Annotated in this window: 100 protein-coding genes, 1 tRNA gene, 1 pseudogene and 2 riboswitches (2 of these 104 running past the window's edge); of the genes and pseudogenes, 49 read left to right on the forward strand and 53 right to left on the reverse strand. The window is 35.2% G+C overall.

What is annotated here, in order from left to right; translation table 11 throughout:
- Positions 1 to 1,413 carry the 3' portion of a 6-phospho-beta-glucosidase gene (locus J4T76_RS00510; RefSeq protein ID WP_267340685.1) on the forward strand. The gene continues 24 nt to the left of window position 1, outside the view, so only the last 1,413 of its 1,437 coding nucleotides appear in the window; the start codon falls outside the window, past its left edge; the stop codon is at positions 1,411 to 1,413.
- A 75-nt stretch (positions 1,414 to 1,488) separates the two neighbouring features.
- Here J4T76_RS00510 and dinB read toward each other — a convergent pair whose 3' ends face one another.
- From dinB to thiB, 5 genes are all read right to left on the reverse strand, one after another.
- Positions 1,489 to 2,544 (reverse strand): DNA polymerase IV, encoded by a 1,056-nt coding sequence (gene dinB, locus J4T76_RS00515; protein WP_267340684.1) that lies wholly within the window; start codon positions 2,542 to 2,544, stop codon positions 1,489 to 1,491.
- Positions 2,545 to 2,629: 85 nt separating this feature from the next.
- Positions 2,630 to 4,342 carry a phosphoethanolamine transferase CptA gene (gene cptA, locus J4T76_RS00520; protein ID WP_416380581.1) on the reverse strand — a complete coding sequence of 571 codons (1,713 nt, stop codon included), beginning with the start codon at positions 4,340 to 4,342 and terminating at the stop codon, positions 2,630 to 2,632.
- A 132-nt stretch (positions 4,343 to 4,474) separates the two neighbouring features.
- On the reverse strand, positions 4,475 to 5,185 hold the full coding sequence (gene thiQ, locus J4T76_RS00525; RefSeq protein WP_267340682.1) for a thiamine ABC transporter ATP-binding protein ThiQ: 711 nt from the start codon (positions 5,183 to 5,185) through the stop codon (positions 4,475 to 4,477).
- A complete protein-coding gene (gene thiP, locus J4T76_RS00530) occupies positions 5,172 to 6,776 on the reverse strand; it encodes a thiamine/thiamine pyrophosphate ABC transporter permease (protein WP_267356205.1) in 1,605 nt (534 codons plus the stop codon). Before thiP ends, thiQ begins: the two co-directional genes overlap by 14 nt.
- On the reverse strand, positions 6,776 to 7,783 hold the full coding sequence (gene thiB, locus J4T76_RS00535) for a thiamine ABC transporter substrate binding subunit (protein WP_267356203.1): 1,008 nt from the start codon (positions 7,781 to 7,783) through the stop codon (positions 6,776 to 6,778). Before thiB ends, thiP begins: the two co-directional genes overlap by 1 nt.
- A 40-nt stretch (positions 7,784 to 7,823) precedes the next feature.
- A riboswitch (TPP riboswitch) is annotated at positions 7,824 to 7,929 on the reverse strand.
- A gap of 294 nt (positions 7,930 to 8,223) precedes the next feature.
- Here thiB and J4T76_RS00540 point away from each other — a divergent pair.
- Positions 8,224 to 8,352: a hypothetical protein gene (locus tag J4T76_RS00540; RefSeq protein WP_267340678.1), complete on the forward strand. Its 129-nt coding sequence runs from the start codon at positions 8,224 to 8,226 to the stop codon at positions 8,350 to 8,352.
- A 425-nt stretch (positions 8,353 to 8,777) separates the two neighbouring features.
- Here the strand turns inward: J4T76_RS00540 and J4T76_RS00545 are convergent, their stop codons facing one another.
- From J4T76_RS00545 to J4T76_RS00565, 5 genes are all read right to left on the reverse strand, one after another.
- On the reverse strand, positions 8,778 to 8,984 hold the full coding sequence (locus J4T76_RS00545) for a hypothetical protein (RefSeq protein ID WP_267340677.1): 207 nt from the start codon (positions 8,982 to 8,984) through the stop codon (positions 8,778 to 8,780).
- Between the two features lie 594 nt (positions 8,985 to 9,578).
- Entirely contained in the window at positions 9,579 to 10,736 is a 1,158-nt protein-coding gene (locus J4T76_RS00550) for a hypothetical protein (protein WP_267355193.1), read from the reverse strand.
- Entirely contained in the window at positions 10,736 to 11,719 is a 984-nt protein-coding gene (locus J4T76_RS00555) for a hypothetical protein (RefSeq protein ID WP_267340675.1), read from the reverse strand. Before J4T76_RS00555 ends, J4T76_RS00550 begins: the two co-directional genes overlap by 1 nt.
- 7 nt (positions 11,720 to 11,726) lie before the next feature.
- On the reverse strand, positions 11,727 to 14,549 hold the full coding sequence (locus J4T76_RS00560) for a type VI secretion system Vgr family protein (protein ID WP_274460490.1): 2,823 nt from the start codon (positions 14,547 to 14,549) through the stop codon (positions 11,727 to 11,729).
- 1,561 nt (positions 14,550 to 16,110) lie between these two features.
- Positions 16,111 to 16,182 (reverse strand) — tRNA-Arg (locus J4T76_RS00565).
- 135 nt (positions 16,183 to 16,317) lie between these two features.
- Here J4T76_RS00565 and J4T76_RS00570 point away from each other — a divergent pair.
- Entirely contained in the window at positions 16,318 to 17,076 is a 759-nt protein-coding gene (locus J4T76_RS00570) for an MlaA family lipoprotein (protein ID WP_267341420.1), read from the forward strand.
- 69 nt (positions 17,077 to 17,145) lie between these two features.
- Here the strand turns inward: J4T76_RS00570 and J4T76_RS00575 are convergent, their stop codons facing one another.
- Together J4T76_RS00575 and J4T76_RS00580 are read right to left on the reverse strand one after the other, a co-directional pair.
- A complete protein-coding gene (locus tag J4T76_RS00575; RefSeq protein ID WP_267341422.1) occupies positions 17,146 to 17,994 on the reverse strand; it encodes a TIGR03915 family putative DNA repair protein in 849 nt (282 codons plus the stop codon).
- 3 nt (positions 17,995 to 17,997) lie between these two features.
- Positions 17,998 to 19,263, reverse strand: a complete 1,266-nt coding sequence (locus J4T76_RS00580; RefSeq protein WP_267341423.1) for a putative DNA modification/repair radical SAM protein — start codon at positions 19,261 to 19,263, stop codon at positions 17,998 to 18,000.
- 296 nt (positions 19,264 to 19,559) lie between these two features.
- Between J4T76_RS00580 and fabB the strand changes: the two genes are divergently transcribed.
- Positions 19,560 to 20,771 (forward strand): beta-ketoacyl-ACP synthase I, encoded by a 1,212-nt coding sequence (fabB, locus tag J4T76_RS00585; protein WP_267341425.1) that lies wholly within the window; start codon positions 19,560 to 19,562, stop codon positions 20,769 to 20,771.
- A 78-nt stretch (positions 20,772 to 20,849) separates the two neighbouring features.
- Here fabB and J4T76_RS00590 read toward each other — a convergent pair whose 3' ends face one another.
- The 8 genes from J4T76_RS00590 to fdrA all read right to left on the reverse strand — a co-directional run bounded on the left by J4T76_RS00590 (position 20,850) and on the right by fdrA (position 29,521).
- Entirely contained in the window at positions 20,850 to 21,572 is a 723-nt protein-coding gene (locus J4T76_RS00590; protein ID WP_267341427.1) for an amino acid ABC transporter ATP-binding protein, read from the reverse strand.
- Positions 21,559 to 22,320: an amino acid ABC transporter permease gene (locus J4T76_RS00595; protein ID WP_267356110.1), complete on the reverse strand. Its 762-nt coding sequence runs from the start codon at positions 22,318 to 22,320 to the stop codon at positions 21,559 to 21,561. The genes J4T76_RS00590 and J4T76_RS00595 overlap by 14 nt, the downstream gene beginning before the upstream one ends.
- 25 nt (positions 22,321 to 22,345) lie before the next feature.
- Complete coding sequence (locus J4T76_RS00600) at positions 22,346 to 23,122, reverse strand: basic amino acid ABC transporter substrate-binding protein (RefSeq protein WP_267346075.1); 777 nt, start codon at positions 23,120 to 23,122, stop codon at positions 22,346 to 22,348.
- Between the two features lie 280 nt (positions 23,123 to 23,402).
- Positions 23,403 to 24,635: a pyridoxal-phosphate-dependent aminotransferase family protein gene (locus J4T76_RS00605; protein ID WP_267341433.1), complete on the reverse strand. Its 1,233-nt coding sequence runs from the start codon at positions 24,633 to 24,635 to the stop codon at positions 23,403 to 23,405.
- A gap of 64 nt (positions 24,636 to 24,699) precedes the next feature.
- The gene (gene allS, locus J4T76_RS00610) at positions 24,700 to 25,623 is read right to left on the reverse strand and encodes an HTH-type transcriptional activator AllS (protein WP_267341435.1); all 924 of its coding nucleotides are present in this window, start codon (positions 25,621 to 25,623) and stop codon (positions 24,700 to 24,702) included.
- A gap of 3 nt (positions 25,624 to 25,626) precedes the next feature.
- Complete coding sequence (locus tag J4T76_RS00615) at positions 25,627 to 26,583, reverse strand: DUF2877 domain-containing protein (RefSeq protein ID WP_267356108.1); 957 nt, start codon at positions 26,581 to 26,583, stop codon at positions 25,627 to 25,629.
- Between the two features lie 3 nt (positions 26,584 to 26,586).
- The gene (locus J4T76_RS00620) at positions 26,587 to 27,843 is read right to left on the reverse strand and encodes a DUF1116 domain-containing protein (protein WP_267346071.1); all 1,257 of its coding nucleotides are present in this window, start codon (positions 27,841 to 27,843) and stop codon (positions 26,587 to 26,589) included.
- 13 nt (positions 27,844 to 27,856) lie between these two features.
- Entirely contained in the window at positions 27,857 to 29,521 is a 1,665-nt protein-coding gene (gene fdrA, locus J4T76_RS00625; protein WP_267341440.1) for an acyl-CoA synthetase FdrA, read from the reverse strand.
- A 420-nt stretch (positions 29,522 to 29,941) separates the two neighbouring features.
- Between fdrA and allC the strand changes: the two are divergent.
- From allC to allD, 5 genes and pseudogenes are all read left to right on the forward strand, one after another.
- Positions 29,942 to 31,168 (forward strand): annotated as a pseudogene (gene allC, locus J4T76_RS00635) (allantoate deiminase).
- 12 nt (positions 31,169 to 31,180) lie between these two features.
- Positions 31,181 to 32,440: an MFS transporter gene (locus J4T76_RS00640; RefSeq protein WP_267341444.1), complete on the forward strand. Its 1,260-nt coding sequence runs from the start codon at positions 31,181 to 31,183 to the stop codon at positions 32,438 to 32,440.
- 142 nt (positions 32,441 to 32,582) lie between these two features.
- Entirely contained in the window at positions 32,583 to 33,362 is a 780-nt protein-coding gene (gene allE / locus J4T76_RS00645; protein ID WP_267341446.1) for a (S)-ureidoglycine aminohydrolase, read from the forward strand.
- A gap of 41 nt (positions 33,363 to 33,403) precedes the next feature.
- Positions 33,404 to 34,327 (forward strand): carbamate kinase, encoded by a 924-nt coding sequence (locus J4T76_RS00650; RefSeq protein WP_267341447.1) that lies wholly within the window; start codon positions 33,404 to 33,406, stop codon positions 34,325 to 34,327.
- A 33-nt stretch (positions 34,328 to 34,360) separates the two neighbouring features.
- On the forward strand, positions 34,361 to 35,410 hold the full coding sequence (gene allD, locus J4T76_RS00655) for an ureidoglycolate dehydrogenase (protein WP_267341449.1): 1,050 nt from the start codon (positions 34,361 to 34,363) through the stop codon (positions 35,408 to 35,410).
- 329 nt (positions 35,411 to 35,739) lie between these two features.
- Here allD and J4T76_RS00660 read toward each other — a convergent pair whose 3' ends face one another.
- Positions 35,740 to 36,429 carry an OB-fold protein gene (locus J4T76_RS00660; RefSeq protein ID WP_267341451.1) on the reverse strand — a complete coding sequence of 230 codons (690 nt, stop codon included), beginning with the start codon at positions 36,427 to 36,429 and terminating at the stop codon, positions 35,740 to 35,742.
- 655 nt (positions 36,430 to 37,084) lie between these two features.
- Here J4T76_RS00660 and asnA point away from each other — a divergent pair.
- A complete protein-coding gene (gene asnA, locus J4T76_RS00665) occupies positions 37,085 to 38,077 on the forward strand; it encodes an aspartate--ammonia ligase (RefSeq protein WP_267356106.1) in 993 nt (330 codons plus the stop codon).
- Between the two features lie 46 nt (positions 38,078 to 38,123).
- On the opposite strand, the gene tenA is transcribed toward asnA, so the two are convergent.
- From tenA to J4T76_RS00695, 6 genes are all read right to left on the reverse strand, one after another.
- Positions 38,124 to 38,786, reverse strand: coding sequence for a thiaminase II (tenA, locus tag J4T76_RS00670; protein WP_267346063.1), 663 nt, complete (start codon positions 38,784 to 38,786; stop codon positions 38,124 to 38,126).
- Between the two features lie 339 nt (positions 38,787 to 39,125).
- A complete protein-coding gene (locus J4T76_RS00675; RefSeq protein ID WP_267341455.1) occupies positions 39,126 to 39,482 on the reverse strand; it encodes a DUF1161 domain-containing protein in 357 nt (118 codons plus the stop codon).
- Positions 39,483 to 39,609: 127 nt separating this feature from the next.
- A complete protein-coding gene (locus J4T76_RS00680) occupies positions 39,610 to 39,834 on the reverse strand; it encodes a hypothetical protein (protein ID WP_267341457.1) in 225 nt (74 codons plus the stop codon).
- A 709-nt stretch (positions 39,835 to 40,543) separates the two neighbouring features.
- Positions 40,544 to 40,744 carry a SemiSWEET family transporter gene (locus J4T76_RS00685; RefSeq protein WP_065739172.1) on the reverse strand — a complete coding sequence of 67 codons (201 nt, stop codon included), beginning with the start codon at positions 40,742 to 40,744 and terminating at the stop codon, positions 40,544 to 40,546.
- A 329-nt stretch (positions 40,745 to 41,073) separates the two neighbouring features.
- The gene (locus tag J4T76_RS00690; protein ID WP_267356104.1) at positions 41,074 to 42,294 is read right to left on the reverse strand and encodes an MFS transporter; all 1,221 of its coding nucleotides are present in this window, start codon (positions 42,292 to 42,294) and stop codon (positions 41,074 to 41,076) included.
- 35 nt (positions 42,295 to 42,329) lie between these two features.
- Positions 42,330 to 43,730 carry an aminotransferase-like domain-containing protein gene (locus J4T76_RS00695; protein ID WP_267356103.1) on the reverse strand — a complete coding sequence of 467 codons (1,401 nt, stop codon included), beginning with the start codon at positions 43,728 to 43,730 and terminating at the stop codon, positions 42,330 to 42,332.
- 422 nt (positions 43,731 to 44,152) lie between these two features.
- Here J4T76_RS00695 and pdxS point away from each other — a divergent pair, with 422 nt between their 5' ends.
- Both pdxS and pdxT read left to right on the forward strand, forming a co-directional pair.
- Positions 44,153 to 45,040 (forward strand): pyridoxal 5'-phosphate synthase lyase subunit PdxS, encoded by an 888-nt coding sequence (pdxS, locus tag J4T76_RS00700; RefSeq protein WP_267341463.1) that lies wholly within the window; start codon positions 44,153 to 44,155, stop codon positions 45,038 to 45,040.
- On the forward strand, positions 45,040 to 45,633 hold the full coding sequence (gene pdxT / locus J4T76_RS00705) for a pyridoxal 5'-phosphate synthase glutaminase subunit PdxT (protein WP_267346060.1): 594 nt from the start codon (positions 45,040 to 45,042) through the stop codon (positions 45,631 to 45,633). The genes pdxS and pdxT overlap by 1 nt, the downstream gene beginning before the upstream one ends.
- 331 nt (positions 45,634 to 45,964) lie before the next feature.
- Here pdxT and J4T76_RS00710 read toward each other — a convergent pair whose 3' ends face one another.
- From J4T76_RS00710 to nlpD, 6 genes are all read right to left on the reverse strand, one after another.
- Positions 45,965 to 46,393, reverse strand: coding sequence for a pyridoxamine 5'-phosphate oxidase family protein (locus J4T76_RS00710; protein ID WP_267341467.1), 429 nt, complete (start codon positions 46,391 to 46,393; stop codon positions 45,965 to 45,967).
- Positions 46,394 to 46,396: 3 nt separating this feature from the next.
- The gene (locus tag J4T76_RS00715; RefSeq protein WP_267346058.1) at positions 46,397 to 46,990 is read right to left on the reverse strand and encodes a UbiX family flavin prenyltransferase; all 594 of its coding nucleotides are present in this window, start codon (positions 46,988 to 46,990) and stop codon (positions 46,397 to 46,399) included.
- A 581-nt stretch (positions 46,991 to 47,571) separates the two neighbouring features.
- On the reverse strand, positions 47,572 to 48,780 hold the full coding sequence (locus tag J4T76_RS00720; RefSeq protein WP_267356102.1) for an aldose 1-epimerase family protein: 1,209 nt from the start codon (positions 48,778 to 48,780) through the stop codon (positions 47,572 to 47,574).
- Positions 48,781 to 48,961: 181 nt separating this feature from the next.
- Positions 48,962 to 49,540 carry a thymidine kinase gene (locus J4T76_RS00725; RefSeq protein WP_267341473.1) on the reverse strand — a complete coding sequence of 193 codons (579 nt, stop codon included), beginning with the start codon at positions 49,538 to 49,540 and terminating at the stop codon, positions 48,962 to 48,964.
- A gap of 98 nt (positions 49,541 to 49,638) precedes the next feature.
- Positions 49,639 to 50,391, reverse strand: a complete 753-nt coding sequence (gpmA, locus tag J4T76_RS00730; protein WP_267341475.1) for a 2,3-diphosphoglycerate-dependent phosphoglycerate mutase — start codon at positions 50,389 to 50,391, stop codon at positions 49,639 to 49,641.
- A 101-nt stretch (positions 50,392 to 50,492) separates the two neighbouring features.
- Positions 50,493 to 51,629 carry a murein hydrolase activator NlpD gene (nlpD, locus tag J4T76_RS00735; RefSeq protein WP_443135229.1) on the reverse strand — a complete coding sequence of 379 codons (1,137 nt, stop codon included), beginning with the start codon at positions 51,627 to 51,629 and terminating at the stop codon, positions 50,493 to 50,495.
- A 352-nt stretch (positions 51,630 to 51,981) separates the two neighbouring features.
- Between nlpD and rsmI the strand changes: the two genes are divergently transcribed.
- The 3 genes from rsmI to moeA all read left to right on the forward strand — a co-directional run bounded on the left by rsmI (position 51,982) and on the right by moeA (position 55,463).
- On the forward strand, positions 51,982 to 52,809 hold the full coding sequence (gene rsmI / locus J4T76_RS00740; RefSeq protein WP_267341478.1) for a 16S rRNA (cytidine(1402)-2'-O)-methyltransferase: 828 nt from the start codon (positions 51,982 to 51,984) through the stop codon (positions 52,807 to 52,809).
- 187 nt (positions 52,810 to 52,996) lie between these two features.
- On the forward strand, positions 52,997 to 54,088 hold the full coding sequence (gene ychF / locus J4T76_RS00745; protein WP_267341480.1) for a redox-regulated ATPase YchF: 1,092 nt from the start codon (positions 52,997 to 52,999) through the stop codon (positions 54,086 to 54,088).
- 148 nt (positions 54,089 to 54,236) lie between these two features.
- Positions 54,237 to 55,463, forward strand: coding sequence for a molybdopterin molybdotransferase MoeA (moeA, locus tag J4T76_RS00750; RefSeq protein ID WP_267346053.1), 1,227 nt, complete (start codon positions 54,237 to 54,239; stop codon positions 55,461 to 55,463).
- A gap of 85 nt (positions 55,464 to 55,548) precedes the next feature.
- Here the strand turns inward: moeA and J4T76_RS00755 are convergent, their stop codons facing one another.
- From J4T76_RS00755 to folB, 4 genes are all read right to left on the reverse strand, one after another.
- Positions 55,549 to 55,977 carry an EamA family transporter gene (locus tag J4T76_RS00755; RefSeq protein WP_267341483.1) on the reverse strand — a complete coding sequence of 143 codons (429 nt, stop codon included), beginning with the start codon at positions 55,975 to 55,977 and terminating at the stop codon, positions 55,549 to 55,551.
- A 1-nt stretch (position 55,978) separates the two neighbouring features.
- Positions 55,979 to 56,185 carry a hypothetical protein gene (locus J4T76_RS00760; protein WP_267341485.1) on the reverse strand — a complete coding sequence of 69 codons (207 nt, stop codon included), beginning with the start codon at positions 56,183 to 56,185 and terminating at the stop codon, positions 55,979 to 55,981.
- A gap of 67 nt (positions 56,186 to 56,252) precedes the next feature.
- Positions 56,253 to 57,251 (reverse strand): MBL fold metallo-hydrolase, encoded by a 999-nt coding sequence (locus tag J4T76_RS00765; RefSeq protein ID WP_267341487.1) that lies wholly within the window; start codon positions 57,249 to 57,251, stop codon positions 56,253 to 56,255.
- 15 nt (positions 57,252 to 57,266) lie between these two features.
- The gene (gene folB / locus J4T76_RS00770; RefSeq protein WP_267341488.1) at positions 57,267 to 57,635 is read right to left on the reverse strand and encodes a dihydroneopterin aldolase; all 369 of its coding nucleotides are present in this window, start codon (positions 57,633 to 57,635) and stop codon (positions 57,267 to 57,269) included.
- Between the two features lie 98 nt (positions 57,636 to 57,733).
- Between folB and rsmE the strand changes: the two genes are divergently transcribed.
- The 8 genes from rsmE to J4T76_RS00810 all read left to right on the forward strand — a co-directional run bounded on the left by rsmE (position 57,734) and on the right by J4T76_RS00810 (position 67,533).
- Positions 57,734 to 58,459: a 16S rRNA (uracil(1498)-N(3))-methyltransferase gene (gene rsmE, locus J4T76_RS00775; protein ID WP_267356101.1), complete on the forward strand. Its 726-nt coding sequence runs from the start codon at positions 57,734 to 57,736 to the stop codon at positions 58,457 to 58,459.
- 194 nt (positions 58,460 to 58,653) lie between these two features.
- On the forward strand, positions 58,654 to 59,610 hold the full coding sequence (gene gshB, locus J4T76_RS00780; RefSeq protein ID WP_267341490.1) for a glutathione synthase: 957 nt from the start codon (positions 58,654 to 58,656) through the stop codon (positions 59,608 to 59,610).
- Between the two features lie 2 nt (positions 59,611 to 59,612).
- Positions 59,613 to 60,065: a GNAT family N-acetyltransferase gene (locus tag J4T76_RS00785; RefSeq protein ID WP_267346049.1), complete on the forward strand. Its 453-nt coding sequence runs from the start codon at positions 59,613 to 59,615 to the stop codon at positions 60,063 to 60,065.
- Between the two features lie 20 nt (positions 60,066 to 60,085).
- Positions 60,086 to 60,643, forward strand: a complete 558-nt coding sequence (locus J4T76_RS00790) for a YqgE/AlgH family protein (protein WP_267341492.1) — start codon at positions 60,086 to 60,088, stop codon at positions 60,641 to 60,643.
- A 3-nt stretch (positions 60,644 to 60,646) separates the two neighbouring features.
- Positions 60,647 to 61,057, forward strand: coding sequence for a Holliday junction resolvase RuvX (gene ruvX, locus J4T76_RS00795; protein ID WP_267341493.1), 411 nt, complete (start codon positions 60,647 to 60,649; stop codon positions 61,055 to 61,057).
- Positions 61,058 to 61,157: 100 nt separating this feature from the next.
- Entirely contained in the window at positions 61,158 to 62,198 is a 1,041-nt protein-coding gene (gene purM, locus J4T76_RS00800) for a phosphoribosylformylglycinamidine cyclo-ligase (protein WP_267341494.1), read from the forward strand.
- Positions 62,199 to 62,543: 345 nt separating this feature from the next.
- Positions 62,544 to 66,086, forward strand: a complete 3,543-nt coding sequence (gene nifJ, locus J4T76_RS00805) for a pyruvate:ferredoxin (flavodoxin) oxidoreductase (protein ID WP_267346046.1) — start codon at positions 62,544 to 62,546, stop codon at positions 66,084 to 66,086.
- 259 nt (positions 66,087 to 66,345) lie between these two features.
- Positions 66,346 to 67,533, forward strand: coding sequence for a pyridoxal phosphate-dependent aminotransferase (locus J4T76_RS00810; protein WP_416380585.1), 1,188 nt, complete (start codon positions 66,346 to 66,348; stop codon positions 67,531 to 67,533).
- Between the two features lie 120 nt (positions 67,534 to 67,653).
- On the opposite strand, the gene J4T76_RS00815 is transcribed toward J4T76_RS00810, so the two are convergent.
- The 4 genes from J4T76_RS00815 to zapB form a co-directional block, all read right to left on the reverse strand.
- Positions 67,654 to 68,208 (reverse strand): C40 family peptidase, encoded by a 555-nt coding sequence (locus J4T76_RS00815; protein WP_267341497.1) that lies wholly within the window; start codon positions 68,206 to 68,208, stop codon positions 67,654 to 67,656.
- A complete protein-coding gene (locus tag J4T76_RS00820; protein ID WP_267356099.1) occupies positions 68,156 to 69,514 on the reverse strand; it encodes a DUF3482 domain-containing protein in 1,359 nt (452 codons plus the stop codon). The genes J4T76_RS00815 and J4T76_RS00820 overlap by 53 nt, the downstream gene beginning before the upstream one ends.
- Position 69,515: 1 nt before the next feature.
- Positions 69,516 to 70,820 carry a DUF2868 domain-containing protein gene (locus J4T76_RS00825; RefSeq protein ID WP_267356097.1) on the reverse strand — a complete coding sequence of 435 codons (1,305 nt, stop codon included), beginning with the start codon at positions 70,818 to 70,820 and terminating at the stop codon, positions 69,516 to 69,518.
- A gap of 76 nt (positions 70,821 to 70,896) precedes the next feature.
- A complete protein-coding gene (zapB, locus tag J4T76_RS00830) occupies positions 70,897 to 71,142 on the reverse strand; it encodes a cell division protein ZapB (RefSeq protein ID WP_267341502.1) in 246 nt (81 codons plus the stop codon).
- Positions 71,143 to 71,241: 99 nt separating this feature from the next.
- Here zapB and tpiA point away from each other — a divergent pair, with 99 nt between their 5' ends.
- Complete coding sequence (gene tpiA / locus J4T76_RS00835) at positions 71,242 to 72,006, forward strand: triose-phosphate isomerase (RefSeq protein WP_267341503.1); 765 nt, start codon at positions 71,242 to 71,244, stop codon at positions 72,004 to 72,006.
- 66 nt (positions 72,007 to 72,072) lie between these two features.
- On the opposite strand, the gene J4T76_RS00840 is transcribed toward tpiA, so the two are convergent.
- Positions 72,073 to 72,297, reverse strand: coding sequence for a helix-turn-helix domain-containing protein (locus tag J4T76_RS00840; protein ID WP_038517432.1), 225 nt, complete (start codon positions 72,295 to 72,297; stop codon positions 72,073 to 72,075).
- Between the two features lie 146 nt (positions 72,298 to 72,443).
- Here J4T76_RS00840 and J4T76_RS00845 point away from each other — a divergent pair, with 146 nt between their 5' ends.
- The 8 genes from J4T76_RS00845 (at position 72,444) to J4T76_RS00880 (ending at position 80,915) form a co-directional block, all read left to right on the forward strand.
- Positions 72,444 to 73,130 carry a LexA family transcriptional regulator gene (locus J4T76_RS00845; protein ID WP_267341507.1) on the forward strand — a complete coding sequence of 229 codons (687 nt, stop codon included), beginning with the start codon at positions 72,444 to 72,446 and terminating at the stop codon, positions 73,128 to 73,130.
- Positions 73,131 to 73,386: 256 nt separating this feature from the next.
- Positions 73,387 to 74,505, forward strand: coding sequence for a tRNA 2-thiouridine(34) synthase MnmA (gene mnmA, locus J4T76_RS00850; protein WP_267341508.1), 1,119 nt, complete (start codon positions 73,387 to 73,389; stop codon positions 74,503 to 74,505).
- A gap of 1 nt (position 74,506) precedes the next feature.
- Positions 74,507 to 75,154 (forward strand): high frequency lysogenization protein HflD, encoded by a 648-nt coding sequence (gene hflD, locus J4T76_RS00855; RefSeq protein ID WP_267356095.1) that lies wholly within the window; start codon positions 74,507 to 74,509, stop codon positions 75,152 to 75,154.
- A gap of 47 nt (positions 75,155 to 75,201) precedes the next feature.
- Entirely contained in the window at positions 75,202 to 76,569 is a 1,368-nt protein-coding gene (gene purB, locus J4T76_RS00860) for an adenylosuccinate lyase (protein WP_267346042.1), read from the forward strand.
- Between the two features lie 124 nt (positions 76,570 to 76,693).
- Positions 76,694 to 77,617, forward strand: a complete 924-nt coding sequence (hemC, locus tag J4T76_RS00865) for a hydroxymethylbilane synthase (protein WP_267341512.1) — start codon at positions 76,694 to 76,696, stop codon at positions 77,615 to 77,617.
- Entirely contained in the window at positions 77,614 to 78,342 is a 729-nt protein-coding gene (locus J4T76_RS00870; RefSeq protein WP_267356094.1) for a uroporphyrinogen-III synthase, read from the forward strand. The genes hemC and J4T76_RS00870 overlap by 4 nt, the downstream gene beginning before the upstream one ends.
- 226 nt (positions 78,343 to 78,568) lie before the next feature.
- A complete protein-coding gene (locus tag J4T76_RS00875; RefSeq protein WP_267341515.1) occupies positions 78,569 to 80,005 on the forward strand; it encodes a uroporphyrinogen-III C-methyltransferase in 1,437 nt (478 codons plus the stop codon).
- Between the two features lie 10 nt (positions 80,006 to 80,015).
- Complete coding sequence (locus J4T76_RS00880) at positions 80,016 to 80,915, forward strand: heme biosynthesis HemY N-terminal domain-containing protein (protein WP_267356092.1); 900 nt, start codon at positions 80,016 to 80,018, stop codon at positions 80,913 to 80,915.
- Positions 80,916 to 80,962: 47 nt separating this feature from the next.
- Here the strand turns inward: J4T76_RS00880 and J4T76_RS00885 are convergent, their stop codons facing one another.
- Both J4T76_RS00885 and J4T76_RS00890 read right to left on the reverse strand, forming a co-directional pair.
- Positions 80,963 to 81,286, reverse strand: a complete 324-nt coding sequence (locus J4T76_RS00885) for an AzlD domain-containing protein (RefSeq protein WP_267341517.1) — start codon at positions 81,284 to 81,286, stop codon at positions 80,963 to 80,965.
- Positions 81,283 to 81,978, reverse strand: a complete 696-nt coding sequence (locus J4T76_RS00890) for an AzlC family ABC transporter permease (RefSeq protein WP_267341519.1) — start codon at positions 81,976 to 81,978, stop codon at positions 81,283 to 81,285. The genes J4T76_RS00885 and J4T76_RS00890 overlap by 4 nt, the downstream gene beginning before the upstream one ends.
- A gap of 245 nt (positions 81,979 to 82,223) precedes the next feature.
- Between J4T76_RS00890 and gmk the strand changes: the two genes are divergently transcribed.
- Positions 82,224 to 82,847, forward strand: coding sequence for a guanylate kinase (gene gmk, locus J4T76_RS00895; RefSeq protein ID WP_267341520.1), 624 nt, complete (start codon positions 82,224 to 82,226; stop codon positions 82,845 to 82,847).
- Between the two features lie 156 nt (positions 82,848 to 83,003).
- Here gmk and gloA read toward each other — a convergent pair whose 3' ends face one another.
- Positions 83,004 to 83,411: a lactoylglutathione lyase gene (gene gloA / locus J4T76_RS00900; RefSeq protein ID WP_267341521.1), complete on the reverse strand. Its 408-nt coding sequence runs from the start codon at positions 83,409 to 83,411 to the stop codon at positions 83,004 to 83,006.
- A 236-nt stretch (positions 83,412 to 83,647) separates the two neighbouring features.
- Positions 83,648 to 84,148: a glycine zipper 2TM domain-containing protein gene (locus tag J4T76_RS00905; protein ID WP_267341554.1), complete on the reverse strand. Its 501-nt coding sequence runs from the start codon at positions 84,146 to 84,148 to the stop codon at positions 83,648 to 83,650.
- Positions 84,149 to 84,525: 377 nt separating this feature from the next.
- Between J4T76_RS00905 and J4T76_RS00910 the strand changes: the two genes are divergently transcribed.
- On the forward strand, positions 84,526 to 85,038 hold the full coding sequence (locus tag J4T76_RS00910) for a hypothetical protein (protein WP_267341523.1): 513 nt from the start codon (positions 84,526 to 84,528) through the stop codon (positions 85,036 to 85,038).
- Positions 85,039 to 85,139: 101 nt separating this feature from the next.
- Complete coding sequence (gene pgm / locus J4T76_RS00915; protein WP_267356090.1) at positions 85,140 to 86,777, forward strand: phosphoglucomutase (alpha-D-glucose-1,6-bisphosphate-dependent); 1,638 nt, start codon at positions 85,140 to 85,142, stop codon at positions 86,775 to 86,777.
- 409 nt (positions 86,778 to 87,186) lie between these two features.
- On the opposite strand, the gene J4T76_RS00920 is transcribed toward pgm, so the two are convergent.
- The 4 genes from J4T76_RS00920 to ubiG all read right to left on the reverse strand — a co-directional run bounded on the left by J4T76_RS00920 (position 87,187) and on the right by ubiG (position 91,795).
- On the reverse strand, positions 87,187 to 87,492 hold the full coding sequence (locus J4T76_RS00920) for a DUF6694 family lipoprotein (protein ID WP_267341526.1): 306 nt from the start codon (positions 87,490 to 87,492) through the stop codon (positions 87,187 to 87,189).
- 555 nt (positions 87,493 to 88,047) lie between these two features.
- Positions 88,048 to 89,514 (reverse strand): IMP dehydrogenase, encoded by a 1,467-nt coding sequence (gene guaB / locus J4T76_RS00925; protein ID WP_267341528.1) that lies wholly within the window; start codon positions 89,512 to 89,514, stop codon positions 88,048 to 88,050.
- A 139-nt stretch (positions 89,515 to 89,653) separates the two neighbouring features.
- Positions 89,654 to 90,976 carry a gluconate transporter gene (gene gntT, locus J4T76_RS00930; RefSeq protein ID WP_267341529.1) on the reverse strand — a complete coding sequence of 441 codons (1,323 nt, stop codon included), beginning with the start codon at positions 90,974 to 90,976 and terminating at the stop codon, positions 89,654 to 89,656.
- A gap of 102 nt (positions 90,977 to 91,078) precedes the next feature.
- Positions 91,079 to 91,795 (reverse strand): bifunctional 2-polyprenyl-6-hydroxyphenol methylase/3-demethylubiquinol 3-O-methyltransferase UbiG, encoded by a 717-nt coding sequence (gene ubiG / locus J4T76_RS00935; RefSeq protein ID WP_324123801.1) that lies wholly within the window; start codon positions 91,793 to 91,795, stop codon positions 91,079 to 91,081.
- 334 nt (positions 91,796 to 92,129) lie between these two features.
- On the opposite strand from ubiG, the gene J4T76_RS00940 reads away from it, so the two are divergent.
- The 8 genes from J4T76_RS00940 to J4T76_RS00975 all read left to right on the forward strand — a co-directional run bounded on the left by J4T76_RS00940 (position 92,130) and on the right by J4T76_RS00975 (position 103,461).
- Complete coding sequence (locus J4T76_RS00940) at positions 92,130 to 93,491, forward strand: sodium-dependent transporter (protein WP_267341531.1); 1,362 nt, start codon at positions 92,130 to 92,132, stop codon at positions 93,489 to 93,491.
- A gap of 310 nt (positions 93,492 to 93,801) precedes the next feature.
- A complete protein-coding gene (gene htpG / locus J4T76_RS00945; protein ID WP_267356087.1) occupies positions 93,802 to 95,679 on the forward strand; it encodes a molecular chaperone HtpG in 1,878 nt (625 codons plus the stop codon).
- Positions 95,680 to 95,900: 221 nt separating this feature from the next.
- On the forward strand, positions 95,901 to 96,749 hold the full coding sequence (gene licT / locus J4T76_RS00950) for a BglG family transcription antiterminator LicT (protein WP_267346035.1): 849 nt from the start codon (positions 95,901 to 95,903) through the stop codon (positions 96,747 to 96,749).
- Positions 96,750 to 96,949: 200 nt separating this feature from the next.
- Entirely contained in the window at positions 96,950 to 98,854 is a 1,905-nt protein-coding gene (locus J4T76_RS00955) for a beta-glucoside-specific PTS transporter subunit IIABC (protein WP_267356085.1), read from the forward strand.
- 3 nt (positions 98,855 to 98,857) lie between these two features.
- Positions 98,858 to 100,249: a glycoside hydrolase family 1 protein gene (locus J4T76_RS00960; protein WP_267346031.1), complete on the forward strand. Its 1,392-nt coding sequence runs from the start codon at positions 98,858 to 98,860 to the stop codon at positions 100,247 to 100,249.
- Between the two features lie 90 nt (positions 100,250 to 100,339).
- Positions 100,340 to 101,167 carry a histidine phosphatase family protein gene (locus J4T76_RS00965; RefSeq protein ID WP_267356083.1) on the forward strand — a complete coding sequence of 276 codons (828 nt, stop codon included), beginning with the start codon at positions 100,340 to 100,342 and terminating at the stop codon, positions 101,165 to 101,167.
- A gap of 166 nt (positions 101,168 to 101,333) precedes the next feature.
- A complete protein-coding gene (locus tag J4T76_RS00970) occupies positions 101,334 to 102,674 on the forward strand; it encodes an OprD family outer membrane porin (RefSeq protein WP_267341538.1) in 1,341 nt (446 codons plus the stop codon).
- 16 nt (positions 102,675 to 102,690) lie between these two features.
- Positions 102,691 to 103,461, forward strand: coding sequence for a histidine phosphatase family protein (locus J4T76_RS00975; RefSeq protein WP_267341540.1), 771 nt, complete (start codon positions 102,691 to 102,693; stop codon positions 103,459 to 103,461).
- 73 nt (positions 103,462 to 103,534) lie between these two features.
- Here the strand turns inward: J4T76_RS00975 and J4T76_RS00980 are convergent, their stop codons facing one another.
- Positions 103,535 to 104,821 (reverse strand): MFS transporter, encoded by a 1,287-nt coding sequence (locus J4T76_RS00980; protein ID WP_267356082.1) that lies wholly within the window; start codon positions 104,819 to 104,821, stop codon positions 103,535 to 103,537.
- Between the two features lie 162 nt (positions 104,822 to 104,983).
- On the opposite strand from J4T76_RS00980, the gene J4T76_RS00985 reads away from it, so the two are divergent.
- The 3 genes from J4T76_RS00985 to J4T76_RS00995 all read left to right on the forward strand — a co-directional run bounded on the left by J4T76_RS00985 (position 104,984) and on the right by J4T76_RS00995 (position 107,701).
- A complete protein-coding gene (locus J4T76_RS00985; protein WP_267341543.1) occupies positions 104,984 to 105,523 on the forward strand; it encodes a methylated-DNA--[protein]-cysteine S-methyltransferase in 540 nt (179 codons plus the stop codon).
- Between the two features lie 311 nt (positions 105,524 to 105,834).
- The gene (locus tag J4T76_RS00990) at positions 105,835 to 106,947 is read left to right on the forward strand and encodes a hypothetical protein (protein WP_267356081.1); all 1,113 of its coding nucleotides are present in this window, start codon (positions 105,835 to 105,837) and stop codon (positions 106,945 to 106,947) included.
- Positions 106,940 to 107,701: a DeoR/GlpR family DNA-binding transcription regulator gene (locus tag J4T76_RS00995; RefSeq protein WP_267341547.1), complete on the forward strand. Its 762-nt coding sequence runs from the start codon at positions 106,940 to 106,942 to the stop codon at positions 107,699 to 107,701. Before J4T76_RS00990 ends, J4T76_RS00995 begins: the two co-directional genes overlap by 8 nt.
- A gap of 37 nt (positions 107,702 to 107,738) precedes the next feature.
- On the opposite strand, the gene J4T76_RS01000 is transcribed toward J4T76_RS00995, so the two are convergent.
- Together J4T76_RS01000 and clpB are read right to left on the reverse strand one after the other, a co-directional pair.
- On the reverse strand, positions 107,739 to 108,542 hold the full coding sequence (locus tag J4T76_RS01000; protein ID WP_267356080.1) for a Cof-type HAD-IIB family hydrolase: 804 nt from the start codon (positions 108,540 to 108,542) through the stop codon (positions 107,739 to 107,741).
- A gap of 553 nt (positions 108,543 to 109,095) precedes the next feature.
- Positions 109,096 to 111,669, reverse strand: coding sequence for an ATP-dependent chaperone ClpB (clpB, locus tag J4T76_RS01005; protein ID WP_267341551.1), 2,574 nt, complete (start codon positions 111,667 to 111,669; stop codon positions 109,096 to 109,098).
- Positions 111,670 to 111,953: 284 nt separating this feature from the next.
- A riboswitch (PreQ1 riboswitch) is annotated at positions 111,954 to 111,999 on the forward strand.
- Between the two features lie 3 nt (positions 112,000 to 112,002).
- Here clpB and queD point away from each other — a divergent pair.
- The 3 genes from queD to J4T76_RS01020 all read left to right on the forward strand — a co-directional run.
- Positions 112,003 to 112,431, forward strand: a complete 429-nt coding sequence (gene queD / locus J4T76_RS01010) for a 6-carboxytetrahydropterin synthase QueD (RefSeq protein WP_267341552.1) — start codon at positions 112,003 to 112,005, stop codon at positions 112,429 to 112,431.
- On the forward strand, positions 112,428 to 113,042 hold the full coding sequence (locus J4T76_RS01015; protein ID WP_267341553.1) for a 7-carboxy-7-deazaguanine synthase QueE: 615 nt from the start codon (positions 112,428 to 112,430) through the stop codon (positions 113,040 to 113,042). The genes queD and J4T76_RS01015 overlap by 4 nt, the downstream gene beginning before the upstream one ends.
- A gap of 1,142 nt (positions 113,043 to 114,184) precedes the next feature.
- Positions 114,185 to 115,343, forward strand: partial view of a type VI secretion system Vgr family protein gene (locus tag J4T76_RS01020; RefSeq protein WP_274460494.1) — the 5' portion only. Its footprint extends 2,000 nt past the window's final position; only the first 1,159 of its 3,159 coding nucleotides appear in the window; its start codon is at positions 114,185 to 114,187; its stop codon lies beyond the right edge, outside the window.

Below are 115,343 nucleotides of genomic sequence, written 5' to 3' on the forward strand. Positions count from 1 at the left end.
GGCGGAGCATTAGCCGCTCATCAATTCGAAGGTGGTTGGAATGAAGGTGGCAAAGGACCAAGCGTGGTTGATGTCATGACTGCGGGAGCACATAACGTTCCAAGACAAATCACACAAGAAATTGAAGCAGATAAATTTTATCCAAATCATACTGCCATCGATTTTTATCATCATTATAAAGAAGATATTAAACTGTTTTCTGAATTAGGTTTGAAATGCTTGCGTACTTCTATTGCTTGGACTCGTATCTTTCCAAAGGGTGATGAATTAGAGCCAAACGAAGAAGGTTTACGTTTTTATGATAATGTATTTGATGAGTTAATTGCTAATGGTATTGAACCTGTTATAACTTTATCTCATTTTGAAATGCCTTTACATATTGCTCGTCAATACGGTGGCTTTAGAAATCGTAAAACAGTTGAATTTTTTGAACGTTTTGCAACAGCTTGTTTTGAACGTTATAAAAACAAAGTGAAATATTGGATGACGTTTAACGAAATTAACAACCAAATGGATACCAGTAATCCGATATTTTTCTGGACTAATTCAGGTGTGAAGGTTCAACCCGATGAAAATCCGCAAGAAGTACTTTATCAAGTTGCTCATTATGAATTGTTAGCAAGCGCCAAAGCAGTTATCGCCGGTAAAAAAATTAATCCTAATTTTGAAATTGGCTGTATGATTTCTCATGTACCAATTTATCCATATTCTTGTAATCCACAAGATATGATGGCATCTGAAATTGCGATGCACCAACGCTTCTTCTTCCCTGATGTGCATGTTCGTGGTTATTATCCATCTTATGCCTTAAAAGAGTTTGAACGAGAAGGTTATAAACTTGATATCACCGATGAAGATTTAACGATTTTAAAACAAGGTACCGTTGATTACATCGGCTTTAGTTATTACATGTCAACTGTGGTTAAAGCTGATGCTAAAAATGATCATCGTGACAATATTGTCAATGGCGCTTTACCTAACGCGGTTGAAAATCCTTACATTAAAAGCAGCGATTGGGGTTGGCCAATTGATCCTGAAGGTCTACGTTATACTCTTAATCGTTTATACGATCGCTATCAATTACCACTATTTATTGTTGAAAATGGTTTTGGTGCTATCGACGAATTAGAAAACAGCAATAAAATTCATGATAAACCACGCATCGAATATCTTGGCGCCCACATTAAAGCAATGCTAAAAGCCATAGATTATGATGGAGTTGATGTCATGGGTTATACCGCATGGGGTATTATTGATGTCGTATCATTTACAACTGGCGAAATGAAAAAACGTTATGGTGTGATTTATGTAGACCGTGATAATGAAGGAAACGGTACTATGAAACGCTATAAAAAAGATTCATTTGATTGGTATAAACAAGTCATTAGCAGTAATGGCGCTAATTTAAAATAATACTAATAAGCAAGTTGTAATTTTTGGGGATGTTGTGTTCTTACATACATCCTCTTTTTTTATCTGTCAAAATCATTAAAAATTAAAGAGCAATTGCTTATCAAGCTGCGGATCAATTAAAGTAACATGGAAACCAATTAAACGTACTCCACGATCATTTCGACGTTCATGCCAAACTTTATAGGCTTGTTCGATTAAATCTTGTTTATCAAGTTTAGACCAAACATGTTCTTGCGTAGTAAGTTGAAAATCATCAAATTTAAACTTGACACCTTGGCGAGCTATCGACAAATCAGAACGAACTTTACTTAGCCGATTTTTGATTTCTTCAAATAACGGTTCAAACAGTAATAAACATTCATCCCAAGTATGAATGTCGTTAACTAACGTACGCTCAACCCCAACGGATTTACGTTGCCTATCATTACAGACCTCCCGCTCATCGATACCTTGACATCTTTCATATAACACTCGCCCAAATTTACCAAATTGATTAAGCAATTTACTCACATCATAATTAATCACATCATTACAGGTGACTAACCCTAATTCCGTTAATTTTTTTTCAGTCACTTTACCCACGCCAGGAATTTTTTTAAGGGGTAATTGAGCAATAAAGTTAGCAACATTATCTGGCGTAATTACATATTGTCCATTAGGTTTGTTCATATCTGAAGCGATTTTAGCTAAAAATTTTAGTGGGGCAACACCAGCCGAAGCAGTCAATTCTAGCTCTTTGTATATCGTCTGGCGGATATCTTGAGCAATTAAAGTAGCTGAGCCATGACAAAGTTTACAATCGGTCACATCTAAATACGCTTCATCTAATGACAAAGTTTCAATCGATTTAGTATAACGTTGAAATATTTGATGGATTTGCTTGGAGATTTCTTTATAAACAGCATGTCGACTTGGGATAACTTTAAGATTAGGACATAATTTCAGTGCTTGTGACATAGACATTGCACTATGTATCCCATATTGACGAGCTAAATAATTTGCAGTAGCAACAACGCCGCGTTTACGTGGATCCCCCCCTACAGCTATCGGCAAATTACGATAACGGGGATTATCTCTCATTTCAACTGCGGCATAAAAACAATCCATATCAACATGAATAATTTTTCGCATAGATTACTGTTTCACTGCATTTAAAATATAACTGTATAAATATACAATAGCATACCTTAAATGCTGGTGTAAACACTCTATAGACTTACTTTGTCAATTTATCAAAATCAATTAATCCATTTTTATCATAAGGATCACCAATCCAGCGTTTTCCCTCATAATAATTAGGATTTACTAAACTTTTTTCTGGTAGATATAAATTATAGCTCAGTCCAGCTAAATCAGACCATGTATGGATCAAATTCTGAGTACTAAATTTACGATTCACATAAGCATGATAGTTGTTAGGATGAGAAGCGATCCAACTAGGTGATTGCCATAACATAAATGGTATCGTATACATGGTACGTGTTGGTGCCTTTTCGTTACGGCCTAAAATATCATGTGGCGGAGTTTGGTAAACATCTTCACCATGATCAGAGAAATACAACATAAAGCCATTATCATGACTATTTTTGAATAGATTAAATAAAGTAGTTGTCACAAAATCATTATAACTTATAGCATTATCATAAGAATTGTATACATCCACATTCTCATCATGAATCTTAAATGGAATACTCGCTTTATCTTTAAATCGATCATATACCCCATCTTTTGGATAGCGGAATTCATATTTCATATGTGTGCCAAGAAGATGAATAATAATAAATTTCTTTTCTTCAGGTTCAGCAAGCACTTTCTTAAATGGTTCAAAGACCGACTCATCATATTGTCTTGAACTTTGATTTCGATCGTTATTCATATAAAACTGTTCATCTGTTTGTTTAGAAAACATCGTCAACATCGTATTGCGTTTAGTGATAGTTTGTTGATTGGTTATCCAATAGGTTTTATACCCTGCTTGTTTCATTAAGTCAATTAATGAGGGTTGGCTTAGGTAAAGGTCAGGATGTTGTTCATCCGCAAAAGTTAAGGCTTGTTGTAAAACCTCTATGGTATATGGCCTTGAAGACACAACATCATTAAACACTAAAAATTCTGGATTATCTTTTTTAAATTGCTCAATTTGTGGCGTCGTGTTACGGGGATATCCATAAATATTCATGCGATTGCGTGTGGTTGATTCACCGATGACTAAAACCAGTGTTCTTGGCGTATTTCCATTAGCATCATGTAAATCCTTAACAGGAGGTAAAGTACTCAAATGATGCATTATATCTTCCATATTCGAAAGTTGAGATCGATAAGCAATATAACTATTAATTAGTTGCCAAGGTACAGTGGTTTCCATTCGAGTTAACAAATGTGTTGCCGCTTTTTGCAAAGATGTTTTTTTTATTGTGACACTAATAACGAGTGGCATAATGGCATAAATAACAATTAATAATGACACAATCCATTTGGTTGGATTTTTGACATAAACAGGTCTTACTATGCTCCAAAGATAGATTCCAATTAAACAATATATAATCACGATAGCGATAAGTTTGAAACTAAAATACTGCTGAATAAATTCATTCGACTCAGTTAGATTTGATTCGGCCATGACAAAAAACACACTTTGAGAAAATTCCTGACGATAAATTATAAAATAACTTATTGAAATCAATGATAAAAATCCTACAATCAAACCATAGACAGTGGCAATTTTTCGAGTCTGATTTGGAAATAGTAATACTGGAATCAACCAAATTAAACTATAGATGATTGAATCACGTAAGCCAATAACATTAGCATGCCCAGAAGCAAAAATATAAAGTTGTAAACTACTGGAAAAATAGGTAAAAAATAAAACAACAACGATAAGTGCTGACCAATTAAACTTTTGGTTTTCTTGTATATTTGTCATGAAAATTTATTCGACATCAATAGTTATAGATGCGCATAAAATACACATACTAGATTAAAAAAACCTTAAGTAATACCAGGCTGATATTTAGAAAAAATTAATAGATCATCTCGTTAAGTAAATCTTTGAAAAAACCGTCTATTTTTTATTTAATGACAAACCTAATAATTTAGCAATTTCCGCATTTTCGAATTTGTTAAGTTGCCAAGGAGAATTATTAAAAATGATCTTCCCACTATCAACGACTATACAGCGTGAAAAGTTGTTCAAAGAATCATCCAGATAATGGGATACCATGAGTAACGTTAATGCCAATTCTTCACAAATATGATTAACCAACTCTAGCATTTCAAACCGCAATGCTTGGTCTAATGCCGAGAATGGTTCATCCAACAATAAAATAGGACGATGTTGAATTAAACAGCGTGCCAAAGCAACCCGTTGGCGCTGTCCTCCTGAAAGTTGATTGGGGTAGCGCGCATTAAAACCGGCTAAACCAACTTTAGCCAGCATATCAGCGACATTTTGCTTCTCAAAATTTGTTATCTTTAATGACGGTTTGATACCTAAAGCAATATTTTGCTCGACGGTTAAATGATCAAATAAGTTATTATTTTGAAACATCATTGAAACTGGGCGCTTACCGGGTAAAGTATGAGTCATGTTTTGATGGTTAAGGATGATTTTCCCTGAACTTGGAAAAATAAATCCTGCAATCAAACTTAAAAAGGTACTTTTACCTGCACCACTGGGACCAACAATGACCACTTTTTCTTGGGCATCAATTTGCACATTAAAATGCATCTTAAAATCATCATATTGATAATTAATTTGATTAAGTTCGATCATAATCCATCACAAATAATAAACTAAAAGATAAGATTAACAAAAATGCAGCCGTCACTGCGCTTTCTTGATAATGATAATGCGCTATTTGTTGATATAAATAAAAAGGCAATGTGGAGACTGCCTGTCCGCCAAATAATGCAATAATCCCAAAATCACCCATCGACAATAATGCCGAAAAAGCCACAGTCAAAGTAATGAGTTTTTTTAATGATTTATATTCGATTAAATAAAAATGATTAATGCCTACAATGTTTAATGTCTGACTTAATTGCCAATAACGTGATGTGACATCATACATGGGTGTCTCAAGATTTTTTAAGACAAAGGGTAATGCCATTAAACCATTACAAAGCATCATTAATCCACAAACGAACACTGCATTATCTGCCCATTGAAATGACACAATAAACAATCCAGATGCAAGCACCATGCTTGGAATGGCTAAAATTAATGACCCAACTAACATTAAACGATTGCTCCATTGTTGCTGTTTATTAATCAGTAGGCGGCTATTGGTCCAAAGCAATAATAAGGCAAGTAATACAGCAATCATGGCTGAACCAAAGGCAATTATTAACGAATACATAACCGATTGTTGAAAATCTGAACTTAACAGCGACCATTGGAAATAACTTATACCTTCAATTAATAACATAATCATTGGCAACAAAATATACATTCCGCCAAAAACAACAATAACAGCACTAACGATGCCCATCGTCACAGTAATTGGCAAACAATAATGAGGACGGATATACTGCACACTCAAATCGCGATAATGATTTATTTTTCTCATAAGCCAAACAAAACTAATACAGCAAATAAGTTGAATCAACGCCAATATGATGGCTTGTATCAAATCAAAGTCCCGAATCGATTGATAGATCGCCACTTCAATCGTAGTATATTTAGGTCCTCCTCCTAATGCCAATACAATGGCAAAACTGGTAAAACAAAGCAAAAAAACCAGTCCGGACATAGGTAAAAGCTGCCGGCGCAATAATGGCCATTCGACTAATTTAAAATAAGTAAAATGAGAAAAATTCAGCTGTGCAGCCAGTTGCTTTTGCTCAACAGGAACACTACTTAATGTTTGATAAAATAGACCACTTGCATAAGGAAAATTCAAAAAAACATGTGCTAATAAAATGCTCGATAATCCATAAATTGAAGTTGAAAAAGATAATCCTAAATAAGCAAAGCAAGAAGCGAATAAACCATGTTGACCATAAACGGATAATAGACCTGTTACTACAACTAATGTTGGTAGAATAAAGGCAACGGGCATAATCCGTATTAAAAAGCTTTTTCCCCAAAAATTAATCATTGTTAACGATTTAGCCATAACAACGGCCGCAAATATCGACAATGATGTCGATAATATAGCTTGTATGAAAGTAATCCAAATAATATGCAACAAATAGTTATCAAAATAGACTGTTAGATTATCGTATTTCATAGCTGTATAGCAAAGTGCAAATAGAGCTGTACCTAAAACCAATATTATTAAGCTGGCAGCGCTAATACCTGGCAGTAACGTTCTAAAATTCAACATTGCACTATATAAACAGATTAATCGTTTACTTTTCATTACTGACTAATGGCTGATTGCCATTCACGTACCCAAGCTTTTTGATTATCAGCCACTTTCTGTGCATCAAATTCAAGAGCTTTATTGATTTTATTAATCTGGTCAAATGCAGGTGGTAAAAAAGTGCTTATAATAGGATACATAACATTTTTTTCAGCAAATTGCTGTTGCACCTCAGGCGTTAATAAATATTGTAAAAAGCGACGTGCTAATTGCGGTTGCTGACTGTATTTAGTCATGCCCGCTATTTCAACTTGACGATAATGCCCCTCATCAAAAACAGCAGAATTATAACGAAAATCTTGATCGTTAATGATATGTGCAACAGGGGAAGTACTGTAACTAAGCACAAAATCAGCTTCACCTTTTAAAAACATACCGTATGCCTCACTCCAACCTTTGGTAACCGTTACGGTATTTTTAGCAATCTTTTGCCAGGCAAATACCGCATCATTACCGTAAATGCTTTTTACCCAAAAAAGTAAACCTAATCCAGGCGTACTGGTTCTTGGATCTTGATAAATAATCTTCCAATTCGCTTTATTTTCAACTAATTCATGCAATGAGTGAGGAGGACTTTTTATTTTTTCTTTATTATAAATAAAAGCAAAATAACCGAAATCATACGGAATAAAATCCTCATCCCACCAATCAGTGTTAAGATTATTAGGTTTAGTTATTTGGTGGGGAGTAACTATATCAGCCTGTTTGGCTTGCCCTAAAAGATTGTTGTCTAACCCTAAAATAACATCGGCGCTCGTTTTATTACCCTCTAGGCGAAGGCGATTTAAAATTGACACACCATCCCCCAGAGTAACAATATTAAGTTGGCAATCACATTGAGCTTCAAAACCCTGTTTAATAACTTCGCCAGGTCCCCACTTAGAAATGAAAGAGTTGTAACTATAAATGGTCAAAGTAGGTTTATCATAAAGATTAGCATTGGCTGAAGTTGCCACGAAAAACACAGAAAATAAAAATGACTGTAAAAATTTATTACAAAACATTTTGCCTCCAAAAAAGCGAATAAAAGACAAAAGGTTTGAGCAGAAACAATAACTCAAATCCCTCCGCTGGCATGACCCAGTTCAGGTTCGACGAGTTGCATTAGCAAATAATACTCTCAGTCCTTAGGACACCCCGTTGAGAACGATGTTAGTTTAGTAGTTAGTTGAATGATTGTAAATAAAGAAAGTCGTTTGTTTTTTTGTAATCATTTTTAAGTAAGAAAATCCATTGATTTCAAATAAATTTCAATTATATCAATAATTATCAACCTAAGATCCTCATCTAAGTATAAAAAATGGATATGCTAAATGAAAAATAGCGATATTTATAAAAAATATTTAGGAGTCTATACCGTCTCGTTTTTCTGTTTTTATATTATTATTGTATATTTATCATTTATTCTTCTATTCATTTGAAAATTTTTTCTGGAAAGGATCCTATGGTAATTGATGAATATGCCTTGCATTCATTAATTACCAGAAGTAACTTTTTGGTATTAGATGCAAAAGATCCATTTTTGAAAGCCTTACCATTTGAAATGGGCAATCAGATTGCATATCATTATTAAACCAAACAATATCGTTTTATCCGATATCTTTCAATAAATTATGGAGCTCTCTTCAAAAAACACACCTAATCAGATTCAAAAGTGCTATCGCGCTTTCGAATACAGCTGTTGATTTGACGCCAAATGAACATCAATTGCTCTTCAGTATGTGCCTGTGTTTCATTAAAAGGAATTTTGTAATACATTCTGATACCCTATAGGGGGGATTTAAAAGTTGGATCTGTCATATGAATTCCTAACATAAATACATACCCTCTGCCATCGGTACCCTTCTAAAAGATTGAAATATCGGATGTACTCGTATCCTCCATACGTTCAAAAATGACACCTTGGTGCTCTATCAGGATCTTTTAAGGGATAAAGGATATAATTGCTTTCAAATAACTTCCATCAATCAAATGATCAGGCTTAGTTTCTCTCAACTCTTACTCACGCAGGGTTATCATTTGTTTAAAAGAGAGCAAATATTGTCGTTGAGTAGCAATGTTGTTATTATCACTCTGATAATAACAACATCCTCCGTGACTTGCTTCAAATTGAACTGGTAAATTAATTAGATAAGTGCCTAAGCAACGGATTGAGGAATTTTCTAAGCTTTGCGTCACTTGTTGTTTTTTTGATAAATCAGCCATACGCACTCGAGATAAGAGTTCGTATCTCCTTTAACTCAGAAAGATCAAGACGATTTTTAGCACCAATATGATCTGTTGCAGTTTTTTTCATTGATGTTGTTAACCTTCAACAACCCAACAGCTGACATGCTATTTTCTAAACGCCAAACTTTTTCTGAATTTATATCTCTGCTATCTTTATGTTTAACTTTTAAATTACTGCCCATCATTCCCGGAATAAAATATTTGGCACAATAATTCTTTCTTTTTTATTTAACATAGTATGTAGCTTATTGTCTGTGGTTGGAACAGTATTATATTAGAACGACTGCTGTTGTTTTCTATTCCACATATTTTCCTACTTATCCAAGATTAATTTTCTAGGACTAAAGACTCATATATCGATTAACCATTGATTTTTTTTTGATCCGTGACTCTTAAAAAATTTTTTTATCGGCAATGAATGCATTGTTGCTAAATAGAGAGGTTCGCATACATAAATTGGTTTGGATCATTTGCGGTTCAATCCACCATTCGTCTAACACTTCTATGACTTTTGATGATCCATTTATATCACATAAGCAAACCCTATTTGCAATTAATACAGGATTTCGTCTAAGGTTGAGGATGAAAATCATCTATTTCATCTCTCCATTCATTATAATCCCAAGTTACTATTTTGGTTTTCAGCTCTTCCAAGTAGTCTAGTGCCGCTTGTTTTTCGGTTGGGCTAAGTTGCTGTTCTAATCGATGTTGAATTTGCTTATTATATTCCCAAACAGGCGGTAGTTGATAAGCATACCATGCTAAATTATTGCCTATCTTGATGATTTTTTGTTTTGCATAATCACTTAACAGCGACCAGGCATAGGCTTTCATCGGATCTTGATCCCGTCCTAAACCATATAAATACGCTTCAGTCACGCGTAATATTCCTATAATTGAGCTATGTTCCGCCATTAGCTGCGCATAATCTATGGCCTGTTTTAAATCGTCTAATTTTAATATTTTTCGGTATTCGATTAATTTATTCAGTTTCTCGTATTCTTTATCCTTGTAATGGTCTCCTTGTTGAAATAATATTCGGGCTGTTAAATCTTCGTAACAGTGATAGCCACCTTCAATTGCAAAATTTAAATACTCAATACTTTTTTCTAATTGCTCATCTGGACAAGAGCGCGCCATTCCTTGTTCATCATACCAACAAAAACCCATTCCCAAGCCCTTTTCATACGCAAAATAGGGATATTTTAAATCGGCAAACTTATCCCACAAATAACTTCTCATTTTAGTACTTTTAAACACCTCTGGTTCTACTAACGGTTTACCTGCACTATCCACTAACTGATCCCGATACTTATCCATAAATTCTGTAAATGAGATCATCCCTTCTTCTTTGTAATCTTCATTAAAATGTTTCTGCCAAGTAAGGAGAGAATAATAATACGGCATGGCATTTTTATCCCATTGCCAGGCATGTTTTAAAAATTTGACTAAGTTGTCCGGACTAACTACCGCATGAAATACTTGATCGTCAAAGGCTGATTCATACAGCTTTTTAGCTTCGTCAATACGTAATAATTGATTTTCAGGAATGGTTGAAGGGTAAATGGTAAAGTCCATAGGTAGATTTTCCAGTTGATTAAGCTTGTGGTTTCGTTTTTTTGAATGATCAGTATTTAAATAAATCAGACTAATCACAACACAAAAACCAATTACACATATGATTAACTTTTTTAGTAAAGATTGAATTGTTCTTGTAGGATAATTCATTAAAGATATTCCAAATCATTCTGATTAAAGACATCCACTTTGACAATGCGACCTTCTAATTTGCCTTTGTTAAAAACCCGGCAAGGTAAAATTTGATTTTTGGGTGCAAGTTTTTTTATTTCTTCATATATGGGATAAATGGGATTTAGTACACCTCTTTTAATCATTTCTTCCTTATAAACATTCATATTTATCAATGTTTTTTTGTATGTTTCTCCAGTGGATAAAGCATATCCCCATAGGGCACAAGAAGTAAATGGCATGATCATTTTATTGATCTCTCTTTTTGGTCGATATTTATAAGAAGCATTATCTAATGTGGAATTGGATGCTGTAATCTGTCCATAACCCATGATACTAACTGCAAGATTACTAAACTCGTCAACATTGCCCGCAAAATTTGCATAAGTCACTTGTCCTAAACAACGAGTTTCTTGTAATTCTGATATGGTTTTCGCTAAACAAATTTGATTCTTTATTTTTGTTATATCTAGCGTATCTTCATACGCACTACCCCGACAAGAGTGTAAAACAAAAATGCCCTCATTTGGGTGCCAAGGTAAACGCTTTATGTTATCTTCTTTGTCAAAACAAATTTTTTTATTATTTCTAAAAATTAAAGATTCATGGCTACCATGACCGAAATAATGAACTTGCCACAATGCGTATTTTGCTGCCGTTTTAGCGTTGGTAAGTTCATTATACAACTTTGTCCATTCTGCTTTAAATTGTGGTGGATGTTCAAAACCTTTAATAATTCTTACTTCTGCATTTGGATATTTTTTCAATATTCTCGATCGTTTATGTTCTGCTGCTCTTTTAAAGTCTGATGCTCCCGTACCACCATAAGCAAATAACACAAATAAAGGAATTTGCACATTTTTTAGTTTGATGTTATGAAAGACTATGTTTCCACGTTCAATTTTTTTTGTTTGGGCCGTAAATACAGGGCGATTTTTTTGATTTCCATTGTTATTGGGCATAATTAACTTACCTGCTTATCATTTCTATGGTTATTGTTTCGTTTTCATTGACAGTATGAAAGGCTTTTGTATGTCCATTTTCATCCGTTTTACCCTGCACTTTTTTTCCATCAGGTAGTGTGGCAATATAAGGCTCGTTGGCATAGATTTTTCCGGTTTCATCATTGCAAATAAATTTCACCGCATAATCACCTATCATATCAGGCAACGTTAACGAGTCACTATTTATCGTTGCCGGTCCCATTTTTTGCAGAGCATTGCTTTTTATATACACATTATCCGCTGTGCCCAGCTCAATGCCCTCACGGCTGATTTTGATAAAAGAGCCACCACACATTAACGTCAGCTCTTCGCTTGCTGTGAGGGTGAGTTCACCGTCCACACTGTCGATTTTGATATCTTGTTGAGCCGCCATATTCAAGTTGGCATTTTGCGCTTGCAGGTTGATTTCCCCCTGATTGGCCAACAGTTTCATGCCCGATTTATGGGCAAATAAGCCTATGGCTTCGCCGGATGTGACTGTGATGTTTTTCAGGGCATGGATGTCGGTTTGGTGTTCACTGGTTAAGGAAATACTGTTACTCGAGGACAGTTGGATATTTTCCGGACTGGTTAACGCAATGCCTGCCTGTGCATAAGCTAAGATGCCACTTTCAGTGAGCGTCGTTAACGCTGCTTTAAGCTGGTCCTGACTGGCGGTGTCAGCACCGTGTGCGTCGCATTGATTGGCAGCCTGTTGCAGCGCTTTGGCTATCGATAAGGCATTTTCCAGCTGGGTAATGGCGCCTTGCATATCCAGTTGCTGACCTTGCGCTTTGGGCTCGGTTTGTGTCGTCAGGTATAAGCCTTTTTCAGCCGCTATCGACCCCCATTCATCGGTGCGCAGTTCAAACCCTTCACCCCGTAACGCTTTTTTTTGGTTGACTAAGTGTCCCAGATTGAGTTGCGTTTTGCCGTATTCGGTCGCCAGCTTGATGTGCTCCTGCCCCCGTTTGTCTTCCATGCGCAGTTTGTTATTGGTGGGGGTGCGAATCACATTGCGGTGTTTGTTTATCGTGGTCACCAGGTCAGGGTGCACACTGTCGTGCAGGGCATGGGCGATATACGGTCGGTCCGGATTGCCGTTGGTGAAGGCGACCGCCACTTGCGTGCCGTCAATGAGCGGAAAGTGAATGCCATAGGTGCTGCCGGCATACGGTCTGGCCAGTCTTAACCATAGGCTCTCTTCCCCGTTTTTCCACGCTTTTAAGTCAAAGTTAAATTTAACCCGATAACGACCCTGTGTATCAATGTAACCGTAAGTGTCATTATCCGGACTGCTTACCCGTGCCGGCAGGGTGCCGTGCACCGTCGGCGCCGGCAGCGGTGCCGGTCGGTAAGGTTTTAAGGCGTGATACGGTATGGCGGTAAAACGCAGTTCGTAAGCTTCGGTGCGGTTGCCTTGCCCTTCCACACTTAATATTAGGACGCCCTCATCAATGTCCATCCATGGACTACCGTTAATCTGTATGCGTTGACCCGGTGTCAGATTGGCATGATTGCTTTTCCCGTGGATGATAGTTTGTTGACTGATGGCGTGTTCATGACGTATTCGCGCATACCAGTTACCACTTTCCACCGCATTGTCGTAAGGATTGTCGCTGTTATGATGGCTCTTGTCATTGTCATTGTCATTGCTATTGTGATAATTGTTGTTATTGTCGTTATTGTTGTTGCTATCTTCCTCTTCCCCGTCTTTCTCTGCCTGACCGTGTGTGGTCAGACCTTTGTAATGCTCATCATAACGGTAATCGGTGCCATAAGTGGTGGTGTCTTTCGGTTGGCTGTTGACTTCACCAACGAAACTGGCGTTGGCATCGCGGTAGTTATAATCCTGCACCTTAACCGAGGATTCGACGACCTGACTGCGCAAGGTGATGTCCCAGACACTTTCCCGTCCACCATCCAGGGTGCCACTGGGCGGTTGGTAACGGATATCCGACGCCTGCCCATACCCCTGCTCGTTATCACTGATGACCATCACATCACAATGATGCTCGCCATGCGTTTCAAACCGGAAATACACCCCCACATCCGCCAGCAGTCGTTGAATGAATGCCAGGTCACTTTCCTGCCATTGCGTGATGAATTCTCGCTCCGGATAGTGATGGTTTAATTCCAGACGATAATCCACCCCCGTATAGCCATGACTGCGCAGGACTTCTTCAACCACACTTATCACGCTTTGTTTCTGAAAAATGGCATAATTGTGACTTAACCCCAGTCTTGCCAATGGTGAGGATAAGACCACCTGATAGCGGACCTCGTCGTGACTGACCGATAACTGTCCAAATGTGGTTATCACGCCATAGAGCGTACGTGATGCACCTTGTGAGAATAAGGCGTTCAATGAATTGAGTGGCGTGTTTTGCTTTAACCCGTTTAAGGGCGCTGTCGCGCTTTGAGGATTGACCGACGACTCGGAGGGTTTTAATTCGTGCAATGCATCAAATGGGGTGCTGGCGTTCAGTAAGTCTGAGGCACCCAATGCCAAAGAGGTCAAATCGGCATGAACAGGATTGAAACGAAACCAGGCTTTTTGATTGAGAAACGATTCCGCATCCAGATGTGGATGTGGGCTGGTAAAGGTGATGGTGTAATGCCAGGGCTGGTTAAGTTGTTCATTGCCGGCAACCTGTAAAACCGAAATCGGCGCGCTTTGACCATCGACAGTTAAGGTATAGCGATTATGGGCGGTGCCTTTCTTCAGACTGCGCTTTAATCCATGTTTTAAACCATGACTTAAACCATTTTCCAATGGATTGATCAGATGGGTTAATCCTTTATCCATGTTATCCTCTTTTAGTATTTCATGCTTACGAAATATAGATTATTGTTATTATTGTTGTTGCTATTGTTATGAACAATTATTTAACTTTACTTTGACAACAAAAGGTTGATTTTTTTATTGAGAAACATCATTCAAATCTGAAGCGAATTCGTGTTAAAAAATAACCTAAAAAAGAATATAAAATACCCTGTTTCGTGTATTTTGCAACCTTTTTTTGAAAAATACTTTAATTTTAATTTAAGAAGATAACTTACAGATATAATTAATAAATAATCAAAAAAAATAACGATTTGTCATTTAAACATTGTAAGAAAAGAATTTACATCAACGATCCATACGTGAATGAAATTTTTTATAAAAACATCTCAATTTTTATTGTTCAATGAAAAATCAGATAATTAACTTTTGTTTTTTATTTTCGAATTATTTACATTTATTGCCATATTTTTTACTAAATAGACACTTAATTACCCTGTAAATTATATAAACATTGGTATTAACGGTTTAGCTATCAATTTCAATATTTTGAAATTTTTTTTACGATTTCTTTTCAGATCAAATTTGACAAAATAAGATTAAAAATTCTATTATTTAACAACTTTCTCGTTATATGCGTCATCCCTTGCATATGATCCTCTGGTGTTGATCACCGGAGGAATTTTTTCTTCTTAACCCCTTATTTTTTAATTTTATATTCTTTTTTCATAACTTTTTACTACACAATAAGTTCCATTTTCCCGTACAGTTTTTTATTAACGTTTTAAAAATTAATTATAAAATAAGAAAGAAAGTTAGATTTTAAATTCTTTTAATGATAATTAATCCACCATAATTTGTGTGCTTTTAGTGTAAAAAAATTAACTAAAGCAAATTGAAGTTGCTAATCAGCTTTAATAGCTATATTTGCTTTATCATACTAGTTTTTAATTAAATAATTTTATTTAATATTAATCGGATATTATACAAATTTATGGTTATTACTAATCATTGTTTAGCCGAGACTTCTAATATTTAGTAAATGGATTTTTATGTAAAAATGATTTTTAATAATTGATAGGTTTTATTTTAACCTATATTGTGACGTTAACTCTATAGCAATTAAGACATAATCCTTTTATTTTTTTCAAAAAAAACAATAAATAATTTTGTCTATAAGCTCATTTGGGCTTAAAATGGAGAAGGTAAAGTAGATTACTAAAAAATTTCAACTATTCAAAATGTTAATCTTTATTTTTAATGCTATTTTTCATAAAATGCGATTATTTAGCTTACTTCTTCCTTTAAGGAACAATGATAATTTGCACTTAATGAGTTTAAACCTTTTTTAAAGATCTTTTTACGTCATGCAATTATTTACTTTATAAATATTCTTAAAATTGCACATTATTTATAGACCAATCTATTAAATTGAAGAATCTAATAAAGTAATAAATCCTCAGTAGGTTAAATAAATAGCGTTTTATTTTTGAATGAGATAAAAATACTATTTATAAAATATCTATTATTTGATTGATAGAAATAAAAAATGATTTAAATAAAATGGATACGATATTAAACACTTCGACCCCAGCAGGAATCGAACCTGCAATTAGCCCTTAGGAGGGGCTCGTTATATCCATTTAACTATGAGGTCATAGAAGCATGCATTTTAATAAATTTTAACAAACATTGCTATTCAAATCATGAAAAATTTTCTATTTTGAGTAAACATGATACAATCATGTTCATTCAATACTTTACCATTTTTATTCGATAATTCGGTAACATTATGAAAAAAAAAATAATAGGTATGATGTTTACGGTTTTGGCACTGACAAGTTGTGCAACTTATCAGCCTGAGACAAATAGTTATTCTGATCCGTTATCTGGGTTCAATAGAACTATGTTTAATGTTAATTATTATGCACTCGATCCTTACATTTTGCGACCTGCCGCAGTTGTTTGGAAAGATTATGTACCCACACCGATACGTAAAGGAGTCGTTAATTTTTCATCTAACCTTTCAGAACCCGCATCAATGGTCAATAGTGCTCTACAAGGTGAAGGTCATGAAGCAGGTAAACATTTAGCTCGATTCTTTTTAAATACCATTTTTGGTGTAGCCGGTTTATTTGATGTTGCAGGTATGGCTGATCCACAATTACAAAAAGGTTCTAAACGTAGTTTTGGTGATGTATTAGGTCATTATGATACACCTTATGGTCCCTATGTTGTGTTACCTTTCTATGGTTCTGCAACAATCCGCCAAGAAGGTGGTGATATTGTCGATACTTTATATCCGCCACTTGTTTGGTTAGATTGGGAATGGGCATTAGTCCGAAGCGTATTTGATGGTATTGAAGCTCGCGCTATGGCAATTGAGTATGAAGATTTGCTTAAAAATAGTGATGATCCTTATAACTTTATGCGTAATGCTTACTTCCAACGTAATGATTTTAATGCGTCTGGTGGTAAAGTTGATGAGCAAAAACAGCAGCAACGGCAAGAAAGCATTAATAGCATAATTAATGACATAGATTCTCAATAAGCTCAATTAATTATATTTTTAAAAGCCGCCTTGTTTGGCGGTTTTTTATGTATTTTATAAAATTTTTTTCTAATTATCATTGCAATCTTTTACTGCGAGTTTCATTTCGGGTAAATATCGCCAAAACCGACTTGGCATATGTTGGCGTTGTAATTTGAGATTCATACGTTCTTTTATAGTTATCGCATTGCAATACTTTAGCCACATTGTTTGAAACAGCACCTCATCTTCGGTGAGATAATTTTGATTAACTTGACTATTAATAATTAAATCATCTTTATCTACCAATGATACCTGTTCAATGCTATTCAAATCATAGACATAACCATATTGGCGCTTTTCATCATATATTGCCCATTTTTGATCTGCAAAACGATCTTTAAAAAAAGTGAGTACTAGAGGTAGTACATTATAAATAGGACCAATCACAGAAAAATAGATTTTTTCGCATACTTCATTTTCGTCGTCATCTGATGCTTGCTTATGCATTTTTTTCAGTGGATTTTTTATGGCATTAAAACGAATAAACTCAAGCATACGATGACGTTCGTTACTCACTTTTTTCGCAATTTCGCGCACCGTTAGTACATCGGGATCGGCAAAATCAGTTTCGATAGATTTTGTGGCTTTAAACACTTTGCAAATATATCGAAAGATAATTAAGTCACTATCTGGTAATTCAGATAACCATACATACATTAATTGTCGTAAAGCAGTTTTACTCAATTTATTGATTAATGCTACGCGCACACGTTCATACTTAAATTCTCGAAATTCGACATGATGTCTATCGGTCACCAGTAATGGTTCCACCTGTCCTGCTGCTAATAAACATTCGGGCATTTTTTTGAGTTTAAAAGCATCAAATACCGCACATAGCACACCTTCAAACGTCTTTTCGTAATAAAATGCTAACATACTCTACCACCCCATTACGAGTTGATGCGGTTGATGAATTATTTGATCTTCCAACAAAGGGGGATCTTGCAAAGACAATTTAATATATTCTGCTGATGAGCCGAGTATTTTAAATTTTTTCATATCATGACAAATAATAAAAAACTGCGCACGCTTTAACACTACACCAATCCGTTTGAGTGCATCAAATGTTAAACGGCGATGACGCCTTGCCATGACAATTAATTTGGCTGATTTAACGCCGATACCAGGTACTCTCAATATTTTTTGGTAACTATCACGATTTATATCAATTGGGAAAAACTGCGGATTACGGATCGCCCAAGACAGTTTGGGATCAATGGTTAAATCAAGGTCAGGATATCTATCGTTAACAATTTCATCAACATTGAAGTCATAAAACCGTAATAACCAATCGGCTTGATAAAGTCTATTTTCACGCACGCGTGGTACATCTTGCACAACAGGCAAACGTTTATCATAACCATTTACAGGAACAAATCCTGAATAATAAACTCGTTTCATGCTCGGTCGCTTATAAAGCTTGGCAGTGAGTTGTAATATTTGTTTGTCAGATTCATCCGTTGCACCAATAATCATTTGTGTGCTCTGCCCTGCTGGTACAAATTTAGGCGTAGATCTAAATTTTTTACGATCTTCTATATTCTCAAGCAAATTTTGATGAATTTGGCGCATAGGTTGGTAAATGCTTTTATGATCTTTATCTGGCGCAAGTAATTTGAGATTTTCTTCGGTTGGAATTTCCAAATTAACGCTCATTCTATCAACCAACAATCCAGCTTGATTAATCAGTTCATCACTGGCACCAGGGATCGCTTTCATATGAATATAGCCATTAAAATGGTGCTCACTACGTAAAATTTTCACTACGCGGATCATGCGCTCCATAGTATGATCAGGACTGCGTACAATGCCCGAACTTATAAATAACCCTTCAATATAGTTTCGGCGATAAAATTCAATGGTCAGCTCAGCCAGTTCGCGCGGAGTAAAACCTGCTCTAGGAATATCGTTACTTTGCCGGTTAATACAATAAGCACAATCAAACATGCAGTAGTTAGTTAACATAATTTTAAGTAACGATACACATCGCCCGTCGGCAGTAAATGTGTGGCAAATACCACTCTTGCTTGCACTACCAATACCCTTATTTTTATTGCGACGCGTTGATCCACTCGATGAACACGAGACATCATATTTTGCCGATTCGGCTAATATCTCAAGTTTCGCAATCATTTTTTCATTCATTTAGCATCACCATAAAACTGTATTTATATACAGTATATCGTAACTGCATCACACTCTGCAAGTGTGTGGCTATTTAATCGGTATTAATTTGCCAAACTGAAGCCATCACTCTATCAATAACTTGAAGATTCTTAATCAATTCAATGTCGCATTCTTTTAATTAATATATTAATAATCAATTTATTAACAAAAAAATAAAGATAAAAGAATTACTCAGGTATTGTTGAGCTTACAAGTGTACGCTATAATCACATCAATTTTTGTTAGAAGCAGATAATTTAGGAGCAGAATATTGTATGAAACGCGTTGTTATAACAGGATTAGGAATTCTTTCAAGTATTGGAAATAATACCAAAGAAGTTTTAGAATCTTTAAAAATTGGCCGTAGTGGTATTACTTTTTCACAAGAAATGAAAGATAGCGGAATGCGTAGTCATATCTGCGGAAATGTTAAATTAGATACTAAAGGTCTCATTGACCGTAAAATAGTTCGCTTTATGAACGATGCTTCTATTTATGGTTATCTCGCTTTACAACAAGCTATTGAAGACGCTAAGTTAACTCCAGAACAAGTTTCTAATCCACGTACTGGTTTAATTGCAGGTTACGGTGGTTCAACTAAAACTCAATATAATGTTGTAGCTGGTATGAAAGAGAAAGGATTACGTGGCGTTGGTCCTTATGCAGTGACGAAATCAATGTCATCTGCAATTTCAGCTTGTTTAGCTACACCATTTAAAATTAAAGGTGTGAGTTATTCTATGACATCAGCTTGTGCTACGTCTGTGCACTGTATTGGTCACGCTGCTGAACTTATTCAGCTGGGCAAACAGGATATCGTTTTTGCTGGTGGTGGTGAAGAGCTTTGTTGGGAAATGTCTTGTGAATTTGACGCAATGGGTGCGTTATCAACGAAATATAACGACTGTCCAGAAAAAGCATCACGAGCTTATGATGCCAATCGTGATGGTTTTGTTATTGCTGGCGGAGCTGGTATGGTTGTTGTAGAAGAGTTAGAACATGCATTAGCGCGTGGCGCTCATATTTATGGTGAATTAGTCGGTTATGGTGCAACATCAGATGGTTATGATATGGTTGCTCCATCAGGTGAAGGTGCAATGCGTTGTATGCAACTTGCTATTCAAGATTTAGATGTGCCAGTTGATTATATCAACACTCATGGTACATCAACACCAGTAGGTGATGTAAAAGAGTTATGGGCAATCAAACAAGTATTTGGTGACAATATTCCAGCAATCTCATCAACTAAGTCTATGACGGGCCATTCATTAAGTGCAACAGGTGCGCAAGAGCTTATCTATTCATTATTGATGCTTGAACATGGCTTTATTACACCAAGTATTAATATCGATGAATTAGACGAAGCAGCAGTTGGCATGAATATTATTACAAAACCAACCGAACGTGAATTAACAACCGTTATGTCAAATAGCTTTGGCTTTGGTGGTACGAATGCCTCAATTGTGATGAAAAAATACAAAGCTTAATTGAACAATTTTTTTATCTGTAAATAAAAACCGTTCTATTAAGAACGGTTTTTTTCAAATCATTAACTAAATGAATAACTAGAGCACTTTACTTAAAAATAACTGTGTCCGTTCATTTTGTGGATTTTTGAAAATCTGATCTGGTGATCCTTGTTCTTGAATAATTCCTTGATCAATAAAAATCACTCGACTTGACATCTCTCTGGCAAAGCCCATTTCATGAGTTACAACCACCATTGTCATACCTTCTTGAGCTAATGATTTCATGACAGCTAGAACTTCACCAACCAATTCGGGATCGAGTGCAGAAGTTGGTTCATCAAATAACATTACTTTAGGATCCATCATTAAAGCTCTAGCAATGGCAACACGCTGTTGTTGACCACCTGAAAGCTGACTTGGGTAAGCATCAATCTTATCAATTAATCCGACTTTAATTAATAAACTTTCTGCTTTGGTAATAGCTTCGGATTTAGCCATTTTTTTGACATCACGAGGTGCTAAAATCAAATTATCTAACACTGTCATATGCGGAAATAGATTAAAGCGTTGAAACACCATACCCACAGATTCTCGCAAGCGATTAATAGGAATTCTTGGATCATGTACTTTAAAGCCATTCACTTCAATTTCACCTGCGGTGATATCCTCTAACCCATTAATGCAACGCAAAAAAGTACTTTTACCTGATCCTGAAGGACCGATAATGGAAATAACTTCTTTTTCCTGAAAATCGCATGTTATACCTCTTAATACATGGATATCGCCAAATTGCTTTTGTAGATTATTAATGTGAATCACTTTTGCCTAACCTTTTTTCCATATATTTAACCAGTAGGGATAATAAAAATGTCATAGACCAGTAAACTAAAGAAATGACTAGATAAGGTTCAGTATAAACTGCATTGGCCGCACCAGCCGTTCTTGCTGCATAAGCTAAATCAACCAATCCGATTGCCGAACCTAAGGAAGAATCCTTTAAAATCGCAATCGCATTATTACCCAAAGGAGGAAGCATTCGTCGAAAAGCTTGAGGTAAAATTACTTTACGCATAGTACTACTATAACTCATACCTAAAGATCGTGCAGCTTCCATTTGTCCTTTATCAATAGATTGAATGCCAGCTCTAAAGATTTCTGAAATATAGGCACCTGCATTTAAAGTTATCGCTAAAACACAAGAAATAAATGCACCATATTGCACTCGTAAATAACGCGCGGTTTCAGGCGATATTAAATAATCTGAGACCAAAACACCCTCTCGAGGGTGTAACAAAAATGGCATGATAACAAAATACATAACCATAATTTGAACAAATAAAGGGGTACCGCGAAAGGCGCTTACATAAATTTTAATTGGCCATTTCACTAATATTGATAAAGTGTATTTATAAATACCGTGCTTTACTTGAGCGACTCGACCAAGACCTAAAATTAATCCCCAAAACGTACCAAACACTACACAAACTAGAGTACAGGTAATGGTCATTATTGCGCCATCAATAAACAGAGGCAAATAATCACGAATCACTTCCCAATTAAACTGCATAAATCAAATATCCTATTGCTGTAGATTAATTAATAGGCAAAGTTGGTACATTTTCATCAAACCATTTTGCATAAATGGTAGCATAAGTACCATTAACAATAATTTTTTTAAGTCCTTCATTAATACTATTTAGTAATTTATCATTTCCTTTGGCAACAGCTATACCAAAATATTGAGCTTCGAAATTTTGATCAGCAATTAGATTGAAATCTTTTCCTGGATGCATTTTAATATAAAACTTAACTACCCCAACGTCACTAACCGCAGCATCAATCCCTTCTTCATAAAGATCTTGCAACAAAAGAGGAGTATTATCAAAACGTTTGATCGCTTTGCTATTCATTCCTAAAACTTTTGAAACAACCACATCCCCCGTACTGCCATTTACAACGCCAACCGTTTTTGTTTTTAAATCTTCCAATGAAGTAATACTAGAGTTTGCTTGGGTCACAACTACTTGTTCAGCGGGAAAGTAAGGAAACGAAAAATCGACCGATTTTTTTCGTTTATCGGTAATAGTAATACCTGAAATAATAATATCACGTTCACCATTGTTCAAACTTGCAAAAATACTATCCCAAGGTGTATTAATTAATTTGATGTTAAAATTCTCAACATCAGCAATCGCTTGAATAATATCAATATCGAAGCCTTCTAACTGACGCTGATTATTTTCATATTCAAAAGGTCGGTACGTACCACCGGCGCCTACTACATAAGTTGTTGCCTTATCTGCGTAACTTAAATAACTAGAAACTAATAAAAAAGCAGATAAAATTAACGAAAAACAAGACTTAATCATGGTAATTCCTATCTATAAATAAATATGAAAAACATAATAGCTTTTAAGGGAAATAATGCAAATTAATATTTAGATTTCATTATATTATTTACTTTTTTGAGAAGTATTAAAGGATTAACGAGTAAGACAAAATTGAAAAAAGAATTCAATTTTCAATTGAAATAGAGAATTTTGTCATCTTAATAACAAAAAGCAGAGTATTGCTCTGCTTTTTTAAAAAGCATTATTTTTTGATTTTTATGGTTAAACTATAATTGAGTGTTTGTTATAAAAATATGATTTATTGTTGATAAATATTCCAAGCCGCCTGTAATCCAGCGCCTTGAATGGTTTTGAAACCAACACGATTTAATACTGCTTCAAAGGCAGTTAATGTTTGTAAAACACACTGTTTTCTAGCGTTATAACCCATAGTACCAATACGCCAAACATTACCTTTTAGAGGACCAAAAGATGCACCAATTTCAATACCAAAATCATTGAGCATTAAACTACGTACTTCTAGGTCGTTAATATTTTCTGGACGTATAACCCCAACCACATTGTTCATTTTATGTTTAATATCACCAAACAAATCAAGTCCCATTGCTTGTAAACCTGCGACCATAGCCGAACCATTAATGCGATGACGTTCAATGACATTATCCAATCCTTCTTGCAATACTATACGAGCACACTCTCTGGCTGCATAAAGCATAGAGGTAGCTTCAGTATGATGGTTAATCCGTTCAGATCCCCAATAACGAATAATCATATCAAGATCAAAATAGTTCGAATATATCATTTCATCACTACCACTGCTATCCCCTTGATCTCGGATACCAAGTTCAACACATTTGCGTGCTTGAATGATTTCAACCATTTTTGGACTTAATGTTAAAGGAGCCACGCCTGGAGGTCCACTCAAGCACTTTTGCAAACTCACTGACACACCATCAAGTTGCCACTTATCGACTTCTAAATCGTTACCAACAATTGAAGCGGTTGCATCAACGTAAGAAAGCACACCATATCTACGACAAATTTCACCAATTTTATTTAATGGTTGAAGTAAAGTAGTTGAAGTATCACCTTGCACACAAAGTAACAAGCGTGGCTTAATTTTTTTTATGGCATCTTCAATTACATTAGGATCGAATACTTCTCCCCATGGCACTTCAATAGTATGCACATCTGCTCTACAACGATGAGCAATTTCACAAAGTAATAAACCAAATCGTCCAAATATTGGCACTAACACTTTATCCCTTGGACGAAGGGTTGACACAAGAACAGCTTCAATGCCAGCTCTGGCGGTGCCATCAATAACAAAAGTTTGTTCATTTTTGGTTTTAAATATGTCACGATAAAGCGCCATCGTTTGATTCATATAATCAGTCATAACAGGATCGAATTGACCAATTAAAGGCGCAGCCATTGCTCGCGTTACACGTGGATCAGCATTAATTGGACCGGGTCCCATCAGTAATCGTGCTGGTGGATTAATTTGATCATAGTTATCTAAATCTAACATGTGATTTTCCTTGAGTTAAGTCTTGTTTATTTGTTAACAATCACGTTTAGTTGTGATGAATTGTTTATCTTTTTACATCGATATTTTTTAAAAAACTACTGGCTAATGGATGGTGGAACTTAAATAAATTAACAATTTCGCTCATCACTCTTCCCATATGCGACTTTTTCCATGCTAAAGATAATGGTGAAGGTTTACGTTCATTAATCACTTGGCATTGAATTAAATCACCCGAATCCAAATACTTTTGACAAACCGAACGTGGTAAAAATCCAATCCCTAGCCCTTTTAAATGACAGGATAATTTGGTTGTAATATTAGGCACAATAATTTCAGATTGACTTGGCAATAGCCACGCAACTCGTTTATTCATATGAATTGATGTATCTTCAATATTTATAGCGGGATATTTACGTAATGTTTCATTTGATAACGGACCTTCTAGATGAGTGATCGGATGATTTTTTGCTGCAACAAAAACCCAATTAATTTCACCTAATGGAAAAATATTAATCATATTATCTAATGATTCAGTTCCTGTTGCCCCAATAGCAAGATGATATTCACCGTATAATAACGAATCCCAAACGCCCATATATACTTGTCGATTAAAGGTAAAATTAGTAAATGGAAATTTTTTTTGCAAATGGCTTAATAGCTCCGTGACCGCATCAACATCATAGAGTAAATTATTAATGGTCAGATTAATTTTGCGTTCGACGCCATTGCGTATTTGATGTAGCTCTTCAGGCATAGTAGTCAACCAAAGTAGCCATTGGCTGCAATGCTCATAGAGATGTTGACCTGCAAGAGTTAATGATACTGTTCGTGTTGTGCGTTCAAACAATTGAGTATTAAGATCCGTTTCCAATGATTTGATACGATAACTAATGGCAGCTGGAGTTTTAAATAACAATTTGGCTGCTTTGGAAAAGCTTTTACACTCAACTACTTTTGTGAAGGTTCGCATAGTTTCTGTATCTAACATTATTCAATCCTTTATAACAAAACGATCAATACCCAACCAGATCCCTAATAAAAGATCGGCTCCTGATGTGTGTCCATAATTTAAAAGATTATGAATTGCACAATGGTTATACCTATGTTGATTCAGGCGTTCAATAACATTTAAAACAGGTAATGAAAATTTACCTTGTAATGCATATTTTAAAAATGTAGCACTAATTGTTGTTGTCAATACCTCTAATGGCAAATTCTGCAATGTCGTTTTTATTCGTTGTATTTTGGGTTTAAAACGATGATCACAGAAAAGTATTGCAATTATTCCGACTATAATATCATCAAAGCTAGGAGTTAAACCCGGACCTAATCCAATAAATTGAGTAATATTTACTCTTTCCCCCAACATTAAACTATTCAACCTATTACATAAACTTATTAGTTCTGGTGCGGGGTTGTTGACAATATTTTCTCGAAGTAACCCAAATAAGCCTGTTGGATAATTTATCAGCATGAATAATTGTCTAATCGCGGTTTTATCTAATTCGGTGTGTGTTCTACTCTTTAATGTCATATTGCAGATATGAGTATTATAACTTAACAAAATATCGCCGAGTAATAAATCACCATTACTCTGTTGTCTTAGAGTTAAATGATCATTAGCTAGCATAGTTTGAATTACATTAAAATCATCGGTTTTAACAACCCAACCCATAGGTGATAAACCACTACCATATTGATGTAATGTGACTAATTGTTGCTGGTGATTGATTAAATTCACTGTATGTTCATGTAAACTAAATAGAGATAATTTTCCCTCTACATTTGGTGCATGGGCACTGATGATTAATGGTTTAAATTGCTGTAAGTGATTTTGGGTTGATGACATGAAAAACTGCCGATTTGCATCGGCAGCAAATGATGTTGCCGTAAGTGAAGTACTTATCGCTTTTGTTTGTAATTTATTCTCTGCATATTTACATTTCATAAATTAAACTTTAAGTTTTTTGGCTAATGCCTCGAGTGCTTTTTCAAAACAGGCTAATGGAGCACGTACCGTTCCTGCACCAATTTGACCCACACCGGCCTTTTTGTGGGCAATGCCAGTATTGATTAAAGGCGTGATACCCGTTTCAACAATGCGGCGAAGATCAAGACCTAAACAGCATCCTTGGAAGTTCCAAGATGGAATTTGTAACAACATATTATGGTCAAGATAGATTTCACTCATCTCTTCTGATACTTCATATGCAATATCTACGCCACCTGCGCCAACGAATCGGGTTACTCCTGGCGCAGCTACCATAGCCGCACCACCAATACCAAAAGTTTCAGTAATAGCGCTATCACCAATATCTGGATTGGCTTCATTTTGTGAATAGCCAGTGAAAAATAGACCTTGCGGAGTATTAACAGGTGCAGTAAACCACTCATCACCTAAACCACTGACCTTGATGCCAAAATCTTTACCATTACGCGTCATAGCTGTAACAATAGTCCCTTTTTGAAGATATGCTGCACTGTCCATGACCGATTTACAAAATGCCATCGCTAGATTTAAAAAGAACTGATCCGTTACACTTAAAAATTCAAATATTTTAGCCAGTTCTGTTTTATTGCGATCAAGCATAATTAATTTAGGTGACAATGTTCTTAGCAATAAAGCTGAAGCCGCAATATTACGTTGATGAAACTCATCACCCATAGTAATGGCTTGTGCCATTAAGGCTGTAAGATCAATTCCATTTTCAAACAGTTTAAGAGCATCATTCAATGCTGGTCCTAACGACTCTTTCATCCAATGGTGACGATTGAGTACTTCTTCACCATATGCACCAAAGCGCATTACTTTGCCAATACCCTCGTTCAAATTACAGTACGCTCGATTACCATGAGTGAGGTTCTCAACAACTAACATTGGCATATTGGCTGAAGTGATACCGCCCATCGGTCCAACCGCATTAACGGAATGACATGGAATGAATTCAACTCCACCATTTTCTAATAAATCCAAAGCTTGTTTTTCATCACTCGCCCATTTTTCAAACAGACAGGCGCCAATGCATGCCCCCTGCATTGGTCCTGTCATATCTTTCCAGACAATAGGAGGACCAGCATGTAATAACTTATAATTTTGTGCTAAAGTCGGTATAGCTTCTTTCGCAGCAACTACCCCAATCCAATGTGGTCTAGCGGCTTTGATTCGCTCCATAATGGCTTGGTTTGCTTCATTAATTACTTTATTCATTCGTCAAAACCTCTTAATTTAATTTTTTCAAAATAGCCGCTAATGTTGGATTTCCGCCAGCTATTGGTGTCCATTGATAATGCACAACAGGGACATTGGATGATTGAAGATCTTCTGCAAAACTACGCAATCCAGCATTGATTACGCTTATATGATTAAGCAAAGGATATGTTTTATGTGAATTTGATGATGTGATTGGTGTAATTAATTTTTTAGCTAATAATATCGCCTCGAACAGATTATCCATCACCACAATATTATTCTCTGTTAAGGTATCAATTTGCTTTCTACGGCATTGTGGATCTTGCTGTGAGCCCGTTACCGTAGCGATAGCAATTAAGGGATTATCCGCTGAGCGCGCTGCACTGGCTGCTTTATATCCGGCAATAATTGATTCAGCAGGATTTGAGTTAGCGCCATAACCAATCACTAAATCAAGTAATACTACCCCAACTGACTTTTGTTCCCCTAGTTTACTAATTTCTTGTTCACGAATAGAAGGATCAATCATTGGATGTGGTCGTCCAACAGTGTAAAAATCATCTCCAAGATCAATAATTTTATGACCGTTTTCATCGAGCAATATGCCTTTATCATGATTTTTTCTGACTGATAAATGTAACTCTTGTGCAAGTAGTATCGCAGCTTCTGAAGCCAGAGTTCCACCGGTATAAAGTCCTGAAATCGTTTTGTTAGCTACCTTATGTAATTGATGTGCAACTATTTCTACTTTGGCTAATAAACACGCTAAACGTGCTGCTTCATCTAATGTTTTGACAAAATAGATATTTTCATCTTGTGCTTTGTCGATAGTTGATCCTAAAAACAGTGCCACAATTGGCTTTTTAATCAGCTTCATGGAAGCAATAACTTTTCCCCTCACATTTTCAGCAGGAGGTTTTGAAATAAACGCAATGACTTGACTTTGCTCATCTGCCGCGAGCATCTTTAATGCGGTTAAAGCGCTTATTCCCTCTACCTCTTGCGATAAATCACGCCCGCCTAAACCAATAGCTTGTGTAATACCTTGGTTTAATAACGCAATTTGTGAGATGACTTCTTGAATACCTGTACCCGATGCACCAATTACCCCAATGTTCCCTTTGGGAATCACATTGGCAAAAGCCAATGGAGCACCAGCAATAATCGCTGTACCACAATCAGGACCCATCACAATCAAATCTTTACTAGAAGCCTTAGTTTTTAATCGAATTTCATCTGTCACAGGCACATTATCTGAAAAGATCATTACATTTTTATTATCATCAATGGCTTGTTCAGCAAGATCTGCGGCGTATTCACCAGCAATCGATATCAACACTAAATTTGCGTCAGGTAGTTTTTGAATTGCGCTAGCATAACGTCTTGCTTTGAGTAATTTACTGCTACCTTGCTGCTGAACGATATTTTTTAACGAGTTTTCAAGCTTTACACTGATTAGATCCACAACATTAATTGAATCATTATGCGTTTTAATGGCAACACAAATATCATTCGGGGAAGCCTCATTAAATATATCACTCCAAAAACCCGTTGCTGTAAGTAAGGATTTATTGGCTGGTGTCCCCATCATGACGGAAACTTCATCAACTTCGTCAAGACTACTCAGCTTTTTTGAAATTAACATTAAACTGACCGAATCTTGAAAGCTTCCTTTTTTTATGAAAGATTGAATCATGCCAATTGCCTCTCAGTTATTTAGTAATTCTTTATTTTTAAATATGCAATAAACGTAAATTGATAAATAACTTGAATAATTATTACCAATGGTATTTGTTAAACGCCGATAAATCGTTATACGTTTATCTATCAAATTTAAAATTTCACACTATTTATATATTACGAAAAAAACTGAGAATAAATAGGTTATATGTCACAAATCAATAACTTATTATACTAAAAAAATTCTTTATAAATCATTATGATAAGATATTGTTAAAAATTTTTTTATAATAGTAACTCATTAAATTAATTAAATTTTATAAAACTAAAAAAGAGTGTTTGATCACATTATTATTTGTTATTAATAGTATGTTACTTATCAAACATAACCAGAATAATTATTAATAATAGAATGATTAAAAATAGGTAGATGCTTATGAAAATCTTACATGATGATGTGGCAAATGCAGTAGAGTGGATATCCAGTTTTGGGGGACTTGAACAAGGAGGAACAACGCGTTTACTTTACACAACTCAATGGCTTGCAGCACAAAATGCATTGAAAGAACGTATGACAAATATTGGTATGCAAAGCTATTTTGATGATGTGGGTAATTTATATGGTCGCTTTGAAGGTAGTAAATTTAAAGATCAAATCATTATGTCAGGTTCGCATGTTGATACTGTTGTCAATGGTGGAAAGCTAGATGGGCAACTCGGTATTATTGCCGCCCTACTTGCCATGCAATACTTGAAAGAAAACTACGGTCAACCACTTCGTTCCTTAGAACTTATCTCAATGGCAGAATAAGAAGGCAGTCGCTTTCCATATGTATTTTGGGGAAGTAAAAATGTTTTTGCGATTGCAAACAAAAAAGATGTGGAAAATATCACTGATGAAAAAGGAATCAAATTTATTGATGCCATGCAAGCGTGTGGATTTCAATTTAGTACTCAACCTGCACGCAGCGATATTAAAGCTTTTTTAGAAATTCATATTGAACAAGGTGGTGTACTTGAAAAAGAACAAAAAAGTATTGGCATTGTAACCAGTATTGTTGGTCAACGACGCTATAACATCAGACTTATTGGTGAAGCAAACCATGCAGGCACCACACCAATGGGTTATCGTCAAGATGCAGTGTATGCTTTTAGTTGTATCTGTCATGAATCCATTAATAAGGCGCTAAAAGTAGGCGATCCTTTAGTGCTGACTTTTGGTCATGTTGAACCAAAACCTAATGTTGTTAACGTCGTGCCTGGTGAAGTGCTATTTACTATGGATTGTCGCCATACTGATAAAACCGAATTGATTAGATTTACTGAAGAAATCGAAGCGGATATGACACGTATTGCTAAAGAGCTAGGACTTAAAATTGAGATCCACCGCTGGATGGATGAAGACCCAATACCAATGAACAACAAACTGATCCATATGTTAGAAGACATTTGCAAAAAAGAGAAGCTCAGTTATCGTGTAATGCACAGTGGTGCTGGACATGATTCACAAATTTTTGCTCCACGGGTACCTACCGCTATGCTGTTTGTACCTAGTATCAAAGGCATCAGCCACAATACCGCTGAAGATACCAAAACCGTAGACTTAGTTGAAGGTATAAAAGCGCTGACCTATGCCCTTTATAAATTAGCTTACCAAGAATAATGAGGAGTTAGCATGACAACAGTTAACACAATAGCTAAAGCAGGCGGTATTCAATATTGGCATAAAATAGTAGTTTTATTGTGTCTTGGTTGGACTGTAATGTGGATCTATCGTCCAGTCCTTACCGCTATCTTTCCGGAAGTCCAACAAACTATAGGTCCGCAATCCAATACTGAATTAGGTTTAATTGCTAGTTGCTATTTTTTTGCTTACACCGCAATGCAAATTCCAGCAGGAATGTTAGTTGATAAGTTTGGTAAAAAAGCCGTGGTTATTCCCGGTTTCTTATTATTTGCTATCGCCGCTTTAATCATCGGTAATGCGCATTCCATATTAATGATTTATGTTGGAAGTTTATTAGCTGGCTTAGGTTGTGGTTCTTATTATGGTTCAGCCTGGTCACTTTCAGCCGAAAATATCCCAGCAGAACATCGTGGATTTGCTTCGGCAATTATCAATACGGGGTCGGCCTTAGGAATGGGCATAAGTTTGTTGGCTACCAGTTTTTTAGTTAAATCATGGGGTATGCCATGGGAATACATGCTTTATATTATAGCAGCTTTAATACTTTGCTTAGTTGCAGGATTTGCTATTGTTATAAAAGAAAAACATAAATTAAAACAACAAATTATAAATAATACAATCGATAAACAAACGACAATTTCGCCCATTCAGTCTGAGAAAAAACACCGTTTCTTCAGTATTCAAATGATTTCCTCTTACATTATATACTTTGCAACATGTTATGGATACTACATGATTGTCAGTTGGTTACCAAACTTTTTGGAAACTGAACGTGGATTTACTGGTGGAAGTATTGGCTCAGCGTCATCATTGGTAGCCTTCGCAGCAATACCTGGTGCCTTAATCATCAGTAAAATATCTGATAAATTTAGAAGTAAACGTCTACTCTTCATTATCGTATTAGAACTGATTGCTGCTGCAACCTTATTGATTACCGTACAATCTACAACCATTAGTTTTTTACTTGCGGGATTAATGTTTTATGGATTATTTGGCAAACTCACTGTTGAACCGATATTGATTTCACATGTTGCCGAAACAGCGCCAAAATCCAATTACGGCACATCCTTTGGTGTCTTTAATTTTTTTGGCATGAGCTCATCAGTAATTGCACCGCCATTAACTGGTTACTTAGCCGATCTTACTGGTACTAAAATCACTGGATTTTATGTTGCCATCGGCATATTGGTCGTTGCTACACTAATCTTCATGCTGATCAATACGAAAAAAATGTCAAACAACCAATAAACATCATTACCGGCCAAATACCTATGCCGGTTAAACAAATCACTGCTTTTTATAAGTTGGGATTGCTATTACCTAAATAAAAATCAACGAAACATTCAATAAAAAATAGTCAAAAAATCGTCATTTTACAAGGAGAATGAAAATGGGGTATATCAATAACAACACTGGTTATCCAAAAGATTTACTTGCCTCCAGAGCCATTATTAAACGCCATAATTACGCATTAATACCGCCTGATGGATTAGTCAAAAATATCATTCCAGGATTTGAAAACTGTGACATTACCATCCTATCCACGCCAAAATTAGGGGCATCGTTTGTGGATTATCTTGTCACTATGCATCAAGATGGCAAAAATCAACAAGGTTTTGGCGGTAAAGATATTGAAGTTTTTGTTTATGTGATTAGTGGTGAAGTGACAGTAAAAGCCGGTGATCAAACCTATAATCTTAAAACAACTGGCTATGTATACTGTCCTGCAGGAGTTAAACTGTATTTGCAAAATAACGTCCCATTGTCACGACTATTTTTGTATAAACGCCGTTATATATCGCTCGTAGGTCATCAAGCACATATAGTAAGCAACCATGCTCAAAAGCTAGATTACGTCTGTTACGAAGATATGGATAACGTATTTGTGCAAGACCTACTACCTAAAGAGCTCGGTTTTGACATGAACTTCCATATATTAACTTTTAAACCAGGCGCGAGTCATGGGTACATTGAAACACATGTTCAAGAGCACGGTGCATATTTACTTAGTGGTGAGGGTATATATTTGCTTGATAATGAGTGGATACCAGTCAAAAAGGATGATTATATTTTTATGGGTGCTTATGCACTGCAAGCTTGCTACTCTGTTGGCAAAGAGCCATTAAGTTACATCTATTCTAAGGATTGCCATCGAGATATAGAAATATAAATACAAAACTAGCAACCATAAAAAATGATTAAGGAAACAAAATGGAACTTATTGTCATTGCTTTAGGCGGTAATGCCATTGCTAAACGCAAACAACTCTTAACAGTAGATCATCAATATGAAAATATAGATGCAACAACGAAAATTATTGCCAAACTTGCTGGTAGATATCGATTGGTAATTGTACATGGCAATGGACCACAAGTAGGATTATTGGCTCTACAAAATCAGGCTTATACTCAAATAACTGCCTACCCGTTGGATATTTTAGTTGCCCAGACACAAGGCATGTTAGGTTATATGATAGGTCGCAGCTTACAACAATATAAAAGAGTTAATAAAGTTGTGACACTATTAACACAAGTTGAAGTCGATGTGCACGATCCCTCATTTAAGCATCCAACTAAGTACATAGGCCCCGTCTATCAACCCGATTTGAAGCAAAAATTGGAAGCACAATATGGTTGGACATTTAAGAAAGATGGACAATATATTCGTCGAGTTGTCCCATCACCGAAACCGAAGACAATACTTGAAATTGATACCATACAAAAATTACTAACCGATGATACCATTGTGATATGTAACGGTGGTGGAGGTATTCCAGTAATAAAAGACGAAAAGGGTTATAAAGGCATTGAAGCAGTGATAGATAAAGATTATTCAGCTGCAAAACTTGCAACACAACTCAAGGCCGATCATCTGATGATCTTAACCGATGCCGATGCAGTTTATGAAAATTGGGGAACACCTGCCCAAACTGCGTTACGTCATGTCACCCCTAAACAACTAAAACCACTCGCTGTTGACGATGGTGCGATGGGTCCCAAAATAAAATCTGTAATTGAATTTGTCGAAAAGACAGGAAGCAGGGCTTATATTGGCACTTTGACCGATATTGAAGCGTTATTAGATACCAGTAAAGGCACTATTGTCAGCCCATCAAATCAACAATGTAATGAGTAAATAAACATATTGATAAAAGACAGGAGTTTTACTATGAGAGTTGATAGACAAACCTTACACAATTTAATCGCGAAAAAACTGCATAAGGCAGGTTTAACAAATGAACATGCTAATATTGCTGCCGATGCCCTATCCTTTGCTGATGCGCGTGGTATCCATTCACATGGTGCGGTACGAGTTGAATATTACGCCGAACGTATCGCCAAAGGTGGTATGACTCCTAATCCTAATGTCACTTACAAAGAAACTGGGCCTGCCAGTGGGATATTAGATTTTGACAATGGTTGCGGTTTGGTGGCCGCTAAAGTTGGCATGGACAAAGCAATAGCAATGGCGAAAAAAAATGGCATTGCAGTGGTAGGTATTCGTCGTATGTCACACAGTGGTTCACTTTGTTATTTTACTGAAATGGCCGCTGAAGAAAACCTAATTGCGATATCAATGTGCCAATCTGATCCGATGGCTGTACCTTATGGTGGTGCAGAAGAGTTTTTTGGTACTAATCCTATCGCCTTTGCTGCACCAACTGCCGACGATCGCCTTGTTTCCTTCGACATGGCTACCACAGTACAAGCTTGGGGAAAAATACTTTATGCTCGCTCCAAAGGTGTTCCGATTCCGCCAACCTGGGCTGTAGACGAACAGGGAGAACCAACAACCGATCCCCATAAAGTCAACGCTTTGTTACCAATAGCAGATGCTAAAGGTTATGGGTTAATGATGATGGTCGATATATTGTCAGGCATTTTATTGGGCCTTCCATTTGGTAAAAACGTATCATCAATGTATGCCAATTTATCCAAAGGACGCGATCTTGGGCATTTGCATATTGTGATCAATCCCGATTATTTTATCGGTATTGAAGCATTCAAAAAGAATATGTCAGCAATGCTTAACCAACTTAAACAGGTCAAACCAGCTAAAGGAAACAGTGAAATCTTTTTCCCTGGTGAACGAGGCAAAAAACGCGAAGCGAATTACTTAAAAAATGGTATCGATATTGTAGATGAAATCTACAACTACTTAATGAGTGATACTATCCACTACAATCGGTATGATCATAAAAATAAGTTTGCAGAATAAAATATTCCCCCGTGTAAGTAAACAAGGGGGGGGGGGGGGGGGATGAACATTGCCCCTTCAATAATTTTTATTTAATAATCCCTGTATGAACAGGGAACCTATAGCTTCAATTACTATTCTTTTCGTCTAAACGGTTTATCCCTGTACATACAAGGAACACAAAAAAACTGCGTGATATTATAGTATAAGTGATGAATTGATGTACATACCGATAACATAAACTGTGTTAATTTAAAACATAGAAAAGTCTACTGTTAATATAAAGCGGCAATTTTTTAATAATGTAAAATGAAAATCAATTTGTTGGAATCAAGCCCTTTCGGGCTTTTTTATGGGTGAGGCATTGTAAATTGTTTGGCGTCATCTTTAATGCTATCCGTTACTATTTTGATGATAGCATTCATATCATCTGGGTTATTTTCTAATTTTTTTTCATCTAATCTATTAGGATTCTGAATATCAAATTCTTTAAAACTCAGATAAATCGCTTCAAAAAAATCTTTTGGAACGTCCCCTTCTTTTAGTTGGCTGATATTATTCATTATCCTTTCAAGAAAGTTTTGAAGATAACTGTCAGTAGTGACGCAATTTTCTAACGACGGAAATTTGTTGTCTTTTATACCTAAACAAATTAAGTCTAATTCACTTCCCTTAATAATACTCTGCATATCATCTTTATTTTTCAATTTGATAACAACAAATTCAGATGGATCCTCATCACTTGCAATAATATATGGGTTACCATTTAAATCCGTTTTAACATCTGATGCTTCTGCTATGATATTAACTAACTTCTGATCGTATGTTTTTTCGTAGTTAATCAGGTCATTACTGAATTCTTCATTTAAAGCTGATACAGATACAGTTGGTATTTTTTCACCAATAATTGATTCACCGTCTGTTTTAAAAACAGCAATATCTTCATTTATAAGCAACTCAGTTAATCTTTTTGCATTATCATTGGCAAAAGCATTGAAACTCATTAGAGTGAATATTGAGATAGCAATTAAATTTTTCATTCCTTACTTCCATTTATTATCGAACCAAAACAGATGAAAAAATAATTAAATTTTTTCATACCTTAAATCTTATTTTTTGTAATAGTATTTTATTTAGATGCGTTGAGCAATAAAAAACCGCCAAAGCGGTGAGATGAATTAATTATGAGTCCATCTGAACAGACACACTTCGGCTAAATTATGCAATTAAAACATCATTTAATCGTTCATTAACTATCAAACAATTTTTAATAGTGTTACTTCTCATTGTTAGTGAAATAACCCTGTATTAACGATCTTTATTGCTTCCACTATTGATATTTTGGGTGGCATTCTTATGTAACTTTGTTAAGAAATTTTTTATATGCAAACTAATACACAAGTCTGTTATGCTAAATTTATTAGTTAATATTAAAAGTAAACGGTTATACTGGATCTACAGTATATTTTCCTTTATAACCGTAAAGTTAATTAAAATTATTTATTGATTTTTTACTGAAACGTAAGGTTAACCTGAAAGTTATTTAACAAAATAAACTATCTATCATCGATTAATTAAAAACCATAATTGGTTGAGCAATATTGCTGTTATTTGCATTTAGCTTATTGTACCTTGCAAATTTTTATTTTCTAGTTTACTTTACCTATACAAATTATAAATAATTAGAGACTAAACATGCAGATATCATTTAAAGAACAACAACAAAGAATCAGCTTTGTTAAACAATTTTTTGCCGAGAAGTTGGCTGAAAACTTATCATTAATTGAAGTACAAGCCCCCCTACTAAGTAAAGTTGGTGATGGTGTACAAGATAACCTATCTGGCACTGAAAATGCAGTGCAAGTTAGGGTAAAAACAATCAACAATACCCAATTTGAAGTGGTACATTCACTCGCTAAATGGAAACGTAAAATTTTAAGTTATCATCATTTTACCATAGGAGAAGGCTTATATGCTAATATGAAAGCACTACGTCCTGATGAAGATTGTCTTTCACCTATTCATTCCGTTTATGTAGATCAGTGGGATTGGGAGAAAGTAATCCGACCAGAAGATCGTACTTTAACCTATTTAAAACAGACTGTTGAAAAAATTTATTCGGCTATTAAAGCGACCGAAAAAGCAGTATCGGAAAAATATCATCTCTCCCGATTTTTACCTGAATCAATAACGTTTATGGACAGTGAGCAACTTTTAAAACGTTATCCAAATTTATCACCTAAAGAGCGTGAAAACTCCATAACTAAAGAGCTTGGTGCCGTGTTCTTAATTGGTATTGGAGGTAAATTATCAAATAACGAAAAACATGATGTGCGCGCACCGGATTATGATGATTGGAGTACGGATAATGAAATGGGTTCTAAAGGATTAAATGGTGATATTTTAGTTTGGAATCCAGTTTTGAATAGTGCATTTGAAATTTCATCTATGGGTATTCGTGTCGATTCAGAAACATTAAAACGTCAATTGAAAATCACTGGTGACGAGAATCGTTTGCAATTTGCTTGGCACCAAGCCTTAGTCAATGGCGAACTATTACAAACCATTGGTGGCGGAATTGGTCAATCTCGTCTAGTTATGTTGCTTTTACAACAAAAACATATCGGTCAAGTGCAAGCGAGCGTTTGGGATGAATCAACCAAACAAAATTATACAGAACTTCTTTAGTTTGCAATCAACATACTTTACCTTAAATGGTAAAGTATGCTTATTACTAAAAGCTCTTATCCAACCCCATTTGCCAAAAATCAGCTTCAAGTTGAGTAGCATGTTTAAATAGTGTCTTTAACTGTTCTAAGCGGTTTGTATCTATATTTAATAAGCGCTGATCAATCCAAGCAATTTCATTTTGCATTGCTTGTTGAAACTCCTTAGTAACATACATTTTGATCCAACTGGAATATGGATTATTTTTCGCATTATACCAATGTTGTTTTTTTAACCAATTGGCAATCATGCCATAACCGATTAAACAAGGAGCCAATACAATGTGTAAGTCTAAAATATCACCTTTTAATCCAACATCAAGCACATACTGTGTATATGCCATATTTGCTCTGGCTTCTGTTAACGTGTTGAGTTCATTTTCAGTTATTCGCCATCTTTTACAATATTCGATATGAAAATCAAGTTCAACTTCAACGATGGTTTTTAAACTATTTAAAGATTGCTTCATTTCAGCAAGATCATGACTTTTATACACAGCAAGTCCCCAAGCTCTAGAAAAATTGAATAAAAATAGATAGTCCTGTTTTAAATAATGTTGAAAACAAGTGATATCTAATGTTCCTTTGCCTAATCGTTGGATAAACTCATGTTGAATATAATGATCCCAATCGGCTTGACATGATTTAATAAGTGAGTAAAACGATGACATAACAGCTCCTTTCTAACAACTCAGTTACTAACGAGTAAAACAGACTTGCACAAAAAGCGTCTTTTAAACTCCCTTAGTCGGTATTAATCAAATCAGGTGCTACGGATAGAGTTTCGGACTATAGCACCATAGATAAATAAAACATTCGGAATAATGAGAAACGTTTACATGAGTAATAATTTATTAAGAAATTTTACTCTTTATTTGTTCTTCTATTTTTTGACTAAAAAATGAATCTTTATTTTTATCATTGCCGTTCAGCAGGTTTATTAGAAATCTTTGCAGAGTTAACTTATTGCACTTATTCTATTAACGTCTATATCGATTATTTGAATCAATTTAAGGTTCCTGATTTTTGATAGTTGGTGGGGGGGCAGCTTCTTGTTGAGCTGAGGTATCAGATTGAGTATTTTGGTCTTGTGTAGTTGGTGTTTGTTCGATTGATTCAGTCGTTAAGGAGATATCTTCAAAACGCACATAGACAATTTTTTGTTGACCACCATCACAAGATCCAACAATTTTACCTTCATTTTGTTGATCTGCTTGATCTACTGGTATAAGTTTTAATTGAAATTTAGAAGGAGCAACACCATTATTTTTTATTTTTTCTGCTATATTGGCACTAATGTTCTCACAATTAGATGCTATAGACATCGCGGGTAAACCTAATGAAAGAACCAAAACTAACTTTTTCATTTCCTTTCCTTTAAATATACAACTACTAATATTATAAAATTATTGGTGAATCTGTCTATTTGTGTTAAACATAATTGTTTATAAAAGCAAATAAAGATAAGCCTAATATAAAAAAATGAAATAGCGTTTACAAGTGTTGAATTTCCAATAATTTCAATCTATTCACAATCCAAGAACGAATATCGTTTAACTCATCTTCCGATAAATTATTCACAAAATCCCTTTTTTCGTGCAATTTTTTACGATCATCTTGAGTTAATACTACGCCTTTTAAATTTAACAATACCTCTTTACGATATACGGAGTAGATGAATTCTCTAATCAGGTCATCTGAAAAATTTATCTCAGTCATAATATTCATTCCTTTTGTCTTGTCATTACCTACTTAACAACGATTCGCTTAAATTAGCCAGTCTTTAAGGTTAATATCATCAACTTCTTCGAATAACAAGTTCCATCAATCCTAAAATTTAAATCCTTATCAAAGTATTATTAGCACTTTTACTATAATAGTATATTAAACTCTTTACAATGGACAAATATTAATCATTAATAAAATTTTTTTAATGATATATCCCCAAAATTATTCACTATACTATTTGATAAGTATTTAACAAACCTGTTGATAACTCTTTATCATATTGATTTATAATATTATTTTTTAAAGGCCAAATAGTGACCACTTAAATTTTCAATTACATATCAGGTGAAAAAGCAAGTATTTTTTTCTTATTTTTTTTAAAGAGTCAATCTTTTTATCCTAAAAATTGCAATAAAAAAGCAACAACCACATATTAATATTGATTGTTGATTATAATTATTCTTATTCAAAGTGGTGAAAAATACCATAAAGGCAACAAGAATTCTCAATAGTTAATATTTAAATTAATCAATCCATATCTTTATTGTAATACTTAAATTTGTAGTAAACAGTTAATTGCAACGATTTAATTATTTTTCACTTACTGGGATTGATATGATAAACCTTTTAATTCACGAAAAAAGCAACAAATAAGCGACAATCAATACAAATATTGATTGTCATATTACCTCACCAGAATTTATAACGCGGTTAAAAATGCAATAAAGCCAAATATTACACCAGGAGAATTAGCAATAGCAATTGGCCAATCTTTCTTTTCCCGTAATAATCCATAAAATACCCACAGTAAACAGTTGATCGCAGCAGCTAAGGGTTGCGTAGGATTAGATTTTAATCCATGAAGATTGTCAATAATTTGCGGGATATAAGAAATATACATACATAACGAAGCTGCCGTTGCGATAATACCTAAATAATGGAAAGCTTTTTCTGATAGTTTCAAAATTGTCCCCTTTTTAATTTTCTAAAGATTTTGAAATGATTATAGTCAGGTATAGTATTGCCTGCAATTACACGATCTCGGTCAAAAGAGCTCATTATCGCTAAAACAAATTAACGGGATAATCAGATGAGATTGCATCATCTATAGAATATTTTAATTATTCATTAAGTTATAAAATGCATTGTGTGGTTTATCGGTTTGTACGATCAAAACCACACAAATCAATTTATTTCAACGATTGGTGATAGTTGTTAAATTAACAATAATTAGTTTAGTTTAGTTTGTTTCGTTTCATAACCTAAAAATACAATACTGATAATTGCTACTAAGATCGATAAACTAAAAAGCCCAAAAATCTGACTAATTGATACATTATTTGCCATTAATAAACCTACCATTAACGGACCTAAAATACCGCCGATACGACCAATTGATGCCGCTATTCCAGCACCCGTCGCACGAATATTGGTTGTGTATTGTTCTGGCGTATAAGCGTACATCGCTCCCCATGCACCTAAATTAAAGAACGAAAGTAATGCACCAAAAACGAATAACTGATGTGCAGATTCGGAAACGCCAAACAGATAAGCGCTTATTAATGTACCAAATAAATAGGTAACTAATACCCATTTGCGCCCGAAACGTTCAATCAGCCATGCAACGGTGAAATAACCAGGTAACTGAGCAAGAGTCATTAATAAAATATATTTAAAGCTTTTGACCATACCAAACCCTTTTATCATCATAACGCTTGGCAACCATAAAAACATGCCATAGTAAGAAAAGACTACGCAAAACCAAACAATCCATAGCATTAATGTTTGACGAAGAAATTTTGTAGATAACAATGACCGCATTTTATTCAAAATGGAATCTTTTTTGGCATCAGAATTTAACTGTATATAGGTTGGTGAATCAGGTAAGTTAAATCGTAAATAAAGGGCATAAAAAGCAGGAGCAGCACAAATTATCATCGCTCCTCGCCAGCCAACGGTTGGAAGAGGAATAAGAAAATAAGCAATCAATGCCGCAAGTACCCAACCAATAGCCCAAAAACTTTCCAATAAAACAACTACCCTACCGCGTACTTCTGGTGCCACACTTTCACTTACCAGAGTGGATGCAACAGGCAATTCGCCACCTAATCCCATACCAATAAAAAATCGTAATATAAGTAAGCTACCAAGTCCCCATGCAAAGGCACTTAATCCACTGGCAATACTAAACATGAGTAAGGTGAACAAAAAGGCCGATTTTCGCCCTTTTTGATCAGCATAAATACCAAATACAAATGCCCCAACCGCCATGCCGATAGAGTTAACACTGCCGATCCAACCTAATTGAGCAGGGGAAAGCCCCCAATCTTGCTTTAACGCGGCTAAAATAAAAGATAATAACCCAATATCCATTGCATCAAACAGCCAACCTGTGCCAGCAACAAATAACAGTTTATTAATCGATAATGATGATACTTTGAAATTTTCCATGATAATTAACAGATAAAATAATTTGAATTTGCTCATCAAATCAAATTCTGAATAAAATGTCCATAACTCAATCTGACTTTACCTAAGCTATCCCCAAAATCTGAACCTTGTGCAACTATCATACCTTGTGATAACAGTTGATTTAAAAACATTAATTCTTGAACCGGATTTGTCACCGGTAAATTGGCATATAAATGAAATCCACCTAATGACACTTGATAAGTTATCTCACCATTGAATTTCGAGTTTAACCAATCTATTAATTGCTCTGATCGGCATTTTAATTTATGGCGTAACAATTGTTGATGGGCTAGATAATGGTTTTGCAAATATTGTTCTGCCAATAACTGAGGTAAAATACTTAATCCTGAATCTATATGTTGGCGGATTTTAGCTAGGTTTTCAATAACGGTTCTAGGAGCAATCATCCATCCAATTCGAATATTTCGACCGATATATTTAGATAATGAGCCTAAATAAATGACCTGATCACTATTATCAAATTTTTTAATCGGCGAAATCGCTAAATTATTCTTAAAGGCTAAATTACTATAGGCATCATCTTCGACAATACCAATACATTGTGAACGACAAAAATCAAGTATTCTCTTTTTTCGTTTATCACTCATAACAAATCCCATTGGATTTTGAAATACAGGATTTAAAAACAACCATTTAACTTGATGTTGTTCGACTACTTTTGTTAAACTTTCAAGCACTATGCCTTGATGATCACATTCTATACCATATAATCGTAATCCGGCCGCTTGAAATAATGGTAAAGAATAAAAGTATGAAGGAGATTCTATGCCTATCGCATCTCCTGGTTTCAGTAAACCCTGCGTAATTAAAAATAATGATTGCTGAGTACCTGAAGTAATTAGGATCTCATCACGATTAACTTTCATAGCAAAACAGGTTTTCATGTAGTTTGCAATCTGTTCTTTGAGAGAAGGTAAACCCAACTGCATCAAATCACTCTGTTTTTCGTGCATAATTAATTCTTGCGACGAAATGTTGGGTAAATGTAATTTAGGGATTAAATCTGTGGGTAAATCTCCATTAGCAAGATCATATATTTGATTTTTGCTGTTTCGTATTTTGTCAATTTTTTGCTGATACAGTGTTTGTTTGTTTTGATAAAAATGCCTAGGTAAACGCCAATTAATTGTCGAGTAAACTTGTACCCCCCATTTCTGATTATTTATATAAGTACCGCTACCTCGTTTACGAATTAATACACCGTGTTCAGTTAAAAGGTTCAACGCATGTACAATTGTTGAGCGATTAACCTGCAATTGTTTAGCCAGTTCTCGCTCCGAAAGTAATTTCTCACCAGAAATTAAAATCCCCTGTTCAATATAATATTCAATGAGTTGAATAACTTTTTTGAATAATGGACCTTTAAAAGGTTCAAGTTTTTGTTTATGCCACATATTTTGCTCTTTTTGTATCGTGGTGATAAATTTAATTTTTTGAAACGATTATTAATTGTGTTTTTTCTACTGCCATTATGATTTTTATAAGGTTATTTTTTGACGATGTAAAATGCCTTTTCATATAAAAAAATTTTATTTCGAACAAAGAAACCGATAAGTTGGCTCAAGCGTATAATTCTTTTATTGATGATATAAACTTTGTTGCGATCTGCATTGCAAAACGAAATTATCGTTTTGAGACAAAAGTTATTTAAGTAATGTTTAAAAATGCATTCCAACTGCCTGATTTAAACCGAACACAAAAATAAAATTGGATGGGTTAATTATAGTCCAATTGGCCGTTTATTCCACTCTTATCTTTATGAATAATAAAAACCAACTCACAAACTTTATTATTCAGAACTTTACTAGGAGCAAATATGAATCAAGTGACAGGTACCCAAACGGTTAAACGTGGCATGGCTCGAATGCAAAAAGGAGGGGTAATTATGGATGTTGTTAATGCCGAACAAGCCAAAATTGCCGAGCAAGCAGGGGCTGTTGCTGTAATGGCTTTAGAACGAGTACCATCAGACATACGAGCATCTGGAGGTGTTGCCCGAATGGCGGATCCAACGATAGTAGAGCAGGTAATGAAGGCAGTGACGATTCCTGTCATGGCAAAAGCACGTATTGGGCATATTGTTGAAGCTAGGATGTTAGAATCATTAGGCGTCGATTATATTGATGAAAGTGAAGTATTAACCCCTGCCGATGAACAATATCATTTGCTTAAAAGCCATTTTTCCGTGCCATTTGTTTGTGGTTGTCGTGATTTAGGCGAAGCATTGCGCCGCATTGGTGAAGGAGCATCAATGTTACGAACCAAAGGCGAGCCCGGTACGGGTAATATTGTTGAAGCGGTGCGCCATATGCGTAAAGTTAATGAGCAACTTCGAATAGTTATCAGTAAATCGAACGATGAATTGATGACTTTTGCTAAAGAAATTGGTGCACCCTTTGAGCTTGTCGAACAGATCAAACAACTTGAGAAATTACCAGTTGTCAATTTTGCTGCTGGAGGCATAGCAACTCCTGCCGATGCAGCACTGATGATGCAACTAGGGGCTGATGGCGTATTTGTTGGTTCCGGTATTTTTAAATCACAAAATCCTGAAAAATTTGCTAAAGCAATTGTGCAAGCGACAACCTATTTTGATGATTACCCACGTTTGGTAGAATTATCAAAAGGCTTAGGTGAAGCAATGAAAGGAATAGACATCAGTAAACTTACCGAATCGGAACGTATGCAAGAACGAGGTTGGTAATGACAAAATCGAAAATATCCAATCATTTTAAAAAAATTGGTGTGCTCAATTTACAAGGAGCAGTGAGTGAACACATCACTATGCTAAACAGTTTAGATAACGTGCAAGCGATAGCAGTGAAAAATCCTGAGCAATTAGCTAAACTAAACGGTTTGATTATTCCTGGTGGAGAATCAACTACAATTAGCCGTTTGATAAAACAAAATGGACTGTTTGAGCCCATTAAACAATTTGTTCAACAAGGTAAAGGTATTTTAGGAACATGTGCTGGATTAGTATTATGTGGAAAAACGACCACCCATAATGAAATCGAACAGCTTTCGTTAATCGATATTAATGTTGAACGTAATGGTTTTGGTCGACAAATTAGCAGCTTTGAAACACGGTTAGATGTTAAGTTAATCGGCAAAAAAATTCCAGCAGTTTTTATTCGTGCTCCTTATATTGCCAAAGCAAGTAAACAAGTGGAACAACTTGCTTTTATTGATGGGCGTTGTGTAATGGCTAAGCAAGGTAAAATTTTGGTTTGTGCATTTCATCCTGAATTAACACAAGACAATCGCATTACGCAATATTTTGTAAACAGCTGTTAATAAATCTTAGTAAGATTGAGCATTAATTTAATTCTAACTGAGCATTACCCAGTAAACTAACAGAAAGTTATAATCTGTTAGTTTTGAGTTAAATTTTGTGTCTGTTTAATGTTGGGTAAGGGTATCTGATAATTGAGATTATTTTTAGAAGCAAATTGCTGTTTTACTTGTTGCATGAATACTAAATATCAGAATACTTTCTATCATTCTATTTTTTAAATACAACCCAAATAAGCATGAAAAACTCCTGTAAAACTTGATGAGATAGAAGTTTAACATGTTTAAATTTAAGCCATTGACTTTTTATTACTGAGCTACTATCAACTAGAATTCACTTTCGTTGCCAATGCGTTTTATGGGCAAAACCTAAAAGATTGTTCGTCATTTTTATCTGTTGCAGCTGTAAAGACCAAATTGGTGCCTTCATCATTCTGGCAAAGGGAAATGCACGATAGTATTGTCTATAAGCATCTTTAGCTTGCTCACCTTGTAACTGTTTTGCTTGTGCCAGAAATTGGATCCCTTGAATCTGAGCAATTGTTTTAGGTTCAACTGTAATAGTGCCTGCTACATTCGGGTGCATTAACATCGCCTTAGCATGCTCTGTTTTTAATTCAGTTAAAAAATACAAATTAAACGGCACCTCATCCAATACATAAAACACATTACACGCCCATGGTGAATTATCTGGTGTTATGACACTCAGTGTTAATATATGGTTAATTTTGATAAATTTAAGAATCTTAGGATCGATTAACATACGTTATTCTGGCTTGATATTTAAGTGCATATCTTCACCCCAGCGTGGTAGTGACGGGATATCGATATCAAACAGATCAAGGGCTCGTGCTACACTGTGGGTGATCATATCATCAATACTGTCAATATGTTGATAAAGTGCTGGTACAGGTGGAAAGATCACTCCCCCCATTAGAGTGACCATCTCCATGTTTTTTATATGGCCTAAATGAAGGGGGGATTCCCTTATCATTACTACCAAACGGCGACGTTCTTTTAGTACGACATCTGCCGCACGAGTTAATAAATTATCCGATAAACTCTGGGCTATTGCAGCTAAAGATCGCATTGAGCAAGGTGCAACGAGCATGCCCATAGTCTTGAAGGAACCACTAGCAATAGCTGCACCAACATTATTGACGGAATAAACTTTGTCCGCCAATGATTCAATTTGAGTCAAACTCATAGTAGGTATTTCGTAAGAGCGCGTTAATTGTGCAGCTTTTGAAATTACTAGATGTGTTTCAATATCCAATGGTTTTAAAAGCTCTAAAGCTTTAATGCCATAAGCAAAACCCGTTGCGCCACTGATACCAATTACTAGTCGTTTTACTGTCATATTCATTCCTATTTTATTTAAAATCAAGCCAAACTTTTATATCAACTTATTGAAAACGCACTCATTCCAATTCTGTTTTTCAATAAAGGAGAACGTGCAATCAAAACAACGATAAATACCCTCTAATTTTGTCATAGGGTCAGAGACAATATCAGTTGTCACCAGTCTATAAAAAATTGTGTTAGTTGATTAATCACCTATCGTAAATCATAAAAATTCTCTTGGATTTACCATAATAATATCAATCATTTCAAACACGATAAAATCAGATAACTCTTGATAATTATTCAAGCTGCATTTAACGTTTATAAATTTCAAAAATTGATTTTAAATAATTAAATATAAATAATCATACCGATATAAGAGGTCGCTATCAAGTGAGCATCTACGTAGATAATTGATTTTGAACCTTAATGAGATAATTTATTGTATCGAATCAATGTTATATGCATTTTTTTGTTAAAAAATAGCAAGATTTGCCAATAAATAACGATGCGTTCATGAGCATGAAAATAATCGATTTATGAAGTAATAAACAATTATATTTCAACTAACTTCCCTGTTAGTTGTGTTCCACAAATTTATTCTTTCGCCAGTGGTGTTTCAATCACTTTGGTTTCTTGATTACTTTGTATGGACTTAATTTGTGCTTCATATTGCTCAACAGCTTTTTTACTTGATAATAAACTGTAAACTAAGGTGAATTCGGTACTTTGCCCTGGTTCTAATTGGCGGACACGTTTTTGTTCACGCTCAATCGTAACTGGATAAGCAAAACTGGTTCCAGGTTCTAATCCTGTTACATATCCTTGTTTTAGAGTATCAGTATTTTTCCACAAGGTAAAAACAGGTAATTGATTGGTATTAAACGATATACCAGCGCCTTTATCCCCCCCTTTGTTAGTAATCATTACTTGAGTCTGTCCTTGATCATCGGCATAAGGATAAATATTAAAGACCATTTCATCAAAATTTTTAGTTGGACCTAAATACGTTTGCCATGTTTTTAAGCCTTCTTTGGCGTAATCATTAAAGGGGGAAATTTCTTTTACTGGTGCAACAAATCGAGCGCCCTCTTCAAGAATCGGTGTGCCATAATTGCTGTGATAAATAATTTGATAATCACGAGCATAATCGCCCTTATTGGTAACCACATCATGAACAGTGAAATCTTTATTACCTGGCATGTAACTCAGTGATACCCAAGTTTCTAAATTACTTTTTTTGAAAGTATTTTCTTTAATTAATCCTTTTACTGATATGGTATAGGGTGCTTTGTCTAATACATTAACAATCAATTTTGATACTGGAGTATTTTGTGCTCGTCCATGAAGTGTATACATCATGCCATCGGCTTGCACTGCATGACCAGTCCACTCAAAACCACAACGTACCATCAATTCGTTAAAACCATCTAACCAACCTAATCCACCGCGACTTTCCAAATTTAGGTATTTAGGATTGACAACTTCATCTACGGGTGAATCCCATCCCAGACGGATGCCATCACCAACGACAGATAAAATACCTAATCCACGGCTTGGAATTAATTTGATTGTAAGGTTGTCACTAGCAATGGTTAAAAGTTCAGTACCATCTTGTTTACCACCTTTAAGCACAGTGTTTTTGACAGTAAATTTATGCGCTTTTATACCTAAATCTTGACTCGAAATTGACCAGTTACCTTTAGCAAGACCCTTATCAACATCCGTTAATATGAATTCTTTAGCATCGGCACTGTAACTAGCTAAACTAAGTATCGCAGCTAATGAAACTAATTGAACTCTCATGATAATTCCTCTTATGATTAAGAAAACAACACTGAATCGTTTCAGTCAATATGACATAAATCATCAGAAATCGACAAAGAAAAATCATTAAAATGAGAGGTCATTCACACTTTTACAAAATCAAATAATAAAAACAGCAAATTGATTAGTTTGATTGAATAAGTGTGAAATATTGTGAAAATTATTGTTTAGGTCTAATCTGTCCAGCTTTCCAATGTTTGCGACAAACTGAATGAAACTCACTGTCCCCTAAATGAATTGAATTACCAAACTTAACAATTTGCCCATCTTTTCCTTCAAGCAAATTCATGGTTGCTTTTTTTCCACACCAGCAAACTGTTTTTAGTTCTCTAAAATTGTCGGCAATTTCTAATAATGTTTTTGAACCTTCAAATAAATGTCCCATATAATCCGTTTTTAAACCAAAAAACATCATCGGTATACCGTATTCATCACACACATCAGATAGTTTCCAGATAGTGCTTTGAGATAAAAATTGGCTTTCATCAATGAGTATGCAAGCGTAATTATTTTTCTTTATTAATTCAATGATTTCATCAACACTATTGTCATCAAGTTGTAATGCTTTTTTACGCAAACCTAAACGTGAAACAATTTCAACTGCCGAATCACGAGTATCGACCGAAGATTTAAGCAATAAAGTCTGCATATTATTACTTAAGTAATTATGGTCAATTTGTAATAATTCAGTAGATTTACCTGCATTCATTACGGCATAAATATAGTATATTTTCGACAAAATAAGACTCTCAAGGATAAAATTAATGGATAACAGAGATAGTTTTGATTGAAAAAAGGTAAGTTGCATAACTTACCTTTTTAATGGTTAAAGCTTAATTATTTCGCTTTACCTTGGTTAGCAACAGCTGCTTGTTTTGCTGCGATTTCATCAGCATTACCTAAGTAATAATGTTTGATAACTTTCATGTTGTCATCAAATTCATACACTAATGGTACACCAGTTGGGATATTTAATTCAATAATATCATCGTCACTGATATTGTCTAAATGTTTAACTAAAGCACGAAGAGAGTTACCATGAGCAGCGATGATTACCCGTTCACCTTTAGCAACGCGCGGTGCAATTGTTGATTCCCAATAAGGAAGTACACGTTTGATTGTTAACGCTAGACTCTCAGTCAATGGTAATTCTGATTCAGGTAATTGGCTATAACGTGAATCATGTCCAGGAAAGCGCTCATCCGATTTTTCAAGTGCAGGAGGCGTAATTGCAAAACCACGGCGCCATAATTTTACTTGCTCATCACCATATTTAGCCGCAGTTTCAGCTTTATTTAGACCTTGTAGTGCACCATAATGACGTTCATTTAATTTCCAACATTTTTCAACAGGTAACCAAGCTTGATCAACTTCATCTAACACATGCCATAAAGTGTGAATTGCACGTTTTAAAACAGAAGTATAAGCATAATCAAATTGGAAACCTTCTTGTTTCAATAATTTACCTGCTTCAGCTGCTTCTTTATTACCTTTATCAGATAAATCAACATCAGTCCAACCACAAAAACGGTTTTCTTGATTCCAAACACTTTCTCCATGTCGAATAAGAACTAATTTTTTTACTGCCATGAGTCTAACTCCTTTGTTACGTAGAATAAAACTGTTTAACTTAAATAATCTTTATAATACTTGTAAATTCGATATATTAACTGTTTTACAGTTAATAATGATTAATTTTTTGATAGATATTTTAAAGGATCAACGGATTTTGCTTTATAACGAATTTCAAAATGCAATCTCACTGACGAAGTTCCCGTGGCGCCCATTGTCGCAATCTGCTCTCCAGCTCTAACCGCTTGTTGCTCTTTCACCAAAATCGACTGGTTGTGTGCATATGCCGTTAAGTAATCATCATTATGTTTTATAATAATTAAATTACCATAACCTGGTAAAGCATTACCTGAATAAACCACGCGACCATCTGCGGCAGCCATTACTTTATTCCCTAATCCGCCAGCAATATCTATCCCTTTGCTAGAATTAGAAAATTTTTCAATAATTTTGCCTTTTGCCGGCCATTGCCATGAAATATTTGCAACTTTAGAAACAGACTTTCCAGTATCTGACGAATTGGTTGTTATGTTATTTGTACTACTATTAACTGGTTCAGTAACAGTTTCAACGGTCTGAACAACATTAGGCGTTGTTTGATTTTTACCCGATGTGGTAGTGGTAGTGGTAGTGGTAGTAGTTAAGATAGGTGTAGTTTTAATTACTGTTGATGTAGACTGAGGATTGGCAGCTACCACTTGTTGAGTCGTTTGATTGCTGGTTACTTTTTGTGTGACAACAGTTGTTCCCCCACTTACATCCAATACCTGTCCAACTACAACGGAATAAGGTTTCTTAATATTATTTTTAGCCGCTAAAGAACGATAATCATTCCCCGTTACCCATGCAATATAATATAATGTGTCACCTCGACTTACAGTATAAGTATCACCTTGATAACCACCTTTAGGAATTTCATCATAATTACGGTTATATGAAACACGTTCGTTAGTTACAACAACACCATTATTACTGTTTGTATTATTAACATGATTATTCGCATCATTACTATTGGAGCTTGACGTCATTACTGAGTCAGGTGCCGGTTTTGAATGAGCATTTGATGATACTGAAGGTGCAGAAATCCCGCTTCCAGTAGAAATATTAACAGGAGGTTTAGAATAACCTGTTTCTGATGAATTACTAGGAAAATCCGAAATATCTTCAATTTGAGCAGGATTGGATTGTGTACAGGCAGTAATGACCAAGCTTAAACAAGTTAGCGTAAGAATCTTTTTCAAAGCAGTACCTTTCATTCGTTAATATTGTTTTAAGAGCATAATCTATCATTTTTAATATATAAAGCTATTATATCGGGTCCTTGTTATGCTAGCTATAATAAAATAGTTAAAGATACAATTTAAATCAACTACGATCCATCGAATTTCTACTAAATTCGCACAAATATACCCTCTGTTCTCGATTATCAATGGGTTGTTCGACAAATAGTCAACATTTAATCAGCAACATCTTTATTTATTATCACTATTATAACAAATAGCAGAAAATAGAATTTATTTTTGAAAGTGGTGAGTATATACAATAAAATACTTGTTCGTACAGTAGATTTATTCTATTTTCTATGAAATTTTAATGTGACTCAAATTAATGACTTTATATATTGTTGCTACACCCATTGGAAATTTAGATGATATTACCCTTAGAGCAATTGATACACTGAAAGGTGTTGATCTGATCGCTGCTGAAGATACCCGCCATAGCGGTTTATTATTACAACATTTAGGTATTAAGGCGAAACTTTTCTCCCTGCATGATCATAATGAACAAGAAAAAGTACATATTCTGATTGAAAAACTTCAATCAGGTCTTTCAATTGCATTGATTTCAGATGCTGGAACGCCATTAATCAATGATCCTGGCTATCATTTAGTGAAAACTTGCCGTGAAAATGATATAAAAGTAGTTCCGATTCCTGGAGCTTGTGCTGCGATTGCAGCACTGTCGGTAGCTGGATTACCGTCCGATAAGTTTATTTATGAAGGATTCTTACCTGCTAAAAGTAAAGCACGACAAGATAGCTTAGCTTCATTAATTACTGAACCTCGCACTCTGATTTTTTATGAATCGACCCACCGCTTATTAGACACACTGAAAGATATGCAAACTATTTTTGGTGCCGATAAGCAAATTGTTTTAGCTAAGGAACTTACCAAAACATGGGAAACCATTGTTAGCTTTCCTGTCAATGAACTCATTAACTGGTTAAATCAAGATCCTTCTCGTCAAAAAGGTGAATTTGTCTTAATTGTCGCTGGCTATACAGAAGTTAATAATGATATTGATCCGAAAGCCATCAATACCCTCAAATTATTACAAAAAGAGCTACCATTAAAAAAAGCAGCGGCTATTACTGCTGAAATTTATGGTCTAAAAAAGAATCAACTCTATCAAATTGGTTTGAATTTTGAAGATTAATTTAACAAGTTAAATAATGCTCTTCAGGTATAACAAATTTAAGCAGAGTAACGAGTTAAAAAATACATCACTATCTAATGCATATCTATAACCAATATGTCAATAAGAACATTGGCATAAATAGCATGATTTAGTATATAATTACCCCTTATATTCAAGACATTTTTAATTAAAGGTAACAACTAGTATGGGATTTAAATGTGGTATCGTCGGACTACCAAATGTCGGCAAGTCAACTCTTTTTAACGCACTAACCAAAGCAGGCATTGAAGCAGCTAACTTTCCATTTTGTACTATCGAACCCAATACGGGTGTAGTACCAATGCCCGATCCACGTTTAGATGAGCTGGCTAAAATTGTTAAACCTCAACGCACCTTACCGACAACTATGGAATTTGTTGATATTGCAGGATTAGTAAAGGGAGCTTCAAAAGGCGAAGGTTTAGGTAATCAATTTTTAGCTAATATTCGTGAAACTGAAGCCATTGGTCATGTTGTTCGTTGTTTTGAAAATGAAAATATTATTCATGTTGCGGGTAAAATTGATCCGGCTGAAGATATTGAAATCATAAATACAGAACTTGCATTAGCCGATTTAGAAGCCTGCGAACGAGCAATGACACGTTTACAAAAACGTGCTAAAGGTGGAGATAAAGATGCTAAGTTTGAACTCGAAATTCTTGAAAAATGCTTACCCCATTTAGAGCATGGAAAAAAACTGTTGCTTTTGGATTTGAGTAAAGAAGAGCTTGATGCAGTTAAATACTTGAGCTTTTTAACTTTAAAACCGACCATGTACATTGCTAATGTTAATGAAGATGGATTTGAAAATAATCCTTATTTAGAGAAAGTAAAAGCAATAGCAGCTCAAGAAAAGTCTGTTGTTGTTCCTGTATGTGCAGCAATTGAAGCGGAACTTGCCGAGCTTGATGATGCTGATCGTGATGAATTCATGAATGATTTGGGTTTAACTGAACCTGGCTTAAATCGCGTTATCCGAGCTGGTTATAGCTTACTGAATTTGCAGACTTATTTTACCGCGGGTGTGAAAGAAGTTCGTGCATGGACAATCTCCGTAGGTGATACAGCCCCACAAGCAGCGGGTAAAATTCATACCGACTTTGAAAAAGGCTTTATTCGGGCACAAACCATTGCTTTTGATGATTTTATCAAATATGGTGGTGAACAAGGTGCTAAAGAAGCAGGAAAAATGCGTTCTGAAGGTAAAGACTATATCGTACAAGATGGCGATATTATGAACTTTTTATTTAATGTATAGTCATCTATCTTACGTCGCCTTTTGGCGACGTTGTGACATTGAGTTATCATTAAGATTGAATATAATAAAGTTTTTTACTTAAACGTATACCTAACCTGAAACTTCTTGTCAAAATAACGGATTATTTACATAAGGAAAGCACACATCAATGTTACTCAACTACAAACAAGCTAAACTAAATATGTTACAAACCGCTACTGAAGCGCAACCACTGACTTTTCAGAATGTTTCCTTGTTTGACGCTTTAGACAGAATAACAGCCACACCCATAATTTCGCCAATTAATGTACCAGAATTTGATAATTCAGCAATGGATGGGTACGCAGTCAGACTATCGGATCTACAGCAATCAAAAATTTTACCAGTAGCTAGTGCTATTTTTGCGGGTGATGATATTGGTCATTTACAATGGCCCGAAGGTACTTGTTTACGTATCATGACTGGTGCCCCTGTACCTATTGAAGCGGATGCAGTTGTAATGCAAGAACATACAAAACAATCTGATTTAGGAATCTGTTTTTTAAAAGAAATCAAATCTGGTGACAATATTCGTCGATGTGGTGAAGATGTAAAAAAAGATTCAATAACGGTTACTCAAGGTACCAAATTAACACTACCTACACTTTCAACACTGGCAACGCTGGGTATTAGCGAAGTGACCATTTTTAACAAATTGAAAGTGGCTATCTTTTCTACAGGTAATGAACTCACGCCAATTGGCATGCCTCTATCAGGCAAAGGTAAAATTTATGATAGCAATCGTTTCACATTAAAATTATTATTAACAAAACTTAACTGTGAGATTATTGATCTTGGTATTATTCCTGATGATCCGATCCGAATTAAACAAGCTTTAGTGACGGCATCAAATCAAGCAAATCTTGTAATAACTAGTGGTGGCGTTTCGGTAGGCGATGCTGATTTTACCAAAACAGCATTAGAAGATTTAGGGCATATCAATTTTTGGAAGATTGCTATGAAACCAGGTAAACCTTTTGCTTTTGGACAAATTGGCAATGCGTTGTTTTGTGGTTTACCTGGCAATCCAGTATCAACCTTGGTGACTTTTTATCAACTCGTTCAACCGTTAATTTTAGCGCTTTCTGGGCTTACAACATCTAATACTGATTTTAGCTTCAAAGTAAAAGCCGCAAACAATCTTAAAAAAAGTATTGGTCGGTTAGATTTTCAACGTGGTAAATTACAAATTGATGATCAAGGAGAATTAGAAGTTATTAGTACTGGTCAACAAGGATCACATATTACAAAGTCGTTCAATCAGGCTAACTGTTTTATTATTCTTGAACAAGAACGCGGTGATGTAAATAAAGGTGAGTTGGTGACGATTGAACTATTTAATACATTGCTTAAGTAATTTCGTAAATTTAATATAGAAGTTTAATTTGTAACACATAAATCACACACTATTTCAATAGGGTGTGATTTATGTTAAAAAGTAATCAGAAAAGAGCAACTAAAATAGCACCAACTGCAATCATTACTACCCCCACGCCAGATAAGAAACTGATCTTTTCACCAAATAAAATTGCAGCAAAAACTACTGCAAAAACCACACTTAATTTATCGATTGGTGCAACTTGCGATACTTTACCTTCTTTAATTGCCATAAAATAAAATAACCAAGATAACGCACCAGCAATACCACTAAGTGCAATAATGAATAATGCTTTTTTATCATTGAAAAAGGTATTAATTAGATTGAGTTTTCCTTGTACCACAACCACACCAACCAAAAAAATCGCCATAACAACAGCGCGAATTGCTGTGGCTGTATTGGCATCGAGTTGCTGTAAACCAATTTTACCTAAGATCGCCACACCAGCTGCGGTAATGGCTGAAAGTAAAGCATAAATAAGCCATGCACTCATATTAATACTTATCGACTTGGAAAAGGAACTGCTGATTATTTGAATTATTTTCACATTGTTGTGATTTACGCATCATACCTTGGCAATCTTCTAAAACGCCATGTGCCTTTGACCAATGATACTTTCTCCCTTGATCATTCTTACCTCCACATCCTACTAAAATTAAACTTAAGATGATACAAGTCAATCCAAACGTTGCTAATTTCATACCTCCTCCCTATTTTCTTGCAAAGAATAACAAACTAAATATGGTTTAAAATCCAAACCTTTTTAAGTTATTTTAATCCAGAATCATAATGATTAATAGCTAAACTGCCACCTATTTTTAAAAGATGAAAGTATCGATCAGCCCGATGTTCATACAATTGTTGCGCAGGCTCATCTAATGATTCATCAGATAATTCAAATGTTCCCCAGTGAATGGCAACCGCTTCATGACAATTGAGTTCATCATACAACTGCACAGCTTGTATAGGATCGATATGTTGTGATTGCAACAATCTACGCGGCGAATAAGCACCAATTGGAATTAAGGCCAGATCAATACAAGTAAAACGTTGACCTATCTCTTTTAAACTTGGTGAATAGCCAGTATCTCCCATAAAATAAACCGTTTTAGTTTTATTAACAATATTGACATTTGACTGCATTACCCAACCACACCATAATGATGTGTTAATATCAAAAAGACCTCGGTTACTCCAATGTCTAGCGGGAGTTGCAGTAAATGTGAGATTATCAAATGTCATTGATTCATACCAATTAAGTTCAATAACCTGCTTAGCACCCCATTTATTAAGTTTTTCTTTCAATCCCAAAGGAATAACCAAGATGAGATTAGGAAATCGCTTAACCAATTGATGAATACTATAATTATCCAAATGGTCATAGTGATTATGCGATATCAAAACAAAATCAATATTAGGTAGTTGATCAATCGTGAGGGCTGGAGGAGTATGTCTTTTGGGTCCTGAAATTCGTAATGGTGAGGCTCTCTTAGAAAAAATAGGATCGGTTAAAATCATCTTATTATTCAAACGAATTAAATTCGTTGAATGACCTATCCACCATACCCTATCATTGGGTAGAGTAAGATCAATAGCCTCACACCAAGTCTGACTGAAAGCTTGATACCCTCCTTTTGGCTCTGGCACTTTTCGTCTATGATACCACAACCATGTTTTAATAAAATTGATGTTAAATGGTTCAATATTATCAAATTTTTTAATTAAACGGTGTGCTTTATTATTATCAGCACCTTGCTTGTTTACCATTTATTAAAACCTCGATTAACTAGCGGATCGTTCAATTACTACCGCAACATTGCACGCATTAGCAATCGCATTAGGTTTTGAAACTTTCACTTTTAACCATTGTACAGCAAACTTTTGTATAACTAATTCTGCTGTACGTTCTGCAACGCATTCTATAAGCTCAAATTGAGTCGATTGAATAAAACTGGTTATCGCTTGACTTACCAAAAAATAATCCAAACACAGTGAAACATCATCACTTTCACCCGCAGGTTTATTGTCCCATGACATTTCAATATCAAGTATTAACTTTTGTTTTATGGTCTTTTCCCATTCATAAACACCAATGGTTGTCAGGACGGTAAGACCTTCAACGATTACTTTGTCTTTGCTATTAATTTTCATAGTTAATTCCAATTGCTGATCTGCATTAAATAGAGATTACCGAATCTTGATAAATTACGCTATAATTTATTGCAACATATAAGAAGAAATTAGTAATTATGACTCGAATATTTCAACCTTTTCACATAAATCAAAACAGCCTTATTACTTTAAATGATGATGCGTTTAATCATCTTATACGGGTACTAAGAATGAAAATAGGTGAAGAAATCATCTTATTTGATGGTTCGAATCACATCACCCCTGCTATTATTCATGAAATAAATAAAAAATCAGTTACAGTAAAAACGACAAAAACAGTTTTAGATAATCGTGAATCTCTTTTGAACATTCATTTAGGACAAGTGATTTCGCGTGGCGAAAAAATGGAATTTACCATTCAAAAATCCGTGGAATTAGGCGTTAACACTATTACTCCCCTATTATCTGAACGTTGTGGTGTTAAGTTAGACGAAGAAAGAATGAATAAAAAAGTCCAACAATGGCAAAAAATCGTGATTTCAGCCTGTGAGCAATGTGGTCGTAATGTGATACCCGTCATCAACCCTGTAATGAAACTCGAAAATTGGTGCGCAAGTTTAACAAGTCCGTTAAGGTTAAATTTACACCCAAAAGCGCAATATGGTGTTAAGCAATTACCTTATGATCAACATAATATTAGTTTATTAATTGGTCCTGAGGGTGGTTTGACTGATGCTGAAATCAATATGACACATCGATTTGATTTTACTGATATACTACTTGGTCCACGTATATTACGCACGGAAACTGCAGCTCTTACAGCAATTACAGCCTTACAAGTGTATTTAGGTGATTTAGGTTAATGAATTAATAATAAGATAATAAATGTGTATTTGCATCTAGACCAGTTACGAGTATGATAGTTAGCAATGTTCTCATAATAGTGGGTAACACTATATCATAATATGTTTCAAATATACTTTTAAACTTGTATAACTTAAATATATGTTATCATCATAAATGTCGATAAAACTAATAAAGTCAGTAAGGAGTTACCATGATTAAGCTTGGTATAGTAATGGATCCCATTAGTCATATTAAAATTAAAAAAGACACAAGTTTTGCTATGCTACATGAAGCACAAAAACGCGGATACCAACTTTTTTATATGGAAATGAATGATCTTTTTTTACGTAATGGCGAAGCTTACGCAACGACAAAGACATTAAAGGTTTATAACGACCATTCCCATTGGTTTGATTTTACCGAAGAGCAAACAATACCATTGAGTGATCTTGATGTTATTTTGATGCGTAAAGATCCACCCTTTGATACCGAATTTATATATGCAACGTATATTCTTGAACGAGCTGAAGCAAAAGGTGTATTAGTGGTTAATAAACCACAAAGTTTACGAGATTGTAATGAAAAACTCTTTACGGCTTGGTTTGCGCAATTTACGCCTGAAACATTGGTCACTCGGCAAACTCAACATATCAAAGCGTTTCATCAACAATATTCTGATATTATTTTAAAACCACTGGACGGTATGGGAGGATCTTCAATTTTTAGAATCAAGCAAGGCGATCCAAACGTATCTGTTATTATTGAAACATTAACTGAACACAATACACGTTATTGTATGGCGCAAACTTATATACCAGCTATAACAAATGGGGATAAACGGGTTTTAATTGTTGATGGTGAACCTGTACCTTTTTGTCTAGCAAGAATACCACAAAAAGGTGAAACACGAGGTAACCTAGCGGCAGGTGGTCATGGTGAAGTGAGAGCATTAAACGAAAGTGATTGGCATATTGCTAAAAGTGTTGCTCCTACTCTAAAAGAAAAAGGATTATTATTTGTAGGTTTGGACATTATCGGTGATAAACTCACTGAAATTAATGTTACTAGCCCAACCTGTGTTCGTGAAATTGAAGCAGAAAATCCAAATCTTTCAATTACTGGCATGCTTATGGATGCCATTGAACGTCGATTAAATAAGTTGAGTTAAAAATGATAAGAGAATTTAAAAGTACTGATTTAGATAAAGTCATGGCAATATGGTTACAAGGTAATGAACAAGCACATAACTTTATTGATAGTAATTTTTTCAAACAAAATTTTGATATTGTAAAAATGTTGATCCCAATGTCAACCGTGTATGTTCAAGATCTTGATGGAGTTAAAGGCTTTATTGGTATAACTGAAAATTATATTTCAGGGTTATTTGTTGAACAAAATTATCGTCAACAAGGTACAGGTAAAGCTTTGGTTAATAAAGCTAAACAACGCTATAATCAACTTTTTGTTCACGTCTATAAAAAAAATACTGATGCAATTAACTTTTTTCTTTCACAAAACTTTGAAATCATATCAGAATCAATCAATGAAGAAAGCAATGAATCAGAATTATTATTACGTTGCGATATTGAGCATAATGTTAAAATCGGTAAATGTGCTTTATAAACAATTGAAGATGTGAGCATATGAATTTAAAAAATCATTTTATTATCGCTATGCCGAACATGAACGATGTATTATTTAGTCGTTCTGTTGTATATATTTGTGAGCATAACCGTGATGGTGCCATGGGCATTATTATCAATAAACCCATTATTGAACTGAATATTTCAACGATACTAACCCGTCTTGAAATTACTGCATCAAGAAATTGTGCCGAACTTGAATATCCTGTATTTGCAGGGGGGCCGATTGCAGAAGAACAAGGCTTTATATTACACACACCACAAACGGGTTTTTCATCGAGTATTCAAATTTCTGATGATGTCATGATAACCACATCTCTGGATTTGTTAAAATCCATTGGTACCAGTCAACAACCTAAAGATCTTTTATTGGCATTGGGTTATTCCAGTTGGCAACCGTTGCAACTTGAAGATGAAGTTGCTAGAAATGATTGGTTGGTTGCTGATGCTGACGCTAAAATTATTTTTGAAATTCCTTTTGAAAATCGCTGGGAAAAAGCAGCCGAATCATTGGGCGTCAATATGAACACTATTTCACACCAAATGGGTAATGCATAACCGATGGCAACAGTAATTGCATTTGATTTTGGCACCTTTAGTATTGGTGCCGCCATTGGTCAGGATGTGACTAGAACAGCTAATCCTCTTTGTTCATTTAAAGCTCGTGACGGCATACCTAATTGGCAACATATTGAAAAAATTCTAAATGAGTGGCAACCTGATTTATTAGTCGTAGGTCTACCGTTAAACATGGATGGAACAGAACAGCCATTAACGGCAAGAGCCCGTAAGTTTGCTAATCGATTACATGGACGCTTTGGTTATCAAGTTCATCTGCAAGATGAACGGTTATCAACAGTTGAAGCGAAATCACGTATTTTTGCTTCTCGTGGTTATCGTGCTCTTGAAAAAGGTCATGTTGATGCTACCTCTGCTGTTATTATTTTAGAAAGTTGGTTTGATAACAATTAGCAAACTGAATTAATTTTTTATTTATTAAATAATTCATCGCCAACAAATTTCAACCTTGCTAAAATAACTAGCAATTTTTCTACTGTAAGGATTGCTCGCTGTGTCAAACAATAAATCTCTCAGTTATAAAGATGCTGGTGTCGATATCGATGCTGGCAATGAACTGGTCAATCGCATTAAATCGGTTGTAAAAGAAACTAAACGCCCAGAAGTATTGGGTGGACTAGGTGGTTTTGGTGCACTGTGTGCTATTCCACAAAAATACAAAGAACCCATTTTAGTATCTGGTACAGATGGTGTTGGTACTAAATTACGTCTTGCAATGGATTTGAACCGCCATGAATCAATTGGTATTGATTTGGTAGCAATGTGTGTTAATGACCTTATTGTTCAAGGGGCTGAACCTTTATTTTTCCTTGACTATTATGCAACGGGAAAACTTAATGTTGATGTTGCTACAACAGTTGTTACAGGCATTGCAGAGGGTTGTAAACAATCGGGGTGTGCATTAGTCGGTGGAGAAACAGCGGAAATGCCAGGCATGTATCATGGCAATGACTATGATTTAGCAGGATTTTGTGTCGGTGTCGTTGAAAAATTGCAAATGATTGATGGTACTAAAGTTCAAGACGGTGATGCATTAATTGCATTAGCATCAAGTGGCATACACTCCAATGGCTATTCACTAGTACGAAAAATTATTGAAGTGAGTGGTGTTAACCCAGTCATTGAACAACTTGAGGGAAAACCACTTGCTGATCATCTGCTTGCACCAACTAAAATTTACGTCAAATCTGTTCTTGATTTAATTGCTCAGATTGAAGATGTTCATGCAATTGTTCATATTACTGGTGGTGGTTTTTGGGAAAACATTCCGCGCGTACTACCCGATGGCACTCAAGCAATAATAAACGAAGCGAGTTGGCAATGGCCACCAATATTTGATTGGTTACAAAAAACCGGTAATATCAGTCGTCATGAAATGTACCGCACTTTTAACTGTGGCGTAGGTTTAATTATTGCTTTGCCAAATTCACTAGTAGAGAAAGCAATCTCTATACTTAAGCAGCATGGTGAAAAAGCATGGTTATTAGGTGAAATTAAATACTCAACATCAACTGACCGCGTTGTGATCAAGTAAGATAACTTTATGATATTATTCTAAAAGTTAACCTCTAGGGTAATATCATTTTTAACAAATTTAATGGGATAAATATTAAAGATTATTGACTTATTATCAATCATTAAATCACTGGATATCTTTATCATACTATGCATTCACCATAACTATTTGTCTATCTGAAAATCTGTTTTTTTGTGTATCCTATTAATATCTCAACAAAAAACTGGACCAATCAGTAATTCAAAAACTTCAACTCAAAATTTAATATAAAAATAACTAAAAGCTATCTTACTTTCTGATACAATAGTTGAAATTTATAATAATTAAGTAATGTCGTAACACTATAAATTACAAGGTTTTTTAATGATCATATCAGATGCTAATAGCGCGGTATCCTCCGTCGCTTATCGTGCAAACGAAGTCATTGCCATTTATCCAATTACTCCTAGTTCTTCAATGGCCGAGCAAGCCAGCACATGGGCAGAATTTGATAAGCCCAATGTATTTGGTGATATTCCAAGAGTCGTTGAAATGCAATCCGAAGCAGGTGCAATTGCAACTGTACATGGTGCATTAATGACTGGTGCATTAGCAACATCGTTTACATCATCACAAGGATTATTGTTGATGATTCCTTCTCTGTATAAAATAGCAGGTGAACTTACACCATTTGTCTTACATGTTGCTGCACGTACAGTTGCGACGCATGCTTTGTCAATTTTTGGTGATCATTCTGATGTTATGTCCATTCGACAAACTGGTTTTGCTATGCTTTGTTCTAGCTCCGTCCAAGAAGCACAAGATTTAGCATTAATCTCACAAATTGCCAGTTTTAATAGCCGAATTCCATTTGTCCATTTTTTTGACGGTTTCCGAACATCACATGAAGTTAATAAGATTTATCCTCTTTCAGATGAAGACATTCATAATCTTTTGCCGCATGAAGCAATTAAAGCCTATCGTTCACAAGCACTGACACCTGATAAACCGGTGATCCGAGGTACGTCTGCTAATCCTGATACTTATTTTCAATGTCGAGAAGCAATTAACAGTTATTATGATAATGCCTATCAGCACGTTGTTGATGCTATGACGACTTTTGAAAAACAAACAGGTCGAAAATATCAACCTTTTGAGTATTATGGTGCCAGTGATGCTGAGCGAATCATTATAATTATGGGCTCAGGCGCGAGTACCAGTAAAGAAGTTGTTGATCATCTTCTTAAAGAAAATCAAAAAGTCGGCATAGTGATTGTTCGATTGTTTCGTCCATTTTCAGCTCAACATTTACTTGCTGTCATTCCCAATAGTGTTAAAAAAATTGCGGTATTGGATAGAACTAAAGAACCAGGTGCTCAAGCAGAACCTTTATACTTAGATGTTATGACAGCTTTTGCTGAGAGCTTATCTCGTGGAGAACGTAACCTAATGCCAAAGATTGTAGGAGGACGTTACGGATTATCCTCTAAAGAGTTTGATCCCCGCTGTGTACTTGGCATTTTTAACGAGCTTGATTTAGATAAACCAAGACCTCGATTTACCGTGGGCATATATGATGATATTACAGGCCTATCATTACCACTACCAGATAAGTCTATTCCACAAAAATCTGCTCTAGAAGCACTGTTTTACGGTCTCGGTAGCGATGGAACGGTTTCTGCAACCAAAAATAATATTAAAATAATTGGGGATAGTTCACCTTTTTATGTACAAGGTTTTTTTGTTTATGATTCCAAAAAAGCAGGTGGATTAACAACATCTCACTTACGAGTAAGCTTAGATCCAATTGATTCACCTTATTTGATTACCAGCGCACATTTTATTGGTTGTCATCAAGACCAATTTATAGATAAATATCAGATTGTCGATAAACTCAAAGATGATGGTATTTTCTTACTTAATACCCCTTATAATAAAGACGAAATTTGGCATCGTTTACCTAAAGAAGTTCAGGTGCAATTAATTAAGAAAAGAGCCCATTTTTATATAATTAATGCCGCTAAAATTGCGCGTGAATGTAACTTAGGAGCAAGAATTAATACTGTCATGCAGGCGGCTTTTTTTCATCTATCTGATATATTTAAAAATGATTTTAGCATCGCACAATTAAAAGAAGTCATTGCCAAAAGTTACAGTAGTAAAGGTCAAGAATTAGTTGAAAATAACTGGAAAGCATTAGATTTGGCCATCACTTCGCTTGAACAAATCCCATTAAGTTGTGTGGATCAAAGTAGTCCATCAATGCCACCAATTGTACCAAACAATGCGCCAGACTTTGTAAAAACCGTTACCGCAACTATGTTAGCAGGTTTAGGTGATAATTTACCTGTTTCGGCATTTCCACCTGATGGCATTTGGCCAACTGGCACCACAAAATGGGAAAAACGCAATATTGCTGAGGAAATTCCAATTTGGAAATCAGAGTTGTGTACTCAATGCAATCATTGTGTAGTTGCCTGTCCACATGCCGCCATTCGAGCCAAAGTGGTCGAGCCTGATGCAATACTTAATGCCCCTGATACATTAGACTCGCTGGAAGTTAAAGCTCGTGATATGAAAGGTCAACGTTATGTATTGCAAGTAGCTCCGGAAGATTGTACTGGCTGTAACTTATGTGTTGAGGTGTGTCCATCTCGTGATCGTAGTAACTTTGATATAAAAGCAATTAATATGCAATCTCGGATTGATAACCTTGAAACACAGCGAGTTAATTATGAGTTCTTTTCTCAATTACCGGATCGTGACATCAAATCACTCGAACGTATAGATATACGAACATCTCAATTAATTACACCATTATTTGAATATTCGGGAGCTTGCGCTGGTTGTGGTGAAACACCTTATATAAAATTATTAACACAACTTTATGGCGATCATCTAGCTATTGCCAATGCAACGGGCTGCTCCTCTATCTATGGTGGTAATTTACCGTCAACGCCTTATACTACCGATCGTTCTGGTCGCGGACCTGCATGGGCTAATTCATTATTTGAAGACAATGCTGAATTTGCTTTAGGTTACCGCATTACTTATAACCAACATAGAAAACGTGCTTTACGTCTACTTGATCATCTAGCTGGTGAGATTTCTCCAGAAATTGCAATCACCTTGCAATCTTCAGATGCAACCATCGCTGAAAAAAGAATGCAGGTTGACTTATTACGAGAGCAATTAAAACATATTGATTCCGTCGAAGCCAAAGAGTTATTAGACGATGCCAATTATCTGATTGATAAATCTGTGTGGGCAATTGGTGGAGATGGTTGGGCTTATGACATCGGTTTTGGTGGACTTGACCATGTGATGAGTTTAACCGATAACATCAATATTTTAGTACTAGATACTCAGTGTTACTCTAATACTGGTGGCCAACAGTCCAAAGCAACACCTATGGGCGCTGTATCTAAATTTGCTGATTTGGGTAAACATAAAGCACGGAAAGATTTAGGTGTCAGTGTTATGATGTATGGGCATGTCTATGTAGCTCAAGTCGCTTTAGGATCTCAGCTTAACCAAACATTAAAGGCCTTACAAGAAGCCGAAGCTTATGATGGTCCATCACTTGTCATTGCTTATAGTCCTTGTGAAGAACATGGTTATGATCTAGCAAAATCCCACGAACAGATGAAAGATCTAGTGAAATCAGGGTTCTGGCCTCTGTATCGCTACGATCCTCGCCGCGCTGCTGAAGGAAAACCGGGATTAATTTTAGATTCAAAATCACCAAATAGTGAAGCGCTATCGAGCATTTTACTTAAAGAACAAAGATTCCGACGTTTAGAAACCTTAGAACCTCAGGTCGCTAATATGCTACACACACGCTCGACAAAAATGGTTGAATCAAAATATAGGTTTTTACAAATGCTAGCAAGTTATTCGGATATTGAAACTCCACCTGATAGTTAATTAAGTATTAATGGTGCCTTTTTATAAACTAATGAATAAACCAGTTATTACCTAAAAAATGATAACTGGTTTTTCTATGCACTTTTTGTGCAATAAAGCATCATAGTTGTGCATTTTTTAACAAACATCGATTGCGAATTTTCTTCTTTTATCATTTCATACCCATAAATCAATGAAACTAATCTATTTTTTTAATTGGTATCATTTTTGCATTGATAATAATCGACTACATAAGGATCAATTAAACATGAGGTGAATCATGGTGTCTAATATAAATATCAATAGAAGAAAACTATTAACGTTTTCAAGTGCAGCAATAGCGGGATTGTCTATTAATCAATTTTTATCTAAAGCTTATGCACAACAAGTACAAAACACGATTTCATATACACTACCAATGATTGATAAGGTAGTTATGCCCGATGCAAACAATCCAGTCAGGCTTAATTTTAATGAAAATGCTCTTGGTATGTCACCTAATGCCAAACAAGCGGCAATCAACGCTGTTCCTAAAGCTAATCGCTATGCTAAAGCAGAAATACCATTACTTAATATAAGATTAGCTAAACACCATAATGTCAATGAATCTCAAATCTTATTAACAGATGGTTCATCAGAAGGGATTCGTAGTGCTATTGCCGCCTATGTAAAGCCTGATACGCAATTGGTCATACCAGAACTTACGTATAGTGATGGAGAACACTTCGCTAAAATTTTTAATTTGCATATCAGCAAAGTACCAAGTTTACCGGATTGGCAAATCGATTTAAGAGGCTTACAAAAAGCTGTGGAGAATTATAAAGGCTCATCGATTGTTTATTTAGTTAATCCTAATAATCCGACTTCGACTGTTTTAGCAACTGATGCCATAGAATCATGGATAAAAAACAAGCCTAAAAATACTATTTTTATTGTTGATGAGGCTTATGCTGAGTTTGTTAACGATCCAGCCTACAAATCAGTCGATCATCTCATTGCAGAAGGTTGTGAAAATATCATATTACTCAAAACTTTTTCAAAAATTCATGCTATGGCAGGTTTACGTGTAGGTTATGCTGTTAGTTCCGTCGAAAATATTAAACATATTACCCAATATGTGGCTGGTGAAAAACTTAACTACTGTGGTGTTTGTGCAGCATTAGCCTCAATGGATGATCAGACATTTTTAACTTATTCAAAAAAAGCTGTTGATGTTTCTCGTCAGATCATGGAAAACGTCTTATCCGATCTAGGTTTGTATTACTTAAAATCTGAAACCAATTTTATGTTCCATAAAAGTCCGATTGATTTAAAAGCATATCGGGACTTAATGAAAAGTAACTTTATTTTGATTGGAAGAGATTTTGAACCGGCTAAGCAATGGTGTCGTATTTCACTCGGAACACCTGGAGAAATGCTATATGTAGCGAATATTATGCGGGGATTGAAAGAAAAAGGTAAAATTTAACTCTTAATTGATTTTAAGAAATAGTGTTGTTAACAAAAATCAAGCTCTCTAAATTAAATAATCTTTAGAGAGCCTATCATTATCAATACATTGAATAAAATAAGGCAAGCAGCTTTCTATTTAACTGCCAATTACTCGACGAGTCATCCAGTAACGTTTTTTCCAGTAATCATCATTCAGATTTGAATAAGTAACGCCTTTTGATGTTGAAGCATGTAAAAATTTACCATCCGCATAATAGATACCAACATGTAAACCACTACGACTGCGGCCTGTTTTGAAAAAGACTAAATCACCCGCTTGAGGTTTAGTCACTTTATAACCCAATTGAGCCTGCTCAGCCGCGCTTCTTGGTACTTTTTTAGAAAGTTTATTTTTGAAAAAATTAACAACTAAACCTGAACAATCACTACCATCTAAAGTCGTACCACCATAACGGTATGGAGTGTTATGCCATTTTTTATAATGGGAATCAATTTTGGCTAACATTACCGCATTTTTTTTAGCTGCTTTTGCTGATGTAGGTCCAGAACTGGTATTCACAGTAGCTGTCGTACTACTGCTGCAACCGAATAACATAAACATAGAAAGCAGTAATGTGATAAAAAAACGTTTTTTTACACTAAAAAAGGTGTTCGGCAACATTTTCAATTGTCGATTGTCTTTTTTTGTCATTTCTTTTTGTTCCTTTATTTAACGTCGACCAATGCGAATAACGCCTTGCTACTTTCAAACTTTTAGGTAAAATCCCTTTTTTCCATTCTTTAGTCTCTAGTTTAGACAATTTAATAGGGCAAGTGTTCGCATGGCTGCGATGATTTAAACTCTCTTTTAGACTAACAAGTCGTAACGAAAGATAACAAATAATAATATCATCAACACTTAATTTATTATAACCAGAAAGCTGATAACGCATTCTGGAGCCATAATGCTTAGCTGTTTGCACTAAACTACCTAAAGCACCACCAATTAGCGTTGCAGAACCAAGCGTAATGCCACCAGTAACGAAATCAATACTTGCACCAATTGTAGCACCTGACACAAAACCTTTCGTCAAATGCATGCCCATTGTTGTTAGGGCATCTATATTAAATAGATCGGCATTATAACGACCTTTTAACAAAGGTAAACTCTCTTCACTTTCTAAAGCAGAGTTAAACTGATAAAGTTTTAACAGATCATTGATTGCCAACTGTTCTCGCGCTCTTACTTGATTTTGCATATCAACAATAGCTTGTTTATCATCAGATTTGGTCATTTTGTAGAAAGCAGTTACATCAACTAAAGCTTCAGCAATTATCAAATTAGCTTTTTTATTGCGAGTTTCATGCATTTGCGTAATTTTATTCAGCCATTGATCTAAAATCCATTTTGCTGGCTCAATTAGCAAAGATAAACTTTTATACAATCGCTCTTCGCCATCAATTGGCGGTACGATTGCATCGAACTTTATGATAGCATGAATACCAAGTCGAGAAAGTAATTTTTTCCATTTATTTTCATTCTGTTGTCCACTGGCGGTAAAATTTAACACCGCTAATATCGGTTTAGCACCACTGGCTAATATTGCTAATTCATCATGATATTTATCTAAAATTGGCTCACGCACATCGATTACATAAATTGCTGCATCACTTTTTAATAATTGTCTGATTACTTTAGCTTCTTGATCAAAGGTATTTTCAGCTTCTGGACTCTGCAAAAAAAACGTTAATTTATCTATACCATCAATTTTATTATTCGCTGGTGTTAATTGATGAATGTAATCATACAGTGCCAAACTATCTTCTAAACCAGGTGTGTCATAAAAGATAATAGTGTTTTGATTATCTACAGGCAAGGTAATTGCTTCGACATGTCTTGTTGTGCCAGGTTTATCGGATACATCACCAAAGTTACTATTACGAATTAAAGTGCGTAATAAGGATGTTTTCCCTACATTTGCATGCCCAACCACAGCTAATTTTAATGTCGTTAACATGTTAATATTCCTCATCTAACCACGCTGGTAAAGCTGTTTGTAACGATAACGCTTGCCAATTATAAAATTGTTTACCGTGATTTATAAACCAGATGCGACTTTGTTGCGATTTATTTATCAGTTGATTGATTAAATTTAACATTCCTCTATCAGGTGTCCTATCGGTATCAATAGCTATCAATAACTTCTTTGCTGGAGATAATTGTAAATAGTCAAGAATTTTACGACGTTGCTCACGCGTATTTAAAAAACCTAAAAAAGTCACCGAAATGGGTGGATTCCACTCATCTAGCACATCAATGGCTACCAAGAAAGCACCATCCCCTTCTTTCGCGAAATTTGGCGTTACGTGTTTAAATTTTACGTTATCTTTCTTATCTTCATCTTCGACATGAAACTTGATAGGTTGTAAATCATCAGCTAATAATTGAAAATCGGGATGTTGAATATTGAATTTAATTTGTCGACAACTTATTAACCAATTAAAACCACAAATTATCATACATAAAAATCGAATTGCTAAACCATAAACAATGAAAACACCGAGCAACCAAATCGCCCAAGCAGAACGTATTTCTCCTGCATTTTGAGCATGTTCACTTAATTTAATCACATCATCATCAGGAATGATAAAACCGATTTTAGAGGGTAACCAACCTAAATAATGAGTCAGGTTGATAATCGTATCAAAACTAAGTAAGGTTGTTTTCCATTCGAAGCTATAATGTTTTGTTGAAAACAAGGCAATAAGTACAATTAACGTACTGCTTAATATTACGGTCCAAAATAGATTGAGTACAAATCCAATTAGCCAACGGATACGTCCTCCAAATAACTCAACAAAAGCTGGAATCAGTTGTTGAACGGTTTTTTTTTGAGAGAACTTTTTTGCTAACCCTAACCACCAATAAATTAAAAAACTACCAGTAAAATTACTAAATAAAAAAGATGAAGCTAACCAAACAAAAAACGTTATTAAGTGAAGACCTAGTAAACTAAAAAGCGCCCAATACAAATTTATTGGATTTTGACTAAGAGTACTAAAAGCCAACGATGCACCACAAATGATAGATAGAAAAACAAATATGAAAAATGAAAGGTTAATTGCTCTTAATAGATTTTTTTGTGCTGCATATAAACCATTTTGTTTTGATAGCATGACCGCACGCATAACGATACGATTAATCAGTGACGTTTGAGTCACTCTTACTTGTCGATTGATATCTTGATCAGCAAATCGCCCAGATTCTTTTTCAATTAAATGAATAGTCTGAGCAATCCACAACGATTTTAACTCTTCTCGCATTATAGTTAATTTTCACAATTAAATTAATGAAATATAAAACAAACGCAAGATAAGCCGCGTTTATAAATAGCGTGAATTATTGGGTGATTTCACCTATTTTAGTTAATAAAGTTTGGATACGTTGCTGCCAAACTTGCTGATCTTGTTTGAGTTTTTCATTTTCTTCGCGTAATGCTTTCATTTCGTCTGAACTGTCATTGATCAACTGTTCCAATTCTTGATTACCTTGTTTTAAAGTAGCAATTTCTTTTTGCAATGTTGTAATAGTATTAACCGTATGCTGAATTTTATTTTCTAACTGATTTAATATTTCTAATGTCATATTTTTCCTCAAGCTCATATTATTTATGTATAATACTTATCATTATAACGAATTCATTCTAAAATCAACACCTTTTTAAAACTTAAGTTGGAGAAAATTATGCGAAAACCTCTCGTTATGGGTAACTGGAAACTCAATGGTAGTATTGATATGGCTAAAAATTTAGTTGAAGGTTTAAGAAAAGAGCTATCGACAGAAGCAGCATGTGATATTGCTATTGCCCCACCAGTCGTTTATCTAGACTTTGTAAAACATCAACTAGGCGGTTCTAATATTATTTTAGGTGCTCAAGATGTAGATATTAACCTTTCTGGTGCTTACACTGGTGAAGTTTCAGCGGCAATGTTAAAAGATGTGGGTGTAACTCATGTAATTATCGGTCATTCAGAACGTCGTACTTACCATAAAGAATCAGATGAGTTTATTGCCAAAAAATTTGGTATCTTAAAAGAATCTGGTTTAGTACCTGTACTTTGCATCGGTGAAACAGAAGCCGAAAATGAAGCCGGTCAAACTCAATCGGTATGTGCGCGTCAAATTGATGCTGTTATAAATACGTTAGGTGTTGAAGCATTTAACGGAGCAGTGATTGCTTATGAACCAGTTTGGGCTATTGGTACCGGCAAATCTGCTACACCAGCCCAAGCTCAAGCTGTTCACAAATTCCTCCGTGATCATATCGCAAAACACGATGCAAAAGTTGCTGAACAAGTCATTATTCAATATGGTGGTTCAGTTAATGATAAAAATGCAGCTGAGTTATTTACACAACCTGATATTGATGGGGCTTTAGTCGGAGGTGCATCACTTAAAGCAGATGCTTTTGCAGCGATTGTACGAGCGGCAGAACAGGCTAAAAAATAAATTATCGACGCCTGAAAAGGCGTCTTTTTAAGACAAAATTATAATTCATGTAGTAACAAAAAATAACTATTTTGCTTGAATGCTATAACGTGAAGGCCAAATTGTTTCAACAGAAACTTGTAAATATTCAGCAATAATTCGTTCATACTTAGGGCAATGTCGATATAATGCATTTCTCAAAGTATCAGCTTGTAAGCCACTTGATCTTGATAGCGCTCTTAAGTTTCCACCTCTAATTTTAATTTCACCTACAACTCTTGATGGTGACCAATCTTGATCTTGTTCGCTCATTATGAGATCCTCTTCAGGTTAATTCTTTGCTATTGTAATGATTATCGGCATTACAATGATGGTAAAGTGTTACCGCAAAAAGAATAACACATAAAAAAACGAAACAAAACTATAAAAACGAAAAAATTTATAAAATGGAATAAAAAATGAATGAAAACAATTTTAAAACGCTAAATGAGCACGAAAAAACGAGCATTTTAACGAAAACGGGCGTAATTAACTTTAAAAATAGATTAACTTTATTATTAGAAGGACTATCCGGTAACGCTTTTGCCAAAAAAGTTGGCATGTCAGAAGCTGTAATTCGTGATTATTTATCAGGCAAAACCTATCCATCTTTAAATCGATTAGCAATCATTGCACAAAAATGTGATGTACCCATTGAGTGGTTAGCGACAGGAAAAGGAGAATGTCGTTTACTTACCAATTCTATAGGTACAGAATTAATTCGTATTCCTTTTCATGATCTAACTAAAAATGTTAATCCATTATCACGAATTGAATCCATTCCTTTTGAAATAAATTTGATAAAAAATCAAGGTTGTAAAAGTGAAGATTTAACTGCAGTTTGGGCTAAAGGTGACAGTATGGATCCGACTATATCCAACCATGATATTTTGATCATCAATAAAGCATATTGCAAACCAATAGATGGTTATCTTTACGCGGTACAATATGATGATCAAATTTGTGTAAAGCGAATTCAAAATCAAGGAACTAACTTAGCATTATTATGTGATAATTCTAAGTATCCAACAATATTGGTTGATAAAAACTCACCACAAAATTTTGAAATTATTGGGCATGTTATCTATTTATTAAAGGATTTTTAATAAAAGCCTTCAGATGATATCTTAATAACTCTGTCGTTAAATCATTCGACAGAGTTATTAAACAAATATTAATGCTTTTTTTCTTTTCTCATCAACTTTAAAATCAGTTACAAAAAATATGAAAAAGTTTAAGGCTAACCCTATGTTTTAGTGAAAAACACTCATGTTCAAACATACTGCCATGGGTATAACTTTATGCTTTTTTAGTGAGGTATGATAAAATTATCGTAATTCTTAAGCCTATTATTTTGTTATTATGTCAAAGATAAATACATCTAAAAAAGTTGTTGTCGGCATGTCCGGCGGCGTTGACTCATCTGTTTCAGCTTATTTATTACAGCAACAAGGTTACCATGTTGTTGGCTTGTTTATGAAAAATTGGGAAGAAGATGATACCGAAGAGTATTGTTCTGCGTCCGTCGATTTAGCCGATGCTCAAGCTGTTTGTGATAAATTGAATATCAAATTACACACTATTAACTTTGCAGCTGAATATTGGGATAATGTATTTGAACATTTTTTATCTGAATATAAAGCAGGCAGAACACCAAATCCTGATATTTTATGTAATAAAGAAATTAAATTTAAAGCCTTTCTTGAATATGCTGCAGAAGATCTCGGCGCAGATTACATTGCAACCGGTCATTATGTGCGCAAACGAGAAAGTAATGGTAAAGTTGAATTATTACGTGGTGTCGATAACAATAAAGACCAAAGTTATTTTCTTTACACACTTAGTGAAGCCCAAATTAAGCAAAGCCTATTTCCAGTGGGTGAGCTGGAAAAGCCAAAAGTACGAGAAATTGCCCAACAATTGGGTTTGGCGACGGCAGCTAAAAAAGATTCAACGGGTATCTGTTTTATTGGAGAACGAAAATTTAGCGACTTTTTAGCGCGCTATCTACCGGCAAAAGCAGGCGCAATTCGCACTGTCGATGGTGAAATAATTGGTAAACACCAAGGGCTTATGTATCATACATTAGGGCAGCGTAAAGGCTTAGGCATCGGTGGTTTAAAGCAAGCTGATGATACTCCTTGGTATGTAGTAGATAAAGATTTACACAATAATGAATTAATTGTTGCACAAGGACACGACCATCCTGCTTTATTTTCTGATGGATTAATTGCTAGCCAATTGCATTGGGTTGATCGTCAAGTTATCAGCAAACCATTTACATGTACCGTAAAAACACGTTATCGCCAACAAGATATCGCTTGCCAGGTTACTCCTTTATCCGAAAATAAAATTGAAGTGATATTCACCCATCCTGTTGCTGCGATAACACCAGGACAATCAGCCGTCTTTTATCAAGGAGAAGTATGTCTTGGTGGTGGCATCATTGAAGAGCGAATTATAGGCAGAAAGGAGTCATAGAATGGACAGCAAATATCATCATATTGCAATTGCTCTTGCCGGCATTGCGCAAAGTGCAATATTAATTCCGCAATTAGCAAATTCAGGAATTTGTAATACAACATTATATGAACGCTCGATCAGAAGTGTATTTATAACCTCACCAAAAACAACATTAGAGGTTTATGGTGACATTAGTAACATTAAAATTGGGTTACAAACACTTATTGAGCTACTTTCATCTGGACAAAAAGAACAGATGGAGATAATGCGTTATATTTTTAGTTCCTTAAATATTACCAATAAATTGCTTAAAAAGCATGATTCATTAAGTAAGATATCTCAAAGATTAACACACATTACTAGTCTTTATCCCGATTTGAATGATGAAATAATTGGTAGTAGTATTGAAGATTTATCCTATTCATTGGCTGGAATCTATTCTGATATTGTAAGCCCTATTTCCACCAAAATACAGATAACAGGTAAAGCCAAATTTTTACAAAATGCTTTTGTTCAGGCTAAAGTGAGAACGGCACTTTTAGGTTGTATTCGATCGGCCATTTTATGGTATCAAGTCGGTGGAAGCCGTTTACAATTTTTGTTTCATCGCAAACGTATTTGTGATGCAGCACAGCAATTATTACAAACAATGAATACAGCTTATTAACGTATATCTTATATTTGATATTTCAAAATAGTCACGGAGTTAAACCGATGGAATTATCCGCACTTACTGCTCTTTCGCCTATTGATGGCCGTTATGGAGAGAAAATAACACAATTACGTACCATTTTTAGCGAATATGGTTTATTAAAATATCGCGTTCAAGTTGAAGTCCGTTGGTTACAAAAATTAGCATCTCAAGAAAATATTCCTGAAGTCCCAGCATTAAGCCAATTAGCGATTGAACACCTTAATCAAATTATTGAAAACTTTAATGAGCAAGATGCATTGCGAATTAAAGAAATTGAAAGAATCACCAATCACGATGTGAAAGCGGTTGAATATTTTTTAAAAGAAAAAGTCAGCAGTAACGAAGAACTACATGCTATCAATGAGTTTATCCATTTTGCCTGTACATCCGAAGATATTAACAATTTATCCTATGCTCTGATGCTAAATATAGCCAAAGAAACGGTTTTAGTACCATATTGGCAACAACTTATTGATAAAATTATTTCGCAAGCAAAGGAGTATCGAGATTTACCATTACTTTCCAGAACGCATGGGCAACCAGCGACACCATCAACAATTGGTAAAGAGTTTGCCAATGTGGCTTATCGACTGCAACGTCAATTAAAACAACTCCAATCTGTTGAGGTATTAGGTAAAATCAATGGTGCAACAGGGAATTACAATGCACATATGGTTGCTTATCCACAAGTGGACTGGCATAAACTGAGTGAAGAATTTGTTTGTTCATTGGGATTAAAATGGAATCCTTATACTACTCAAATTGAACCGCATGATTATATTGCTGAATTTTTCGATTGTGTTGCCCGCTTTAATACCATTATGATTGACTTCGACCGTGATGTATGGGGTTATATTTCATTAAATCATTTTAAACAGAAAACCATTGCAGGTGAAATTGGCTCATCAACCATGCCACATAAAGTCAATCCAATAGATTTTGAAAATTCTGAAGGCAACTTAGGCATTGCTAACGCGATCATGAACCATTTAGGCAGTAAATTACCTATTTCTCGTTGGCAACGTGATCTCACCGACTCAACCGTGTTACGTAATTTAGGTGTTGGTATTGGTTATGCCGTTATTGCTTATCAATCAACGTTAAAAGGATTAAACAAACTTGAAGTTAATCAAACCTATTTGCTTGAAGAACTGAATCGTAATTGGGAAGTGTTAGCCGAACCAATACAAACTGTTATGCGCCGTTATGGAATTGAACAACCATACGAAAAATTAAAAGAATTAACTCGTGGCAAACGTGTAGATGCTCAAGGAATGCAACAATTTATTGAATCATTAGATTTACCAGAACACGAAAAAACACGTTTAAAACAGTTAACACCTGCTAATTATATTGGCTTCGCTGCCAGTTTTGTCGATAAACTATAATATCTGCTGAACAGCAGTTGAAACAGCTTCGCTAAGGATTGATGATCACAAATCATCCTTAGCCCTATAAAAATAACCGAGTTAACCCAACAAAAAGCACTATTTGTCGAATTAGGAAAATGAATTGAAGATTCGTATTGCAACACGAAAAAGCCCATTAGCATTATGGCAAGCTAATTTTGTTAAACAAAATCTATTACTAGCGCATAAGAACTTAACGGTTGAACTTATACCAATGGTGACTCAAGGTGATATTATACTTGATAGTCCATTATCAAAAATTGGTGGTAAAGGTCTTTTTGTTAAGCAGTTAGAACAGGCAATATTAAATAACGAAGCAGATATTGCGGTTCATTCAATTAAAGACATTCCTGCTCAATTCCCGGATGGTTTAATGCTAGCAACAATTTGCCAAAGAGATGATGTACGAGATGCATTTGTCGCTAATCGATACTCAAGTCTAAATGAGTTACCTGCTGGTGCGATTATTGGTACTTCAAGTTTACGGCGTCAGTGTCAATTGCGAAATCATTATCCCCATTTAATCATTAAAGATCTTCGTGGTAATGTAGGCACACGTCTAAAAAAATTGGATGATGAACAATATGATGCCTTAATTCTAGCGTCCGTCGGATTAAAACGTCTATCTTTAGAACACAGAATTACTCAATACATAGATACCAACATAGTTTTGCCCGCTGTTGGTCAAGGTGCTATTGGTATTGAGAGTCGAGCTGACGACAAACAAACATTGGACATTATTTCTGTTCTTGACGATAAAAGGAGTCGAGCCTGTATCCAAGCTGAAAGAGCAATGAATAATGCCCTACAAGGTGGATGCCAAGTTCCCATTGCCGGTTATTGTCAACTGAAAGATGATGATGAATTAGTCTTACAGGGTCTGGTTGGTCGAGTTAACGGTTCGAAAATAATTAAACATCAACTCATAGGTTCTATAAACGAAGCTGAATCATTAGGTGAAAAACTTGCTAAATGGTTATTAAATAAAGGTGCAAGTTCAATTTTAACGGAATTATTGGGCGCATGATTTTTGTAACCAGACCATCACCAGAGGGTGAAAAATTGACTGAGTTGTTTAATCAAGCCGGTCTATATGCACAACATTTACCTTTTTTTAAAATTTCACAAGGTCGTGACATTCTTAAATTACAGTATCAGTTAAACCAGCTATTACCCAATGATATAGTGATAGTGGTTTCACCCCAAGTAACTCATGCCATTAATCATAATGTTACTAAATTGATCTTGCCAGCGGGCATTCGTTATTTTGCAATAGGCAAAAAATCAGCACAATTATTTATGCAATTTGCTCAAGTTGACGTTTTTTATCCTGATAGAGAAGACAGTGAAGGATTATTAACGTTACTTCAAAATCATCCTGTAAATCAACGTACAGTTCTAATCTTATGTGGTAATTCTGGTCGAAAATTATTGGAACAAACTTTAATGCGTCGCCAAGCCAAAGTAAAATTAATTGAATGCTATACTCGAATTCCCATGAGTTATCGAAAAGATGTTTTATCAAAGCACATCTCAAAACAACTTATTATCATTACCAGTCTAGAACACCTAAATCAACTGGAATCCTATAGTAGTAATGTACACAAAACGGTGAGTCATTTAATCGTAACCAGCCAAAGAATTTTTACAAAAGCTAGAGAGTTACAATGGCGCAATGTTTTATTAATAAAAAGTGCCGACAATCAAACCATCTTTAATGCAGTAAAACAAAACTTCTCTTTCCCTTTGTAATAAAATCAACCGATTATTAAAACACTCATGCTTAAATAATGAGCGCATTTTTTTATCTTATGGTGTTTTAATATGTAAATTTTTAATTTATTAAAAGTAATAAAAAAGCTGGGCTAAAAAAAGTTATTATGCAAGTTTGATAATTCAAACAGCAAATTTTATTTAAAACTAAGATAACTCTATGTCATAATATTATTAATTATATCAACGCTAAATGAGATCAGTTATGCCATTACGATATTATGGTGCCAATGCCACACTTTCAACGATTAGCACCTCCTCATTTAGTCATTCATCCACGATCACTACTTTAGATAAAGCGAACAAAACTATGAAAGAAGATAATAAAACATCAATAACCGCCCAATCTAGTCCAACAGTTGAAAAAAAAGTCACATCATCTAATGTCAATAAAGCACCTGTATCAAAACTGTCTCTGTTAGCAATAGCATTAGCCATTGGTCTTGGAGGTTTTGTTTTTTATCATGGTCATAAACAAGTTGAAAACCAAAAAAAGACTATTGCTCATTTGCAAACAGAACTGAATAATTTAAAACAAACTACCAAAGATAGTATTATTCATGACATCCAAAATAATATTATTGAAGCAGTGAATAAACAGAATCAAAAAATCAAAACATTTGAACAGAGTGTTGAAGATCAATTGAATGAACAACAAAAATCACAACAACAGTTATCAAATAAAATCAATGATGTATCAAAAATCAGTGAGCAAAACATACATAATATAAATGAGCGTTTAACGTCCATGTCAGCCACAAACTATAGTGTATGGCTAATTTCACAAGCTAATTATTTAGTGCATTTGGCTGGCAGAAAAATCTGGAATGAACACGATTACGCAACCGCTCGGTTATTATTAAAAAATGCAGATGTAAGTCTAGCACAAGCAAATGATCCAAGTTTAATACCAGCAAGACAAGCGATTAATGAAGACATTAATTCACTCTCTAAGGTAAGTCTTATTGATTATGATGGCATTATCATGCAGTTAGTTGGGCTTTCAGAGTCATTGAATAAATTACCCTTAGTAGGAAATTATAAGCAAATAAATTTAGGCATGACACAACATGATGGCGCAGTTACCCCAACCCAAACAGCACCGTCCGATACCGATATAACCCGTGCGCAAAACATAAATTCAGAATCTGATCTTGATAAGCAAGGTATTACTTCATCCATTTCAGATTGGTCAAGTAATTTTCTTACCAGTACAAAAGCCTTTCTGGCTAAATTTTTTACCATTGAAAAAATGGATGAAAAAGACAATAACTTTAAAACCTGTTTATCTAAAGCAGGTTTAGATGAAAAACAAATGCTGAGATGCCAAATTTTAAAAGATCCATTGAGTTTAGAACAATCACTTTATCTACGTGAAAACATTCGTTTTCGACTTTTAATTGCTGCTCAAGCAGTACCTCGACATCAAGAGTTAATTTATCAAAGGGCGCTAAGTGATGCTGCACTTTGGGTGAATGCTTATTTTGATGATAAAGCACCAAGTGTTAAAACTTTTTTAGATGACCTTAACACGCTATTAAACCAATCAATTAGCGACCAATCTGTACCTAATCAATTAGAAAGTACAAATGAGTTAGAAAAATTGATGCGAACTCGTGTTCATTCAATGTTGGCAAAATAGGAGAATAATGATGCTTAAAATATTAATTATTTTCTTAGTGCTAGTGGGTGGATTTTTTCTGGGTCCATTATTACAAGGTCATCAAGGATCAGCCATTTTTGAAGTTGCCAATTATAAGATCAGTATGTCGTTTAATTCCTTCATGATATTAGAATTACTGGGGCTACTTTGTTTATACGTCGTCTATTGGTTTTTTAAAAAAGTCTTTAATTCTAAAACAATGTTAGGTAATTGGTTACGCTCAAAATCGCCTAAAAAATCGGCCAAACGGCTCGAACAAGCTCAAATTTCACTGCTTGAAGGTGATTATAAGCAAGCAAGTAAATTTTTTATGAAAAGTGCTAAAGCCTCAACCAATACAGCGTTATCGTTCTTACTTGCTGCACAGACTCAAATTGACAACGACGAATTGATTCCTGCGAATCAATCTCTAGAACAAGCGGCCAAACGTTGTCAGCCTAATGAATTATTAGCTTATCAATTAGTAAAAACACGTTTACAAATTAAAAACCGTGAATACAGTGCAGCAAAAGCAACAATTGAAAAGTTATTGAATGAGAAACCACGTAATGCGGAAGTATTAAGGCTTGCTGATCAAATCTATTATAATACACAAGATTATCAAGCAATAATTGATCTTATGCCAGCTATGTATAAAGCAGAGGCGTTTAGTGAATCGCGATTAGAACAATTCAAACAAGTTGCCTATGTAAGTCGTATCAAGCAACTATCAACCGATAGTGATCCATTAGCATTAATAAAATGGTGGAATTCACAACCTAAGGCAATTGTTAATAACGTTACTTACAAAAGAGCGATGGTAAATTATCTAAATCAATTAGGTCAAACGGTTGAGGCAGATAAAATTCTTGGATCAATTGCCAAATTAGAACCAAAAGAAAGAACATAAAAATACAGGGCTCTTGCCCTGCTTCTTTCTATCTGAAACAATCATCTTTAAACCAAAAAATACCGAATAGCCGCCATAGAGCACATGCCAACAATTACAATCCACATTAAATTTTTAGTCAAAATAGCAATAAAAATAGTTGGAATAGCTGCTAAACAATACTCAACATTAAGTTCTGGAAACTCGTCCTGTTTTGCAATAAAAAGATTTTGAACAAAAAGAGCCGTTAGTATGCACAAAGGTATATAAGATAAAAACTGGATAACAATTTCGGGCAATTGTATTTTGCGTACCAGTATAAATGGAATAACTCTAAGTAACCAAGTAACCAGACCACACCCTAAAATAATCAATAAGCTATATGTAGTCATGCTTTACGCTCCATTGTAATGCCCATAAAACAACCAGCAAAAGTGCTAATCAGAATTGCCATTTCAGAGGATACAAATCGTAATAACAGAATCAATAAAACGCCAACGGTTAACATCGCAATAAGTCGATTTCTCAAACTTTTGGTTTTATCACTGATTAACTGTAAATACAAAAGTCCGATGAACATTGCAACTAAAGCATAATCTAAACCAAACTTTGTAGGATCGGGCAACCACTCACCAATTAAGGCGCCAATAAAGCAAGATAAAATCCAAGTAATATAAGCAGTTAAATTCAGTCCATGCATCCATGCAGCATCAATAGGTTTTTTGTTAGCGATTGCGTTCATTGCCACAGCAAAGCTTTCATCTGTTAATAGGCTACCAATTCCAATATTGTTGATTAATGAGGACTTTCGGAAAGTCGGTGCGGTCGCCATACTCATTAAAAAATGGCGAGCATTGACTAAAAACACTGTAAAAATAATAGCTGAAATAGGTGTAGCAACTAACATCAATCCGGAAATAATAAATTGTGCTGCCCCTGCATAAATAATCACGGCCAATAAAGTGATTTCTAATACAGATAAATGTGCTGATTTGCCAACAACGCCAGCCGCAATACCAATACCAATGTAACCTAACAAAGTTGGGATACAAGCGTAAACGCCCTCTTTAAAAGTTAATGACATGTTCTTTCCTTAAGAATATAACGATACAACAGATAATAATTATAATTTTTGTAAAAAAAATTCAGGTTAAGCATACATTTCAGTATATTTTTAAATAATATACTAACTTAGCATAAACTTATATCAACTAAACAACCCTCATAATAATATGAGACAAACTAACGTTAAATTTTGCTATAATATCGCCAAACAGGTTTTTATGGCAATACACTAACTTAATATTAATTAAAGTGGCAATCAAAGATATGTATACTGGAACGCTATTTATTATTTCAGCGCCAAGTGGTGCTGGTAAATCAAGTTTAATTCGAGCTTATTTAGAACAAAAGGATCATCATCCTGCTAAAGTTTCAATTTCTCATACCACGCGGAATCCAAGACCTGGTGAATTACATGGTAAACATTACTATTTTGTTGATCATAAACATTTTGAGTCATTAATTGATGAGCAAGCTTTTGTAGAGTACGCTCATGTTTTTGAAAACTATTATGGTACGTCTAAAGCTGAGATTGAAAAGAGCTTATCGCAAGGCATTAATGTTTTTTTGGATATTGATTGGCAAGGTGCTCAGCAAGTAAGAAAAAAAATGCCACAAGCAAAAAGCATATTTATTTTACCACCATCACTCAAAGAGCTTGAAAATCGCTTGACTAAACGAGGTCAAGATGATGCGACTGTTATTAATAAAAGAATGCAAAAAGCTCAATCTGAAATTTCTCATTATAATGAATATGATTACATTATCATCAATGAAGATTTTGAATGTTCTTTGAATGCTTTAAATTCTATTATTAACGCAGCCAGTTTAGAACAAAAAAAGCAAGCCTTAATAAATCAACAATTACTCAAAGAATTGCTTACTAAATAACTTATTATTAATCCTAAATAAATAAAAATAATTGAGTATTTGCATAAATGGATTAAAAAGTTGCAGTTCAATACCAATAGCAAATCTACAAAGCTTAGTTTATGCAATAAATGAATGAATCGCCGATATGATTCGGCGATTTAATGAATAACTTAATTAGTTACCCAATGCTTTATCAGCTTGATCATTTTGGATCAATTCAATTTTATAGCCATCAGGATCTTCAATAAAAGCGATAACAGTTTTACCCCCTTTAACTGGCCCTGCTTCACGCGTAACTTTGCCACCTGCTTGTATCACATCATTGCACATTTTAGCTACATCATCCACACCAATGGCAATATGCCCAAAAGCGTCTCCATGATTATACTGTTCTGTACCCCAATTGTAGGTAAGTTCAATAACCGAACTGGATGTTTCATCACCATAACCCACAAATGCAAGTGAATATTGATATTCTGTATTTTCACTGGTTCTTAATAATTTCATTCCCATCACTCGAGTATAAAAATCGATGGCACGTTGTAAATCTCCAACTCGAATCATAGTATGTAATATACGCATTGCTGATTGTTCCTTTTAACAGTTAATGACACGAACTGATTTTATCTTTTAGCGGTTATGCAGGCAATTTTTTTATATTAAGATTAACGTCAGAATTGGTATTGAAAATAGGAAGATTTTCTAGAAGTAATCAATTATTCACTTGAAATGATGAATATGAAAGTTTTATAAATGAGACTTAAATTTCAACTTTCGCTCACCAATCAAGTAAGCGAAAGTTAATGGTTTTATAATTCTTATTTGTTATAAGCACGACCATAGCGTGGTGATGCACTTATTTGTTTACCATTTGTTACTAAACGTACATGTTGACCTGCGTAAAATTCATTAGCAGAACCTTTTTGTACAATGACAATATTACCGCCGTTTTCTCGCTCAATTTCCAATTCGACAGCATTTGTTTGACTAGTTTTATCTTCAATTGCACTGCCAAGGACCGCACCACCAATAGCACCAGTGGCAATGGCTAAAGCTCTACCTGTTCCATTACCAATGGTATTACCTAACACACCGCCAATCACAGCGCCACCTAGTGAGCCTACAACGTTTTCATTTTTACCATTTGAAGCATTGGTTTGAATTTTTACTGGACGGACCGATACGACAGTACCGTAACTAACTTGTTGAACTTGTTTTGCTTGATCAGTCGTATAAACATCACCCGAATATATATCACTGTTGCTACAACCAGATAGCAGGGTAACTAATAGAGCTGCTGTGACAATTTTTTTCATAATTTATTCCTCATATATATTGAGCATGAGCAAGCTCATACTATTTTAATCTTAATATTCTTTGACAAAAACGACAATATACTTTTCATTATTTTATCAATTGATAATACTATTTATTATCAAGTTGGGGTATACTCAGCTCAATAGTTTATCTACCATACAATTAGTATATGAAACGGTTATTTTTTCATTTAATATTATCAGTTATGATATCCGCCTGTCATAATATAAACTAAGAACTACAGACAACCGAAAAGCAATAACCTAATCAATAAATGATGGTTGCTTGTCTGATAAAGTAAACAACAATTTACATTAACCCGACAACATTGCAACGCAAGTGTGTCCAGTAAATTAATTTAATAGGCATAACTAACATAATGAAAACTATCGAAATTGACGAAGAATTATACCATTTTATCGCATCACAAACAAAACATATTGGTGAAGATGCATCCAGTATTTTGCGACGTTTATTAAAAATCAATCAGCCAGTTAAAGCTAAAATTAACGTTGTTTCCCAACCTGAAACCCAATACACATTATTTAATGATTTGTTAGATAGTGATATTTTTATTAACGAAAAATCAATCATCAGCCGTTTTATATTATTACTTGGCGCACTTTATAACTATAATCCAGCCCTTTTTTCGATAGCGGCCACATCATTACATGGCAGTAAGCGACAATATTTAGCTAAAGATAAAAAGTCTTTAGAAATATCAGGTAAAAATACCAAGCCACGTGAAGTGATAGGAACACCTTATTGGGTTATAAGTAATACTAATACTGCTAGAAAAATGTATATATTAGAATCAATAATGAGTGATATGGGCATTTCGGAAAGCATGATAAACCAAGTCATCAATATTTTTTCAGCACAAACAAAATAATGCACTGGCTATACGTGTATTAAATAGTCAACATAATTGCTAAGATAGATAGAGATGTGCATTAAGATATAAATATTCAATTTTGGAAAAAGGAGTATAAAATGGCAAATCATAGCCGGGCAGGATTATTAGCTAAGCCAGCCGATTTGATTAACGTTGAAATGTTGAAAAATAATTACTATCAAATCAACCCTGATCCAGAAAATGCCAGTCAATTAGTGATCTTTGGCACATCGGGTCATCGAGGTAGTGCTAATAAAGGTACATTTAACGAAGCGCATATTTTAGCTGTGGCTCAAGCAATAGCCGAATACCGAAAAGCAAATAATGTCACTGGTCCGTGTTTTATTGGTCAAGATACTCATGCCCTTTCTGAATTAGCATTAAAATCTGTACTTGAAGTTTTTGTTGCAAACGAGCAAACCGTCGTTATCGCGCGTGATTGGGGATATACTCCTACTCCTGTCATTTCACATGCCATATTAACATTTAATCAAGATAAACAATCACAACTTGCCGATGGTATTGTCATTACTCCTTCGCATAATCCCCCTGAAGATGGTGGCATAAAATATAATCCAACTAATGGTGGACCCGCTGATACGGATATTACCAAACAGATTGAAAATCGTGCAAATGAACTACTTAAAAATCATCTTAATGGTGTAAAACGGGTTTCTTTAGAAAAAGCAATCAACTCTTCTTATATTCATACCAAAGAATATGAAACGGATTATATTAATGATTTGGAAAATATTTTAGATTTAGCATTAATTAAATCCTCAAATTTAAAGATAGGTGTAGATCCATTAGGTGGTGCAGCTATCACTTATTGGCCGCGTATTGCTGAAAAATATGGCATTAACCTCAATATGGTGAACAATAAAATTGACCCAACTTTTAGCTTTATGCATTTGGATCATGATGAAGTAATTAGAATGGATTGCTCCAGCCAATGGGCAATGGCCGGTTTATTGCAATTAAAAGATAAATTTGATTTAGCATTTGGCAACGATACGGATTCTGACCGTCATGGTATTGTAACGCCTAAAGGTTTAATGAACCCTAATGCTTATCTTTCAGCTTGTGTTAACTATCTTTTTCAAAATCGCCCTCAATGGCATAAAGATATCGCTATTGGTAAAACTTTAGTTACCAGTTCAATGATAGATCGTGTAGCAAGCAACCTTCATAAAACATATTTAGAGTATCCAGTTGGTTTTAAATGGTATGCAGAGGGGCTTTATAACGGTAAGTTGGGATTTGCTGGGGAAGAGAGTGCTGGTGCATCCTTCTTAAGAACGAATGGCAAAGTTTGGACAACCGATAAAGATGGTATTATTCTCTGTTTGCTTGCAGCTGAAATGACTGCCAAAACTGGCAAAAATCCTCAAGAACAATATCAAGAACTTGAAGCCAAATTTGGGGTATCTTATTACGGACGAATTCAAGCACCTGCAACCTTTGATGAAAAACAAAAATTATCTAAACTTGATGCCAGTCAACTTACTACTGACAACCTTGGCGGCGAAAAGATCAGCCAATGTCTAACCAAAGCTCCTGCTAATAATGCACCAATTGGGGGGCTGAAAGTAATTACCGAAAATGGTTGGTTTGCTGCTCGTCCTTCTGGTACTGAAGATGCATATAAAATCTATGCTGAAAGCTTTATCGATAATGATCATTTAGCAACTTTACAGAAAGAAGCACAAGAAATCGTTGCCAAAGCAATAAAATAACCCTGCAAATTAGGCTTTTATGCCTAAAAAATAGCAGTCATTACGGCTGCTATTTTGTTTTTCTAAAAACATTTTTAATCTTTTTTCAGTAAAAAAATTAAAATTCTCATAATGAAAGATAGCATTATAAAAAAGAATGCTGAACCTTATAATGAGTTACTTTTTGAAGTGGAATAAAGAGGTATCTATTGATGTTCAAGATCCTGACTAAGAATTGGGATAGCTTCAGAGATTGCAACTTTTAAAAATTGATATCATTATCCTATTATTTATAATAGAACTGTAACATTAATCTAACAAATTATTTTAAACAATTGTTATTAATACAATTGTTAAAAAATAAATGCCTATACATTAAATGTCCTGTTAACAGGTAATTAAATATTGCAATCTTAAAGTTTAAAAAAATTCAGTTCGCTTCTCCTGGTAATTTTTCATTTTTTCCAATTTTAATTATTTCAGCAGCTGTTTTACCATTAATTTTGTTTTTGATAATCTCTTGTTTCTTTTTCGCGTCGCCAGCTGCTTCAATAGCTGAATTAATCATAATTCTACCGATTGAGATATTAAATGATTGTAGCTGATTGTCTTGAAGTTTATTTGCCATTTCAGAAATCGATTTTTTTAGGTTTTCTGCTGATGACGCATCAATGGTTTTATCACCACAACCTGTCAATAGTACCAACGAAATTAATGCAATTGATAATTTCTTCATTTCCTTTTTCCATTTATCCTTATAAAGTACTGAATATTAGTAATATGTTATAGGTAAATTCAATACAGATCAATTTTTTTTACGCAAAAAAATATTTACCAAAAACATTAATTTTGTTAATTTTTTTAAACAAATTTCGAAAAGGATTTACTATCAATATTGAAACAAATTTTTTAACCAACCACGTGCTCGAGCAACTCATTAAACTGGTCATTTTGAAATAAATAATGCGGCATAGGTAACCAATCTATCAAAAATGCTCAATATCAGATGAAAAAAAGAATTTTTTAAATAATGGCGATTTTATGCTCTAAAAATACCTTATGTAAAAAATATTTAGGAGTCTATACCGTTTAATTTTATTTATTAATCCAGAATTTTCTCGCAAACATTAATTATAGTTAACATCAACAAAAGTAAATGTATGATGATAAAGTATCATTGATTAAAGGGACATGATCAGCCCCTTTAATTTCAATAAATTTTTGAAATGATAAAGTAACCTATTTGAAAATACCTTAAATCAAACAAGGCTGGAAAAGAGATATAATGAAATTATACCCCAGCTCGATAGTTAGGCGGCTCTTTAGTAATTAAAACATCATGCACATGGCTTTCTTTCATACCTGCACCCGTGATGCGATAAAATTTCGATTTAGTACGCAATTCATCGATCGTTGCACATCCAGTTAATCCCATACAAGAACGTAATCCGCCCATTTGTTGGTGAATGATTTCTTTTAACAAACCTTTATAGGCAATACGCCCTTCAATACCTTCAGGTACAAGTTTGTCAGCAGCATTGTCTGTTTGAAAATAGCGATCGGAAGATCCTTTTGCCATTGCACCAAGCGAACCCATTCCACGGTAGGATTTATATGCACGACCTTGGAACAATTCAATCTCACCTGGGGCTTCTTCTGTGCCAGCAAACAAAGAACCAACCATAACACAAGCCGCACCAGCAGCTATGGCTTTAGCAATATCCCCAGAAAAACGAATGCCACCATCTGCAATAACTGGAATATTGTGTTTTTGAGCCATCTCAACTGCATCCATAATCGCACTTATTTGAGGTACACCAACGCCAGTAACGATACGAGTTGTACAGATTGAACCAGGACCTATACCCACTTTAACGGCATTAACACCAGCATCAATGAGTGCTTTAGCACCTTCGGCTGTAGCAACATTTCCTCCGATGATTTGTAAATCAGGATAGGCTTTACGCGCTTGTCGAATACGCTCTAATACTCCCTCAGAGTGACCATGAGAAGAATCAATTAATAATACATCAACACCAGCTTCAACTAATGCTGCAATGCGCTCCTCATTTCCTGCACCAGCTCCCACTGCTGCCCCCACTCGCAAACGCCCTTTTTCGTCTTTACATGCATTAGGTTTTTGTTCAGCTTTATTGTAATCTTTGACAGTGATCATACCTTTTAGATGGAATTTCGAATCAACAACTAACACTTTTTCGATGCGATGTTCATGCATTTGTTTTAGGACGATCTCACGCTGTTCACCTTCTCTTACCGTCACTAAACGTTCTTTCGGTGTCATTACCGCAGTAACGGGCAGTGATAAATCAGTTGCAAATCGAACATCTCGTGCAGTAATTATCCCCACTAATTCTTGTGACTCTGTCACAACTGGAAAACCAGCAAAGCCATATTCTTTTGCTAAATCGATCACTTGTTTGATCGTGGCTGTTGGTAAAACAGTTACCGGATCTTGTACTATACCGCTTTCGTGTTTTTTTACTCGTCTAACATGATTAGCTTGATTTTCAATCGACATATTTTTATGGATAAAACCAATACCACCTTCTTGCGCTAACGCAATGGCTAAATCAGATTCAGTAACGGTATCCATTGCGGCTGAAAGCATTGGAATATTTAGTTTAATGGTTTGGGTAAGTTGCGTACTAATATCAGCGGTGTTAGGTAAAACAGTGGAATGGGCTGGCACTAATAACACGTCGTCAAACGTGAGGGCTTCTTTTACTATACGAGACATGACAATATTCACCATTGAGTTTTATTGTTGATAAAATATTGCCGATGTATTCTACTTACTTTTGTGCAAAAAGACTAGTGGTATTTTAGAAAGATTCCTGAGTAGTTAATCCAATAAGGAAAAATAAAAATGCAGTAAATTAGATAAATGTATTGATTGCTAAACACCCCACCAACCCACAAACTGAAATAACGGTTTCGAGTAATGACCACGATTTCATCGTTTCGGTAATGCTAAGGTTAAAATACTCTTTAAATAACCAAAATCCAGGATCATTTACATGAGAAAATACCACGCTACCGGCTCCAGTTGCAATGACCATCAATTCCGGACTCACGCCTGTAGAAGCAATTAATGGAAACACGATGCCACCGGTCGTTAAAGCCGCAACTGTTGCTGAACCAAGAGCTAAACGCAATAAGGCAGCAATTAACCAAGCCATAATAAGTGGAGAGATATTGGACGCATGCATCATCTCTTCAATATAAACTTTAACGCCGCTATCAACCAAAACTTGTTTAAACGCTCCACCACCACCAATAATTAATAACATCATCGCAATGATTTTAATTGAATCGGCTAAAGTCGTATTAATTTGGACCATCGAACGACCACGGAAAATCCCAAAAGTAAACACCGCAACAATAACTGAAATCAATGTAGCGATAATTGGGTCACCAAAAAATTCTACATAAGGAAGTACCAAATGCCCTTTTGGTAATGTCATTTCACATACCGCTCGAATGGACATGAGTACAACTGGCATTAAAGCCGTCAATACACTAACAATAAAGCTTGGCATCTGTTCTTCAGTGAATTGTTTAGAATTATACAATCCCTCTTCAATAGGATGATTAATGGCTTGTATAAATGGTATTTTAGCAAGTACTGGACCTGCTAAGATGACAGTTGGAATACCTATGATAGTGCCATAAAGCAAAGTGCGTCCCATGTCAGCTTTAAATATTTCAGCAATGGCCGTTGGTCCAGGGTGAGGCGGTAAAAAACCATGGGTAACAGATAATGCGGCAGCCATAGGAATACCAATATATAATGGTGATATACGAAGCGTTGCGGCAATAGTTAATATTAACGGAAGCAATAAAACAAAACCGACTTCATAAAATAATGCAAATCCAACAATAAAACCAGTAAGAGTAACAGCCCATTGTATTTTTTTATCGCCAAAAGTATTAATTAACGTTGTTGCAATACGCTGAGCACCACCACAATCCGCCAATAGTTTTCCTAGCATAGCACCAAAACCCATTATTAGTGCTAAGCTACCAAGTGTTCCCCCTACTCCATTTTTTATGGATTGAACCACCTCCATTACAGGCATACCTTCCATGATACCTACACTTAAGGCGACAAGAATTAACGCAATAAAACCATTGACGCGCAGCGGCAACATTAAAACAAGCAATAACGCTACGCCTATTGCAATAATGATTAATGGCATGAATATTTCCTCTAAAATAATCTAATATGTTATCGGTAACATTAGGAATTATAGAGGAAAATAAAAAAAATAATGGAAAAAATATTTAAAATGAGAATCAGATCACATTTTACAAATTTGTTTTTTTTGCGCCATCAAAATATAATTAACATCAAGGTTAGGTCCTAACTTAAACTCATTTTTAAGTAGGTGATATTCCATGCCAATGATATCTTCAATAACCAAATTAGCTTGTTCAACCCAATGCATTAATTCTGAAGGACGAATGAATCTGTTAAAATCATGAGTCCCTTTTGGAACCAATCGAGCAATATATTCTGCGCCATAAATCAAAAGTAATTTTGCCTTGTGATTACGATTTATTGTCGATAAAAAGAGTTTGCCATTCGGTTTAAGTAACGTTGCGCAAGCTTGGATTATCGAAAAGGGATCTGGGACGTGTTCTAATAACTCCATACAGGTAATCACATCATAAGAAGCGGGATATTCCTTAGCATGATCTTCAACGGTTTGCTTTTGGTAATTAATGACCAAGTTATTTTCTTTTGCATGCAACCGAGCAACTGCCAGGGATTCATCAGCCAGATCTATCGCTGTGACAGCAGCGCCTAATTTTGCAAGACTTTCGGATAAAATGCCGCCACCACATCCGACATCTAACACTCGCTTATCTTCTAAACAACCTACTTCTTGTTTAATAAAATCCACACGTAACGGATTGATAATGTGTAAAGGTCTGCATTTGCCATTTGGATCCCACCACTGAGCTGCTAACTGAGAAAACTTGCTTATTTCTTTGAAATCAATATTTTGCGTCATGGGATCTCTTCTATCCAAAAATCTTTCCTATAAAATACTATTTTATGTCATGGTAAGTATGAATAAAAGACTAAAATTGAATGCAATATAAAAAAATATGAGTGAATAATAGGTATAAACACAGGAAAACTTATAAAAAGTCAAAATAATAAGGTTAATAAGAATAAATAATTCTAATTTTAAAATAAACAGTTAGATTAAAATTGATAATGAATTCTTGTTTCCCCTTGTATTTCATGGCATGATTTGTAATTTTATGCTTCTAATATAGTAATGGTTAGGCATTAATTAAAGCTACAATTAAATAATTATTTTGAGGACAAGGTAAAAATTCATGAGTACAGGTACTATGAAAAAAAGTCACTCTCAGTGGAGCTCACGCATGGGGTTCATGCTTGCTGCTGCGGGTTCCGCTGTTGGGTTAGGAAACATTTGGAAGTTTCCGTATATGGCAGGAGAAATGGGCGGTTCAGCATTTGTGTTGACCTATTTACTGTTTATGTTTTTAATCGGCCTACCTATTTTGGTTTTAGAATGGTTAATTGGTCGTCGTGGACAAAAAAATCCAATTCACACAATGGAAGATGTTGCGATTTCAGAAGGACGTTCTAAGTCTTGGAAATGGGTAGGCATTATTGGCGTGCTCGGCTCATTTTTAATTCTTTCATTTTATAGTGTCATTGGTGGCTGGGCGACAGATTATATCGTGCTTGCAGCTCATGGGGCATTCAAAGGCGCCAATGGTGAAATTACAGGCCAATTATTCAGTGACTTTCTAGGTAATGTAAACAGTTTACTCATATGGCACACGGTATTTATGTTTGCTACCGCCTTTATTGTGGCATTAGGTGTTGGTGCAGGTTTAGAACGTGGCTGTAAAGTGATGATGCCAGGATTAGGCATATTATTATTGGTATTAGTGGGCTATGCTGCTTATGTAAGTGGTCCATACTTTGGTCAAGCTTTTAAATTCTTATTTACCCCAAATTGGTCAGCAATTAGTGGCACAGCGGTGTTAGCAGCGTTAGGGCATGCGTTCTTCAGTTTATCCTTAGGAATGGGCATAATGATGGCATACGGATCTTACCTTGGTAAGGATGTAAATTTACTATCAACTGCACGTACTGTGGTAATCTTAGACGTAATCGTCGCTATGTTATCGGGTATGGCGATATTCCCATTAGTTTTTGCCAACGGTTTACAACCAGGTGAAGGTCCTGGCCTTATCTTTGTTACACTTCCCATTGCCTTTGGTAATATGGCTGGCGGAACCATTTTAGGTATCCTATTTTTTATCTTCTTAACTTTTGCGGCGTTAACGTCTTCCATTTCATTGCTTGAACCAACCGTCGAGCTATTAGAAGAAAAAACCCATATGGGACGTAAAACTGCAACCGTAGTAAGCAGTATTATTATCTGGGCATTAGGTATTGCTTGCATATTATCATTTAATGAATGGTCAGGCGTAAAATTATTTGATAAAAACATTTTTGATTTACTGGATTATTTAACCAGTAAAATCATGTTACCTGTTACGGGATTAGGAACTGTAGTGTTTGGAGCATGGATGATGAATCAAAAACGTATCCGTGAAGAATTAAACTTAAATGAATTTTGGTTTAGTGTCTGGACATTAGTATCTCGATTTATTGTTCCTGTTGCGGTCATCTTAATTCTTATTTACGGATTTATTTAAATAATAACAAATTGATATAATCTTTATGTTACAAGCCTTGATATCCATCAAGGCTTTTTTTTACATCTCTTATTTAACAAAAAACAGACAAACAATTAATAAATTTTACTAACTTGTATTGAAATATTATTTTTTATTCCCATATAGCAATACAATAAGAAATCAAACCGTTACATTAATATTATTCAGTAAATATTAACGACTAAAGCATCATAAAACATTGACAAAAATTATAAAAATTTGTCGATAATAAAGTAATGTGGCATATAACGTTAATTGAAATAACTAAATATAGTAGAGGAACTAGTTAATGAGTAAGCAAGGCACTGAAACTCGTGGATTTCAATCTGAAGTTAAACAAATTCTACATTTAATGATTCACTCTTTATATTCCAATAAAGAGATATTTTTAAGAGAGCTCATTTCCAATGCCTCTGATGCAGCCGATAAACTTCGTTTTAAAGCATTAGAAAATCCTGATCTGTATGCTGGGGATGGTGAACTTGGTGTGCGCATTTGGGTAAATAAAGAAGCGGGAACTTTATCCATTTCTGATAATGGTATTGGTATGACGCGTGATGAAGTCATTGAAAATTTAGGTACGATTGCAAAATCAGGCACCAAAGCATTTTTAGAATCCATTGGAAGTGATCAAGCGAAAGACAGCCAATTAATTGGTCAATTCGGTGTGGGTTTTTATTCTGCCTTTATTGTTGCCGATAAAGTAACAGTAAGAACACGTGCTGCAACTGCTAAAGCAGATGAAGCAGTAATGTGGGAATCTGCTGGTGAAGGTGAATATACCATTTCAGATGATAATAAAGAAACTCGCGGTACCGAAATTACCTTACATTTAAAAGATGATGAGAAAGAGTTCTTAGATGATTGGCGCTTACGTACCATTATCAGCAAATATTCTGATCACATTTCATTACCTGTAGAAGTGCAAACTACAGACGAAGAAAGTAAAGAAGTCAAATGGGAAAAGGTCAACAAAGCACAAGCACTTTGGACTCGCAACAAATCAGACATTACTGATGAAGAATATAAAGAGTTTTATAAACATCTTTCGCACGATTTCGCTGATCCATTAAGTTGGAGTCATAATCGTGTAGAAGGTAAACAAGAGTACACCAGTTTACTTTATATTCCAGCTAAAGCACCGTGGGATATGTGGAATCGCGATAATAAACACGGCTTAAAATTGTATGTGCAACGTGTATTTATTATGGACGATGCTGAACAATTCATGCCAAACTATTTACGTTTTGTGAAAGGATTAATTGATTCAAATGATCTACCATTAAATGTATCGCGTGAAATTCTGCAAGACAATAAAATCACCCAAAGTCTACGTAATGCGTGTACTAAACGTGTACTACAAATGCTTGAAAAATTGGCTAAAGATGACAAAGAACAATATCAGCAATTCTGGAACGAATTTGGTTTAGTATTAAAAGAAGGCACCGGTGAAGACTTTGCTAACCGCGAAGCAATAGCAAAATTACTGCGTTTTTCTTCAACTCATACGGATAGTAATGCACAAACGGTATCGTTAGAAGATTACATCAGCCGTATGCAAGACGGTCAAGAAAAGATTTACTACATAACAGCAGACAGCTATGGTGCTGCAAATTACAGTCCTCATCTAGAGCTATTCCGTAAAAAAGGCATTGAGGTGTTGTTATTATCCGATCGTATTGATGAATGGATGATGAGCAACTTAACTGAATTTGATGGTAAACAATTCCAATCAGTCAGTAAATCAGATGAATCTATTGAAAAACTGGCTGATCAAGATACTGAAGAACAAAAACAAGTTGAAAAAGAACTTGAGCCATTTATTGAAAGAGTAAAAACGGTATTAGGTGATAAAGTTAAAGAAGTTAAAATAACTCATCGTTTAACTAACACACCTGCTGTTGTCACTACCGCTGCTGACGAAATGAGCACACAAATGGCCAAATTATTTGCCGCAGCTGGACAAAAAGCGCCTGACATAAAATACACGTTTGAAATCAATCCAGATCATAAACTGGTTAAACGTATAGCTGATACCCAAGATGAAAGTGCATTCACCGATTGGGTTGAGTTATTACTTGATCAAGCATTACTGGCTGAAAAAGGTTCATTAAGTGACCCAAGTAAATTTATTCAAACTATGAATAAATTATTAGCGCAAGAATAAACTTACGTTAACCAAAAACAGCTCCGATAGGTTTGACTAATTGGGGCTGTTTTATATCCGATCTTCTGTTTTTTGTTTTATGGATCCATTATAGCAAAGAATTTATTAGCAACTAATTTCTAGCAAAAATTTGATATTAATCACATTTTTTTGTTTTTCTTCTTTTCATTTTTATTTAGCAATTCATAATAAAAAGATTTAAAAATCAACCCCCCAATTCAATGAAAGTTCATAAAATATTAAATAATAATGTAATTGTTACCCTTGATGATAAAGGAAAAGAGTTAATCCTGACCGGTCGCGGTATTGGTTTTAAAAAACGAGAAGGTGATTTAATCGATATTAATCTTATTGAAAAACAGTTTTCGCTAAATAATAAAGAAATATTGCCAAAATTTAATGAATTACTTTCTGAAATTCCATTAGAAGTGTTAACCTGTTCTCAAATTATAATTAATTATGCTAAAGAAGTTGTAGAAAGTAAACTTCAAGACAGTATTTACATTTCACTGACCGATCATATTCATTCTGCTATTGAGCGCCATAAACAAGGGTTTGATATTCCAAATGGTTTTTTATGGGAAATCAAAAAGTTCTATCCGAAAGAATTCCAAATTAGTCTTTATGCATTGTCCGTTATAAAAAAACGCCTTGGAATAGAATTACCAGAAGATGAAGCAGGATTTATCACATTTCATATTATCAATGCACAACTCAATGGCACCATGCCCAATATTGTGAACATGACCAAAATTATGCGCGAAATACTTAATATTGTAAAATATCATTTTAAGTTTGAATATGACGAAGATTGCCTATCTTATCAACGCTTTGTAACGCATTTAAAATTTTTTGCACAACGAATTTTAAATAAAGGAACACCAACGCAACAAGATTCCTCATTGTATGAAATTATTCGCCAAAAATATGAACAAGCTTACTTATGCACGAAGCAAATTGATTTACATCTTATTCAACAGTATCAGCATCCACTTACCGATGACGAAAGTTTATACTTAACCATTCATATAGAACGGTTGAGAACCGAACTAAAAAAAGCATTAATGTGAGATATATCACAATTTATCAATCACATTTTGAGAAGTCATACCATGCCATAAAAAATTATGCTAACCTACAAACCTCATTTACTGGATTGTTATTGCATGGCAAATTAATTTACTATGCAAGCAAAACCTAGATCGCTTGATAACAAGGGATCTAGGTTTTTTTTTGCGCGGTAAAAGCGTTAAACAAATAAGGATAAGGAATGAAAAACAAAGAACTTGCTGAATCAATCATTAACAACGTGGGTGGAAAAGACAATATCACCAGTCTAGTTCATTGTGCTACTCGCTTACGTTTTGTATTGAAAGATGACAGTAAAGCAGATGCGCAGTCACTGAAAAAACAAAAAGGGGTGATTACCATTGTACAAAGCGGTGGGCAATTTCAAGTAGTAATTGGAAATCATGTAGCCGATGTATTTAATGACATAATGCAACTCACCAATCTTAATGAAAATAATACAACCAATGTTCCCTCTGATAAAAAAATGGGTGTATTTTCAAAATTAATTGATTTAGTTTCGGGTATTTTTATTCCAGCATTGGTTGTCATTGTCGCTGGTGGTATTTTTAAAGGAATAATCTCATTATTGCAAGTCTTAGAGATTGTTCATGCAAACACCTCTACATATAACTTCTTGTTCGCAATTGCGGATGCGCCATTTTATTATTTACCAGTCATTTTAGGTTTTTCAGCTGTTAAAAAATTTGGAGGGAATCCTTATGTAGGGATGGCATTAGGTGGAGCACTTGTACATCCTAACATTGTTAGCATGCTAGGCGGAGCATTTGAATTACAAACTTCTTTATTTAATATACCAATTCAGTTAATTCCTTATGCATCATCCGTATTTCCTATTATCATTGCTAGCTGGTTCTATTCGTTACTCGAACGTAACTTTAACAAAATTATGCATGATTCATTCAAAAAATTTATTGCACCATTACTCGGCATTATCATTACCGTTCCATTAACGTTTGCGGTGATAGGTCCAGTAGTAGCATTTTTAAGTGATATTGTGGCTACAGGCATCATCTACGTTTATCAACTGAACTCCATAATTGCATCAATGATTTTAGCAGGACTTTGGCAAGTTATGGTTATCTTTGGTATTCATTGGGGAATGGTGCCATTTGCAATGAACAATTTTAATCTTTACAACGAAGATTTTATGATGCCTATCTTATTCCCAGCGGTATTTGCACAAGTCGGTGCAGTATTGGCGATCATGTTACGCAGTAAAGATCAACAAACGAAAGCATTAGCCAGTTCGTCGGTATTATCCGGTATTTTTGGGGTCACTGAACCGGCTATTTATGGAATTAACCTACCATTAAAACGCCCATTTGTGATTGGCTGTATATCAGCAATGATTGGAGGCAGTATTGTTGGTTATTACCATTCAGTAATCTATTCATTCAGTTTTATAAGTATTTTTTCCTTCTTACAATTAATTCCTCCAACAGGAATTGATGAAAAATTCTATGCGGTGGTATTTGGCTCCCTCATTTCATTTAGCGTCGCAACACTCGTAACTTACCTGTTTGGTATTCCTAAGGATAAAAAAGCAAACAAAGAAGATCAGCCTCAAAACAGCAATGTAGAAAAACAAATCAATGAAGTTCAACAAATGCATACCACGACTATTTCAAGCCCAATGACCGGTAAAGTGATCCCATTAAGTCATGTTAATGACGCTACATTTGCAAGTGAACTGATGGGTAAAGGTTCAGCAATCATTCCAACCATTGGTCAAGCATTGGCACCTGAAGATGGTGAAGTTGTATCATTATTTAGAACCAAACATGCTATTGGATTTCTTACTGATTCCGGTGCTGAAATACTCATCCATATTGGTATAGATACCGTAAAATTAGATGGTCAATATTTTGAAGCTCATGTCGAAGCAGGGAGTAAAGTTAAAAAAGGTGATCGATTAGTCAGCTTTGATATTGACGCCATTAAACAAGCTGGTTTTGAAATCTCGACTCCAATAATTATCACCAATAGTGATGACTATAAAGATGTGAAGACCATTTTCATGCAAGGTGATATTCAAGCTGGCGATGCATTACTAGCATTAAACAAATCCGAAGATAAGGAGTAATACATGTCTAAACTGTTTCCTAGTGATTTTTTATGGGGTGGCGCAATTGCAGCCAACCAAGTTGAAGGGGCTTACCGAGAAGACGGTAAAGGTTTGTCCACATCCGACTGTACGCCCAACGGACTATTTGGCGATATTGTTGACCGTAATAAGAACAATATTACCAGTATAAAAGATCGCGCTATTGATTTTTATCATCGCTACCCGGAAGACATTTCTTTATTTGCCGAAATGGGTTTTACCTGTTTACGTACCTCCATTGCATGGACACGTATTTTTCCGAATGGTGATGAACTTGAACCAAATGAAGCGGGGCTTGCTTTCTATGACAAATTATTTGATGAAATGCTCAAACATCACATCACACCATTAGTCACATTATCTCATTATGAAATGCCCTATCACTTAGTAACTCAATATGGCGGTTGGGGTGATCGCAAAGTAATTGAATTCTTTACTCGTTATGCTAAAACAGTATTTGAACGCTACAAAAATAAAGTAAAACATTGGTTAACATTTAATGAAATCAACATGTCGTTGCACGAGCCATTTACGGGTGTCGGTCTGGATAGAAACAGCACCAAAGCACAAATCTATCAAGCGATTCATCATCAACTCGTTGCTAGTAGTCAAGCTGTAAAATTGTGTCATCAAATCATTCCGGATGCCAAAATTGGGAATATGCTACTTGGTGCTGTGGCATATCCACTCACACCAAAACCAGAAGATGTCTGGGCAACCTTACAAGAAAATCATGGTTGGCTGTTCTTTGGTGATGTGCAAGCACGCGGTTATTATCCAACTTACATGACGCGTTTTTTCAAAGAGAATAATATTGAGTTAGAGATTACCGATCAAGACCGGGAAGATCTAAAAGAAACCATTGATTTTATCTCATTTAGTTATTATATGAGTTGTTGTGGTACCGCTGATGATTCTTTACGACAAAAAGGAAATATTTTGGATATGGTACCAAATCCACATCTAAAAGCCTCGGAATGGGGTTGGCAAATCGATCCGATCGGCATCCGTTATCTACTTAACATGCTTTATGAGCGTTTCCAAAAACCGTTATTTATTGTTGAAAATGGCCTTGGCGCTAAAGATAAATTAGAAGCAGATGGTACTATCAATGATGATTATCGCATTAATTATATGAATGATCATCTTGTACAAGTGCGCGAAGCAATCAACGACGGTGTAGAAGTGATGGGTTATACCAGTTGGGGACCAATTGACTTAATCAGTGCTTCAAAAGCGGAAGTGACCAAACGTTATGGATTTATTTATGTCGATTTAAATCAAGATGGATCAGGTAGTTTAACTCGTTATAAAAAGAAAAGTTTTTATTGGTATAAATCGGTGATTTCATCCAAAGGGGAGAACTTAAAATAATCATGACACAGGTAAGTGATTAATTATCCTTACCTGCTAATTGATTTAGCCCATCCATAATATAATGCCATATGAGACTCAAGACTTAAGATGAAAAATAAAACAATAAAAATAGCACTAATCACAGGATCAATTGCTCTAACTGCACTAATAACAGGATGCTGCAACCCATCAAGTCAAGCATCAAATAATAACGAGCACAATCATAATGATGAGATCACCATCTATTTTGCGCGTCACGGTAAAACGTTATTTAATACCTATGATTTAGTACAAGGTTGGGCGGATTCCCCATTAACGGATAAAGGTATTGAAGTTGCACGTTATTTAGGAGAAGGATTTAAAAACAAGCAAATTCAATTTGATGCCTATTACACCAGTGATGCCGGTCGTCAACGTGAAACAATGCAGGTATTATTACGTCAAAAAGGCATTCAAGAGTACCAAATTCAAGAACTCAAAGAACTACGTGAAGTCTTTTATGGAGGATTTGAAGGCGGATCCAATACTAAAATGGTGTCCGCTTCAATGAAGGCTCTTGGCTACAAATCGGTTAACAACTTCTATAAAAGCTATGCAGAAGGACAAATTCCAGTGGCAACGCTGACCGATGCAATAGCGAAAAGTGATCCCAAACACGAAGCAGAAAACTTTGAACAAGTTAAAGAACGGACTCAAAATGCCCTCAAAAGTATTATAAAAACTGCACAAGAGAAACATCAAAAAAACGTTTTAGCGATTTCATCCGGCATGTCAATGCAAGTTATGATATCCGATCTCACCGACGATCCAATTAAAAACAAACCTCTATCAAATGCCAGCGTTGTTAAAATCGTTTACCAAAATGGTAAATACCGTGTAGTTGAAATTGGCAATATGGACTATGTTAATTTAGGTAAATCATCCCTAAATAAGTAATGAGAAAGGAGAAAACCATCAATAACCTAAAACATAATTAAAACAATTAAAGTGGAATAATAGGATTGTCATTGCTTTTGCAATAAAACCTAAATGTTTAGTAAAAGTAAAAAGCTCATCAATACCAAACATTTTTAATTCAGGATAAACAGTTAGGAAAACAACAATGAAAATGAAATATCTAACATTGGTACTTTTTAGCATAAACAGTTATGCCGTATTTGCTAATGAATCCTCCCAGCATTATGAACCAAAAACCCTATGGGATAATGCCTTTTTTAAAGAGACCAAATTAGAACTCTCTACACGCAACCACTGGAAATATCTAAAAGAAAACGCATCCCAACCAAAAGAAGTGCATAGTGCATGGGGGCAAGCATTTACGTTTAATTACAAATCGGGTTATTGGTTCGATACTCTTGGTTTTGACTTAACTTACGATAATATAATAAAACTTGGTGCTAGTGACTACTTCGCTACACGTAATTTACTCTATAACGATGGTAAACAGCCGAACAAACACAATGCCCATGGTTTTAATAAATTTACCCAACGCTATGCAAAAATCAAACTCGGCAATGAACAATTAAATTTTAATGGTAAAGCCGGTTGGCATAGTTTAAAAGATATGGGCGTTATTAGTTCCTCACAACACTTAACTCGTAATAGTTATTTAGGTTACAGTGGTATACTCAAATATTCTAATTTAGCGTTATCATTAGCCTATATTGACAGCACCTTACCGCGAGAGTCATCCAAAAAAGTGCATTTTTATAGCTTAGACAAAAAGCACAAAATTGATAACATCAAATCAGCCGGCATTGCCTATAAAAACAAAATTATTAAACTGGATTACTCCTATGGCGAGGCAAAAGATTACATCAAACGTCATGCCATTGAATTTTCTTATAAACCAACCGAAAAACTTATCTTAGCTTCACAGATTTACGGCAGCACTGCGCTAAAAAATCATAATAAAATGAAAGCAAATGTTCGAGATTTTGATGATTCAGCTTGGCATTATGCAACGGACATTGAATGGAAAGAATCCAAATGGAGTGCCAAGTTTGGGATTGCTTATACGGATGCTAATCGTAAAGGCGCGATAGGTTATTATGGACGTCATCTAGGTAAAAACAATCGTGGACGCTATAACGGCATGGCAGCGACAGGGGCCGACTATATGCGTGATGGCGAAGTAGTAGTATCAAGCATATTAAGTTATGATTTATTTGAAGATAACACCGTAGGTTTATACTTCAACTATGGTGAATTTAATTATAAACATGAAACTCTAAAAAATGGAGAAATCAATGTGTTCAACATCTGGAAACCTGCCAGTGGAACATTAAAGAATCTCTCGATTCTGTCAAAATTAGGTTATGGTTGGTCTTATAAAACTTTGAGCAGTAAAGACATTACGCCTAAATTAAGAGATGGTCGTGCTCAGCGTTCACCAACATTATCAGCAGAAACCATTGTTGATTATCGATTTAATTTGTTATAACAAAAAGGACGAAACTATGAAAATCAAAAAATTTATCAAACTTGCCAGCTTATCGATAATTCTTACCGCCTCAATTGCCCAAACGTTTGCTGCGGAAGTGAATTTGTATGTAACTCGTCATGGTAAAACTATGTTCAATAACGTTCATCGTGCTCAAGGTTGGTCAGATACTCCATTAACCCAACCAGGTATCGAAGTTGCCGAGCAGCTAGGACGTGGTCTAAAAGATGTCAACTTTATTGCAGCTTATTCAAGCGATTTGGGACGTGCTCGCCAAACTGCCCGCATTGTTTTAGACGCAAAAGGACAATCATTACCAATTAACGAAATGAAAGCACTTCGCGAAACATGTTTTGGTGTTTTTGAAGGTGATTTTGATCCTAATATGTGGGGACCTGCGGCTAAACATTTAGGCTATTCAGACGACAAGGCGTTAATGGAAGAATTCTGGAAAGGCAAAATCAGATTAAACAAAATAATGGATGCCATTGCTGCTGTCGAAAAATCAGGTGAAGCAGAAAACTACAAAAAAGTTAAAACGCGTATGCAAGCTGCATTAAAAGTCATTGCTGAGTCAGCTAAAGCTCATGGTGGTGGTAATGTGCTAGTAGTATCCCACGGCATGGCCATCACAGCCATGGTTGAAGAATGGCTTGATACACCAGTCAAAGGAGGATTGGGTAATGCAAGTGTAACTAAAATTCGTTATACCGATGACGGTAAATTTATTGTCGAAAGTTTAGGTGATATGAGCTATGTTGAAAAAGGAAAAGCTCTCGAAAAATAAATGCAACAAGAAATAAATGCGATTAATGCGATTAAAAAGACTCACTTTAGTGAGTCTTTTTTACTTTGCATCATTATTGAGTAAAATCACTGTTTAACGTTTCTTTTATGAGCAGTGTTGCACAAATACTGATGAGTGACGCAACGGCAACATAATACCCTACCCAAGATAAATTCCCATTTGATACCAAATAATTGGCAATAATTGGCGCAATGGATGCCCCTAAAATGCCACCAATACTGTAAGCGACAGAAGATCCTGTATAACGAACATGGGTTGGAAAAATTTCAGGTAAAAAAGCGCCCATAGGAGCAAATACGATGCCCATTAAAAACAGCTCTAAAGATAGATAGCTCAAAACGAATCGATCTGAACCACTTGCCATAAACTGCGTCATAACTGTGCCAGATAAGGCGACACACAACAAGCCAACAACCAGTACAGGTTTACGCCCATATTTATCACTTAAACGAGCAGAGAGTGGCGTCGCTATCGCCATAAAGACAATTGCAATACATAAAAAACCTAAAAAATTACCTTTAGTAATACCTAAATATTGGGTGCCATATTGTAATAAAAATGCAGTAGTGATATAGAATAAAGTATAACAACCAATCATTGAAAACGAACCTAAAGCCAATGTTTTCCAATGATGAACCAAAATGTCAATCGCTGGTATTTTAACTTGCTCTTTGCAGCGCAATGCTTTGGTAAAAATGGGGCTTTCAACCAATTTCAAACGCACATACAATCCAATAATCACCAATACTGCGCTTAATAAAAATGGTATACGCCATCCCCATTGTAAAAATTGTTCATTAGACAATGATAATGTAACCAACAAAAACACACCATTAGATAATAAAAAACCCACTGATGGTCCTAACTGTGGAAACATACCAAACAATGCTCGCTTATTTTGGGGGGCATTTTCCGTTGCCAGCAAAGCTGCGCCACCCCACTCACCACCAAGCCCTAACCCTTGTGCAAGTCTTAAAATGCACAGTAAAAACGGCGCCCAAAAACCAATAGCGCTATAGCCCGGTAATAATCCAATTCCGGTCGTGGCAACACCCATTAAAATAAGGGAAAACACTAAGGTTGATTTGCGCCCTATTTTGTCACCGAAATGCCCAAATAAAAAGGCGCCAATTGGACGAGCAACAAAGGCAATACCAAATGTGGCAAAAGATTGTAACGCCTGAGCAGATGGGGAACTGTCAGGGAAAAATACCGGTCCAATGACCAAAGCAGCCGCTGTTGCATAGATATAAAAATCATAAAACTCAATAGCTGTACCGATAAAACTGGCCAAAGCAACTCGAGACATTGAATTAGCAGATGTAATGTTTGAATCCATAATCCTATTCCCTTCAATATAGTTGTAATTTTAAGATAAATAAAGACATTATAATCAGAGTTAATGCTTTTACCATGTAAAATAAAAAAAATTATAACCATATCCATAATATAAGAAGTCGATATAATAGATCGCGTGCATCTTTACTCAATAAGGATATTTATGTTTTATCTCTGCACCTATTGCTCGCCAATGGGTTTAATCACGCTTGCTAGTGAGCAAAATAAATTGGTTGGTGTCTGGATCGAAGGGCAAAAATATTTCGGACAGATAGAACATGCTCAAAAACACCATCAGCCTAATTTACCCATCTTCAATACGACCAAGAAATGGCTTGACGACTACTTTAACGGTAAAAAACCAACAATTGAAACATTACCCTTAGCGCCACAAGGAACACCTTTTCGACATTTGGTCTGGGATATTTTATGCCAAATTCCTTATGGTCAAGTCATTACTTATGGCGACATCGCCAAACAAATCAAGAAAAAAACCAATACAGCAAGCATGTCAAGCCAAGCAGTGGGTGGGGCTGTTGGTCATAACCCAATATCCATTATCATTCCATGTCATCGCGTCATTGGCGCTAAAGGTAATTTAACCGGTTATGCAGGTGGAATTGATAAAAAAATTGCCTTACTCAAACTGGAAAATGTAGATACGTCTCAATTTGTTATTCCAACCAAAGGGACCGCACTTTAACGAATTGAAACATCAATATGCCTAGCTGTATGTGAGGAAAACAGGTATCATTGCTGATTAAACAATGAATTATATCATTAATCTTATGAATATGAGAAATTTTTAGGCGTCGTGTTAAGTTGCTGTTATCAACCATGCAAATGTATCATAAGATAGATAACGCAATAATCATCATTATGCTAAAAAAGAGGCACCCCACTGGGGTGATCCCATTATAATTTATATGTTCGAATTTATCTGTACAAAATCCTTTAAGGCATTATACTGTGCAATCATTAAAAAATAGAATAATCAATCAATAAACAAATAAAATGAGAAATGTACTGCTCAGCTTATTGTTAATCATATCTTTCCCCGCATTCAGTTCCATTTATGCTTATAAAGGTTATATTGCCGACAACCCAATTATGTTGTATATAGAAACCTATTTAAATCACATTAATAAAGGTTTTTGGGTTTATCAAAATGACTTTCAACAACACCTGAATACACTATCTAATGAATGTGAATTCATCCGTTCATGCCCTGAAAATAGAACCCTTTTAGTTCTGTACGATGAGCAAGATATCTATATTGATGAAATCTCTAAAAAAATAAAAGTGAAGGATTCAAGTCATTATTTTAAATTTATCAACCTGCACTTTGAACACGCTGACACTCAAAAGTTTTTACCTGAAACATTAAAGGGTTATTGGTTCGATGGAAAAGTACATCAACAATACTCTGTAGTATTACAAAAACAGTTTGTCATAAATGACCAGTCCACTGCCGAATTAAATCGCATTGAATTATTACAATCCACTTCCTTGAGCAAAGTCTATTTTACGGCCGTTTTATCAAAACAGAAAAACAATCACATCAAATTAGTGGGTATTAATGTTTACGATAAAAAACATCATAACTTGCTGCAACAAATCCAAAATTTAGATTACAGTTACAACGGTTTTAACAGTATTAGTCTTGAAGATATCAACTTTGATGGTAAAGCGGATTTAGCCATTAAAAAGTATCGCTCAAATGCCAGATTAGGCGATAACTACGACTATTATCTCAATGACAACGGTAAATTTATCGCAACAAACTTATGGGGAAGTAACATCAACTTTAACAAAAAAGACAAATCAGCAACTGGCACAAAAACATGTTATGATTATGACGAAAAAGAGCAAAAAATCCTGATTCAAATCGATAGCGTTTATCACTACAAAAATAAACACTATATTCATAAATCAAATCATTGCCAGATACATTTTTTTAATGCTCAAATAAGCCGTCAATGTACCGAAATGGAATACAATGCTTGTTTATTAAAACGAAATAATATCAATACTGAAAATCCACACTATTTAGGTGAAGATAATATTTTGCACAAAAACATGGTGTGGGATAAAGGTAAATTAATTGATGGAGTTATAGATGATTGATTATGATGCTTTTCCTGAACAACGACAATCTTACATTCAACAGTTATTGAAAGACAAAGGTCGAGTCGTTAATGCTGACTTAATTAAATTACTCGGTGTTTCAGAACACACGATTCGCCGCGATTTACAAAAACTTACGCGCGATGGAATTTGCAAACGTGTTTATGGAGGCGCGGTCAGTCAATTAAAACAATCAGCCAGCTTCGAAACAAGAATGACGCAAAGCGTTAGTGAAAAATCATCGGTTGCCAAACGATGCGCTGAACTGATCAAAGACAATTCTTGTATATTTATTGACGCAGGCTCAACCTATTTGACCATGGCAAGCTATATCCCCACCGATATGAATTTAACCATTGTGACAAATTCTCCTCAAATTGCTTCACTTCTCAGTAGTCGAACTCAGGGGGAGCTTATTTTACTTGGCGGAAGAGTTAACCCTCAAACAGGCAGTACCATGGGTTCAGATACGGTAAATCAAATTCGTAACATGGTCTTTGATCAAACATTTATTGGTGTCTGTGGACTCGATCCACAAGCCGGATTAAGTGCCGTTTATTATGAAGACGCTTGTTTTAAAAAGGAAGTGATTGCCCAAAGTAATGAAGTTGTCGCCGCTGTAATTGCCGATAAAATGTTACAGATAGCCCGTTATAAAGTAGCAACGTGTGAAGATATCGATATTGTTGTAGTCAGTCAAGAAACGAAAATTGAAGGTTTTGAGAATTTTGATCTAACAATAGAAGTCGCCTAATGGATTCGCATCAAGGTCGAGCGAATCTATTTTTTAGCTACGTTGCTTGTAAAGTTAATATCAATTGAATGGTTTTTAGAACGGCACTATCACGGTTATAGCCAGTAATAAACTTAGCTTTCGCTTTCGTTTCTTCAAAAGCATTACGCATGGCAAAACTGTATTGGGCTTGTTCTAATAGTTCAATATCATTATAACCATCGCCAAATGCCATAGTTTCCTGAGCCGTTACTTTAAGCATTTCTTGTAATTTCTTGATAGTAGTACCTTTATGCACATCATAATCAGTGATATCAATCCAAGTTGCCTCTGATACAACAATATACACCTTATCCTCATAAGGGGTTAAATGCAAACGCGTTTGTGGGCATTGCCCCGTTTCATCATAGACCGTGATTTTAATAAAATCATCGGAAATTGAACTGAGTTCATCAACTTCAATAATAGCAGCATAAGATCCACGAACTTTTTGTTTCAATCTTACTGGTAAATCGGAACGAATCACTGCCCCTTTTGCTGTACAGGCAATGATGACATGATCGGTACTGACTTGTTCCAATGTTTTGATAATACGTTGTCCTACCTCATTGGGTAAAAAAGAACGATAGATAAATTCTCCATTAAATTTAATTGCTGTAGCACTGTCACCAACGATCCAAATCCGTTTACTCTCATCACCAAACAACTCTTCTACCCGCTCACACTGTTTGCCTGTACAAGCAACAAAATGGACATTCTCATTTGTCATTTGTGCATAAACTTTTGCAAACAGTTCACGATCATAATCGCCTTGTTCGTTTAAAAAAGTTCCGTCTAAATCACTGATAATTAATTTAATCATTTATTTTTCCTCTCACTCACTAATGGATATTTTATTAATATGATTTAGTATGATGCTTTATGATTGATTTAGCAATATTTTATTACTTTCTGTTGTTGATTTTTATTTTATCTTAACGTAATTTAAAGCCAAGTGTTGAATATAATGTTACATTATAAGTTAATGGATAATATCAACATTAATAAATTTTACCTAGTTCATTAAAAGAAGATTAAAGATTTAATTTTAGTCATAAATAAAGAAAATGCATCAACATCGAGCATGTTAATTAGGTGAAATCCCTATCAATAATGAATGAACGGTATTACAGAAAAGATCCTATTCTTCTTAACTGTAATTGCTTTTATGACCCATTAATGGAATTAAGTAGAAAGATTGATGATTGAATTCTGACATTAGACAGTAATTTAAAATAGATGGGACATCAGTTTGCACTCTCTGAAAATAACCGATTAAAAACATATTGTTTTGTATCATTTAATCGATGAAGATAAGTAATAAAAAAGCCTGAAAACATATTGTTTTCAGGCTTTTAATTTAAAAAATTAGGATATTACGATTGTTTGGCTTCAATGTTATCACCCACTAATTCCAAATGAATGGTTTTACCTGGCACAAGTTTACCTGATAAGATTTGTTGTGCTAATGGGTTTTCAATCTCTTGTTGAATTGCACGTTTTAATGGTCTTGCTCCATAAATTGGGTCAAAACCAACTTTGGCAAGTTGCTCCAACGCTGCATCAGAGATGTCCAATTGATAACCGCGTTCATCCAAACGTTTTTCCACATGAGCCAATTGAATTCTGGCTATTGCTTTGATATTTTCTTGACCAAGTGGATGGAATACCACAGTTTCATCAATACGATTGATAAATTCTGGTCTAAAGTGTTTCGTTACCACAGTCATTACTAACGCTTTCATCTCATCATAACTTAATTCAACATGACCTTGTATCAAGTCTGAACCTAAATTAGATGTCATAATAATCACTGTGTTTCGGAAATCAACGGTACGCCCTTGTCCATCGGTTAAGCGTCCATCATCCAATACTTGTAATAAAATATTAAAGACATCCGGATGTGCTTTTTCCACTTCATCCAATAAAATGACGGAATAAGGACGACGTCGCACTGCTTCAGTCAAATAACCGCCTTCTTCATACCCTACATAACCCGGAGGTGCACCAATTAAACGTGCCACTGAGTGTTTTTCCATAAATTCAGACATATCGATTCTGACCATGGCATCTTCGCTATCAAACATAAAGTTAGCCAAAGCTTTACAAAGTTCGGTTTTACCTACACCCGTTGGTCCCAAAAATAAGAAAGAACCAATTGGTTTGTTTGGATCAGAAAGTCCTGCTCGACTACGACGAATCGCATTAGCTACCGCAACTACGGCTTCTTCTTGACCTATCACACGTTTATGTAACGCATCTTCCATATGCAATAATTTATCTTTTTCACTTTCCAGCATTCTTGAAACAGGAATACCCGTAGCTTTAGATAAAACTTCGGCAATTTCGTTATCGGTAACTTTATTACGCAATAACCTCATGGTTTTGCCTTCTAGCTGTGTTGCCGATGCCAGTTTTTTCTCAAGTTCGGGGATTTTGCCATATTGAAGCTCCGACATTTTATTGAGATCACCAGCACGTCGAGCTTGTTCTATTTCAGTGCGTGCTTTTTCCAACTCTGCTTTGATTGTCTGAGTACCCGAAACAGCAGCCTTCTCTGACTTCCACTCTTCTTCAAGTGACGCATACTCTTTTTCTTTCTCAGAAAGTTCATCATTTAGCATCTCAAGTCGTTTCTTACTCGCATCATCAGACTCTTTCTTAAGCGCTTGTTGCTCAAGTTTCAACTGAATAATACGGCGTTCAAGTCTATCTAATGATTCCGGTTTTGAATCCATTTGCATACGTATACTTGACGCAGCTTCATCAATTAAATCTATGGCCTTATCTGGAAGCATACGATCGGAAATATAACGATGCGATAACGTAGCAGCAGCCACAATTGCGGGATCCGTGATTTGGACATGGTGATGCAATTCATAACGCTCTTTCAAACCACGCAATATAGCAATCGTATCTTCAACAGTAGGTTCAGCCACATACACTTTTTGGAATCGACGTTCTAAAGCGGGATCTTTTTCAATATATTGACGATACTCATCTAACGTTGTAGCACCAACACAATGTAATTCACCGCGGGCTAATGCGGGTTTTAACATATTACCTGCATCCATTGCCCCATCGCTTTTACCTGCACCAACCATGGTATGGATTTCATCAATGAATAAAATAATGCGCCCTTCTTCTTTGGCTAAATCTTTTAAAACGGCTTTTAAACGTTCTTCAAATTCACCGCGATATTTTGCGCCAGCAATTAACGCCCCCATATCTAAAGACAGTACTCGTTTATTCCGTAATCCCTCAGGCACTTCACGATTAACAATGCGTTGCGCAAGTCCTTCAACAATGGCTGTTTTACCCACACCTGGTTCACCAATTAACACTGGATTGTTTTTAGTACGACGTTGTAATACTTGGATTGTACGGCGAATTTCTTCATCACGCCCAATGACTGGATCAAGCTTACCTTGTTCAGCACGCTCGGTTAAATCAATGGTATATTTTTTCAACGCACCACGTTGATCTTCGGCATTAGCATCGTTCACGTTATCACTTCCTCTTATTTGACTTACTGCCTGATTCAATCTTTCTTTGGTCACACCGGCTTTTTTAAGAATATCACCTAAACTGCCTTTTTCTTCTAACGCTGCTAATATAAAGAGTTCGGATGAGATATAACTGTCGCCATTTTTTTGCGCTAACTTGTCACAAAGATTGAATACACGTACAAAATCTTGAGATGGAATGACTTCTCCTCCCACACCTTGTACTTGTGGCAATCGATCAATTGCTTGATTGAGTTCTTGTTGTAACATTGTCACATTTGCCCCCGCTGCTGCCAGTAACGGCTTGATACTGCTGCCTTCTTGATTCAGCATGGCGGTTAAAACATGAACAGGCTCAATATACTGATTATCTTTACCTAATGCTAATGATTGTGCATCAGCTAAAGCTTGTTGAAACTTATTAGTGAGTTTATCTAACCTCATATTAATTATCTCCTGAGCAATAGATTTGGCTTAAATGCTTTAAGCAGATAAACCATTTGCATGGTTACTAAATGAGTGTGGAAAGATAAATTTCAAGAGTTTTTTATGAAATTTTTTACAAAAAATCGACAATAAAATGAATTTATATTCAGTTACTGAAATAAGCAAAATATAAATGTTCAATTTTACAACATTAGTGTAATGAATATTGCTCGTAATAACAATTGTAAGATGACATTTAGCCGCTAATCGATTATATTAGCCGCTCTATTTTGTTAGATGGTCTAACCGTGGTTCGTGATCCATCCCACGAAAAAAAACTAGGAATAATACATGTTCAAAATTGCTAAAGAATTTCAATTCGATGCTTGTCATATGTTAGACGGGCACAACAAAAAATGTCATAACCTTCACGGACATACTTATCGCTTATTGGTCGAAATTAAAGGTGATCTGATAGCTACGGGTTCCAGTGCAGATATGGTCATGGATTACGCTGATTTAAAAGCGATTGTTAAACAGCACATTGTGGATCCGCTTGATCATGCTTACCTTTATAATCAAAATAATGCTAATGAATGCCGTATCGCTTCACTATTGCAAGAGATGGATCGAAAAATTTTTGCCTTTCCTTGTCGCACCACTGCCGAAGGGATGAGTAAATTTATTTTTGATTGCCTGTCACAATACTTACCTATCTCGATGATCAAACTTTGGGAAACCCCCACATCTTACTGTGAGTACCATCGGAGCGAAAAATGACGGAATTTCGTATTGTTGAAATCTTCGAATCATTACAAGGCGAAGGTTATAATACAGGCATGCCTGCCATTTTTATTCGTTTTGCTGGGTGTAATTTAAATTGCGTTTGGTGTGATACTAATTTTCGCCGATTTACCCGTTTTACACGAGATCAGTTATTGACTAAAGTGAAACAATATACCAGCAAAAACATCATTATTACTGGGGGTGAACCAACGATGGTTACCGCCCTACCAGAATTACTTTTCCCCCTAAAACAAGCCGGCTACTTTGTTGCTATTGAAAGTAATGGGTTAGGTAAAGTCGATCCTTTAATTGACTATATCGCCCTTAGCCCTAAATTTTGTTATCAAGCACGATACCAAAAAATCGCTCAACCGACTGCAAACGAAGTGCGAATTGTTGCTGAAAATCATGCAGACTTTCTCCCTTTTTGCCAATATATCGAACACCAGATTCAAGCCAAACGATATTATCTATCTCCTTGCGAAAAAAAGGGTGAATTTAATATGCTTGAAACAATTGAATTACTTGGCAAAATCAACCAAAACCGCATCGACAACAAATGGTTACTAAGCATTCAAACGCATAAGTTTGCTCATATTGAGTAATCGTTTAATTCTTTGCTATTAGTTAACTGAATAAAAAACAGATTTAGGCACTAAAATTTAATCAGTCAGCTCTACTGTTCAGCGCTATTTAATTTGGTAATGATGATGTTTTATCAAATTTTAGTAAGTTTGTTTTGTCATTCACCTTATTCATTCCGCTAATGTCAATAAGGCGTTTGACTTGCCAAATGATGAGTGTTGGTAAGGTAATAATGCTGATGAAAAAATTCTTGATTAGATAGTCCGCTCTCAATACTACTTAAACATAAATTGAATTTGAATCGACTAATTTTATGTTTATCTTGTAAAAAAGATTTAGGAGTGTATACCATTACAATTTTTCGCTTATTTACGTTGAACAACAAAGTACCCCTCTTAACCCAAAAGGAAGGTGACAATAAAAAGTCATTTTTTTATCATGATTTATCCATCACCAATCCCCATTGAGATAACATCATGACACATCCCCACGTTACCAGAGCTTCCCCCCCTCCCTCTCAATTCGTACTTAATCGTTCAATGTAAGACAAAAAAACAACGAAACGGCATACACTCCTAAATATTTTTTACAAAGCACATTATCACTTATTCATAAAACTCGACTTTCAAAGAATCATTACCCTTACCTTTAAACCACACGAAAATTTCATTGATTGGCTTATCTTAATGGTCGGTAAAACCCATTTTTTATCACTTTGCGTCCGTTATTTTGCCAAACGGTTTGAGGAAAGAGCGATGTTTCAGTATAAATGTTAACTCCACGATAAAACTTATCAACATTCTGTGCAAAAGACTAATAAAACAATCAGCCAAAGCCAAATCTGTTAATCCTTTTTTGATCAGGTTTAGACGACAGATTGTTACAAGAGTTTCAGTTATTTATGAATAATATCATTAAGTTATCCAGCTAGTTTAAAATTAAAGTATTTTTCAAAAAAAAGTTGCAAAATACACGAAACCGTGTATTTTATATTCACTCTTCAATGATTTTTTGACGTTAATCAATTCCGGATGTTCAATGATGTTGATATCTAAAAAATAATCAAATTGCAGCAAAGCTAAATCATTACTCATAACAATAGCAACAACAATAACAACAATAATCTATATTTCGTAAGCATGAAATACTAAAAGAGGATAACATGGATAAAGGATTAACCCATCTGATCAATCCATTGGAAAATGGTTTAAGTCATGGTTTAAAACATGGATTAAAGCGCAGTCTGAAGAAAGGCACCGCCCATAATCGCTATACCTTAACTGTCGATGGTCAAAGCGCGCCGATTTCGGTTTTACAGGTTGCCGGCAATGAACAACTCAACCAGCCCTGGCATTACACCATCACCTTTACCAGCCCACATCCACATCTGGATGCGGAATCGTTTCTCAATCAAAAAGCCTGGTTTCGTTTCAATCCTGTTCATGCCGATTTGACCTCTTTGGCATTGGGTGCCTCAGACTTACTGAACGCCAGCACCCCATTTGATGCATTGCACGAATTAAAACCCTCCGAGTCGTCGGTCAATCCTCAAAGCGCGACAGCGCCCTTAAACGGGTTAAAGCAAAACACGCCACTCAATTCATTGAACGCCTTATTCTCACAAGGTGCATCACGTACGCTCTATGGCGTGATAACCACATTTGGACAGTTATCGGTCAGTCACGACGAGGTCCGCTATCAGGTGGTCTTATCCTCACCATTGGCAAGACTGGGGTTAAGTCACAATTATGCCATTTTTCAGAAACAAAGCGTGATAAGTGTGGTTGAAGAAGTGCTGCGCAGTCATGGCTATACGGGGGTGGATTATCGTCTGGAATTAAACCATCACTATCCTGAGCGAGAATTCATCACGCAATGGCAGGAAAGTGACCTGGCATTCATTCAACGACTGCTGGCGGATGTGGGGGTGTATTTCCGGTTTGAAACGCATGGCGAGCATCATTGTGATGTGATGGTCATCAGTGATAACGAGCAGGGGTATGGGCAGGCGTCGGATATCCGTTACCAACCGCCCAGTGGCACCCTGGATGGTGGACGGGAAAGTGTCTGGGACATCACCTTGCGCAGTCAGGTCGTCGAATCCTCGGTTAAGGTGCAGGATTATAACTACCGCGATGCCAACGCCAGTTTCGTTGGTGAAATCAACAGCCAGCCGAAAGACACCACCACTTATGGCACCGATTACCGTTATGATGAGCATTACAAAGGTCTGACCACACACGGTCAGGCAGAGAAAGACGGGGAAGAGGAAGATAACAACAACAATAACAACAATAACAACAATAACGACAATTATCACA

This window comes from Gilliamella sp. B3022 (assembly GCF_028751545.1).
GTDB lineage: Bacteria > Pseudomonadota > Gammaproteobacteria > Enterobacterales > Orbaceae > Gilliamella.

What these genes read in the sequence shown, in the direction of transcription:
- dinB (WP_267340684.1), bottom strand. Translation starts at nt 2,544, where the DNA reads ATGCGAAAAATTATTCATGTTGATATGGATTGTTTTTATGCCGCAGTT.
- thiQ (WP_267340682.1), bottom strand. Translation starts at nt 5,185, where the DNA reads ATGATCGAACTTAATCAAATTAATTATCAATATGATGATTTTAAGATG.
- thiP (WP_267356205.1), bottom strand. Translation starts at nt 6,776, where the DNA reads ATGAAAAGTAAACGATTAATCTGTTTATATAGTGCAATGTTGAATTTT.
- thiB (WP_267356203.1), bottom strand. Translation starts at nt 7,783, where the DNA reads ATGTTTTGTAATAAATTTTTACAGTCATTTTTATTTTCTGTGTTTTTC.
- J4T76_RS00540 (WP_267340678.1), top strand. Translation starts at nt 8,224, where the DNA reads ATGGTAATTGATGAATATGCCTTGCATTCATTAATTACCAGAAGTAAC.
- J4T76_RS00545 (WP_267340677.1), bottom strand. Translation starts at nt 8,984, where the DNA reads ATGGCTGATTTATCAAAAAAACAACAAGTGACGCAAAGCTTAGAAAAT.
- J4T76_RS00550 (WP_267355193.1), bottom strand. Translation starts at nt 10,736, where the DNA reads ATGAATTATCCTACAAGAACAATTCAATCTTTACTAAAAAAGTTAATC.
- J4T76_RS00555 (WP_267340675.1), bottom strand. Translation starts at nt 11,719, where the DNA reads ATGCCCAATAACAATGGAAATCAAAAAAATCGCCCTGTATTTACGGCC.
- J4T76_RS00560 (WP_274460490.1), bottom strand. Translation starts at nt 14,549, where the DNA reads ATGGATAAAGGATTAACCCATCTGATCAATCCATTGGAAAATGGTTTA.
- J4T76_RS00570 (WP_267341420.1), top strand. Translation starts at nt 16,318, where the DNA reads ATGAAAAAAAAAATAATAGGTATGATGTTTACGGTTTTGGCACTGACA.
- J4T76_RS00575 (WP_267341422.1), bottom strand. Translation starts at nt 17,994, where the DNA reads ATGTTAGCATTTTATTACGAAAAGACGTTTGAAGGTGTGCTATGTGCG.
- J4T76_RS00580 (WP_267341423.1), bottom strand. Translation starts at nt 19,263, where the DNA reads ATGAATGAAAAAATGATTGCGAAACTTGAGATATTAGCCGAATCGGCA.
- fabB (WP_267341425.1), top strand. Translation starts at nt 19,560, where the DNA reads ATGAAACGCGTTGTTATAACAGGATTAGGAATTCTTTCAAGTATTGGA.
- J4T76_RS00595 (WP_267356110.1), bottom strand. Translation starts at nt 22,320, where the DNA reads ATGCAGTTTAATTGGGAAGTGATTCGTGATTATTTGCCTCTGTTTATT.
- J4T76_RS00600 (WP_267346075.1), bottom strand. Translation starts at nt 23,122, where the DNA reads ATGATTAAGTCTTGTTTTTCGTTAATTTTATCTGCTTTTTTATTAGTT.
- J4T76_RS00605 (WP_267341433.1), bottom strand. Translation starts at nt 24,635, where the DNA reads ATGTTAGATTTAGATAACTATGATCAAATTAATCCACCAGCACGATTA.
- allS (WP_267341435.1), bottom strand. Translation starts at nt 25,623, where the DNA reads ATGTTAGATACAGAAACTATGCGAACCTTCACAAAAGTAGTTGAGTGT.
- J4T76_RS00615 (WP_267356108.1), bottom strand. Translation starts at nt 26,583, where the DNA reads ATGAAATGTAAATATGCAGAGAATAAATTACAAACAAAAGCGATAAGT.
- J4T76_RS00620 (WP_267346071.1), bottom strand. Translation starts at nt 27,843, where the DNA reads ATGAATAAAGTAATTAATGAAGCAAACCAAGCCATTATGGAGCGAATC.
- fdrA (WP_267341440.1), bottom strand. Translation starts at nt 29,521, where the DNA reads ATGATTCAATCTTTCATAAAAAAAGGAAGCTTTCAAGATTCGGTCAGT.
- J4T76_RS00640 (WP_267341444.1), top strand. Translation starts at nt 31,181, where the DNA reads ATGACAACAGTTAACACAATAGCTAAAGCAGGCGGTATTCAATATTGG.
- allE (WP_267341446.1), top strand. Translation starts at nt 32,583, where the DNA reads ATGGGGTATATCAATAACAACACTGGTTATCCAAAAGATTTACTTGCC.
- J4T76_RS00650 (WP_267341447.1), top strand. Translation starts at nt 33,404, where the DNA reads ATGGAACTTATTGTCATTGCTTTAGGCGGTAATGCCATTGCTAAACGC.
- allD (WP_267341449.1), top strand. Translation starts at nt 34,361, where the DNA reads ATGAGAGTTGATAGACAAACCTTACACAATTTAATCGCGAAAAAACTG.
- J4T76_RS00660 (WP_267341451.1), bottom strand. Translation starts at nt 36,429, where the DNA reads ATGAAAAATTTAATTGCTATCTCAATATTCACTCTAATGAGTTTCAAT.
- asnA (WP_267356106.1), top strand. Translation starts at nt 37,085, where the DNA reads ATGCAGATATCATTTAAAGAACAACAACAAAGAATCAGCTTTGTTAAA.
- tenA (WP_267346063.1), bottom strand. Translation starts at nt 38,786, where the DNA reads ATGTCATCGTTTTACTCACTTATTAAATCATGTCAAGCCGATTGGGAT.
- J4T76_RS00675 (WP_267341455.1), bottom strand. Translation starts at nt 39,482, where the DNA reads ATGAAAAAGTTAGTTTTGGTTCTTTCATTAGGTTTACCCGCGATGTCT.
- J4T76_RS00680 (WP_267341457.1), bottom strand. Translation starts at nt 39,834, where the DNA reads ATGACTGAGATAAATTTTTCAGATGACCTGATTAGAGAATTCATCTAC.
- J4T76_RS00685 (WP_065739172.1), bottom strand. Translation starts at nt 40,744, where the DNA reads ATGTATATTTCTTATATCCCGCAAATTATTGACAATCTTCATGGATTA.
- J4T76_RS00690 (WP_267356104.1), bottom strand. Translation starts at nt 42,294, where the DNA reads ATGGAAAATTTCAAAGTATCATCATTATCGATTAATAAACTGTTATTT.
- J4T76_RS00695 (WP_267356103.1), bottom strand. Translation starts at nt 43,730, where the DNA reads ATGTGGCATAAACAAAAACTTGAACCTTTTAAAGGTCCATTATTCAAA.
- pdxS (WP_267341463.1), top strand. Translation starts at nt 44,153, where the DNA reads ATGAATCAAGTGACAGGTACCCAAACGGTTAAACGTGGCATGGCTCGA.
- pdxT (WP_267346060.1), top strand. Translation starts at nt 45,040, where the DNA reads ATGACAAAATCGAAAATATCCAATCATTTTAAAAAAATTGGTGTGCTC.
- J4T76_RS00710 (WP_267341467.1), bottom strand. Translation starts at nt 46,393, where the DNA reads ATGTTAATCGATCCTAAGATTCTTAAATTTATCAAAATTAACCATATA.
- J4T76_RS00715 (WP_267346058.1), bottom strand. Translation starts at nt 46,990, where the DNA reads ATGACAGTAAAACGACTAGTAATTGGTATCAGTGGCGCAACGGGTTTT.
- J4T76_RS00720 (WP_267356102.1), bottom strand. Translation starts at nt 48,780, where the DNA reads ATGAGAGTTCAATTAGTTTCATTAGCTGCGATACTTAGTTTAGCTAGT.
- gpmA (WP_267341475.1), bottom strand. Translation starts at nt 50,391, where the DNA reads ATGGCAGTAAAAAAATTAGTTCTTATTCGACATGGAGAAAGTGTTTGG.
- nlpD (WP_443135229.1), bottom strand. Translation starts at nt 51,629, where the DNA reads ATGAAAGGTACTGCTTTGAAAAAGATTCTTACGCTAACTTGTTTAAGC.
- rsmI (WP_267341478.1), top strand. Translation starts at nt 51,982, where the DNA reads ATGACTTTATATATTGTTGCTACACCCATTGGAAATTTAGATGATATT.
- ychF (WP_267341480.1), top strand. Translation starts at nt 52,997, where the DNA reads ATGGGATTTAAATGTGGTATCGTCGGACTACCAAATGTCGGCAAGTCA.
- moeA (WP_267346053.1), top strand. Translation starts at nt 54,237, where the DNA reads ATGTTACTCAACTACAAACAAGCTAAACTAAATATGTTACAAACCGCT.
- J4T76_RS00755 (WP_267341483.1), bottom strand. Translation starts at nt 55,977, where the DNA reads ATGAGTGCATGGCTTATTTATGCTTTACTTTCAGCCATTACCGCAGCT.
- J4T76_RS00760 (WP_267341485.1), bottom strand. Translation starts at nt 56,185, where the DNA reads ATGAAATTAGCAACGTTTGGATTGACTTGTATCATCTTAAGTTTAATT.
- J4T76_RS00765 (WP_267341487.1), bottom strand. Translation starts at nt 57,251, where the DNA reads ATGGTAAACAAGCAAGGTGCTGATAATAATAAAGCACACCGTTTAATT.
- folB (WP_267341488.1), bottom strand. Translation starts at nt 57,635, where the DNA reads ATGAAAATTAATAGCAAAGACAAAGTAATCGTTGAAGGTCTTACCGTC.
- rsmE (WP_267356101.1), top strand. Translation starts at nt 57,734, where the DNA reads ATGACTCGAATATTTCAACCTTTTCACATAAATCAAAACAGCCTTATT.
- gshB (WP_267341490.1), top strand. Translation starts at nt 58,654, where the DNA reads ATGATTAAGCTTGGTATAGTAATGGATCCCATTAGTCATATTAAAATT.
- J4T76_RS00785 (WP_267346049.1), top strand. Translation starts at nt 59,613, where the DNA reads ATGATAAGAGAATTTAAAAGTACTGATTTAGATAAAGTCATGGCAATA.
- J4T76_RS00790 (WP_267341492.1), top strand. Translation starts at nt 60,086, where the DNA reads ATGAATTTAAAAAATCATTTTATTATCGCTATGCCGAACATGAACGAT.
- ruvX (WP_267341493.1), top strand. Translation starts at nt 60,647, where the DNA reads ATGGCAACAGTAATTGCATTTGATTTTGGCACCTTTAGTATTGGTGCC.
- nifJ (WP_267346046.1), top strand. Translation starts at nt 62,544, where the DNA reads ATGATCATATCAGATGCTAATAGCGCGGTATCCTCCGTCGCTTATCGT.
- J4T76_RS00810 (WP_416380585.1), top strand. Translation starts at nt 66,346, where the DNA reads ATGGTGTCTAATATAAATATCAATAGAAGAAAACTATTAACGTTTTCA.
- J4T76_RS00815 (WP_267341497.1), bottom strand. Translation starts at nt 68,208, where the DNA reads ATGACAAAAAAAGACAATCGACAATTGAAAATGTTGCCGAACACCTTT.
- J4T76_RS00820 (WP_267356099.1), bottom strand. Translation starts at nt 69,514, where the DNA reads ATGTTAACGACATTAAAATTAGCTGTGGTTGGGCATGCAAATGTAGGG.
- J4T76_RS00825 (WP_267356097.1), bottom strand. Translation starts at nt 70,820, where the DNA reads ATGCGAGAAGAGTTAAAATCGTTGTGGATTGCTCAGACTATTCATTTA.
- zapB (WP_267341502.1), bottom strand. Translation starts at nt 71,142, where the DNA reads ATGACATTAGAAATATTAAATCAGTTAGAAAATAAAATTCAGCATACG.
- tpiA (WP_267341503.1), top strand. Translation starts at nt 71,242, where the DNA reads ATGCGAAAACCTCTCGTTATGGGTAACTGGAAACTCAATGGTAGTATT.
- J4T76_RS00840 (WP_038517432.1), bottom strand. Translation starts at nt 72,297, where the DNA reads ATGAGCGAACAAGATCAAGATTGGTCACCATCAAGAGTTGTAGGTGAA.
- J4T76_RS00845 (WP_267341507.1), top strand. Translation starts at nt 72,444, where the DNA reads ATGAATGAAAACAATTTTAAAACGCTAAATGAGCACGAAAAAACGAGC.
- mnmA (WP_267341508.1), top strand. Translation starts at nt 73,387, where the DNA reads ATGTCAAAGATAAATACATCTAAAAAAGTTGTTGTCGGCATGTCCGGC.
- hflD (WP_267356095.1), top strand. Translation starts at nt 74,507, where the DNA reads ATGGACAGCAAATATCATCATATTGCAATTGCTCTTGCCGGCATTGCG.
- purB (WP_267346042.1), top strand. Translation starts at nt 75,202, where the DNA reads ATGGAATTATCCGCACTTACTGCTCTTTCGCCTATTGATGGCCGTTAT.
- J4T76_RS00870 (WP_267356094.1), top strand. Translation starts at nt 77,614, where the DNA reads ATGATTTTTGTAACCAGACCATCACCAGAGGGTGAAAAATTGACTGAG.
- J4T76_RS00875 (WP_267341515.1), top strand. Translation starts at nt 78,569, where the DNA reads ATGCCATTACGATATTATGGTGCCAATGCCACACTTTCAACGATTAGC.
- J4T76_RS00880 (WP_267356092.1), top strand. Translation starts at nt 80,016, where the DNA reads ATGCTTAAAATATTAATTATTTTCTTAGTGCTAGTGGGTGGATTTTTT.
- J4T76_RS00885 (WP_267341517.1), bottom strand. Translation starts at nt 81,286, where the DNA reads ATGACTACATATAGCTTATTGATTATTTTAGGGTGTGGTCTGGTTACT.
- J4T76_RS00890 (WP_267341519.1), bottom strand. Translation starts at nt 81,978, where the DNA reads ATGTCATTAACTTTTAAAGAGGGCGTTTACGCTTGTATCCCAACTTTG.
- gmk (WP_267341520.1), top strand. Translation starts at nt 82,224, where the DNA reads ATGTATACTGGAACGCTATTTATTATTTCAGCGCCAAGTGGTGCTGGT.
- gloA (WP_267341521.1), bottom strand. Translation starts at nt 83,411, where the DNA reads ATGCGTATATTACATACTATGATTCGAGTTGGAGATTTACAACGTGCC.
- J4T76_RS00910 (WP_267341523.1), top strand. Translation starts at nt 84,526, where the DNA reads ATGAAAACTATCGAAATTGACGAAGAATTATACCATTTTATCGCATCA.
- pgm (WP_267356090.1), top strand. Translation starts at nt 85,140, where the DNA reads ATGGCAAATCATAGCCGGGCAGGATTATTAGCTAAGCCAGCCGATTTG.
- J4T76_RS00920 (WP_267341526.1), bottom strand. Translation starts at nt 87,492, where the DNA reads ATGAAGAAATTATCAATTGCATTAATTTCGTTGGTACTATTGACAGGT.
- guaB (WP_267341528.1), bottom strand. Translation starts at nt 89,514, where the DNA reads ATGTCTCGTATAGTAAAAGAAGCCCTCACGTTTGACGACGTGTTATTA.
- gntT (WP_267341529.1), bottom strand. Translation starts at nt 90,976, where the DNA reads ATGCCATTAATCATTATTGCAATAGGCGTAGCGTTATTGCTTGTTTTA.
- ubiG (WP_324123801.1), bottom strand. Translation starts at nt 91,795, where the DNA reads ATGACGCAAAATATTGATTTCAAAGAAATAAGCAAGTTTTCTCAGTTA.
- J4T76_RS00940 (WP_267341531.1), top strand. Translation starts at nt 92,130, where the DNA reads ATGAGTACAGGTACTATGAAAAAAAGTCACTCTCAGTGGAGCTCACGC.
- htpG (WP_267356087.1), top strand. Translation starts at nt 93,802, where the DNA reads ATGAGTAAGCAAGGCACTGAAACTCGTGGATTTCAATCTGAAGTTAAA.
- licT (WP_267346035.1), top strand. Translation starts at nt 95,901, where the DNA reads ATGAAAGTTCATAAAATATTAAATAATAATGTAATTGTTACCCTTGAT.
- J4T76_RS00955 (WP_267356085.1), top strand. Translation starts at nt 96,950, where the DNA reads ATGAAAAACAAAGAACTTGCTGAATCAATCATTAACAACGTGGGTGGA.
- J4T76_RS00960 (WP_267346031.1), top strand. Translation starts at nt 98,858, where the DNA reads ATGTCTAAACTGTTTCCTAGTGATTTTTTATGGGGTGGCGCAATTGCA.
- J4T76_RS00965 (WP_267356083.1), top strand. Translation starts at nt 100,340, where the DNA reads ATGAAAAATAAAACAATAAAAATAGCACTAATCACAGGATCAATTGCT.
- J4T76_RS00970 (WP_267341538.1), top strand. Translation starts at nt 101,334, where the DNA reads ATGAAAATGAAATATCTAACATTGGTACTTTTTAGCATAAACAGTTAT.
- J4T76_RS00975 (WP_267341540.1), top strand. Translation starts at nt 102,691, where the DNA reads ATGAAAATCAAAAAATTTATCAAACTTGCCAGCTTATCGATAATTCTT.
- J4T76_RS00980 (WP_267356082.1), bottom strand. Translation starts at nt 104,821, where the DNA reads ATGGATTCAAACATTACATCTGCTAATTCAATGTCTCGAGTTGCTTTG.
- J4T76_RS00985 (WP_267341543.1), top strand. Translation starts at nt 104,984, where the DNA reads ATGTTTTATCTCTGCACCTATTGCTCGCCAATGGGTTTAATCACGCTT.
- J4T76_RS00990 (WP_267356081.1), top strand. Translation starts at nt 105,835, where the DNA reads ATGAGAAATGTACTGCTCAGCTTATTGTTAATCATATCTTTCCCCGCA.
- J4T76_RS00995 (WP_267341547.1), top strand. Translation starts at nt 106,940, where the DNA reads ATGATTGATTATGATGCTTTTCCTGAACAACGACAATCTTACATTCAA.
- J4T76_RS01000 (WP_267356080.1), bottom strand. Translation starts at nt 108,542, where the DNA reads ATGATTAAATTAATTATCAGTGATTTAGACGGAACTTTTTTAAACGAA.
- clpB (WP_267341551.1), bottom strand. Translation starts at nt 111,669, where the DNA reads ATGAGGTTAGATAAACTCACTAATAAGTTTCAACAAGCTTTAGCTGAT.
- queD (WP_267341552.1), top strand. Translation starts at nt 112,003, where the DNA reads ATGTTCAAAATTGCTAAAGAATTTCAATTCGATGCTTGTCATATGTTA.
- J4T76_RS01015 (WP_267341553.1), top strand. Translation starts at nt 112,428, where the DNA reads ATGACGGAATTTCGTATTGTTGAAATCTTCGAATCATTACAAGGCGAA.